Source organism: Litorivita sp. NS0012-18, assembly GCF_040371945.1.
In the GTDB taxonomy this organism is placed as follows: domain Bacteria; phylum Pseudomonadota; class Alphaproteobacteria; order Rhodobacterales; family Rhodobacteraceae; genus Litorivita.
This window is the reverse complement of sequence record NZ_BAABWS010000002.1, coordinates 614447-712122: the sequence shown is the minus strand read 5'-3', so window position 1 is coordinate 712122 and position 97676 is coordinate 614447. Positions and strand designations below refer to the sequence as shown.

At 62.0% G+C, this 97676-nt stretch carries 88 protein-coding genes and 2 tRNA genes (1 of these 90 cut by a window edge); 46 read left to right on the top strand and 44 right to left on the bottom strand.

Going from position 1 to position 97676, the window contains the following annotated elements; all coding sequences use genetic code 11:
- From ABWV64_RS13045 to ABWV64_RS13030, 4 genes are all read right to left on the bottom strand, one after another.
- Positions 1–3411, bottom strand: a 3411-nt coding sequence (locus ABWV64_RS13045) for an Ig-like domain-containing protein (RefSeq protein WP_353345895.1), incomplete at its 3' end; no start/stop codon positions are given.
- 720 nt (positions 3412–4131) lie between these two features.
- Positions 4132–4377, bottom strand: coding sequence for a hypothetical protein (locus tag ABWV64_RS13040; RefSeq protein WP_353345893.1), 246 nt, complete (start codon positions 4375–4377; stop codon positions 4132–4134).
- 12 nt (positions 4378–4389) lie between these two features.
- A tRNA-Leu gene (locus ABWV64_RS13035) sits at positions 4390–4473 on the bottom strand.
- A gap of 90 nt (positions 4474–4563) precedes the next feature.
- Positions 4564–5817 carry a flavin-dependent oxidoreductase gene (locus ABWV64_RS13030; RefSeq protein ID WP_353345891.1) on the bottom strand — a complete coding sequence of 418 codons (1254 nt, stop codon included), beginning with the start codon at positions 5815–5817 and terminating at the stop codon, positions 4564–4566.
- A gap of 258 nt (positions 5818–6075) precedes the next feature.
- Between ABWV64_RS13030 and ABWV64_RS13025 the strand changes: the two genes are divergently transcribed.
- The gene (locus ABWV64_RS13025; protein WP_353345965.1) at positions 6076–6654 is read left to right on the top strand and encodes a YqaA family protein; all 579 of its coding nucleotides are present in this window, start codon (positions 6076–6078) and stop codon (positions 6652–6654) included.
- Positions 6655–6680: 26 nt separating this feature from the next.
- A complete protein-coding gene (locus ABWV64_RS13020; RefSeq protein ID WP_353345889.1) occupies positions 6681–7151 on the top strand; it encodes a disulfide bond formation protein B in 471 nt (156 codons plus the stop codon).
- Positions 7152–7269: 118 nt separating this feature from the next.
- Here the strand turns inward: ABWV64_RS13020 and ABWV64_RS13015 are convergent, their stop codons facing one another.
- Positions 7270–7545: an EF-hand domain-containing protein gene (locus ABWV64_RS13015; protein WP_353345887.1), complete on the bottom strand. Its 276-nt coding sequence runs from the start codon at positions 7543–7545 to the stop codon at positions 7270–7272.
- A 65-nt stretch (positions 7546–7610) separates the two neighbouring features.
- Between ABWV64_RS13015 and ABWV64_RS13010 the strand changes: the two genes are divergently transcribed.
- Both ABWV64_RS13010 and ABWV64_RS13005 read left to right on the top strand, forming a co-directional pair.
- Positions 7611–7733 (top strand): hypothetical protein, encoded by a 123-nt coding sequence (locus ABWV64_RS13010; protein WP_353345885.1) that lies wholly within the window; start codon positions 7611–7613, stop codon positions 7731–7733.
- 110 nt (positions 7734–7843) lie between these two features.
- The gene (locus tag ABWV64_RS13005; RefSeq protein WP_353345883.1) at positions 7844–8449 is read left to right on the top strand and encodes an RNA polymerase sigma factor; all 606 of its coding nucleotides are present in this window, start codon (positions 7844–7846) and stop codon (positions 8447–8449) included.
- Between the two features lie 172 nt (positions 8450–8621).
- On the opposite strand, the gene ABWV64_RS13000 is transcribed toward ABWV64_RS13005, so the two are convergent.
- Positions 8622–12317, bottom strand: a complete 3696-nt coding sequence (locus ABWV64_RS13000; protein WP_353345881.1) for a vitamin B12-dependent ribonucleotide reductase — start codon at positions 12315–12317, stop codon at positions 8622–8624.
- A gap of 681 nt (positions 12318–12998) precedes the next feature.
- On the opposite strand from ABWV64_RS13000, the gene ABWV64_RS12995 reads away from it, so the two are divergent.
- Positions 12999–13370, top strand: a complete 372-nt coding sequence (locus ABWV64_RS12995) for a hypothetical protein (protein WP_353345879.1) — start codon at positions 12999–13001, stop codon at positions 13368–13370.
- Positions 13371–13408: 38 nt separating this feature from the next.
- Here the strand turns inward: ABWV64_RS12995 and ABWV64_RS12990 are convergent.
- The 4 genes from ABWV64_RS12990 to pdxH all read right to left on the bottom strand — a co-directional run bounded on the left by ABWV64_RS12990 (position 13409) and on the right by pdxH (position 15391).
- Positions 13409–13485 (bottom strand) — tRNA-Pro (locus tag ABWV64_RS12990).
- A 45-nt stretch (positions 13486–13530) separates the two neighbouring features.
- Positions 13531–13995 carry a DUF192 domain-containing protein gene (locus ABWV64_RS12985; protein ID WP_353345963.1) on the bottom strand — a complete coding sequence of 155 codons (465 nt, stop codon included), beginning with the start codon at positions 13993–13995 and terminating at the stop codon, positions 13531–13533.
- Positions 13996–14131: 136 nt separating this feature from the next.
- The gene (locus ABWV64_RS12980) at positions 14132–14668 is read right to left on the bottom strand and encodes a cold-shock protein (protein ID WP_353345877.1); all 537 of its coding nucleotides are present in this window, start codon (positions 14666–14668) and stop codon (positions 14132–14134) included.
- A gap of 117 nt (positions 14669–14785) precedes the next feature.
- Entirely contained in the window at positions 14786–15391 is a 606-nt protein-coding gene (pdxH, locus tag ABWV64_RS12975; protein ID WP_353345875.1) for a pyridoxamine 5'-phosphate oxidase, read from the bottom strand.
- Positions 15392–15734: 343 nt separating this feature from the next.
- Between pdxH and fabI the strand changes: the two genes are divergently transcribed.
- The 6 genes from fabI (at position 15735) to trpE (ending at position 22579) form a co-directional block, all read left to right on the top strand.
- Positions 15735–16556, top strand: a complete 822-nt coding sequence (gene fabI, locus ABWV64_RS12970) for an enoyl-ACP reductase FabI (protein ID WP_353345873.1) — start codon at positions 15735–15737, stop codon at positions 16554–16556.
- Positions 16557–16560: 4 nt separating this feature from the next.
- Positions 16561–17178: a LysE family translocator gene (locus ABWV64_RS12965; RefSeq protein WP_353345871.1), complete on the top strand. Its 618-nt coding sequence runs from the start codon at positions 16561–16563 to the stop codon at positions 17176–17178.
- 23 nt (positions 17179–17201) lie between these two features.
- Entirely contained in the window at positions 17202–17708 is a 507-nt protein-coding gene (gene gpt, locus ABWV64_RS12960) for a xanthine phosphoribosyltransferase (protein WP_353345869.1), read from the top strand.
- A 147-nt stretch (positions 17709–17855) separates the two neighbouring features.
- On the top strand, positions 17856–19031 hold the full coding sequence (locus ABWV64_RS12955; RefSeq protein WP_353345867.1) for an aminotransferase: 1176 nt from the start codon (positions 17856–17858) through the stop codon (positions 19029–19031).
- A 91-nt stretch (positions 19032–19122) separates the two neighbouring features.
- Positions 19123–20967, top strand: coding sequence for a SurA N-terminal domain-containing protein (locus ABWV64_RS12950; RefSeq protein ID WP_353345865.1), 1845 nt, complete (start codon positions 19123–19125; stop codon positions 20965–20967).
- A 100-nt stretch (positions 20968–21067) separates the two neighbouring features.
- Positions 21068–22579 carry an anthranilate synthase component I gene (gene trpE / locus ABWV64_RS12945; RefSeq protein ID WP_353345863.1) on the top strand — a complete coding sequence of 504 codons (1512 nt, stop codon included), beginning with the start codon at positions 21068–21070 and terminating at the stop codon, positions 22577–22579.
- A gap of 100 nt (positions 22580–22679) precedes the next feature.
- Here the strand turns inward: trpE and ABWV64_RS12940 are convergent, their stop codons facing one another.
- Complete coding sequence (locus tag ABWV64_RS12940) at positions 22680–24794, bottom strand: divergent polysaccharide deacteylase family protein (RefSeq protein WP_353345861.1); 2115 nt, start codon at positions 24792–24794, stop codon at positions 22680–22682.
- A gap of 241 nt (positions 24795–25035) precedes the next feature.
- Between ABWV64_RS12940 and ABWV64_RS12935 the strand changes: the two genes are divergently transcribed.
- From ABWV64_RS12935 to lexA, 6 genes are all read left to right on the top strand, one after another.
- Entirely contained in the window at positions 25036–25617 is a 582-nt protein-coding gene (locus ABWV64_RS12935; protein ID WP_353345859.1) for an anthranilate synthase component II, read from the top strand.
- On the top strand, positions 25614–26633 hold the full coding sequence (gene trpD, locus ABWV64_RS12930; protein WP_353345857.1) for an anthranilate phosphoribosyltransferase: 1020 nt from the start codon (positions 25614–25616) through the stop codon (positions 26631–26633). The genes ABWV64_RS12935 and trpD overlap by 4 nt, the downstream gene beginning before the upstream one ends.
- Before the next feature lie 157 nt (positions 26634–26790).
- The gene (gene trpC, locus ABWV64_RS12925; RefSeq protein WP_353345855.1) at positions 26791–27606 is read left to right on the top strand and encodes an indole-3-glycerol phosphate synthase TrpC; all 816 of its coding nucleotides are present in this window, start codon (positions 26791–26793) and stop codon (positions 27604–27606) included.
- 22 nt (positions 27607–27628) lie between these two features.
- A complete protein-coding gene (gene moaC / locus ABWV64_RS12920; protein WP_353345853.1) occupies positions 27629–28120 on the top strand; it encodes a cyclic pyranopterin monophosphate synthase MoaC in 492 nt (163 codons plus the stop codon).
- Positions 28117–29292, top strand: coding sequence for a molybdopterin molybdotransferase MoeA (locus ABWV64_RS12915; RefSeq protein WP_353345851.1), 1176 nt, complete (start codon positions 28117–28119; stop codon positions 29290–29292). Before moaC ends, ABWV64_RS12915 begins: the two co-directional genes overlap by 4 nt.
- Before the next feature lie 119 nt (positions 29293–29411).
- Positions 29412–30110, top strand: a complete 699-nt coding sequence (gene lexA, locus ABWV64_RS12910; RefSeq protein WP_353345849.1) for a transcriptional repressor LexA — start codon at positions 29412–29414, stop codon at positions 30108–30110.
- On the opposite strand, the gene ABWV64_RS12905 is transcribed toward lexA, so the two are convergent.
- Positions 30104–32284: a ComEC/Rec2 family competence protein gene (locus ABWV64_RS12905; protein ID WP_353345847.1), complete on the bottom strand. Its 2181-nt coding sequence runs from the start codon at positions 32282–32284 to the stop codon at positions 30104–30106. The genes lexA and ABWV64_RS12905 overlap by 7 nt on opposite strands.
- Before the next feature lie 152 nt (positions 32285–32436).
- On the opposite strand from ABWV64_RS12905, the gene gltX reads away from it, so the two are divergent.
- The 4 genes from gltX (at position 32437) to ABWV64_RS12885 (ending at position 37840) form a co-directional block, all read left to right on the top strand.
- Positions 32437–33882 (top strand): glutamate--tRNA ligase, encoded by a 1446-nt coding sequence (gene gltX / locus ABWV64_RS12900; protein ID WP_353345845.1) that lies wholly within the window; start codon positions 32437–32439, stop codon positions 33880–33882.
- A gap of 89 nt (positions 33883–33971) precedes the next feature.
- The gene (gltA, locus tag ABWV64_RS12895; RefSeq protein WP_353345843.1) at positions 33972–35267 is read left to right on the top strand and encodes a citrate synthase; all 1296 of its coding nucleotides are present in this window, start codon (positions 33972–33974) and stop codon (positions 35265–35267) included.
- A gap of 248 nt (positions 35268–35515) precedes the next feature.
- Entirely contained in the window at positions 35516–36331 is an 816-nt protein-coding gene (locus tag ABWV64_RS12890) for a calcium-binding protein (protein WP_353345841.1), read from the top strand.
- Positions 36332–36376: 45 nt separating this feature from the next.
- Positions 36377–37840 (top strand): calcium-binding protein, encoded by a 1464-nt coding sequence (locus ABWV64_RS12885; protein ID WP_353345839.1) that lies wholly within the window; start codon positions 36377–36379, stop codon positions 37838–37840.
- 93 nt (positions 37841–37933) lie between these two features.
- Here ABWV64_RS12885 and ABWV64_RS12880 read toward each other — a convergent pair whose 3' ends face one another.
- The 10 genes from ABWV64_RS12880 to ABWV64_RS12835 form a co-directional block, all read right to left on the bottom strand.
- On the bottom strand, positions 37934–38710 hold the full coding sequence (locus ABWV64_RS12880) for an enoyl-CoA hydratase-related protein (protein ID WP_353345838.1): 777 nt from the start codon (positions 38708–38710) through the stop codon (positions 37934–37936).
- 70 nt (positions 38711–38780) lie between these two features.
- Entirely contained in the window at positions 38781–39254 is a 474-nt protein-coding gene (locus ABWV64_RS12875; protein ID WP_353345837.1) for a cytochrome c-type biogenesis protein, read from the bottom strand.
- A complete protein-coding gene (locus ABWV64_RS12870) occupies positions 39251–41233 on the bottom strand; it encodes a heme lyase CcmF/NrfE family subunit (RefSeq protein ID WP_353345836.1) in 1983 nt (660 codons plus the stop codon). Before ABWV64_RS12870 ends, ABWV64_RS12875 begins: the two co-directional genes overlap by 4 nt.
- Before the next feature lie 109 nt (positions 41234–41342).
- Positions 41343–41936 (bottom strand): holin family protein, encoded by a 594-nt coding sequence (locus tag ABWV64_RS12865; protein ID WP_353345835.1) that lies wholly within the window; start codon positions 41934–41936, stop codon positions 41343–41345.
- The gene (locus ABWV64_RS12860; protein ID WP_353345833.1) at positions 41927–42538 is read right to left on the bottom strand and encodes a holin-associated N-acetylmuramidase; all 612 of its coding nucleotides are present in this window, start codon (positions 42536–42538) and stop codon (positions 41927–41929) included. Before ABWV64_RS12860 ends, ABWV64_RS12865 begins: the two co-directional genes overlap by 10 nt.
- A 112-nt stretch (positions 42539–42650) precedes the next feature.
- Positions 42651–43097 (bottom strand): cytochrome c maturation protein CcmE, encoded by a 447-nt coding sequence (ccmE, locus tag ABWV64_RS12855; protein ID WP_353345831.1) that lies wholly within the window; start codon positions 43095–43097, stop codon positions 42651–42653.
- Between the two features lie 21 nt (positions 43098–43118).
- Entirely contained in the window at positions 43119–44147 is a 1029-nt protein-coding gene (gene argC, locus ABWV64_RS12850; protein ID WP_353345829.1) for an N-acetyl-gamma-glutamyl-phosphate reductase, read from the bottom strand.
- Positions 44148–44208: 61 nt separating this feature from the next.
- Entirely contained in the window at positions 44209–45021 is an 813-nt protein-coding gene (gene murI, locus ABWV64_RS12845) for a glutamate racemase (protein WP_353345827.1), read from the bottom strand.
- 32 nt (positions 45022–45053) lie between these two features.
- The gene (locus tag ABWV64_RS12840) at positions 45054–45938 is read right to left on the bottom strand and encodes a lysophospholipid acyltransferase family protein (RefSeq protein ID WP_353345825.1); all 885 of its coding nucleotides are present in this window, start codon (positions 45936–45938) and stop codon (positions 45054–45056) included.
- 73 nt (positions 45939–46011) lie between these two features.
- Complete coding sequence (locus tag ABWV64_RS12835) at positions 46012–49446, bottom strand: indolepyruvate ferredoxin oxidoreductase family protein (RefSeq protein WP_353345823.1); 3435 nt, start codon at positions 49444–49446, stop codon at positions 46012–46014.
- A 295-nt stretch (positions 49447–49741) separates the two neighbouring features.
- Here ABWV64_RS12835 and ABWV64_RS12830 point away from each other — a divergent pair, with 295 nt between their 5' ends.
- The 6 genes from ABWV64_RS12830 to grxD all read left to right on the top strand — a co-directional run bounded on the left by ABWV64_RS12830 (position 49742) and on the right by grxD (position 54516).
- Positions 49742–50638, top strand: a complete 897-nt coding sequence (locus ABWV64_RS12830) for a LysR family transcriptional regulator (protein WP_353345821.1) — start codon at positions 49742–49744, stop codon at positions 50636–50638.
- A gap of 340 nt (positions 50639–50978) precedes the next feature.
- The gene (gene purL, locus ABWV64_RS12825) at positions 50979–53141 is read left to right on the top strand and encodes a phosphoribosylformylglycinamidine synthase subunit PurL (RefSeq protein ID WP_353345819.1); all 2163 of its coding nucleotides are present in this window, start codon (positions 50979–50981) and stop codon (positions 53139–53141) included.
- 20 nt (positions 53142–53161) lie between these two features.
- A complete protein-coding gene (locus tag ABWV64_RS12820; protein WP_353345817.1) occupies positions 53162–53704 on the top strand; it encodes a hypothetical protein in 543 nt (180 codons plus the stop codon).
- Positions 53705–53778: 74 nt separating this feature from the next.
- The gene (locus tag ABWV64_RS12815; protein ID WP_353345815.1) at positions 53779–54015 is read left to right on the top strand and encodes a BolA/IbaG family iron-sulfur metabolism protein; all 237 of its coding nucleotides are present in this window, start codon (positions 53779–53781) and stop codon (positions 54013–54015) included.
- Entirely contained in the window at positions 54015–54161 is a 147-nt protein-coding gene (locus ABWV64_RS12810) for a hypothetical protein (protein ID WP_353345813.1), read from the top strand. Before ABWV64_RS12815 ends, ABWV64_RS12810 begins: the two co-directional genes overlap by 1 nt.
- Positions 54154–54516: a Grx4 family monothiol glutaredoxin gene (gene grxD / locus ABWV64_RS12805; protein WP_353345811.1), complete on the top strand. Its 363-nt coding sequence runs from the start codon at positions 54154–54156 to the stop codon at positions 54514–54516. The genes ABWV64_RS12810 and grxD overlap by 8 nt, the downstream gene beginning before the upstream one ends.
- 143 nt (positions 54517–54659) lie before the next feature.
- Here the strand turns inward: grxD and ABWV64_RS12800 are convergent, their stop codons facing one another.
- Together ABWV64_RS12800 and ABWV64_RS12795 are read right to left on the bottom strand one after the other, a co-directional pair.
- Entirely contained in the window at positions 54660–55055 is a 396-nt protein-coding gene (locus tag ABWV64_RS12800) for a cell division protein ZapA (protein ID WP_353345809.1), read from the bottom strand.
- Positions 55055–55591, bottom strand: coding sequence for a hypothetical protein (locus ABWV64_RS12795; RefSeq protein WP_353345807.1), 537 nt, complete (start codon positions 55589–55591; stop codon positions 55055–55057). Before ABWV64_RS12795 ends, ABWV64_RS12800 begins: the two co-directional genes overlap by 1 nt.
- Positions 55592–55934: 343 nt before the next feature.
- Here ABWV64_RS12795 and tkt point away from each other — a divergent pair, with 343 nt between their 5' ends.
- From tkt to ABWV64_RS12780, 3 genes are all read left to right on the top strand, one after another.
- Complete coding sequence (tkt, locus tag ABWV64_RS12790; RefSeq protein WP_353345805.1) at positions 55935–57950, top strand: transketolase; 2016 nt, start codon at positions 55935–55937, stop codon at positions 57948–57950.
- A 296-nt stretch (positions 57951–58246) separates the two neighbouring features.
- Complete coding sequence (locus ABWV64_RS12785) at positions 58247–58990, top strand: DUF2161 domain-containing phosphodiesterase (RefSeq protein ID WP_353345803.1); 744 nt, start codon at positions 58247–58249, stop codon at positions 58988–58990.
- 170 nt (positions 58991–59160) lie between these two features.
- Positions 59161–59589: a DUF7282 domain-containing protein gene (locus ABWV64_RS12780; protein WP_353345801.1), complete on the top strand. Its 429-nt coding sequence runs from the start codon at positions 59161–59163 to the stop codon at positions 59587–59589.
- 92 nt (positions 59590–59681) lie between these two features.
- Here ABWV64_RS12780 and ABWV64_RS12775 read toward each other — a convergent pair whose 3' ends face one another.
- Positions 59682–60014, bottom strand: coding sequence for a DMT family transporter (locus tag ABWV64_RS12775; RefSeq protein WP_502902656.1), 333 nt, complete (start codon positions 60012–60014; stop codon positions 59682–59684).
- 351 nt (positions 60015–60365) lie between these two features.
- Here ABWV64_RS12775 and gap point away from each other — a divergent pair, with 351 nt between their 5' ends.
- From gap to ABWV64_RS12760, 3 genes are all read left to right on the top strand, one after another.
- Positions 60366–61367: a type I glyceraldehyde-3-phosphate dehydrogenase gene (gene gap / locus ABWV64_RS12770; protein ID WP_353345797.1), complete on the top strand. Its 1002-nt coding sequence runs from the start codon at positions 60366–60368 to the stop codon at positions 61365–61367.
- Between the two features lie 87 nt (positions 61368–61454).
- A complete protein-coding gene (locus ABWV64_RS12765) occupies positions 61455–61598 on the top strand; it encodes a hypothetical protein (RefSeq protein ID WP_353345795.1) in 144 nt (47 codons plus the stop codon).
- A 108-nt stretch (positions 61599–61706) separates the two neighbouring features.
- Positions 61707–62669, top strand: coding sequence for an alpha/beta fold hydrolase (locus tag ABWV64_RS12760; protein ID WP_353345793.1), 963 nt, complete (start codon positions 61707–61709; stop codon positions 62667–62669).
- A 67-nt stretch (positions 62670–62736) separates the two neighbouring features.
- Here ABWV64_RS12760 and coaD read toward each other — a convergent pair whose 3' ends face one another.
- The 3 genes from coaD to ABWV64_RS12745 all read right to left on the bottom strand — a co-directional run bounded on the left by coaD (position 62737) and on the right by ABWV64_RS12745 (position 64997).
- On the bottom strand, positions 62737–63240 hold the full coding sequence (gene coaD / locus ABWV64_RS12755) for a pantetheine-phosphate adenylyltransferase (RefSeq protein ID WP_353345791.1): 504 nt from the start codon (positions 63238–63240) through the stop codon (positions 62737–62739).
- A 302-nt stretch (positions 63241–63542) separates the two neighbouring features.
- Positions 63543–63977, bottom strand: a complete 435-nt coding sequence (locus ABWV64_RS12750; protein ID WP_353345789.1) for a CBS domain-containing protein — start codon at positions 63975–63977, stop codon at positions 63543–63545.
- Between the two features lie 117 nt (positions 63978–64094).
- Positions 64095–64997 carry a LysR family transcriptional regulator gene (locus ABWV64_RS12745; RefSeq protein ID WP_353345787.1) on the bottom strand — a complete coding sequence of 301 codons (903 nt, stop codon included), beginning with the start codon at positions 64995–64997 and terminating at the stop codon, positions 64095–64097.
- A 147-nt stretch (positions 64998–65144) separates the two neighbouring features.
- Here ABWV64_RS12745 and ABWV64_RS12740 point away from each other — a divergent pair, with 147 nt between their 5' ends.
- The 6 genes from ABWV64_RS12740 to ABWV64_RS12715 all read left to right on the top strand — a co-directional run bounded on the left by ABWV64_RS12740 (position 65145) and on the right by ABWV64_RS12715 (position 70817).
- Complete coding sequence (locus tag ABWV64_RS12740; protein ID WP_353345785.1) at positions 65145–66644, top strand: CoA-acylating methylmalonate-semialdehyde dehydrogenase; 1500 nt, start codon at positions 65145–65147, stop codon at positions 66642–66644.
- 112 nt (positions 66645–66756) lie between these two features.
- Positions 66757–67287: a hypothetical protein gene (locus ABWV64_RS12735; RefSeq protein WP_353345783.1), complete on the top strand. Its 531-nt coding sequence runs from the start codon at positions 66757–66759 to the stop codon at positions 67285–67287.
- Between the two features lie 124 nt (positions 67288–67411).
- The gene (locus ABWV64_RS12730; RefSeq protein WP_353345781.1) at positions 67412–68560 is read left to right on the top strand and encodes an acyl-CoA dehydrogenase family protein; all 1149 of its coding nucleotides are present in this window, start codon (positions 67412–67414) and stop codon (positions 68558–68560) included.
- Positions 68557–69585 (top strand): enoyl-CoA hydratase/isomerase family protein, encoded by a 1029-nt coding sequence (locus ABWV64_RS12725; RefSeq protein WP_353345779.1) that lies wholly within the window; start codon positions 68557–68559, stop codon positions 69583–69585. The genes ABWV64_RS12730 and ABWV64_RS12725 overlap by 4 nt, the downstream gene beginning before the upstream one ends.
- 44 nt (positions 69586–69629) lie before the next feature.
- On the top strand, positions 69630–70508 hold the full coding sequence (gene mmsB, locus ABWV64_RS12720; RefSeq protein WP_353345777.1) for a 3-hydroxyisobutyrate dehydrogenase: 879 nt from the start codon (positions 69630–69632) through the stop codon (positions 70506–70508).
- Positions 70509–70616: 108 nt separating this feature from the next.
- A complete protein-coding gene (locus ABWV64_RS12715) occupies positions 70617–70817 on the top strand; it encodes a YgaP family membrane protein (protein WP_353345775.1) in 201 nt (66 codons plus the stop codon).
- A 66-nt stretch (positions 70818–70883) separates the two neighbouring features.
- On the opposite strand, the gene uvrA is transcribed toward ABWV64_RS12715, so the two are convergent.
- The 7 genes from uvrA to ABWV64_RS12680 all read right to left on the bottom strand — a co-directional run bounded on the left by uvrA (position 70884) and on the right by ABWV64_RS12680 (position 83420).
- Entirely contained in the window at positions 70884–73784 is a 2901-nt protein-coding gene (gene uvrA, locus ABWV64_RS12710) for an excinuclease ABC subunit UvrA (protein WP_353345773.1), read from the bottom strand.
- Positions 73785–73895: 111 nt separating this feature from the next.
- Positions 73896–74456, bottom strand: a complete 561-nt coding sequence (locus tag ABWV64_RS12705) for a methyltransferase domain-containing protein (RefSeq protein ID WP_353345771.1) — start codon at positions 74454–74456, stop codon at positions 73896–73898.
- A gap of 63 nt (positions 74457–74519) precedes the next feature.
- Positions 74520–75914, bottom strand: a complete 1395-nt coding sequence (gene lpdA / locus ABWV64_RS12700) for a dihydrolipoyl dehydrogenase (RefSeq protein WP_353345769.1) — start codon at positions 75912–75914, stop codon at positions 74520–74522.
- 197 nt (positions 75915–76111) lie between these two features.
- Positions 76112–76687: a DUF924 family protein gene (locus tag ABWV64_RS12695; protein ID WP_353345767.1), complete on the bottom strand. Its 576-nt coding sequence runs from the start codon at positions 76685–76687 to the stop codon at positions 76112–76114.
- 154 nt (positions 76688–76841) lie between these two features.
- A complete protein-coding gene (locus ABWV64_RS12690) occupies positions 76842–78113 on the bottom strand; it encodes an MFS transporter (RefSeq protein ID WP_353345765.1) in 1272 nt (423 codons plus the stop codon).
- Positions 78114–78279: 166 nt separating this feature from the next.
- Positions 78280–79368 (bottom strand): tRNA preQ1(34) S-adenosylmethionine ribosyltransferase-isomerase QueA, encoded by a 1089-nt coding sequence (queA, locus tag ABWV64_RS12685; protein ID WP_353345961.1) that lies wholly within the window; start codon positions 79366–79368, stop codon positions 78280–78282.
- Positions 79369–79580: 212 nt separating this feature from the next.
- The gene (locus tag ABWV64_RS12680; RefSeq protein WP_353345763.1) at positions 79581–83420 is read right to left on the bottom strand and encodes a YhdP family protein; all 3840 of its coding nucleotides are present in this window, start codon (positions 83418–83420) and stop codon (positions 79581–79583) included.
- 119 nt (positions 83421–83539) lie between these two features.
- On the opposite strand from ABWV64_RS12680, the gene ABWV64_RS12675 reads away from it, so the two are divergent.
- From ABWV64_RS12675 to ABWV64_RS12660, 4 genes are all read left to right on the top strand, one after another.
- Positions 83540–84004 (top strand): peroxiredoxin, encoded by a 465-nt coding sequence (locus ABWV64_RS12675; RefSeq protein WP_353345761.1) that lies wholly within the window; start codon positions 83540–83542, stop codon positions 84002–84004.
- Positions 84001–84813: a ferritin-like domain-containing protein gene (locus ABWV64_RS12670; RefSeq protein ID WP_353345759.1), complete on the top strand. Its 813-nt coding sequence runs from the start codon at positions 84001–84003 to the stop codon at positions 84811–84813. The genes ABWV64_RS12675 and ABWV64_RS12670 overlap by 4 nt, the downstream gene beginning before the upstream one ends.
- Positions 84814–85024: 211 nt before the next feature.
- Positions 85025–86356 (top strand): DUF5930 domain-containing protein, encoded by a 1332-nt coding sequence (locus ABWV64_RS12665; RefSeq protein ID WP_353345757.1) that lies wholly within the window; start codon positions 85025–85027, stop codon positions 86354–86356.
- Positions 86346–86849, top strand: coding sequence for a bactofilin family protein (locus ABWV64_RS12660; RefSeq protein WP_353345755.1), 504 nt, complete (start codon positions 86346–86348; stop codon positions 86847–86849). The genes ABWV64_RS12665 and ABWV64_RS12660 overlap by 11 nt, the downstream gene beginning before the upstream one ends.
- An 89-nt stretch (positions 86850–86938) precedes the next feature.
- Here ABWV64_RS12660 and ABWV64_RS12655 read toward each other — a convergent pair whose 3' ends face one another.
- The 6 genes from ABWV64_RS12655 to ABWV64_RS12630 form a co-directional block, all read right to left on the bottom strand.
- Positions 86939–87523 carry an HNH endonuclease gene (locus ABWV64_RS12655; protein WP_353345753.1) on the bottom strand — a complete coding sequence of 195 codons (585 nt, stop codon included), beginning with the start codon at positions 87521–87523 and terminating at the stop codon, positions 86939–86941.
- 271 nt (positions 87524–87794) lie between these two features.
- On the bottom strand, positions 87795–88091 hold the full coding sequence (locus ABWV64_RS12650; RefSeq protein ID WP_353345751.1) for a putative quinol monooxygenase: 297 nt from the start codon (positions 88089–88091) through the stop codon (positions 87795–87797).
- An 83-nt stretch (positions 88092–88174) separates the two neighbouring features.
- Complete coding sequence (locus ABWV64_RS12645) at positions 88175–88840, bottom strand: alpha/beta hydrolase (protein WP_353345749.1); 666 nt, start codon at positions 88838–88840, stop codon at positions 88175–88177.
- On the bottom strand, positions 88837–89472 hold the full coding sequence (locus ABWV64_RS12640) for a DNA-3-methyladenine glycosylase family protein (RefSeq protein WP_353345747.1): 636 nt from the start codon (positions 89470–89472) through the stop codon (positions 88837–88839). The genes ABWV64_RS12645 and ABWV64_RS12640 overlap by 4 nt, the downstream gene beginning before the upstream one ends.
- 79 nt (positions 89473–89551) lie before the next feature.
- Positions 89552–90298 carry a cobalt-precorrin-6A reductase gene (locus ABWV64_RS12635; protein ID WP_353345745.1) on the bottom strand — a complete coding sequence of 249 codons (747 nt, stop codon included), beginning with the start codon at positions 90296–90298 and terminating at the stop codon, positions 89552–89554.
- Positions 90295–91374 carry a cobalt-precorrin-5B (C(1))-methyltransferase gene (locus ABWV64_RS12630; RefSeq protein ID WP_353345744.1) on the bottom strand — a complete coding sequence of 360 codons (1080 nt, stop codon included), beginning with the start codon at positions 91372–91374 and terminating at the stop codon, positions 90295–90297. Before ABWV64_RS12630 ends, ABWV64_RS12635 begins: the two co-directional genes overlap by 4 nt.
- Before the next feature lie 115 nt (positions 91375–91489).
- Between ABWV64_RS12630 and cobA the strand changes: the two genes are divergently transcribed.
- The 3 genes from cobA (at position 91490) to ABWV64_RS12615 (ending at position 94925) form a co-directional block, all read left to right on the top strand.
- A complete protein-coding gene (gene cobA, locus ABWV64_RS12625; protein ID WP_353345742.1) occupies positions 91490–92341 on the top strand; it encodes a uroporphyrinogen-III C-methyltransferase in 852 nt (283 codons plus the stop codon).
- Complete coding sequence (locus ABWV64_RS12620) at positions 92338–93627, top strand: cobyrinic acid a,c-diamide synthase CobB (protein ID WP_353345740.1); 1290 nt, start codon at positions 92338–92340, stop codon at positions 93625–93627. The genes cobA and ABWV64_RS12620 overlap by 4 nt, the downstream gene beginning before the upstream one ends.
- A gap of 77 nt (positions 93628–93704) precedes the next feature.
- Positions 93705–94925: an MFS transporter gene (locus tag ABWV64_RS12615; RefSeq protein ID WP_353345738.1), complete on the top strand. Its 1221-nt coding sequence runs from the start codon at positions 93705–93707 to the stop codon at positions 94923–94925.
- A gap of 52 nt (positions 94926–94977) precedes the next feature.
- Here ABWV64_RS12615 and ABWV64_RS12610 read toward each other — a convergent pair whose 3' ends face one another.
- The 3 genes in view from ABWV64_RS12610 to cimA are tightly spaced (at most 42 nt apart) and all read right to left on the bottom strand, a layout consistent with a single transcriptional unit that may run on beyond the window.
- The gene (locus ABWV64_RS12610) at positions 94978–95787 is read right to left on the bottom strand and encodes a squalene/phytoene synthase family protein (RefSeq protein WP_353345736.1); all 810 of its coding nucleotides are present in this window, start codon (positions 95785–95787) and stop codon (positions 94978–94980) included.
- Positions 95780–96769 carry an alpha/beta hydrolase gene (locus tag ABWV64_RS12605; protein WP_353345734.1) on the bottom strand — a complete coding sequence of 330 codons (990 nt, stop codon included), beginning with the start codon at positions 96767–96769 and terminating at the stop codon, positions 95780–95782. Before ABWV64_RS12605 ends, ABWV64_RS12610 begins: the two co-directional genes overlap by 8 nt.
- Before the next feature lie 42 nt (positions 96770–96811).
- Positions 96812–97676, bottom strand: the 3' portion of a protein-coding gene (cimA, locus tag ABWV64_RS12600; protein WP_353345732.1) for a citramalate synthase. It continues 752 nt past the right edge of the window; the window shows 865 of its 1617 coding nt (coding positions 753–1617); the start codon falls outside the window, past its right edge; its stop codon occupies positions 96812–96814.

Here is a 97676-nt window from a genome sequence, read left to right as displayed (position 1 = left end):
GTCATCGCCGTCCGCATCGGTGTCATTGCCAAGCACGTCGATGGTGACAGGTGTGTCCTCATCGGTGGTGGCCGCGTCATCTTCCGCGACCGGCGGGTCATTGACTTCGCCAACGTTTACAGTGACTTGCGCCGTATCCGTGCCGCCTTGACCGTCGTCGACCGTATAGGTGATCGTCGCCTCGCCGGTGAAATCAGGCGCGGGTTCAAAGGTGATCGTGCCATCGGGGTTGATGGTCACATCGCCGTCGGGCGATGTCGCCTCGGTGACGGTGAGCGGGTCGCCATCCACGTCGGTGTCATTGCCAAGCACATCGATGGTGACCGGCGTGTCTTCCTCGGTCGAGGCCACATCGTCATTGGCCACCGGATCGTCGTTGACGGGATTTACCGTCACGGTGACCTCTGCGGTGTCCGTGTTCCCCATACCGTCGTCGATGGTATAGGTGATGGTCGCTTCGCCGTTGAAGTTTTCGTCCGGTGTGAAGGTGATCGTGCCATCGGGATTGATGATCACATCGCCGTTGGGCGAGGTTGCTTCGATGACGTTGAAGGCGTCGCCTTCGATGTCGGTGTCATTGGCCATAACATCGATGATGACGGGCGTGTCTTCTTCGGTTGTCGCGGTATCGTCATTTGCGACGGGGCCTTGGTTTTCCGGCAAGATCAGGTTTTCGATCTCGGTGAAGGTCATCGTGCCGGTGACATTGCCGTCGCTGTCGAGGAATTCGACGGTGCCCGAGGTGGAATCGCCATCTGCATCAACGGTTTCGTTGATCACGCGCAGAGGGCCGCTATCCGACAGATCGAGCGTATCGTTGTCGTTGCCGCCGGTGCCGCCGTCGACCACATCGCCCGCGGTGCCGCCGTAGAATGTATCGGCGTCGTCGTTGCCTGACATGGTGTCGGCGCCTTCGCCGCCAAGGATCGAATCGTCGCCTTCGTTGCCGATGATCACGTCATCGCCTTCGCCGCCGACCAGCACATCATCGCCAGGCTCGGCGATGCAATCGTCGCCCGCTGCGATGGTGTTGAAGGCCACATCGGTGACCCAGATTTGTTGGTCGGTGTCTTCGCCGTTGTCGTAGTCGATCTCGACACGGGCCACGGGGCCAGCGATTTGCACGAGGACCGAGCCGATGGCGTCGGTTGGGTTGATGGTGCCGCCATCTTGGGCGGTCACGGTATTGCCCGACACGCTTTGACCGCCCGAGGGGGTCAGGGTCACATCAACGGCATTTCCGGCGGCGTCATAGGCGCGCACGGAGACGATATCGATATGGGGGTCGGAGTAGCTGCCCACATCCACGTCATTGAGACGGAAGGTGACATCGCTCGCGCCGTCGGCATAGAGCGGATCGGCGGAGTTAAAGGTCAGCGTGGTGATCGAGGTGTTGTCGATGCCGCCTTCGCCGCCTGCCCCGTAAAGCGCCATGCCGCCGTTGCCGGTCATCGGCTCGCCCGCCGCAACATATTGCGCGTCGGAATTGGGGCTGATGGTTGCGCCGTGGTCTTGGGCGTTAAAGCCGACAGTGACGTTCACGCCGCCAGCGTCGATCACGGTGCCGTTGCTGATGCTGCCGACGCTGTTCCAATCGAGGATTTTCGCATCGACCGAGCCGACAGGGCCAGAGACGATATCGCCATCGCCGACGAGCGTGTCGTTGCCCGCGCCGCCGATGAGCAGATCGTCGCCCGCTTCGCCGTAAAGCGCATCATCGCCGTCGCCGCCGTCGAGCGTATCATTGCCTGCGTTGCAATCGTCGCCCTCGCCCGCGACAGGCGCGTCAAAGAACACATCGGTGATGTTGATGCCGCTGTCATCATAGCCGGTTTGGGTATGGGTGATCACCAGATTGGCCACAGGCCCCGCGATGTTCACAAGGATCGAATGCGCCGGATCGGTATCCGCGCCCGAGCCGCCGTTGCTGTTGGCGGTCTCATTGCCGCCCGCGCCGTCTTCGTCGGTCAAGGTCACGCCGGAGCCGCCGGTGATGTTCACATCCAGCAAGTTGCCCGCTGCGTCGTAGGCTTTGATGACCACTTCACTGTCGAAGTCGATGTCATTGACGCGGAAGGAAATATCGCTCACCGGAGCCGAGAAGGCCAATTGGTAATCGATGCATTCGTTCTTGTGATCCAATTCCGAGCTGAGCGACGAATTGCCGTCGATGGTTTCGGAGCCGGTGTCGATCGAATGGACCTTTTGCTGGTCGGTCGAGAAGGTGGTCTCGGGGCTGTAATTGCTGCCGATCACCGAGAAGGTGACATCGACACTGCCGGTGTTTTGGGTGAAACCGCTCAGGGCATCGCCGTTATCGATCGGGCCGGAGGCATGATAGCCCGTGTCGGGTGCCAGATCCCATTCAAAGCTTTCGCGGACCGAAGCGCCCGCGCCGCCGGTCGAACCGGTCAAAGAGCTGTCGCCATAGATCACATCATCGCCTGCGCCACCCGAAACGGAATCGTCGCCGCCGCCTGCATAGACCTCATCGTCGCCTTCGCCGGCCAGAACGGTGTCATTGCCGTCGCCTGCGGTGACGATATCGTCTTGCGGCGCTTCACCCGGCAAAAGCGCATCGTTGTTGTCGATCATGTCGCCATCGGGATCGCCCGTATAGGCCACGTCGATCAGGTCATCGCCATCTGTGCCTTCGACGATACCGTCGCCACCGTTGACCACATCTTTGTCAAAGATCGCGACATAGTTGATGTCACCTTTGAAATAGTGGTCGTATTGGCCGTCGTCATATTCGCGCGCGCCGAAGGTGAAATTCTCGTCGTCATTGTCGCCAATGGCCATATCGAGACCGGTGGTCGCGAAGTCTTGGCTGAAGGTTGTGCCGTCGGTGACATTTTCGACGACAAAGGTGCCGCCGGTGGTTTCGTCCCACGAATAGGCCACGCGCACGTCGTCGCCAGCAGCAAAGAAATGGTCAGCGGTGGAGAGCAACACCTCTTTGCCATTTGCATAATGCATCACTTCGACGGCGCCCGATTGGGTCACCTGAATGTTGAAATAGCCTTCGGTGCTGCGGTCACACCATTCGCCGCGGTTGACCAGCGTATCGGGGCTGGTTCCGACATGGGAGCTTTGGGTAAACTCGACCATGATCGTGCCGGCATTCAAATCGAAGGGGGCGTCTTCGCCGCGCACGTCGAAACGGTCGTCGTGGCCATCAAGGCGCAGCGCGCCGTTCTGGATGCTCGCACCGCAGTAAAGCTCGCCATTTTGGGCAATGCCATCGGCCAGACCGGTGTCGAGCTTTTCAGCGCCGCCCGAAAAATCCCACAGCCCGATCAGATTTTCCGCATTCGGTGCGTCGAAATCATTGTCGGACGTGTCCACCGGATCGCTACCACCGTGGTGATGATGATAGTCGTGATCGTGCCAAAGCCACCAAAAAGTCATTGCTCTCTCTCCATTCCCAAGCTCGCAAACCGCGTCTCGGATCCCCTTTCGGGGCAATACAAACAAACCTAGCCAAGGCGCGATGCTGCAGCCGGACGACCGCACGATGATCACGCATTCGCGCCGTATTTGGGGAAAGAAGCAGGCACCTTTAAGGCGCGTGACAATTCTCAAGAGGACGCACGGCACCGCAGCCCACGTCTTCCGCAAATTGTTATGTGGTCCACCTCGCCGAAACGGCAAGACATAGCGGACGCACACTTCGATCCCCATGCAGCAGCGCATGGATCATTAAGTGCAGCCGCCCCCGTGGCCTCAGACATCGCCCCCCAGTTGGGCACCCTTGTTGTATCTGGCGCCTATGCCCACTCAAAGGGGAAAATCCTCCAATGGTGAGCGCTGCCTTCATCTTCCCTACCCGAACCTTACCCAAAGTCAGCAAAGCCGCCCCATAGTCGGGTCACTTTGTTTCGAGTTCATGGACCTGTCACATTGCGGATATTGCCCTGTAAACAAGGCGCTCCAGCCATTCGAGAGGCTTGGCGCGGCCCTCAACACGCCGCGGGACTGTTTCTCATTGGGAAACACCGATGCAATTTGACCGAAGGCCGCGGAAATTTCACAATTGGTTAAGCATAAGGCATCCAGTATTTCCAGATCGGAACCAAAGCCGAGTTATCCACAGGATTTGCCGAAAACCGTGGAATATCGCGCCACAATTTAACGAATCATTTTACCTAAATGCAGGCCATCGACCGAGCGATAGCGCGCTTCGGCGGACGCGTTGACCACAGCGCCAAATACCGGCGCAGAGCGGCGAAATATGCGAAAACCTGATTGTTTTTGATCCGCGCCTCGGCATTGGGATGCCGCAAGACCGAAACTGGCCGCCTCAATGCTTACGCGATTTCGCCGCCATTCGGGCGGCAGGGCCTGCAAAGCGCAGACCAGATCCAAAAGGACCAAAAAAGGGGCTGCTGGTACCCAAGGCCGGACTCGAACCGGCACGCCTCGCGGCGGGGGATTTTGAATCCCCTGCGTCTACCATTCCGCCACTTGGGCAGCCTGCGGGGGGTTTAACGCGCCCCGTGCGCGGCGAAAAGAGCAAAAATGCGCAAAAGTGAAGTTTCCCGCCTTAAATTTTTGCAAATCCTAAAGCGGCACCAAGGAACCACGGGCATTCAACCCCTCGATATCCATACCCGCCATCTTTTTATAGGCTCCGGCGACCTCTTCCAATTCGGCTTGGCTCATCACATCCGTGACGGTATCGAACCCCTGCGGGGCCTTTTCGGCGACGATATCAAGCACCTTATCGGGCCCGTCCCCGCGATTGGCCAGAACCAGAGCATTCACCGTCTCGCGGCGCAGATCGTCATAACGCGCCAAGGCCGCAGGTCCCTGCCCCAGATCACGCAACTCGCGCGCCAGAACGCGCCCGTCCAGCACCGCTTGGCTCGCGCCGTTCGATCCGATCGGATACATCGCATGGGCCGCATCGCCCAAAAGCGTCATCCGCCCGTGCGTCCAGCGCGGCAAAGGATTGCGGTCCACCATCGGATATTCCCACACGCCTTTGGCCTCGCGGATGATTTCGGGCACGTTCAGCCAATCGAAATCCATCCCCTCGAAATCACCGATGAAATCATCCAGCGATCCGCCGCGGTTCCAATCCTGCTCGCGCCAATTGTAATCCGCTGGCATCTGGCGGTCGGCGATCCAGTTGATCAAACAGGTGCCATCCCCGTAATCCTCGATCGGGTAGCAGACAAATTTCGCCGCCCGCCGTCCGATCATCGCCATGGTGCGGCCGGTGGCATAACTCGGCGCGCGGGTGATCCCGCGCCACATCATCACCCCGCCCCAATGCGCCGCGCCCTCATCGGGATAGAGCTTGGCGCGGGCGACCGAATTGATCCCGTCGGCGGCGACAAGAAGGCTGCCCTGCGCGGTGCCTTTGGACGCGTTGGTTTCGCGGTCGATCAGATCGATCTCGATCCCTCCGGCCGTCTCGCGCCAATCGTGGAGGGCGGCGCCCATCACCACGGCCTGCGCCCCCGCGCGTTTGATCAGCGTATCATAGAGCATCATTTGCAACTTGCCGCGGTGGATCGAATATTGCGGCCAGTTGTAGCCCGCCAACATGCCGCGCGGCTCGCGCCAGATCTCGCCGCCCTGCGCGCTGTAATAGCCGACCTCTTCGGTGCGCAAGCCCATGGCGTCGATCTCGGCTTCGAGGCCCAATTCGTAAATCTCGCGCACGGCGTGGGGTTGCAAATTGATCCCCACTCCCATCGGGCGCAGCGCAGGTACCGCTTCGAAAATCTGGAACGCTATGCCCAATTGATAAAGCGAATGGCCCAAAACCAATCCGCCGATCCCCGCGCCCGCGATCAATACCGTCATGTCCTGCCGTCTCCCCCGACCATACCCTACGCCTGTGCGGCTTCCAAAGCCGCAGTTAATGTACAGAGCACACCATTTGCCGCAAGCCGTTTCGCCGCGCTTGCGCAATTTACGCTACGCTGCGTGCCTCATCATCCGCGCCCATCCACGCGCCGCCCGAAGTGCAAGCGCCGAAATCAGGCCCGCCGCCCCTTGACCTTCGCCCTCTGCCTATGCGCTAAGGTGGCGGATAAACACTCGCGCAAAGGCAGCTTTACCATGATCAAACGGCTTTACGATTGGACCCTCGCCATGGCTGATCACCCGCGCGCGATCTGGGTGCTGGCCTTGGTGGCTTTTGTGGAAAGCTCGGTTTTCCCGATCCCGCCCGATGTTTTGATGATCCCGATGATCTTGGCCGCACCCCATCGGGCGTGGAAAATCGCCGGTGTGGCGCTTTTGGCCTCTGTGGCGGGCGGCGTTCTGGGCTATGCCATCGGGGCCTTTGCCTATGAGACCATCGGACAACCGATCCTTGCCGCCATGGGCAAGGCCGACGCGATGGAGGCCTTCAACACCCGCTTTAACGACTTTGGCTTCTGGGCCGTGTTGGCCGCGGGGGTCACACCCTTCCCCTATAAGGTCATCACGATCATGTCAGGCTGGACGGCTATGCCCTTTGCCACGTTTATGGCAACGTCGGTTCTGGCGCGCGGGTTGCGGTTCTTTATCGTCGCGGCGCTTTTGTATAAATACGGCGCGCCGGTGCGCGAGTTTATCGAGAAGCGATTGGGGCTGATGTTCACCTTGTTCTTGATCTGCTTCTTTGGCGGATTTTACGCGCTCAAATTCCTCTGACCGGCCACGATCCACAGGAGCATCCGATGTTAGCTTTACGCCGCAACCAATTGATATTCCTTGCTGCTGCGGGATCGGCCGCGCTGATGATCGGGGCCTTGGGGTTTCAATATATCGGGCAGATGCCGCCGTGTAAGCTGTGCTATTGGCAGCGTTATCCGCATGTGGCGGCGATTGTGATCGGAGGTCTGGGCCTGATAATATCGGGCCGGTTCTTGCCAGCTTTGGGCGCTTTGGCGGCGCTGGCGACGGGCGTGATCGGGGTGTACCACACCGGCGTCGAGCGCGCGTGGTGGGAGGGGCCGTCCACCTGCACATCCTCGGGCGCGGCGGGCAAAACCGCGAGCGAGCTTTTCGATGAAATCATGGCTGCACCGCTGATCCGCTGCGACGAGGTGCCATGGGAGATGTTCGGCCTGTCGATGGCCAGCTGGAACGCGGTGATCGCCTTTGGGCTTGCGGCCCTATGGGTGATGGCGGCGCGCAGAACGGATTAATTTCGCCGCGCAAATTCCTGTTTAAAAATGCAAAAAGCCCCGCGCAGACATGCGCGAGGCCCTTTTCGAAGACCCCGATGACATCAGGGGATGATGAAGGGTCTTCAGATGGCTTGGATCAATCCGCCATCGGCGCGGGCAAAATGCCGGCCTCTTGCGCGGCAACCATTTCGGCATCATCCAAGGCGCCGTCCTTGTTCTCGTCAGCGGCCGAGAAGCTGTCGGCGGTCACCTCTTCAAACACCGCTTGGACCTCATCAAGGGTCATCACGCCGTCGCCATTGGCGTCGATCTCGGAGGCGTCTTGCGCCTGTGCCAAAGAGGGCAAAGCCAGCGCGCCCATCGCGGCCAGAGCGAGGGTTGCCATGCGGGTGGTTTCCATCAGGTTTTTCATATCAAAATCCTCATCGTCATTTCACATATGCCCGCGCGCCTCATGCGGCGGACCAAGGCGCCGTTATGGCCGCCTTCACCCTTGCAGGACGCGGCAAATCGGATTTGCGTCCCGCATGGATCGTAGAATTTTCAAACCCGCGAAGCCTCGCCGATCCGGCGCGCCGCAATGGGCAACTTGCCGCCTAAAACCGCCTGTTTTCGAGGGTTTGGCGGGATCGGCGGAAAGGCCCCATCTTCTCAACGCGCATCCTTTGGCGCATCTGTTTGCCTATACGGCATGACAGGAGGGCCGAGAGATGACAGCAGTGATTTCGAAACCGACAAAACACAAACACCCCGCAACACCCCCCTATAAAGAAGCCTGCCCGACGGTGCGCAACCTGCCCGCAGAGCTGACCGCGTTGATGCCCGATCTGGAGCGGTTGGCGCGGCGGCTGAGCGCCTCACCGGATCAGGCGCAGGACCTGTGCCAAGAGACGGCTTTGCGGCTTTGGGCGCGGATCAGCCAGGGCGCCGAGATCGGCGATCTTGGCCCCTATGCGCGCTCTGCCCTGCGCAACGGGCTGCGCAGCCACGGGCGCGCCCTGCGCCCCGACCAGCGCCGCACCGACGGTGACAGCGCGCCCATCAGCCCCGATATGATCCCCTGCCCGCCAGAGGCCTTTCGCAGCCTTGCCTGCGCCGAGGTGCGCGCCGCGATGGAGCGCCTGCCGCCTGAACAGGCCGAGGTCTTGCGCCTGATCGCTGCGGGCGAAAGCAGCCCTGCGGCGCTGGCGGCGCAGCTTGGCCTGCCCAAAAACACGGTGATGTCGCGGCTGGCGCGGGGGCGCTCGGCGCTGCGCCGCGCGCTTGATCTGGCGCCCGATGCGCCTGTGACGGCGCTTTTTGCCGAGCAAGACTAACGCCGCGCGCCCGATGCACCCGATGCGGCCGATGCGCAGCGCCCAAATAAAAATGGGGGGCCAAAAGGCCCCCCAGTTTCGCCGTTCAGGCTCAATCGTTGTTACCGCTCGGAATGTTTTTTGCCTGCGGCCTGAACGTCGTCAGGGGCGAGCGCACCCGCCCCATGAACCCTTAAGAGCAACCAGAGGTCCCTCCGCAGGTATTACATTTCATGCAAGTGCCGTTGCGCACGAGGGTGTAGTTGCCGCAATCGCCGCAGGCCTCGCCCTCATAACCTTGCATCTTTGCCTTGGTGCGCGCATCCATCTGCCCGCTGGACGAGGCCACCGTGCCGCTCGACACCGCCGTCGTGGCGCCCATGGTTGCCACGACGCCCGACATGGCGCCGGTTTCGGGCACCAGACTGTTGAGGGCTGCGACCGGATCGACGGCCCCGTCCAAAGCAGTGGCCCCCATATGTTGGCCGCCCTGAAGCACTACCAATTCTTGCGGCAAACGTTTGCGCAGATAGCCGGTCGAGGAGATTTGCTTGAGCACTTCAAGCGAGCGGTTCGCGGCGGTTTCGCTCATCTCTTTGACGTTGCTCACGCCCTCTTCCTCGCCGCGGCCCAGATCGTCAAAGGACGCGCCAGAGGGTTTGACATGCGCCAGATCGGTGCGATCGAGATAGGAGACCGCCAGTTCGCGGAAGATGTAATCAAGGATCGAAGTGGCGTTCTTGATGCTGTCATTGCCTTGCACCATGCCCGCAGGCTCGAATTTGGTGAAGGTGAAGGCATCGACGAATTCCTCCAGCGGCACGCCGTATTGCAGACCGACCGACACCGCGATGGCAAAGTTGTTCATCATCGCACGGAAGCCCGCGCCTTCCTTGTGCATGTCGATGAAGATCTCGCCCAATTGGCCGCCTTCATATTCGCCGGTGCGCAAATACACCTTGTGCCCGCCGACAACCGCCTTTTGCGTATAGCCCTTGCGGCGCTCGGGCAATTTCTCACGGCCACGCGCCACTTCCTTGACGATGACTTTCTCGACGATCTTCTCGGCCAGAACAGCGGCTTTTTCCTGAATGGATCCACTTTCGAGCACTTCGAGCGCTTCGTCGTCATCCTCGACGAGGGCGGCGGCCAAAGGCTGGCTCAACTTCGAGCCATCGCGGTAGAGCGCATTGGCCTTGATGCCCAAGGACCAGCTGAGCTCATAGGCTTTTTGGCAATCCTCGATGGTGGCGTCATTGGCCATGTTGATGGTCTTGGAAATCGCGCCCGAGATAAAGGATTGCGCGGCGGCCATCATGGTGATGTGGCTGTTGACCGACAAATAGCGCGTGCCTTTTTTCCCGCACGGATTGGCGCAATCAAAGATACCGTAGTGTTCGGGCTTCAGATGCGGCGCGCCTTCAAGGGTCATGGTGCCGCAGACATGGTCATTGGCCGCGTCCACGTCGGATTTGGTAAATCCGAGATGGGCCAGCAAATCAAAGCCCGCATCGTTGAGCTTGGCTTCGGGGATGCCCAGAACATTGGTGCAGAATTCCGCGCCAAGGGTCCATTGGTTGAAGACAAAGCGGATATCAAAGGCCGTGGCCAGCGCCGCTTCGATCTTTTCGATCTCGTTGGAGCCAAACCCGTGGCCGATCAGCGAGGTATGGTTGATCCCCGGCGCATTGCCGAGCGATCCGTGACCCACCGCGTAAGAGATGATCTCTTCGATCTGCGCCGAGCCATAGCCTTGTTTTTCAAGGGCCGCAGGCACCGATTGGTTGATGATCTTGAAATATCCGCCGCCCGCGAGCTTTTTGAATTTCACGAGAGCGAAATCCGGCTCGATGCCCGTGGTGTCGCAATCCATGACCAAACCGATGGTGCCCGTGGGGGCGATCACCGAAACCTGCGCATTGCGGTATCCGTGCTCTGTGCCCAGTTCCAGCGCCTCGTCCCATGCGGACATCGCCAGATCGACCAGTCGCGCATCGGGGCAATTGGCGTGATCCAGCGCAACAGGCTTGATCTCGAGGTTTTCATAGCCGTCGGTCGCGCCGTAAGCGGCGTTGCGGTGGTTGCGGATGACGCGCAGCATGTGCTTGGCGTTCTTGGAGTATTTCGGGAAAGCGCCCAATTCGCCCGCCATTTCGGCGGATGTGGCATAGGAGACGCCCGTCATGATCGCGGTCAAGGCACCGCAAAGCGCGCGGCCCTCGTCGCTGTCATAGCTATAGCCCATGTTCATCAAGAGGCCGCCGATATTGGCATAGCCCAGACCCAGCGTGCGGAAGTCATAGGAGCGCTGCGCGATTTCCTTGGAGGGGAACTGCGCCATCAGAACCGAGATTTCCAAGGTCACGGTCCACAGGCGGGTGGCGTGCATGTAATCTTCGGCTTGGAATTCGCCATCCTTGAGGAAGGTCAGCAGGTTCATCGAGGCAAGGTTACAGGCCGTGTCATCGAGGAACATATATTCCGAACAAGGGTTCGAGCCGCGAATTTCGCCATCTGCGGGGCATGTGTGCCATGCGTTGACGGTGTCGTGATACTGGATGCCCGGATCGGCGCAGGCCCATGCGGCATGGCCGATGTCTTCCCACAGATCGCGCGCCTTGATGGTTTTGGCGACCGACCCGTCGGTGCGGCGGATCAATTCCCAATCGCCATCGTCCTTGACGGCCTTGAGGAAGGCATCGGTGACGCGGACCGAGTTGTTGGAGTTTTGACCCGAGACCGAGGCATAGGCTTCGCTGTCCCAATCGGTGTCATAGGTCGGGAATTCGATCGAGCCATAGCCTTGCTTGGCGTAATCGAGCACGCGCTTGACGTAAGTCTCTGGGATGCAGACCTTTTTCGCGCCGCGAATGGCGTCTTTGAGCTGCGGGTTTTTCTTGGGGTCGACGCTGTCTTCGGTCGATCCGTCCCATGCTTTGATCGCGTCAAAGATCAGGTTGAGCTTTTGCTCGTGCATCTTCGATCCGGCAACGATCGAGGCGACCTTTTGCTCTTCTTTGACCTTCCAGTTGATATATTCCTGAATATCGGGGTGGTCCGCATCGACGATCACCATTTTCGCGGCGCGGCGCGTGGTGCCGCCCGATTTGATCGCGCCCGCCGCGCGGTCACCGATTTTCAAAAAGCCCATCAGCCCCGAAGATTTGCCGCCGCCCGACAGGCTCTCGCCATCGGCGCGCAAGGACGAGAAGTTGGTGCCGGTGCCCGATCCGTATTTGAACAGGCGCGCCTCGCGCACCCAAAGATCCATAATGCCGCCATCGCCAACAAGGTCATCGGAGACCGATTGGATAAAGCAGGCATGCGGCTGCGGATGCTCATAGGAGGATTTCGATTTGGTCAGCTTTTTGCTTTCGAAATCAACGTAGTAGTGGCCTTGTGCCGGACCGTCTATGCCGTAGGCCCAGTGCAGGCCGGTGTTGAACCATTGCGGCGAATTGGGCGCGGCGCGCTGTGTCGCGAGCATAAAGCGCATTTCGTCGAAATAGGCTTTCGCGTCTTCTTCGGTGGTGAAATAGCCACCCTTCCATCCCCAATAGGTCCATGCCCCAGCAAGGCGGTCAAAGACTTGTTTGGAGGAAATCTCGCCGCCCATTTCGGCGCCGGCGTCGGGTTCGGAGCGCCACAGGAATTCCGGAACGCCGCTCTCTTTGACCTTGCGCAAACGGCTGGGCACGCCGGCTTTGCGGAAATACTTCTGGGCAATCACATCAGAGGCGACTTGGCTCCACGTCGAAGGCACCTCGACACCGTCGAGTTTGAAGACGACCGAACCGTCCGGATTGCGGATTTCAGATACCGTTTTGACGAAATCCAGACCGGCATAGGCATCGGTTCCGGCTTTGGTGAATTTTCTTTCAATCTTCATTATATGTGCCGCCTCATCTTCAGCAATTCCCGTTCCCCGCAAAGCACGCGCATCCCCTGCGCCCCTCGCATTGCTGCTGTCTGTGGAAGACTGTAGGCAAAGGCTTTCCGGTCGGGCCCCATTGCAATATGGAGCCTGATTGCAGCCAGCTAGTGCCGGATGTGTGCGAAGTCCCTGTCCCAGTCCGATCTGCGCCGCCACTATATCTTGTGGTCCGCCAGTCAGCTTCCACAATCTGACGTATATCAGCATAGAGGGTCAACGGATTTTTTACCACGTTCGGCCAAAAAACCCCATTGACGCGATCATTGGCTGATCGTCGATTTGGACGCAGGTGATTCATCCCCTGCATTACCCCCCGCTTTATCCACATCGCGCCGCGCAACCTTGGGTGGCGAAATCCTGTTGTATCGGGCGGGCTTATGCGGCACGTTTAACCAAATGCGTGAAGTTGTGCTCAGGCTGGCGCCGCGCCGCACGACACGCCCGCGATGATGGGTGCATTTTTTTTGCTCACTCGGTCCGGATACGGGCCTGATATGGAAAATCTCCCTGCCCATGCGTCTTTTGCGATTCTTTTCTCTGCTCGCCCTGCCCCTTGCCACGGCTTGTGTGGAGCCGAGCAGTTCATCACAACATATAGACGCGAAACCCACGGCGGCATTCGTTGATGCCACGGGCATGCCTACGGTGCGGGCGCGCTATGCAGCCTATCCTGCGCTGCTGATGACGGCGGTCGGCAGGGCCTGCAGCGATCCGGCAGAAAAGCTGATCCGGCGCAGCAAGAACTGGCTCGATTGCCAAAGCTACCTGCCGCCCGATGCGACCGCCGCGCTGATCTTGCAATATGATGGCGTCATCGAGGATTTGCCGACGCTGCTGATCTCGTTCCGGCTCTATCCCAAGGGCGGCGGCGCCTATGAGCTGCACCAACAAGCCTATGCCGTGGTGCCGCAGCGCGGCGGTGGCAAAATCAGGATCGCCCAACCCAGCGCCGCGACCGACGCCAAGATGCGCAAGCTGATCCTCAAAAGCGGCGGCGTGCCGTTTTGATCAAACGCGCAAGGCCCGTGATACCAGTGGGAGATTTATGGTCGGGACGGTAAGATTCGAACTTACGACCCCCTGTACCCAAAACAGGTGCGCTACCAGGCTGCGCTACGCCCCGATCCATGAGGCACCGTCTAGAGTGTTGCTACCGATTTGAAAAGCCTCAATCGACGTTTTTGCAGGGCCAAATTGCCTGCCCTGCCGCAAAAGACGGGTGGCGCATCTGCGCACCGGCTTCGATCCCCAAGATTTGCGCCATTCCGCCATTGATTTCAAGCACCGCGCGGATACCGCGGCCGCCGTCAATCGGGGTGAGATCGTGGGGGATCGCATTGGAATGCACGCTCTTCACCACGCCGCGCGCATCTAGAAAGATCATATCGAGCGCGATCAGCGTGTTCTTCATCCAGAAGGTCGCGTGGGTGTCGCGCGGATAGACAAAAAGCATGCCCGCGCTTTTGGGCAGGCTCTCGCGCATCATCAATCCGCGGGCGCGTTCGGCCTCGGTCGCGGCAAGTTCTACGGTAAAGCGCGCGGTGCCGAAGGGGCCGCGCAAATAGACCGTATCATTGCGGCAACTCTCGGGCGCGCGGGCCAAGCTGGCCGCGGGCAGTGCCGTGATCAACATGCCAGAAACGAGCACGAGAATTGAAAGGAACTTCACCGGCGGCAAGACCGATGCGCGAAAGTCGAAGCGGCGGCGGCGCAGGGCGAAGAGATGTGGTATCATCGCCCCTATCGCCGCGCGCCGCCGCCCCATTCGATCAGTCCTCGGCCTTCTTTAAGGCTGCTTCCCATGCGCAAACCTCGGCGGCCATACGGCCACGTTTGCCGTCGATCACCCGAATGGCCAATGCTTCGCCAGGTTGCAGATCGGCAAGGCCCGAGCGGCGCAAAACCTCGATATGGACGAAGACATCCTCATCGCGGCCAAACACATTGGCAAAGCCGAAACCTTTGGCCTTGCCGAACCATTTCACACGCGCAGGTTCCAGCGGTGCATTCCGGATCACTTCGGGATCAATATCGTCGAAATCGGCAAGGCTTCCGCCTTCGATCCCCTCTGGCGGATCAATGCGCAACACCTCGACGGCTTGAACACCGCGCTCGGTATCTTGCGCGATAATCGCAATACGGGCGCCATCGGCAACGGAGCTTTGTCCGAAGTTCCGAAGCACATTTGCATGAAGCAAAATATCTGGCCCGCCTTCATCGGCGATTACAAACCCAAATCCCTTTACGGGATCAAACCATTTCACCTGACCGTCCACTTTGCGGGTGCTGTCATTTAGTTCTGTCACTGTTCGCTACCCACCGGTTCTAACTCTACAGGCTGTTCCACTAGCCCCCAAAAACACACAAAATACAAGACGAAAATCCTCGAAAAACAACGCCTTGCATTTCGCGTAACGTGAAATTCAGGGGTTTAGGCGGGTGATTTTCCACCTATCCGCGAGTGCTTCGCGGCGCCACACGAAACGGTCGTGCAGCCTGAACGCGCCATCTGCCCAGAATTCAATCTCAACGGGGGCGATTCGGAAACCTCCCCAAAAGGATGGTCGGTTCGGGGCGCTGCCCTGCTGCACGGTGACCTTTGCAACCTTCGCCATAAGGTTGGCGCGGCTCTCGAGCGGTTGGCTTTGATCCGAGGCCCATGCCCCGAGGCGGCTCTTGAGCGAGCGGGAGGCGAAATAGGCATCGGCCTGCTCCCCCTCTTCGCGGCTGACATGGCCGCGCACGCGGATTTGGCGGCGCAGGCTTTTCCAATGCATCACAAAGGCCGCTTTTTGCGTCGCTTCGACTTCGCGCCCCTTGGCGCTGCCGTAGTTGGTGTAGAAGACAAAGGCGTCGTCTTCGATCTCTTTGAGAAGCACCATACGCGCGTTTGGCATGCCGCTGGCATCGACCGTGGCAAGGGCAACGGCATTGGGATCATTCACTTCCTCAGGCTCGGCCTCGGCCAGCCACCGGCGCGCGATTTCAAAAGGATCGTCTCCGGCAAAGATACCTGTGCGGTCGGTCATATACATTCCAATACATGCGTGCGTCATACGCTTTGAGCGCGAGGTAGGAGGAAGCACCATGCGTTTCAATAGAAACGTCGGGTCGCCCAAACCTTAAGAACAAGGGCAATCCGCGCATTCTGCCAGCTCGGCAAGAGAGATATCACTTAAGAACAGATACTTGCCCTTTGATCCACGGCCCAAGAGAAATATCGTTACATGCGCCCCCTCACGCAGACGTGCGAGGCCCAACCCGAGGGGAACAATCCTCAAGCCCCGTCCTTATGCCACCAGCCAGACTTGATGCGCCAGCCCTGATCGCCTAAACGGAGGAGCACGTTGCAAATTGGGTGGAAGGGACACAATGCCAAATCAACTAATGGCAGGTAAACGCGGGATCATCATGGGTCTTGCCAATGACAAATCGATTGCATGGGGCATTGCACAGGCGCTCGCCGATGCAGGCGCCGAGCTGGCCTTCACCTATATGGGCGAGGCGTTCAAAAAACGCGTGGCCCCCTTGGCCGAAACCATCGGTGTGACACAGCTGTTCGATTGCGATGTCTCGGACATGGCCTCCGTCGATGCGGCCTTTGCGCAGATCGAGAAGGAATGGGGCAAGATCGATTTTCTCGTCCATGCCATCGGCTTTTCCGACAAAGGCGAATTGCGCGGCCGTTATGTCGACACCAGCCGCGACAACTTCCTGATGACGATGGATATCTCCTGCTACAGCTTCACCGCCGTGGCGCAGCGCGCCGAAAAGCTGATGAATGACGGCGGATCGATGCTGACGCTGACCTATTACGGCGCCGAACAGGTGATGCCGCATTATAACGTCATGGGCGTGGCCAAGGCGGCGCTTGAGGCGTCGGTGAAATATCTGGCCGAGGATCTGGGCAAAGACGGTATTCGCGTCAATGCGATTTCTGCCGGTCCGATCAAAACGCTGGCCGCGTCGGGGATCGGCGATTTTCGCTACATCCTGAAATGGAACGAGCTCAACTCGCCGCTGCGTCGCAATGTGACGCAAGACGAGGTGGGCAAATCGGCGCTCTATCTTTTGTCCGATCTGGGATCGGGCGTGACCGGCGAGAACCTGCATGTGGATGCGGGTTATCATGTGGTCGGGATGAAAGCGGTGGATGCACCCGATATCGACGTGGTCACAGGGCGGAAAGACTGATGCCATGACGCTCGCCGCTTTTGTTGCGATCTATTTCGTGCATCTGATGGCGGCAATGTCGCCAGGGCCGGCGGTTTTGCTGGCGGCCCGCACGGCGCTGCGCGACGGGTTCGGGCGCGCGGCATGGCTTGCGGTCGGTATCGGGATTGGCGCTTGCGTTTGGGCCATGGCGGCGCTCTTCGGGCTGGCCGTGGTGTTTCGCATCGCCCCTGCCTTGCTGACGGCGCTGAAATTCGGCGGGGCGGGGTATCTGCTCTATCTGGCCTATAAGATGTGGCGCCACGCTCCCGAGGCGATGGAGACGGAGTTGCCCGATGCGCCCAAAACGCGTTCGGCGGGCGGCCTTGTCTGGCTCGGGATTGCAACGCAACTGGCCAATCCGAAACCTGCAATTTTCTTTGGCGCTGTGTTTGTCGGCTTCGTGCCGCCCGATGCGCCGCTTTGGGCAATTGCCGTGATCTTGGGAATTATTTTCGTCAATGATTGCGGCTGGAACCTGATCGTGGCGCGGATTTTCTCGTTTGAGCGCACCCGCCGCGGCTATATCACTATGAAAACCGTGATCGACCGGCTGTTTGGCGGCTTGCTCGCCGCTCTCGCCGCCAAAATCGCCTTGATCTGAGCGCTGCCCGAAAGGACCAACAGATGACCGACACCCGCCTGCCCCACGAAAAAGGTTTTCACGTCAGCTGGGATCAAATCCACCGCGACAGCCGCGCGCTGGCGTGGCGCCTTGACGGGCACGGCCCCGCGGACGGCGCATGGAAGGCGGTGGTCGCCATCACGCGCGGCGGCATGGCCCCCGCGATGATCGTCGCGCGCGAGCTCGACATTCGCACCGTCGATACGATCTCGGTGAAATCCTACGACCACCAAGACCGCTCTGAGGCCAAGGTTCTCAAATCCCCCGATGCGCAGATGATGGGCGACGGCACCGGTATTTTGGTCGTCGATGATCTGGTCGACAGTGGCAAAACCCTCGAACTGGTGCGCAAACTCTACCCCAACGCCCATTTCGCAACGGTCTATGCCAAACCCTCGGGCCGACCGCAGGTCGATACATTCATCACCGAAGTCAGCCAGGACACGTGGATCTTCTTTCCATGGGATATGGCGCTGCAATATGTCGAACCCTACCGCGGCAAAGACTGAACGCCGCGCGACTTGCTACCGCCGGAGCCTCCGGCGGGGATATTTTCAGAACCTGCAAAGCGGCGCCCCGTTGCCCTTGCTGGTTCGACAAATATCCTCGCCGAAGGCATAAAGTTGTTCGAACCGCCCTTCGCAGGAGCCTCGCCGATGACGCATAGCAGCACCTCCGCCACCTTTGCGCCCCCGGTGATGGAAGCGCGGCGCTGGTTGGAAGGGGTGTCGTTTGGCGCGCAGCGCCCGCTGATCAACGTGAGCCAAGCCGCCCCCGTCGAACCGCCCCACCCCGATCTGCGCGCAGCGATTGCCGAAGCGGCCTTGCATGACGACGCGGCGCATCTTTACGGGCCGGTCTTGGGCCTGCCCGAACTGCGCGATGAAGTGGCCGCGTCGGTGAGCCGGACCTACGGCGGCGCGGTGACGGCGGATCATGTGGCGATCACCTCCGGCTGCAATCAGGCCTTTGCCGCGACAATCGCATCCCTATGCGGCGTAGGGGATGAAGTTATCCTCCCAACCCCTTGGTATTTCAATCACAAAATGTGGCTGGACATGTCGTCCGTGCGGGCCGTGCCCTTGCCGACGGGGCAAGGGATGATCCCCGATGCGGGCGAGGCCGAGGCGTTGATTACCCCGCGCACGCGGGCGATTGTTCTGGTGACGCCGAACAATCCATGCGGGGTGGAATATGCGCCGGATGTGATCGCGCAATTCGCCGATCTGGCGCGCAGGCGCGGGGTGAAGCTGATCATCGATGAAACCTACCGCGATTTTCATTCCCGAAGCGGCGCGCCCCATGATCTGTTTGCCGATCCCGATTGGGCCGATGTGGTGATCCAGCTCTATTCCTTTTCCAAGGCCTATCGTCTCACCGGCCACCGTGTCGGCGCGATGGTCGCCGCCCCTGCGCAATTGGCGCAGGTGGAGAAGTTCCTCGACACGGTCACGATCTGCGCCAATCAGTTGGGCCAGCGTGCGGCGCTTTGGGGGATGCGCCACCTCGGAGACTGGCTGGCGGGCGAGCGCGAGGAAATACTGGCCCGCCGCGGGGCGATCGAGTCAGGATTTGCGCCTTTGGCCGCGCGCGGCTGGCGGCTTTTGGGCGCGGGGGCCTATTTCGCCTATGTCGCGCATCCTTTTGATATTGCGTCAAACATCCTTGCGCCTCGGCTGGTGCGCGAGGCGGGTCTTTTGATGCTTCCGGGCACGATGTTCATGCCCGAAACCGATCCAAGCGGCGCGCAGCAACTGCGCATCGCATTTGCCAATATCGACGCGACAGGCATTGGCGCGATGTATCGCCGCCTTGAGGCGCTTGAGCTATAGGCGCGCCGCGCATCGCCCCTTGCCCCGCTGCGCGCCAACGCATACACATTCGCCAGCGAATTCAAGACAACCCACAAAGGGGGCCTGAACAATGGCGAGCGGCGGCGGCACAACAAGAACTTTGGTCTGGATTTTGATGGGTCTGTTGATCCTCGGTCTGGGCGGCTTCGGGGCGACAAATCTGTCCAGCGGCGTGCGCGCCGTGGGCAACGTCGGCGCGCAAGAGATCAGCGTCGACGATTATGCGCGCGCCTTGCAGCGCGAGTTGCGCGGCCTTGAGGCGCAAACCGGCCAGCCGGTGACATTAGCGCAGGCGCAGGCCGCCGGTGTGGACCGCCGCATCCTGTCGCAATTGGTCAACAGCGCCGCCGTGGACGACGAAACCGCGCGTATGGGCCTGTCGATCGGCGACGAGACCCTCAGCAAGCAGATTTTCGAAATCTCCAGCTTTCAGGGCGTCGACGGGAAATTTGACCGCGAGGGATATTCATATGCCCTGCGCAATGCCGGTTTGACCGAGGCCGAATTCGAAGAAGACCTGCGCAAGGAAACCGCGCGCACCTTGGTGCAAGGCGCAGTGGTGAGCGGCATTGCCGTGCCTGCCGCGCATGCCGATGCTTTGGTCGGCTTTGTCGGGGCGCGGCGCGATTTCACTTGGGCGCGTTTGACCCAAAAGGATCTGGCCGAGCCGCTGCCGCAACCCACAATGGACGAATTGCGCAGCTATCACCAATCGCATGTGACTGATTTTACCCTGCCCGAAATGAAGCGCATCACCTATGTGTGGGTGACCCCCGATATGGTGCTCGACAGTGTCGAGGTCGATGAGGCGGCGCTGAGCGCGCTTTATGAGGAGCGCAAGGGCGAGTTCAACACCGAAGAGCGCCGTTTGGTCGAACGTCTGGCCTTTGCCGACGAGGCGGCCGCCGAGGCTGCCAAAGCCGCGCTGGAGACCGGCGACAAAGCCTTCGAAGACCTCGTTGCGGATCGCGGCTTGGACTTGGCGGATGTCGATATGGGGGATGTGGCGCGCTCTGATCTGGACGGGGCGGCGGATGCGGTTTTTGCCTCCGATGTGGGGCAGGTCACCGGTCCCTTCACCACCTCCATCGGTCCGGCGCTGTTTCGGGTCAATGCGGTTTTGCCCGCCGAAGAGCGCGCCTTTGAGGACGTCAAGGCGATGCTGCGCGACGAGTTGGCCTTTGACCGTGCCCGCCGCGTGATCGAGGCACAGGCCGAGGCCATCGACGATATGCTCGCGGGCGGGGCGACGCTTGAGGAGGTGGCCAAGGAAACCATGCTCGAGCTTGGCCGTGTCGATTGGCACGCGGGCAACGAGGACGACATCGCCGCCTACCGCGAATTTGCCGCCGCGGCGCGCGCGCTATCGGAGGAAGATTTCCCCGAAGTGGCGCAATTGGAAGATGGCGGCATCTATGCCATGCGCCTCGAAGAGGTGCTCGCGCCGCGGGTGCAAAAGCTCGAAGATGTGACCGAAGATGTCGCCGCCGCATGGGAAGGCGCCGAGACCGAAACCCGCCTGCGCGCGCAGGCCGAAGGCTTGGTCTCGCAGCTTGAGGAAGGCGCGGATTTCACCGGTCTCGGCCTGTCCCCCTCGACCGAAACCGATGTGTTGCGCAACGGATTTGTTCCGGGCACGCCCGAGGGGTTTCTTGACGCCGTGTTCGATCTGGAGACGGGAAAGGTCGGGATTTTCGATGCCTTTGGCGGCGTGATCATCACGCGGCTTGACGCTGAAAAAGGGCCGGATATGGACGACCCCGATGTCGCCGCCTTGGCCGCCAATCTGCGCGAACAGGCCGAAGCCGCCGTCGCCCAAGACATCTATGAGGCCTATATTTCCGACATTCGCAGCCGCACCGACGTGAACCTGAGCACGGCGGCGGTGAATGCGGTGAACGCCTCGCTGCAATAACGCATGGGGGTGCGGGGCCCGTCCCGCGCCGCCTCTCGATCCGCCCTGCCCGCCGCGCTGCGCCGCACAATGGCAGGGCCAAGACAAAGACCGGACCACGATGGAACTGACGCCTTCTTATGACGATTTTGCCGCCCGCTTTGATGCAGGCGAGAACCAGATCGTTTACACCCGCCTGACCGCCGATCTCGACACTGCGGTGTCCTTGATGCTCAAGATGACCGGCGCGGCCAAAGACACCTTCATGCTCGAAAGCGTGACGGGCGGCGAGGTTTTGGGGCGCTATTCGATCATCGGGATGAAACCCGATCTGATCTGGCAATGTGACGGCACATCGGCGCGGCTCAACCGTGCGGCGCGTTTCGACCCCGATGCGTGGACCCAAGAGAGCAGCGACCCGCTGACCTCCTTGCGCAATCTGATCGCCGAAAGCCGCATTGATTTGCCCGATGACCTGCCCGCCGCCTCGGCGGGGCTCTTCGGCTATCTGGGCTACGACATGATCCGTCTGGTTGAACATCTGCCCGATGTGAATCCCGACCCGCTTGGCCTGCCCGATGCGGTGATGATGCGCCCCTCGGTGATTGCGGTTCTGGACGGGGTCAAAGGCGAGGTGATCATCGTCGCCCCCGCCTATGTGGGATCGGGGCAATCGGCGCGCGCCGCCTATGCGCAGGCCGCCGAGCGGGTGTCGGATGCGGTGCGCGATTTGGAGCGCGCCCTGCCCCAGCATGCGCGCGATCTGGGCGAGGCAGATGAAGACGCCGAACCCGTGTCGAATTTCACCAAAGCTGCCTATCTGGAGGCCGTCGAGAAGGCCAAGGAATACATTCGCGCGGGCGATATTTTCCAAGTCGTCCCGTCGCAGCGCTGGACACAAAATTTCACCCAGCCGCCCTTTGCGCTCTACCGCAGCTTGCGCCGCACCAATCCCTCGCCCTTCATGTTCTATTTCAATTTCGGCGGGTTTCAGGTGATCGGCGCCAGCCCCGAAATTCTGGTCCGTGTCTTTGGCAACGAGGTGACGATCCGCCCGATCGCAGGCACCCGCCCGCGCGGCGCCACCCCCGAAGAAGACCGCGCGCTCGAGGCCGATCTTCTGGCCGACAAAAAGGAGTTGGCCGAGCATTTGATGCTGCTTGATCTGGGGCGCAATGACACGGGGCGCGTGTCGAAAATCGGCACGGTGCGCCCGACCGAGAAATTCATCATCGAACGCTACAGCCATGTGATGCATATCGTCTCTAATGTGGTGGGCGAATTGGCCGAGGATCAAGACGCGCTGTCGGCACTGCTGGCCGGTCTGCCTGCGGGCACGGTGTCGGGCGCGCCCAAGGTGCGCGCGATGGAGATCATCGACGAGTTGGAGCCGGAAAAACGCGGCGTTTACGGCGGCGGCGTGGGCTATTTCAGCGCGGGCGGCGATATGGATGTGTGCATCGCCCTGCGCACCGCGATCCTCAAGGATCAAAAGCTCTATATCCAAGCGGGCGGCGGTGTCGTCTATGACAGCGACCCCGAAGCCGAATACCAAGAGACGTTGCATAAATCCAACGCCATCCGCCGCGCCGCTGCCGATGCCGCGCGGTTCACGGTCGGCGGCAACGGTTAGGCGGCGCGCTCGCACCGGCCCTCAATCATTCAAGCGGCGCACCCTGTGGGACGCGCCGTTTTCATTTGATCATCAGTGTGTTGGAGCAGGCCGATAGCGGCTATTGCGCCGCCTGTTGCAACACCGCCGAGGCAGGGGCCAACGCGACCCGCGCCGCGCGCTCCGCCTGTCCCCAGATATGCAGCGCCGAGATCGTCTCGGCCCGCAACCGGCCCAGCATAATCACGCCTTCGCCGTTCTGTCGCGCCTGAAAGGCCGCATGGTCGAGGAAGCGGCGGATCACCCGCGCGTCTTGGCCCTCGCCATCGATATCGCGCAGCAAGGTCGCCGTCGGCACGCCCTCATTGGCCGCCAGTTTCGCCCCCGCGTTCAGCCCCTTGGATGTCAAAACCAACCCATGCCCCGTCGCGCTCAGGATCGAGGCAAGTTGCAGGCTCATGTCTTTGTTGCCCTGCAGCCCGCTGCCGGTGCCCTCGATCACGGCTGTGGCCTGCGGCACACGGCGCAGCAGCGCGGACATGGCCACTTCGGTATCGGCGGCGCTGAAATTTTGCGGCAGATTGGCCATCGCCACGACCTCATACCCTGCAGCGCGGTAGTTGCGCGCCGCTTCGGCCGCCTGCGCCCATTCGGTGTCGATGGCAATCGTGATCGGATAGGGGAAAGTGCCGAGCGCCTGTTGCCCCAGCCCCGATTTGCCGTCATCGATCAAGATGATCGACATCAAAGGCTTGCCTTCGGGATTGTCGAAAGGCTGGGCAAAACGACGCAGGGGCGGCGCATCGGCATCTACGCGCGCGTCATCATCGGTCTGCGCCGCATCGGTCGCGGCGTCGCCCCGTGCGCCGATACTCGGCAAGGCGGATTTCGCAGAGGCCGCGCCATTGCCAGCGCTGCGCTGCGCGATCAGCGAGCTGCCGCCGCCCAAAGTGCCCGCGGGCGTGCCGATCTTGGGCCGCGCCGCCGCGATTTGCGTGTCTGCGGGGGCTTGCGCGGCGTCATTGCGCGGCGCGCTGGCGGCTTCTTCATCGGGCGCGACACCGCTGCCTTGAGCGTCCGGCGCCGGATCATCAGTGCGCGGAAGCGCGGCGGTTTGGGGTTTGGCTCTTGGCGCAGGTGCGGGTGCATTTGCGGGCGGCGCGGCAGTCGGCGCATCGCGCTGCGCCTCGTCCCGTCCCGCATTGGCGCGATCAAGGCCGCCGCTTTGATCGGGCTGTGCCTGTGCACTTGCGCCCGCATCAGGCGCGGTTTGTGCAGAGGCGGCCTCGGCAGAATTGCCATTTTCCGGTTGCTCCGGCGCTTGGCCGCCCATCTGAGGCGCCTCGGTCATGACTGAGACGTCAGCGCCGGAGGGCGCGCCTGTCGCATCATCTTTGGCGCTCTCTTGTGCGGCGTCTTCCGCAGTGTCGCTGGCGCCGTCTTTCGCTGTGTCTTTTGCGACGTCTGGCCCAGAGCCGGTCACGTCAGCGCCCTGATCTTCTGTGCCTTGGTCTTCTGTCCCTTGATCTTCTGTGCCCTGCCCTAGGGCGGGCGCCGTGATTTGCGACAAATCGCTTGCCGGAAAGGCGCTTCTCGGGGCGGCGGCATCGGGGGCTGGCGGCTGCGCGGGGTTGGTCGAGATCGACAGTTCCGCCTCGCTTTGTGGCGCATCGGGGGCCTGCGCTTGCGGGCTGGGATAGACGGGGGTTTCGGTCTCGACATCTGCCGCGCCTTGCGCAGCGGGCGCGCCTTGGGGCGCCTCAAGATTGCTTTGCACTGGGGCGCCAACATCGGGAAGTGCGGCGGGCGCGGTATCAACCGGCGCGCTGGCCTGCGCCTGCGGCGCGGCGATGCTCGGGGCCTCTCCCGATTGCGGGGCCGGATCGACGGCGGGCAAGTTTGCATCCGCGCCAAGCGGCGCGCCCGTTTGTGCGCCGGTATCGGCAGGTTTATCTTCGGGTTTACCTTCGGCTTGGGGTGCCTGCGAGGGGGCGGTTTCGGCGGTGGCGACCTCATTCGCAGGCTCTTGCGAAGGCTTGGAGGCTACGGGGCCGTTCGGCGCGGCGGGGGAGGATTGATCGGCTGCGGCTTGGTCCGGCGCGGATTGCGAAGCGCCCGCACTGCCCAGTGCGGTTTGCGTCCCCTCTCCCACCGGACCAACCGCAACAGAGAGCACACCGGCGCCCACAACCGACACCGCCGCCCCCAGACTCGCACCAAAGAGAAATCCTCGCACCACCGTTTTCGCCTCTTGTCCTCACCCGCCGCGCGGCAAAATTGCCTGCGGCCTGTCATTATCGTCACGGCCCGCACATTGCGCCGTGCTGTCATCGCCATGCGCCGCCGCGCCCCGATCCGCGCGGTGAATTGGCCAAAGATGCCCCGCGCCCCTCTTGACGCACCCGCGCAAGCCTGAACATGTATAACGCGACATTAAGGCGGGCCTCCAGCCCCGACAATCCGCAAAGTGGGACAAGATGCTGCTCCTGATCGATAATTACGACAGTTTCACCTATAACCTCGTGCATTATCTGGGCGAATTGGGCACCGAGGTGGTGGTCAAGCGCAATGATGCTTTGGATGTGCAAGAGGCTATGGCGATGAAACCGGCGGGAATTTTGCTCTCGCCTGGCCCCAAAGATCCGGCGCAGGCGGGGATTTGCCTCGCGCTGACCCATGCGGCGGCGGAAACCCGCACGCCGCTCATGGGCGTGTGCCTCGGGCATCAAACCATCGGCGAGGCCTTTGGCGGCAAGGTCGTGCGCCACAGCGAGATCGTGCATGGCAAGATGGGCCATATCAGGCATGACGGCACAGGGCTTTTCAAAGACCTGCCCTCGCCCTTCGAGGCGACGCGCTATCATTCCTTGGTGGTGGAGCGCGCGACTTTGCCCGACGGTCTGCAGGTCACGGCAGAGCTGGAAGACGGCACGATCATGGGGCTGCAGCATAAAACGCTGCCGATCCACGGGGTGCAATTCCACCCCGAAAGCATTGCCTCGCAGCACGGGCATAAGCTCTTGCAAAACTTTACAGATTTGCTGGCGGTGCCCGCATGAGCGATATTCTCAAACCGCTGATCGGCGTGGCCGCCGATCGCCCTTTGACGCGCGAGGAGGCCGAGCGCGCTTTTGGCGAGCTCTTTGCCGGAACCGCGACGCCAAGCCAGATCGGCGGGCTTTTGATGGCGCTGCGCACGCGCGGCGAGACGGTGGACGAATATGCCGCCGCCGCTGCGGTGATGCGGGCCAATTGCCTGCCCGTGGCGGCCCCCGAGGGCGCGATGGATATTGTCGGCACCGGCGGCGATGGCAAACATACGCTCAATATCTCCACCGCGACGGCCTTCGTTGTGGCGGGTGCGGGTGTGCCGGTGGCCAAACACGGCAACCGGAACCTGAGCTCGAAATCGGGCGCATCGGATGCCTTGGGCGCGATGGGTGTCAACGTCATGGTCGGGCCGGATGTGGTCGAAGCGGCCCTGTCGCAGATCGGCATCGCCTTCATGATGGCGCCGATGCACCATCCGGCGATCAAACATGTGATGCCGACGCGCACCGAATTGGGCACGCGGACGATTTTCAACATTCTGGGTCCGCTGACCAATCCGGCGGGGGTGAAATACCAGCTGACCGGCGCGTTCTCGCGCGATCTCATCCGCCCGATGGCGCAGGTATTGGGGCAATTGGGCAGCACCCGCGCGTGGCTGGTGCATGGATCGGACGGCACGGATGAGCTGTCGATCTCGGGCGTCTCATGGGTGGCGGCCTTGGAGGAGGACGGCGCCGTGAAGGATGTGGAATTGCATCCTGAGGATTTCGGCCTGCCCGTGCATCGGTTCGAGCAATTGATCGGCGGCACCCCCGAAGAGAACGGCAAGGCCTTTGCCGCGCTATTGGCGGGCGAGGCCTCGGCCTACCGCGATGCGGTGCTGCTCAACGCGGCGGCGGCATTGAGCGTGCAAGGCGCGGCGGGCGATTTGAAAGAAGGGGTCGCCATAGCGGCGCAAAGCATCGACAGCGGCGCGGCAAAGGCCAAGATCGAGGCTTTGGCGCGCATCACTTCGGCGGCGTGAGCGCGCCGATTCAGGCGGGATCGCTTGGGGCGGATATGCGCCTCCGGCGGGGATATTTTTGGAACCGGCAAAGCGCGGCGCGTCTTGGCCCCGATGGGGGAGATCAAGGGCGAAGGTCGGGCTTTCCTTTGGCGCCGCGGCGCGTTAGGTCTTGGGCATGACACAGACAATTCTTGATAAGATCAAAGCCTATAAGCTTGAGGAAGTGGCGGCGGATAAGGCGGCCAAACCTTTGGAAGCCGTTGAGGCCGAGGCACGAGACGCCTCGCCGGTGCGCGGATTTGCTGATCGGCTTTTCGAAGCCTCGCGCAGCGGATACGGGCTCATCGCAGAGGTCAAGAAAGCCTCGCCCTCCAAAGGCCTGATCCGGCCCGATTTCGATCCGGCGGCGATTGCGGCGGCCTATGCGGCGGGCGGCGCGGCCTGTTTGTCGGTATTGACCGATGGGCCGAGTTTTCAAGGCGCGAAAGACTATCTGGTGGCGGCGCGGGCGGCGTGCGATCTGCCGGTTTTGCGCAAGGATTTCATGTATGACACCTATCAGGTGGCCGAGGCGCGTGCGCTTGGGGCCGATTGCATTTTGATCATCATGGCGAGCGTGTCGGATGCGCAGGCGCTGGAGCTTGAGCAGGCGGCGGCGGCTTGGGGGATGGATGCGCTTTTGGAGGTCCATGACGCGGAAGAGCTGGAGCGTGCCAGCCAGCTCAAATCGCGGATGATCGGGATCAACAACCGCAACCTCAAAACCTTCGAGACAACCCTCGACACCACGCGCACCTTGTCCAAGCAGGTGCCTGCGGACCGGATGATCGTTTGCGAAAGCGGGCTTTCGGGCCCGGAGGAATTGGCCGATATGGCGCTTTATGGCGCGCGGGCCTTTCTCATCGGCGAGAGCCTGATGCGCCATGATGATGTGGAGGCGGCCACCCGCGCGATTTTGGCCAATCCGCTCAGCCCTTCGGGGATGATGTAAGCCTTTGACGCAGGAGCGCGCGATGTCCGGCACCCATGCCAGCGGTTTGACCCATTTCGACCCCAAGGGCGATGCCCATATGGTGGATGTTTCCGACAAACCGGTCACATCACGCGTCGCCGTGGCGGCAGGGCATGTGAGTATGGCCGAGGCGACCTATGCGATCATCGCCGAAGGGCGCGCCAAGAAGGGCGATGTGTTGGGCGTGGCGCGTTTGGCGGGAATCATGGGGGCGAAATTGACGCCGACGCTGATCCCGCTGTGCCATCCTTTGCCGGTGACCAAAGTGGCGGTGGAATTGACGCTCGACCCCGCCCTGCCAGGGGTGCGGATCGAAGCCACGGTCAAAACCACGGGACAAACCGGCGTCGAGATGGAAGCATTGACGGCGGTCAGCACGGCGGCATTGACCGTCTATGACATGGCCAAAGCGGTGGACAAAGAGATGCAGATCGGCGGCATTCGGGTGCTGCTCAAAGACGGCGGAAAATCGGGGCGGTTCGAGGCGTCATGATTTCAGTCACCCAAGCGCTCGACAACCTCTTTGCTCTGGCCAAACCGCTTGGCAAAGAGATCGTGCCCCTGCGCGCGGCCAATGGGCGGGTATTGGCGCATGATGTGGCTTCAAAACGCACGCAGCCGCCTTTCGCGGCCTCGGCGATGGATGGATATGCGGTGATCGGCGCGGAGGCGGTGCCGGATGCGACGTTCAAGGTGATTGGCGAATCTGCGGCGGGGCACGGATGGCGCGGCGATGTGCGTAGCGGCGAAGCGGTGCGGATTTTCACCGGCGCGCCGGTGCCCGAAGGCGCGACCCGCGTGATTTTGCAAGAAGAGGTGATGCGGATTTCCAACGAGATCACCATCACCGGCAACATCGGCACCGGCGACAATATCCGCCCTGCGGGGGGGGATTTCAAACAAGGCGATGTGATCAAGGCGCCGCGCCGCATTGGACCGGCGGATATCGCGCTGATGGCGTCGATGAACATCGCCGAAGTGCCGGTGATGCGCCGCCCTGATGTGGCGCTGATCTCCACGGGGGATGAATTGGTCATGCCGGGCGAAGAGCCGGGACCGGATCAGATCATCGCCTCCAACACTTTCGGGCTTTATGCCTTGTTGCAAGACCTTGGCGCGGCGCCGCGGCTCTTGCCCATCGCCAAGGACAATCCGGCCTCGCTGGAGATGTGTTTTGATCTGGCCAAGGGGGCCGATCTGGTGGTCACGGTCGGCGGCGCCTCGGTGGGCGATCACGATATCGTCGCTGATGTGGCGGCCTCTGTGGGCATGGAGCAAAGCTTTTACAAAGTCGCGATGCGGCCAGGAAAGCCATTGATGGCGGGGCGGATGGCCGACGGGGCGCTGATGCTCGGGCTGCCGGGCAATCCGGTTTCGGCGATGGTCTGTGGCACGGTGTTTTTAGCCCCGATGGTACGGGTGATGATGGGGCTGCCTGCGCTGCCTGCCGCGCGCAAAACCGCGCGTCTGGCCGAAGACATGCCCGCAGGCGGCCCGCGCGAGCATTACCTGCGCGCGCAGGTCGCTGACGGCGAGATCACCCCCTTCGCCCGCCAAGACAGCGCGCTTTTGGGCATCCTCGCCGATGCCAATGCGCTTTTGGTCCAGCCCCCCGATACGCCGATGCTGCCCGCGGGCACCATGGTCGACTATATCCCCCTCTAGGCCACGCGGCCTGTTGTCCTCCGCCTCGGGCTCTTGTTAACAAAAGTTGACACAAAAAGAGAACAAGGGTAGAACGAAGGGCAAGAACACAGGCAAAACACGATGTGAGGGTGTGCAAGATGCTGACGAAGAAACAGCTCGATCTTTTGGAATTCATCCAAAAACGGCTTCAACGCGACGGCGTCCCGCCAAGCTTTGACGAAATGAAAGAAGCGCTGGATTTGCGCTCGAAATCGGGCATTCACCGGTTGATCACGGCGCTAGAGGAACGCGGGTTTATCCGGCGTTTGGCCCATCGTGCGCGGGCGATCGAGATTGTGAAGCTGCCCGAAAGCCTCGGCGGCGCGCCTGCCGGTTTTGTTCCGCAAGTCATCGAAGGCGATCGCCCCGATGCCCCGCGCCCCAGCGATGCGCAAACCCTCGAAGCGGTCTATGCGATGGAATTGCCGGTGATGGGCCGCATCGCCGCAGGTGTGCCGATCGAGGCGATCTCCGAAGTCTCGCACCGCGTGGCCGTGCCTGCGGGGATGATTTCGGGCGCGGGCGATCACTATGCGCTGGAGGTGCACGGGGATTCGATGATCGAAGCGGGCATCAATGACGGCGATGTGGTGGTCATCCGCGAGACCAAAGTGGCCGATGACGGCGATATCGTTGTGGCGCTGATCGAAGACCATGAGGCGACGCTCAAGCGCTTTTACCGCAAGGGCAATGCCATCGCGCTGGAGGCCGCCAACCCCGCCTATGAAACGCGGGTCTTCCCTTCCGATAAGGTCAATGTGCAAGGCCGCCTTGTCGGGCTGATCCGCACTTATTGACCTGCGCGCTTGCGCCCCTCGGGGCGCTCGATCGATGAGTTCAGGCCCGCAATGCGCGGGCCTTTATTCTTCTTTGGCAAAGGCTTGCGCCTTTTGACCTCATCATCGGCCTGCGCCGCGGGAGACCATAGCCGGTTGCCGTTTTGGCCCTGAGCCGTTTGAAGGCGCAACCCGCCAGCCTCTTCAAAAAACGCGATTGCGCCGCTGCGCGCGAGCGCCTTCGGGGTCACAATCAGGCAGGCCGAGCGCGCGCTCAGATGCGCGCCATCAGCCGGAAGCGAGAAAGCCCGCTCCCCGCCTTGCGGGTCGCGGTTCATCACTATGATCTCTCCTTCGGCGCAGCCCGAAAATGCCTCCACCGCGCCTTTGCCTTGCAGGTGGATAATCCGCAGTCCCCCCGCCATCATGCCCTGCCCGCGCCATGCGCTTGCGGCGGCCTCTTGCGCACGCGCATCGCCGTCGTTGTCGAGCCAGTTTTGCGCCGTGAAGCGGGCCACTGACGCGCGGCTGAGCACGCGGCCGGCCTCGGCGCGCACCCCCACCAACGCGCCGTCGCGCGCGATCAGCACCGCAGGGCGCTGCGCCGCCGCCCAAATCGCGAAGGCCATGGCCATCACGGCGATCCCGCTCCACCGCCCGCGCCCTTGCCACAACACCATGACCAGCGCCCCCATGGCGAGCAGCGGCAAAACCATATCGGGCGGCGCGGGCACCTTGCCGACCGCCCCATCCAGCCCCGACACACAATGGGCCACAAAGAGGATCCATTTGAGACCAAGCCCCATGATCCAAAGCGCAGGCGCCTCAAGCCCCAACGGCATCAATGCCGCAGCGGCGACCGCAGCGGGCATGACCAAAGCCCCCATCAAAGGCACCGAGGCCAGATTCGCCAAAAGGCCGAAATGCGAGATCTGGTTGAAATGCGCCGCCGAAAACGGCGCGGTCGCCACTCCGGCCACCGCCGAGGAAATGAACACCGCCAGCGGCGCATAAAGCCAGCGCGGCACGACCGCCGCCGTCCTCCCTTCGCCGCGCAGCATCCCGAAGACCGCGACCAATCCGGTCGTCGCGGCAAAGGACATCTGGAACCCCGGTTCGGTCAACCCTTCGGGCCGCAAGGCCAAGATGATGACAGCGGCCAAGGCCAGCGCGCGCAAGGACAGCGCGCGGCGCTCGCAAATCACCGCGACCAAAGCCACGGCGACCATCACAAAGGCGCGCTCGGTGGCGATATTGCCCCCCGACAAAAGCAAATACCCCGCCGATCCGGCCAAGGCGCAAACCGCGGCCAGCTTTTTGACCGGAAGCCGCAGCGCGCACCACGGCACAAGGCAAAGGATCAACCGCGCCGCGCCGAACAGAACCCCCGCCAATAGCCCCATATGAAGGCCCGATATGGCCAGAAGATGCGCCAGATTGGAGCGGCGCAAATCGGCCAGAACCCCCGCGTCCATGGCCGAGCGGTCCCCCGTCATGATCGCCGCCGCAAAGGCCCCCGCATCGCCCTGCAGCCCCGCCTGCACCCTTGACGACAGCGCAAGACGCGCAGCAGTGACGCCTTGCCAACCCTGCGCAGGAGCAAGCAAAACCAAAGGCTTGCGGCTGTATCCGACCGCGCCAAGCTGGCGAAACCACGCGTGGCGGCGAAAATCGAAACCGCTTGGCTCTGTCGGGCCTGGGGCGGCAGAAAGATGCCCCGTGGCCATGACCACCTGCCCCACCTGCGGCGCGAAATCGGGCGCGGGGCCATGCAAAGAGAGACGCACGAGCCGCGGCGTTCTATCGGGCGCGAGGCGCCGCAGTTGCAGATTGTCGAGCGTGAGGCGCAATGTGCCGCTGGAGGCGCGATCCATCCCCGCGACGCGCCCTTCGATGGGGCCGTAGTATCGCCAATCGATCACCGGCGCGACCAAACGGTGCGCGCGCAGACCCGCAAGGCAAAGCCCCACGCAGATCAGCAGCGCCGCCGTGCACAAAGCCGCCCCTGCGGCGCCGGTGCCGCGCGCGCGCAAACGGCGGCCAAAGGTCCATGCGCCCGCCCCCGCCGCGCCGCCAATCCCCGCCGCCGCGGCATAGATCATCCAAGACGGCTCTAGGGGCGCGGCGAAATACGCCCCGATCCCGAGCGCCATACAGACCGGCACCCAGCCAAACAGCGCGCCGCGTTGGCGCACAAAGCTGTCTTCTATGATGGATAAGCTGCGCAGGACGTTGCCCTCCTCTATCGGTGCATGAACGCGCTGCGGGGTGCTTGTTCTCCGCTTGGCGGGTCGATAGACAGGCGGCAAAGCTATTGCCTCCATGATTACCGAAAGGTTAAGCCACCGTGCCCTCACCCGCCTCGCCCGACACTGTTCAGCCCGCCGCCAAACCCGTGGTCACCCGTTTCGCCCCCTCGCCAACGGGGTATTTGCACATCGGCGGGGCGCGCACGGCGCTGTTCAACTGGCTCTATGCGCGCGGGCGTGGCGGCAAATTCCTGCTGCGGATCGAAGACACCGACCGCGCCCGCTCGACCCCCGAAGCGACAGAGGCGATTTTGCAAGGTCTGGCGTGGCTGGGGCTGGATCATGACGGCGAGGTGATCAGCCAGTTCGAGCGCGCAGATCGTCACCGCGAGGTGGCTTTGGCTTTGCTCGCCAAAGGCGCGGCCTATAAGTGTTTTTCGACCCAAGACGAGATCGAAGCCTTTCGCGAGGCGGCGCGGGCCGAGGGCAAATCCACCCTGTTTCAAAGCCCGTGGCGCGATGCCGACGCCGCCAGCCATCCCGATGCGCCCTATGTCATCCGCCTCAAGACCGACAATGACGGCGCGACTGTGATCCGAGATGCGGTGCAAGGCGATGTGACCATCCGCAACGACCAGTTGGACGATATGGTTTTGCTGCGCTCGGACGGCACGCCGGTCTATATGCTGGCCGTGGTGGTGGATGATTTCGATATGGGCGTGACCCATGTGATCCGCGGCGACGATCATTTGAACAATGCGGCGCGGCAGATGGGGATCTATGCGGCGATGGGATGGGATTTGCCGGTCTATGCGCATATCCCGCTCATTCACGGGCCGGACGGCAAGAAGTTGAGCAAACGTCACGGCGCTTTGGGCGCGCATGAATATCAGGTCATGGGCTATCCCGCCGCCGGAATGCGTAATTACCTTGCCCGCCTTGGTTGGAGCCATGGCGATGACGAATTTTTCTCCGATGCGCAGGCTTTGGAATGGTTTGATCTGGACGGGATCGGCAAATCTCCGGCGCGGCTGGATTTCAAAAAGCTTGAAAATATCTGCGGGCAGCAAATCGCGGCGGCGGATGATGCTGCGCTGCTGCATGAGCTTGCGGGATTTTTAAGCGCCACCAAGGCCCCCGTTTTGAGCGATGCAAAAAAAGCGCTTTTGCTAGACGGGATGCATTGTCTGAAGGAGCGTGCGAAGACCTTCCCAGAACTCCTTGATAAAGCTGCATTTATAATGGCCGATCGACCGATCGAGCCGGAGGAGAAAGCGGCGAAAAACCTCGATTCAGTATCCCGTGGTATACTGAATGAATTGACGCCGCATCTGCAAAATGTTAGCTGGTCTCGTGACGATCTTGAGGCGGCTTTGAACGGGTTCTGTGAGGCCCGCGAGATCAAGTTCGGCAAGCTGGCAGGCCCGATGCGGGCGGCGCTGGCCGGACGGGCCGCAACGCCAAGTGTGTTCGATATGATGCTGGTTCTGGGACGCGAGGAAAGCCTCGCCCGCCTAGACGACGCAGCCAGAATGGCGGCCTAAGAGGAGCAGGGTTAACCTACTCTAAAGGGGCCATGACTTACGAACCTGAGAGCGGTCCGCGCTTCGGGTCTTATAGGAAGGGAATGACAATGGCAGAATCGACGAAATCAGCAACGCTGACAATTGATGGGAAGAGCTACGAGCTTCCGATCTACTCCCCCACCGCGGGCCCCGATGTCATTGACATCCGCAAGCTCTACGCCGAGGCGGATGTATTCACCTATGATCCCGGTTTCACCTCGACCGCGTCTTGCGACAGCACCATCACCTTTATCGATGGCGGCAAGGGTGAACTGCTGCACCGTGGGTATCCGATCGACCAACTGGCCGAGAAATCCCACTATCTCGAAGTGTGCTACCTGTTGCTTTACGGTGAATTGCCCACGGCGGCGCAGCTTGAAGATTTCGAAAGCCGCGTGACCCATCACACGATGGTGCACGAGCAGATGCATAAATTCTTCTCCGGTTTCCGCCGCGATGCCCACCCGATGGCGATTATGGTCGGTGTGGTTGGCGCGATGTCGGCCTTTTACCACGATAGCACCGACATCAACGATCCGTGGCAACGTGAGGTCGCCTCGATCCGTATGATCGCGAAAATGCCGACGATTGCCGCCATGGCGTTCAAATACACCATCGGGCAGCCCTTCGTTTATCCGCGCAATGATCTGGACTATGCGTCGAACTTCCTGCGCATGTGTTTTGCCGTCCCTGCCGAGGATTACGAGGTCAACCCGATCCTGAGCCGTGCGATGGACCGCATTTTCACCCTGCACGCCGATCACGAGCAAAATGCCTCGACCTCGACCGTGCGTTTGGCCTCCTCGTCGGGCGCCAACCCCTTTGCCTCGATTGCGGCGGGCATTGCCTGTCTTTGGGGCCCTGCGCACGGCGGCGCGAACCAAGCCTGCCTCGAAATGCTGCGCGAGATCGGCACCGTGGACCGGATCCCCGAATTCATCGCCCGCGCCAAGGACAAGGACGATCCCTTCCGTTTGATGGGCTTTGGCCACCGCGTTTACAAAAACTTCGACCCGCGCGCGACGGTGATGAAACAGTCGGCCGACGAGGTTCTTGATCTGCTGGGCGTGGAAAACAACCCGATCCTGCAGGTCGCTAAAGAGCTTGAAAAACAGGCCCTGAGCGATCCGTATTTCGCTGATAAAAAGCTCTTCCCGAATGTCGATTTCTATTCGGGTATCATTTTGGAGGCCATGGGCTTCCCGACCTCGATGTTCACCCCGATCTTTGCGCTGTCGCGCACTGTCGGTTGGATTTCGCAGTGGAAAGAGATGATCTCGGATCCGACTATGAAAATCGGTCGCCCGCGCCAGCTTTACACCGGCGAGACCCTGCGCGATTACGTCGAGGTCGAAGACCGCTAAAGCGGCCCCTTACCCGACGCGAATCGAACGCGCCCCGGCTTTGCCGCGGGCGCGTTTTGCTTTGAAAGGGCGCCTGTTTTTCGGGCAGAGTTATCGAAATTCGGCTGATTGTCGCCGCGTCAAGAACAATGCGTGATCGGTTATGACATTGGCGCCAATTCAGACCCAGTTGCAAAAACTTCGCTTTGATACGCGTCGCCGCTGCCATATTGTTAACACAATATTAACACTATTCGGTGGCGTATCTCATGCTTGCTTTGATCTATCTTGGTCCGTGGCTTCTTACCGCAGGTCTGCTCTACGCCTTTGGCGTCTTCGATGATGATGACGAGGAGACCGCCGAGGACGAGGACACCATCACCGGCACAGACGGCGATGACACGCTTGTCGGCTCCGAAGCCGATGACGAGGTGCTTGCCAAGGCCGGCGATGACGAGGTTTGGACCCTTGAGGGCAGCGACAGCGTCTTCGCCGATGATGGCAATGATACGATCATCGGCGGCGCGGGCGACGACCTGTCGCGCGGCGGCCATGGCGATGATTACATTTATGACGTCGAGGGCAGCGACACGATCGTGGCGGGCGCGGGCAATGACACCGTTTATGCCGCGGCCATGGCCGACGGTTTTGACGACAGCGACGTCGAGGCCTATCTCGCCGATGATGATGCGACATTCGCCGAACTGACCACCGCGCTCTTTGCCGGTGAGACCTTTAGCGATGATCCCGACGCTGATGAGGGCGACGAAATCAAATTGGGCCGCGGCGATGATGCGGTTGTGGCGGGCGCGGGTGACACGGTCACCGGCGGCGCGGGCGCGGATCAGATCGGGGTCTTCTTGCGCGGCGAGGATGCCGGCGAAGTCACCGTGACCGATTTCGACGCCGTCGAGGATTACCTCGTGGTCTATGGCTCCGCGGGCACCGTCACCTTCACTCCAGGACCGGATGATGCCGCCGAAGTGCGTGTCGATGATGCGGTTGTCGCGCTCTTGCAGGGCGTGGATGCGGCGACGTTGGAGGCCAGCAGCGTGGTCTTCGCCACCGTGGGCGAGCGCCCCTAGCCCGCCCCCCTCTGCTGGGCGCCTTGTAACGAGAGACGATTATCGATGCTTGCAATGACCTTGATCCCGCTTTTGCTCACAGGCGCGCTTTTGTCGGCCTTTGGCGTTTTTGGTGGGGATGACGACGATGATGCCAAAACGGCCCAATCGATCACCCCCTCCGAGGGGGATGATGTGCTCGTCGGGACCGATGGCGACGACGAAATCAACGGCAAGGGCGGCGATGACATCCTCCTTGGCGCGGCGGGAAATGACACGCTCTACGGGCGCGAGGGAGACGATTGGGTTCTTGGCGAAGCCGGTGACGATTCCCTGCGCGGCGGTGATGGCGACGATATTCTGGTCGACCTCGTGGGAGCCGATACATTGAACGCAGGGGCGGGCAATGATTGGGTCGTCGCGAGCGGCATGCCCTCCAATTTGCTCGAGACCGACGAGGATTGGGATTTTTCCGAAGGCGATTATGACGGCGACGAGATATATCTGGGAAGAGGCAATGACGGGGCCGAGGTCGGGTTTGACGACACAGTGACCGGCGGCGAAGGTGCTGACACCTTCTCGGTTCTTGGCGCCTTACAAGACCACGCTGGCCATGATGCCCCCGAGATCACCGATTTTGCCCCCGGAAACGATAGGTTGATGATCCACTACACCAACGAGATCGCCCCTCGGGTCAGCTTTGAACCTGTGGAAGGTGGAGGCGTGAATGTGATTGTCGACACCCATATCGCGGCGCATCTGTCCAATCTGAACAGTGTTGATGAGATCTCGGAGCAAGATATCATGTTGGTCCGCTCCTATGGGTCCGAGCCGCAACTCCTGTACAAACTCAAAGGCACGGATGGCGATGACATCTTGTCCGACGGGCCGGAAAGCAGCGAGATCGTCGCGCTTGCGGGCGATGATTTGATCGATGCAGGCGTCGGCCAGGACACCGTTTTCGGCCAAGACGGTGATGACACGGTCTATGGCGGCGAGGGGGACGACTCCTTGCGTGGCGGCGCAGGCGAAGATCTGATCGTTGATATCCAAGGCGCCGATATCATCAAAAGCGGCGCAGACAACGATGTGGTGATCGCCAGCGGCATGGCATCCAACATCGACCTCGTGAGCGACCGCACGAACCCCGCGATCCTCAGCACCGATGGCTGGAGCTATGCCGAAGGCGATATTGAGGGCGACGAGGTGTACCTTGGCGACGGCGACGATTTGGCGATCATCGGCTATAACGATACGGTCACGGGCGGCACTGGCGTCGATACGTTTACCGTGCTGGGCGCCGATGGCGAACTGGGCGACAATGCCGCCCCGATCATCACCGATTTTTCGATTTTGCAAGATATGCTCGTGATTTACTACACCGATGGCACCGAGCCTGTGATCACCTACGCGTTGAGCACCGCCGGCACGGTCGAGGTATTGGCCGATGGTCAGGTCGCTGCGCAGTTGACCAATCTGACCTCGCTTGAGCAGGTCAATACGATCAACACAATCCTGTTTAGCGCCTAGAAGCGCCTTACCCAAATTTTCAACCAAGACCTTTTCAAATGATCACGCCGCCCCTCTCGGGGCGGCGATTTTCGTTACGGCATTTGGCGCAAATCAACGCCCTTCGTATTTCGCGGGGCGTTTTTCAAGGAAGGCCACAACCCCCTCTTTAAAGTCGCGCGAGGCGCCGCATTCGCCTTGGCGGCGGCCCTCATCGGCCAATTGTGCATCCAGCGTATTGTCCCATCCGCCGCGGATCGAGGCTTTGACATGGGCATAGGCAAGGGTCGGACCCGCCGCCAGTTGCGCCGCGCGTTTCATCCAATGGGCCTCGAAGGAGGTGTCATCGACCGCCTCCCAAATCATGCCCCAGTCCGAGGCTTGTTGGGCGCTGATCGGTTCGGCAAAAAGCGCCGCGCCCATGGCTTTGGCCATGCCCATCGAACGCGGCAACCAATAGGTGCCGCCCGCATCGGGGATCAGGCCGATCCGCGTGAAGGCCTGTAGGAAGTAGGCGCTTTGCGTCGCGATCACCACATCCGCCGCCAGCGCAAGATTGGCCCCTGCCCCTGCGGCCGCGCCGTTCACGGCGGCGATTGTGGGCACGGGGCAATCGGTGATGGCTTTGAGCATCGGCATATATTCGTCGCGCAATGTGCGCTCTAGGTCGATCTCGGCGACATTGCCGGTGTCCGACAGGTCCTGCCCCGAGCAAAACGCCCGCCCCGAGCCTGTGATCACCACCGCCCGCGCCTCTTTGCCGCCCATGGTCACGGCTGCGGCCACCTCGGCGCGCATCTGCGTGGTCAGGGCATTCATTTTCTCGGCGCGGTCAAAGCGGATCACCGCCACGCCGTCCGTCACTTCGTATTTTAGCGTTTCAAATTGCATGGATAAGCCTCCCTAACAGGTTAGCGCTATCCAACATCATCGGCGCGGCCAAGGAAAGAGCAACGAGGCGTCACTCGTCCATAATCTGGCGCAGCCGCGCATCCTCATCCGCCGAAAGCCCCGCGTCAGTGCCCTGCGGCGCTTTGGAGCGGGCGCGCAAATAGAGCCCCCCCAGCCCAAGCGCGAGCAAAAGCATCAGCGGCCCCGCCTGCCACAAGAGCAGGTTGCTGCCCTTGCCCGTCGGGTTGAGCAGCACATATTCGCCGTAGCGGCCGACGATAAAGTCCACCGCCTGCGCGTCGCTGTCGCCCGCGACGAGCCGCTCGCGCACCAAAAGGCGCAGATCACGGGCCAATTCCGCATGGCTGTCGTCGATGCTCTCGTTGCGGCACACAAGGCAGCGCAGCCCTTTGGAAATCTGCCGCGCGCGCGCCTCCAGCGCCGGATCGGCGAGGATCTCGTCAGGCTCTACCGCCATCGCCACCGGCGCCATAGCCATGAGCGGAAGGGAAGCGAGGATCACGGCGCGCATCAAGCGTTTCATTCGGCAGCCACCCCGTGTTGCGGGCCGCGCCCTGTTTTGCGCGCCCCTGCGGCCACGCGGAACCGGCGGTCCGACAGGCTCAGCCCGCCGCCAAAGGCCATCAAGATCGTGCCGCCCCAAATCCAGTTGGCCAAAGGTTTGTAGTAGCTGCGCACCGCCCAGCCCCCGCCCTCTTGCGGATCGCCGATGACCACATAGACATCGCGCCAGAACCCGCCATCAATCGCCGCCTCGGTGGTTGGCATTTTGGCGACCGGATAGATGCGTTTTTCGGGATGCAGCGTCGAAATCACACGGCCGTTTTTCGACAAGGTGAAATCGCCCATGGTCGAGCGGTAATTCGGCCCCTGCACGCTTTGCACGCCATTGAGCACCAGATCATAGCCCGCAATCGAGAAAGGCTCGCCGGTTTGCACCACGCGGATATCCTCGGCCTCCCATGCGGTCAGCCCCGCGATGCCGGTGATCACCACCCCAAGCCCCGCATGGGCCACGGATTTCCCCCAATCGGCACGCGGCAAGCGCAGCATCCGGCGCAGCCGCGCGCCAAAACCGCCGCGCCCCGTGCGCGAGAAAAGATCCACCGCCGCGCCCGACACCAGCCAAGCGCCAAGAAACAACCCGACCGGCCCCAAGGCCGACCGCCCCGTTTGCAAGGCAAAGGCCAATGCCCCGACCGCCAGCGCCAGAACGAAAGCCCCGCGCAGGCTGCGCATGGCTTTGCCTATTTTGGCGCGTTTCCACGGCAGCATCGCCCCGATCGGCAAAATCAGCCCCAAAACCACCATGAAGGGCGTGAAGGATGTGTCGAAAAACGGCGCGCCGACCGAGAGTTTGCGGTCAAAGAACAGCTCGGACACCAGCGGCCAGATCGTTCCGATAAAGACCACAAAGGCCGAGACGCCCAAAAGGATGTTGTTGAGCAAAAGCGCGCTTTCGCGGCTGACCATGGAAAAGACGCCCTTGGCCTCCATCGCGCCCGCGCGAAAGGCGAAAAGCGTCAAGGCCCCGCCCATGAACACCGCCAGAATGATCAGCAAGAACACCCCGCGTTCGGGGTCGGAGGCAAAGGCATGGACCGAGGTGATCACCCCAGAGCGGGTGATAAAGGCCCCGATCAACGAAAAGCCAAAGGCGATAATGGCAAGCAGAATGGTCCAGCTTTTGAGGCTTTCGCGCTTTTCCACCACGATGGCCGAATGCAGCAGGGCCGCCGCGATGAGCCATGGCATGAAGGAGGCGTTTTCGACCGGATCCCAAAACCAAAATCCGCCCCAGCCAAGCTCGTAATAAGCCCACCAAGAGCCAAGCCCGATGCCGACGGTCAAGAACATCCAAGCCGCCAAGGTCCAAGGCCGCACCCACCGCCCCCAAGCCGCATCAACGCGCCCTTCGATGAGCGCGGCGACGGCAAAGGAGAAGGTCATCGAAAGCCCCACATAGCCGAGGTAGAGGAAGGGGGGATGAAAGGCGAGGCCCGGATCTTGGAGCAGCGGGTTGAGGTCTTGTCCGTCAAAGGGCGGGGTCACGAGCCGCAAGAACGGGTTGGAGGTGAAGAGCGAAAAGGCGAAAAACGCCGCTGCGATCATGCTTTGCACCGCCAGAACGCGGGCGCGCAGGCTGGGCGGCAGGTTGCCCCCGAACATCGCCGCCGCCGCGCCAAAGGCCGTCACGATGAGCACCCACAACAGCATCGAGCCTTCGTGATTCCCCCAAACGCCGCTGAATTTATACAAAAGCGGCTTGGCCGAATGCGAATTGAGCACCACAAGGCGCAGGCTGAAATCGGAGGTCACAAAGGCATGGGTCAGCGCCGCAAAGGCCCCGAACGTCAGCAAAAACTGCGCCATCGCGGCCGGTTCGCCCATCGCCATCCACCCGCGCCAACGGTAATGCGCCCCGATCAAGGGCACGGTGGCCCCGAACAGCGAGGTGACGAAAGCAAGGATGAGAGCGTAGTGGCCAAATTCTGTAATCATGGCCTGCTTATACGGTGCCAGCCGCCCGCGCGCCAATCACATTCGCTGATTGCGACGTATCACATTGTCGCGGGCTTGCACCTGCGCGATGCCCTTGCAAGGGCGCAAATTAGCGGGTCTCGGCGCGGCTGCGCCAATCGTCAAGGGCGGCGTTTTTCTCGGGGCGCGTCGCGGCCGCCGTCAAAGCCGCATCCACGCCCGTATCCCCCGCGCCGGGGCGGGTCTCGGAGGCCTCGCCGGACATGGCATCCAGCAGGGCAATATTGTGCATCGCAACCGGCGCCATCGCCATGCTCGCCGCGATAGAGCGTTGAAACTCTTGGCCTTTCACTTGATGGCGCGCACCGAAGTAGAAAGAGACAATCGCCCCCAACAGCCACCAAAGCGGCTCTGGCACCAAGGCCACGCCCTGCATCCGGCTGGCAAACCAGATCGGATCGACCATGGCCGACACAAACAGCCCCAAAGTGCCAAGCGCCAGCATCGGGCGCGGCAAACGGTTGAGCGCATCCATGAAGCGGTCAAAGCGGCTTTGGCGGGGCCCTGCGAATTCCGCACCGAATTGTTGGAGCACCGCACCTTGCAGTTCGGCCTCGCGCATGGCCGAAGCCTCGCGGTTCTCGGTGAAAACCTCGGCAGTTTCGCGGATGATATTGCGCCCGCCGCCAAACAGCCCGTCAAAAATACGCCCCATCAGCCCCATGTTGCTACGCGCTCCTGAAATTCTGCTGTTGAAAGGTGGTAGCGCGGCGAGATGAACTCTTCGGCGCGGCGGATCCAGCCGCCCTTGCCCCCAGCGCGCGTGACCACATATTTGCGGCTGGCGGCGCGTTGATCGGCGAGGCGGAAATAATAGTTGCGCCGTGCAATGCCATAAGCGTCGGCCAGATGCGCGGGTGCCTTGGCCTGCGCGCGCGCCGCCGCGCGCAGGGTTTGCGGCCCGATCACGCCGTCCACGGTGACGTCCTGTCCCATCTGCCGCAGCAGATTTTGCAAAATTTTCACCGCATTGCTGCCCGCGTTCACATACATATCAAAAACGCTGGCCTGCAGCGCTTTGGGCAGGGCGTCAATGCGGGGGCGGTGAAAGTAGTGATCGACAAAAATCTGCTCGGCGCGGGGCCGCGTCATGGCGCGCACATCGGCCACCGACACCATGCCGTCGCCGGTCAAATCCAATCCCAGCCGCCGCATCGTATGGATGGTAACGCCGTATTTCGTCGCCCCACCCGGATCATCGGGATCATTCACAAAGCCGCCTTCGCGGGCGACGATCTCTTTTGCAATCTGCTCGACAGTGGCCATCTTGCGTGCCTTTCGTGTCTGGAAAATCAGACACAAAGGCTGCGCTCAAATGGTTAACGCGCCGCCATCAGGCCGCGCGTCCGAAGGGTTTCGAAAGGGTTAGAGCCGCGATCTAGCTGCCGCCCGCCTCTTGATAGACGCCTTGTTCCTTGAGCGCATCGACGACCTCTTTGGGCATGTAATCCTCATCATGTTTGGCAAGAATTTCAGTGGCTTCAAAGGTTCCGTTAATGTAGCTTCCGGTGCCGATCATGCCTTGGCTTTCGGCAAAAAGATCGGGCAGCACGCCGCGGTAGGTCACCGGAACGCTGGCCCCGCCATCGGTCACGCGAAAGCGGATCACCTCGCCTTGGCCGCGCTCAAGGCTGCCCTCTTCGACCAGCCCTCCGATGCGGAACACCTCTTTGGGCTGGGGCGGCTCGGCGATGACTTGCGAGGGCGAACGAAAGAAATTGATCCCGTCGCGCATCGCATATCCGATCAGGCCGGTCGCCAAGATCAAGGCCACCGCCGTGATCAACAACACCTGCACGCGCCGTTGTTTTTTCAACGATTTCATCGCCTCGTCCTCCGGTCCGAATTAGGGGTAGACAGGGGCAAGCATCAAGCCTGTGGTCTCGTCCTCGCCCAGCATCAAATTGGCATTTTGCACCGCTTGGCCCGACGAGCCTTTGCACAGGTTGTCGAGCGTGCCGACCACAATGGCGCGGCCCGAACGGCGGTCTTTGACCACGCCAATGTGGCACAGGTTCGTCGCCCGCACATCCTTCATCGCAGGTGCCTGCCCCATCGGCAGAACATGGATGAACGGCTCATCCGCATAGGCGGCGGCCAAGGCATCATGCACCGCCTGCGCGTCGCATTTGACATAGGCGGTGGCAAGGATGCCGCGGCTGGCGGGGATGAGATGCGGGGTAAATTGCACCTCGACAGGGCGGCCCGCGATCAAGGAAAACTCTTGGTCAAACTCGCCCAGATGCCGGTGCGTGCCGCCTATCGAATAGGCGGTGACATTTTCGGTCATCTCGGCGGTGAGCAGCAATTCCTTGGCCGCACGTCCGGCGCCCGATGCGCCGACCTTGAGGTCGAGGATAATCTCGTCCAGATCGATCACACCGGCGCCAATCAGCGGGCGCAAGATGAATTGCCCCGTCGCCGCATTGCATCCGGTGCCCGCCACCAGACGCGCGGTTTTGATCTCTTCACGGTAAAATTCGGTCAGGCCGTAAACCGCCTCTTTTTGCATCTCGACCGCGGCATGATCGTTGCCATACCATTTCTTGTAGGCCGCCGGATCGCGCAGCCGGAAATCCGCCGACAGATCGACGATTTTCAAGCTGGCGGGCAATTCGCGGATCACCTCTTGCGAGGTTTTATGCGGCAAGGCGCAAAAGCACAGATCAATCGCGGAAAAATCGATCTCTTCGATGGTGACCAGATCGGGCAGGTTCAAATGGCGCAGATGCGGGTAGACATCCGACATTTTCTGCCCCGCTTTGGAATTGGCGGCCAAGGCGGCCACCTCCATCGACGGATGCGTGGCGATGAGCCGGACAAGTTCGGCGCCCGTGTAACCGGAAGCGCCCAGTATGGCGATTTTATGGGTCATTGGACCTCTTTCATTATGGGCCGCGGGGCATGTGCCGCATCGCGGGAAGTATCACATAGGATCAGGCGTTTTGAAATTCGACTTTTCGTCGCAAGATCTGTGTCGCTTGGGTCGAGACCTTGCGCGGATCGCCAGTGGTCAAAAACATCTCGTCGCGCCCCTCGCCGATCATCTTGGGATGCCTTTGCAGATAATCCGCAAGGCTTTGCGCAACAAGGTCGGCCTGTGAATAAACCGTCACATCCGCACCGAGCGCCTCTTGGAAGGCCTCTTGCATCAACGGGTAGTGGGTGCAGCCGAGGATCGCGGCCTGCGGGTCCGGCATCTTGCGTTTGAGCGCGTCCACATGGCTGCGCACCAAGGCCTCGGCAAGGATCATATCGCCATCCTCGATCGCATCGACCAAACCGCCGCAGGCTTGGGCCTCGACATCGACGCCAATGGCGCGAAAGGCCAGTTCGCGTTGAAAGGCGCGGCTGGCCACGGTGGCGGGGGTGGCAAAAAGCGCCACATGTTTGACCGCAACCTCGCGCGGCGGGGAATTGTCGCCCCATTTGCGTTCGGTCAAAGCCTCGATCAGCGGGACAAAGACGCCCAAGACCCGTTTATCGGCGGGAATCCAGCTTTCTTGCATCCGGCGCAGGGCGGCGGCGCTGGCCGTATTGCACGCAAGGATAACCAGATCACAGCCCGCGTCCCACATGCGTTCGACGGCTGCGGTGGTCAGGTTGTAGATATCGTCGGAGGTGCGCACGCCGTAGGGCGCATGGGCATTGTCGCCAAAATACACAAACGGCACGTCCGGCAACCGTTTGGCCGCCGCATCCAGAACGGTCAAACCGCCCAAACCACTGTCAAAAACGCCGACTGCCATTGCTCTTGTGCCTGCCTATCTGCTTGCGCCGGCTAAACTTTCGGCGCGCGATGTTTCGCTTCGAACTCATAGCCATACTCGAAATGTTCAAGCGGCTCTGGCGATAGCTCATAAGTCGATTTGCGCAGGAAATCCATCATTGCTTTGCCATCCGAGCGCCGCGCCGCCAATTCGTCGCGCGCCAGAGGTTTTCCGATCACGATTTGCACCGGCCCGTCGATCCGGCGGCGAAATTCGCGGATCAAAAGCCCCATGCGCAAGGACGGGTGCAGGTGGCTGGCAATCTGGAACAGGCGCGAGGTATGGCCGGCAAAAAACACCGGCACCACGGCGGCGTCTGATTTGGCGATCATCTTGGCGGTAAAGCCGCGCCAGAGCGGGTCCATCGGCACGCCAAAGGGCCGCGCGGCGGTCGAAACCGTCCCGCCGGGAAAGATGCCAATCGCGCCGCCCTGCCCCAGATAACGCAGCGCCTCGGCCCGCGTGGCGATGTTTTGCGCCAACCCCTCGCGGGTCTCGTCAAAGCTGATGGGCAAGATCACGCGGTCGAGGTCCTCGGCCTTGCGAAACACCGAATTGGCCAGAATACGAAAATCCCCGCTACGGCGCGTGGCCAGAAGATGGCCCAGCATCAACCCGTCCAAAATACCGTAGGGGTGGTTGGAGACGGTGATCAGCGGGCCGGTTTGCGGCAGGTTCTGCGCACTGCCGCCGACAATGTCGAGGCTGACGCCATAGCGCTGCTTCATCACCTGCCAAAAACAAGCCCCATTTGCCACGTCCCGCTCATATCCCGCCGCACGGCGGATCAGGCCAAAGCGCCCAGAGGCGGCTTCCATCGTTCGGATAACCGCCCGCCCGCCGCGTGTGGCGGCGCTATGGGCATAGGAAATATCGCGGGCGATGTGGCGGCTCATGGCGCGGTTTTAGGGATGCGCGCGGCCTATGGGAAGGAGAATTTGCGCCCCCTTCCCCGCCCTTAGCGCTGCATTACTCGGCGGCTTTGGCCTGATGCGCCCCGCCCGCACGGATGGACGCCAAAAGCTCCTCGCGCCGCTTGGCCGCTTTGGCTTCATTGGCCTGTTTCACCGGACCGAAGCCGCGGATTTGCAAAGGCAGCTCGGCCAAGGCCACCGCAGGCGCCTTCGCCTGCGCGCTATAGGTTTGGAAAAGCGCGCCCATATCCGCCTCATATTGCGCGATCAACGCGCGCTCCATTTTGCGCTCTTCGGTGCGGCCAAAGAGATCAAGCGGCGTGCCGCGCAGGTGTTTCATTCGCGCCAAAATCCACAAGGGGCGGCGCATCCACGCGCCGAAAGAGCGTTTTTGCGGGCGGCCATCCTTGCCCTCTTTGGCGAGGATCGGCGGGGCGAGGTGGTAGGTCATTTGGAAATCGCCCTCGAATTGCGCCTCGGCCTTCTTGCGGGTGTCCAGCAATAGCCGCGCGACCTCGTATTCATCCTTGTAGGACAAGAGCTTATGATATCCCATTGCCACCGCCTCGCGCAGATCGGCAGGGGCGGCATCGACCAGTTTGCGGTAGCGTTTGGCCAATCCGCGCCCTTGGTATTGGATCAGATGCTTGCGGCGAAATTCGATCCGCTCGTCCAAGGTTTTCGGCAATTGCGCGACTTTTGGCTGCATGAGGGCGCGGGCCTCGGCGGGCTGGACAATCGCCCAGCGGCCGATCTCGAAGGCGCGCAGGTTTTTCTCGACCGCGGCGCCGTTGAGGGTGATGGCCTCGGCAATCGAGGATTTGTCCAGCGGGATCAGGCCTCTTTGCCATGCGGCGCCAAAGATGATCATGTTGGAAAAGATGCTGTCGCCCAAAGCCGCACGGGCCAGCTCTGACGCATCAAACAGCGACACCCCCTCTTTCATCCGCGCGCTCAGCGCCAGTTCAAGCTGCTCGGCGGGGAGCTTGAATTCGGTGTTGCGGGTGAAATCGCCGGTGATGATCTGGTGATTGTTGACCACCGCGCCGGTGCGCCCCATCGCCGTGAGGCCAAGGGTTTTGCTGCCTGCCGAGACGACCAGATCGCCACCGATCAACGCATCACATTCGCCGGTGGCGACGCGAATGGCGCTGATATCGGCGGGCGTATTGGCGATACGGCAATGGATATGCACCGCGCCGCCCTTTTGCGCGAGGCCGGCCATTTCCATCATACCTGCGCCTTTGCCCTCGATCTGCGCCGCTTGGGCCAGAACCGCGCCGATGGTGACAACGCCGGTGCCGCCAACGCCGGTGATCACGACGTTATGGGTGCCGTTGATGGCGGGCAATGTCGGTTCGGGCAGGACCGGAAGTTCCAACGCCTTGGCCGCGCCTTTGCCTGCTGCGCCCTGCCCGCCCTTGCGCGGGCTTGCGCCCTCAAGGGTCACGAAGCTGGGGCAAAAGCCTTTGACGCAAGAGAAATCCTTGTTGCACGAGCTTTGATCAATCGCGCGCTTGCGGCCGAGTTCTGTTTCGACCGGCACGATGGAGACGCAATTGGATTGCACCCCGCAATCGCCGCAGCCCTCGCAAACATCGGTGTTGATGAACACGCGTTTGTCGGGGTCGGGGAAGGTGCCGCGTTTGCGGCGGCGGCGTTTTTCGGCGGCGCAGGTTTGCACATAGACGATGGCCGAAACGCCCTCATGTTCGCGCATCTGGCGCTGCACCTCGTCCAGATCGGCGCGCTCATGGCGCGAGACCTCGCGCGGGAAAAGATCGAGGTTTACGTCTTCCTTTTCATCATAGACCAAGGCCACATGTTTTACCCCCATCGCCACCAATTCGCGCGCGATGCGGTCGGCACTCAGCCCGCCTTCGTTGGCCTGCCCGCCAGTCATGGCGACGGCGTCATTGAACAAGATTTTATAGGTGATATTTGTGCCTGCCGCCAAAGCGGCGCGGATCGCTTGCACCCCCGAATGGTTATAGGTGCCGTCGCCCATATTTTGGAACACATGGCGGGTGCTCGAAAACGGCGCCTCACCGATCCAGTTCGCGCCCTCGGCGCCCATATGGGTGCTGCCCAAGGTGCCGCGGTCCATCCATTGCACCATATAGTGACAGCCGATGCCCGCATAGGCGCGGCTGCCCTCGGGCACTTTGGTCGATAAATTATGCGGGCAGCCGGAGCAAAAATACGGCAAGCGCGCCGCCAGTTCGGGGGCGTTATCGGCGCGTTTTGCCTCGGCGATCTGCGCCAGTCCGGCTTTGATGCTACCCGTGTCGCGGCCTTCTTCGATGAAAATCTCGCCAAGCTTCTCGGCGATATGGATCGGATCGAGCGCGCCTTGGACGGGAAAGAGCACCTCGTCGTGGCGCGCGCCCTTGCGCCATCCATAGACGCGGCGCCCGCGCCGGTCGTCGAAAATCGCCTCTTTGACCTGCACTTCGATCAGCTTGCGCTTTTCCTCGACCACGATGATCAGATCAAGCCCTTCGGCCCAATCGTGAAACCCGCGCATATCCAAGGGCCAGACCTGCCCGACCTTATAGGTGGTCATCCCGAGGCGTTCGGCCTCGGCCGCGTCGATCCCGAGCAAGGACAGCGCATGCATCAGGTCGAGCCAGTTCTTGCCCGCCGCAACAAGGCCGATCTTTGCCCCCTCCTTGCCCCAAACGCGTTTGTCGATTTTGTTGGCATGGGCAAAGGCCTCGGCGGCGTGGCGTTTATAGTCGATAAGCCGCGCCTCTTGCGCCGTGGGGCTGTCGACAAGCCGGATGCCCAACCCGCCTTCGGGGAGTTTGAAATGCGTAGGCGTAATGAGCTGCATCCGGTTTGGATCGCCGTCGACCACCGAGGTGGCCTCGACCGTGTCTTTCATCGTCTTGAGCCCGACCCACAGCCCGCTATAGCGGCTCAGCGCCCAGCCATAGATGCCGTAGTCAAGGATTTCTTGCACGCCAGCGGGGCTGACGATGGGCACATAGGCGTCCATCAGCGCGAATTCGGATTGGTGCAGAACCGTCGAGCTTTCGCCGGTATGATCATCGCCCATGGCCATCAACACACCGCCCAAGGCGCTGGTGCCGGCCATATTCGCATGGCGCATCACATCGCCCGACCGGTCTACCCCCGGCCCTTTGCCATACCAAAGGCCAAAGACCCCGTCGAATTTGCCCTCGCCGCGAAGCTCGGCCTGCTGCGCCCCCCAAAGGGCCGTGGCGGCCAGATCCTCGTTCAGACCTTCTTCGAACAAGATATCGGAGGCGGCCAGTTCCTTGCCCGCGCGCGCCATTTGCATATCCACCGCGCCAAGAGGCGATCCGCGATAGCCGGTGACATATCCGGCGGTGTTATGCCCCGCCGCCCGATCACGGGCTTTTTGCATGAGCATCAAGCGCACCAAAGCCTGCGTGCCATTCAAAAGAACGGGGCTTTTCTCCAGATCAAACTTATCTTTCAACGATACCGTTTGCTTACCCATGGCGCGTCTCCCTCGGCTGGATATGGCGATCACGTCGCGGCGCCCCTCCTCCTCCAAGGTCTGGCAATCGCGACTCTTACGCAGGGCAGCAGGTGCACAGATTTCCGGCATGTCCTGCCCGATTGCCCGCCCGCTCGGCGTAAATAGACTATAGCGCGATATTGGGTCACAATATTTGACCTATCAAGAGAAAAATACAGACTTTTTACGTTGCAATGGGTCGGCAGCCGCGCTTAAAGCCCACCTTAAACGAAGTTTCGTATATACGGTTAAAGTAAGAGCAAAGGTTGCGTCGATGGATTGGGATAAGCTTAGAATATTTCACGCAGTTGCGGATGCGGGCAGCTTGACCCACGCCGGAGATACCTTGCACCTGTCGCAATCGGCGGTCAGCCGTCAGGTGCGCGCCCTCGAAGAGCAACTGAACGCGACGCTTTTCCATCGCCACGCACGCGGGCTGATTCTCACCGAACAGGGCGAATTGTTGTTCGATGCGACCCGCGCGATGGTCAAACGGCTCGACACGGCCACGGCGCGCATCCGCGACAGCGAAGAAGAGGTTTTCGGCGAATTGCGCGTGACCACGACGACGGGTTTCGGCTCGCTGTGGCTCGCGCCGCGTCTTTCGGCGCTCTATGAAAAATACCCCGACCTCAAAATCGACCTGATGCTCGAAGAGCGGGTTTTGGACCTGCCGATGCGCGAGGCCGATGTGGCGATCCGGATGAAGGAGCCGTCGCAGGCCGATTTGATCCGCAAACGGCTGATGAGCGTGCGCATGTGCCTCTATGCCTCGCGCAGCTATCTGGATGCGCGCGGGACGCCCCAACACTTGGGCGATTTCGCCGACCACCGGCTGATTTGCCAAAACCCGACCTCGACACAGGTCGGCGCTGGGGCGACGCTGGTCCAAGAGATCATGAGCCACGACATCCCCTCGCTTTTGACCGTGAACAACTATTTCGGCGTCTTGCAAGGGGTGCTGAGCAATCTTGGCGTCGGGGTCTTGCCCGACTATTTGACCCAAGATTTTCCCGATCTGGTGCGCGTGATGCCGGAGGTCGAATCAGGCGAAGTGCCGGTTTTCCTCGCCTACCCCGAAGAATTGCGCCAATCCAAGCGCATTGCCGCCTTCCGTGATTTTGTTCAGGACGAGATCATCGCCTACCGGAAACGGCTAAGAGATCAATAGGTTACGCATTATTGCATCAAAGCTATGCGCGGAGCGCATAGCGGCCATGCTGCACCTGCGGCATTTTGATCCTTGATTGGCAAGCGCGCCGACCCTAAATCGCTACTCGACGGTGATGATTGTCACCATCAACCTCCCTGTTGGACTACGGCCGAGCTTATGCTCGGCCTTTTTTTTGGCGCCATGTTTGTGCCTGCCTTTTGGCGACCCGAGCTTTGCGCAGGTCCGCCTGCGCCTACCCTCTTCCCCCTTTGGCTTTGATCGCATAAAGAGACGCCACAATGCCACGCGCGCGCGGATCTGCTGCGCTGCGCTGCCTCATCAAAGGGACCAGACGCCAATGCAAGAGCCAAGCATCACCGAAGACCTGATCGCATCCCACGGGCTTAGCCCCGATGAATATGCGCTCATCCTCGAGATCATTGGCCGCGAGCCGAGTTTTACCGAGCTGGGGATTTTCTCGGCCATGTGGAACGAGCATTGCTCCTATAAGTCCTCGAAAAAATGGCTGCGCACCCTGCCCACCGAAGGCCCGCAGGTCATCTGCGGTCCTGGCGAGAACGCGGGCATTGTCGACATCGGCGACGGCCAATGCGTGGTGTTCAAAATGGAAAGCCACAACCACCCCTCCTATATCGAACCCTACCAAGGCGCGGCGACCGGCGTGGGCGGGATTTTGCGCGATGTCTTCACCATGGGCGCGCGTCCTGTCGCAGCGATGAACTCGCTCAGCTTCGGCGAGACCTCGCACCCCAAAACCCGCCAGTTGGTCAATGGTGTGGTCGAAGGCGTCGGCGGCTATGGCAATTGTTTCGGCGTGCCGACCGTGGGCGGCGAAGTGCGCTTTGATCCGGCCTATAACGGCAACTGCCTTGTGAACGCCTTTGCCGCAGGCATCGCCGAGACCGACAGCATTTTCTATTCGGCGGCCTCGGGCGTCGGCATGCCTGTCGTCTATTTGGGCGCGAAAACCGGCCGCGACGGCGTCGGCGGCGCGACCATGGCCTCGGCGGAGTTCGACGATACCATCGAGGAAAAACGCCCCACGGTGCAGGTCGGCGATCCGTTCACCGAAAAGCGCCTGATGGAAGCGACGCTGGAGCTGATGCAAACCGGCGCGGTGATCTCGATCCAAGATATGGGCGCGGCGGGTCTGACCTGCTCGGCGGTGGAAATGGGCGACAAGGGCAATCTGGGCGTGCGGCTCGACCTTGAAAAAGTCCCCTGCCGCGAAGAAAACATGACCGCCTACGAGATGATGCTCTCGGAGAGCCAAGAGCGCATGCTCATGGTGCTGCGCCCCGAAAAAGAGGCCGAGGCCAAGGCGGTATTCGACAAATGGGACCTCGATTTCGCCATCGTCGGTGAGACCATCGCCGAAGACCGTTTCTTGATCATGCATCACAACACCTGCATGGCCGATCTGCCGCTCAAGGCGCTGTCGGGCAATGCGCCCGAATATGACCGCCCCTACAATGAGCCGACCGCGCCCGAGGCCTTGGCCGATGTGCCGCAGATCGATGCGATTGACGGGCTGCGCGGGCTGATTTCCTCGCCCAATTACGCGTCCAAAGAATGGGTTTACGAGCAATATGACACGATGGTCATGGCCGACACCGCCCAAACGCCCGGTATTGGCGCGGGGATGATCCGCGTGCATGGCACCGATAAATTGCTGGCCTTCACCTCGGATGTGACGCCGCGCTACGTCAAGGCCAACCCTTTCGAGGGTGGCAAACAGGCCGTGGCCGAAGCCTTCCGCAACCTCAGCGCCGTGGGGACAAAACCCTTGGCCACGACGGACAACCTCAATTTCGGCAATCCCGAAAAGCCCGAGATCATGGGGCAATTCGTCTTTGCGATCAAAGGCATCGGCGAAGCGGTTGCGGCGCTTGATATGCCCATCGTGTCGGGCAACGTGTCGCTTTATAATGAAACCGACGGATCGGGCATTTTGCCCACGCCGACCATCGGCGCGGTGGGGATCGTGGCCCATGAGGACGAGGCGATCTTGGGCGAGGCCCGCGACGGCCATGTGGCCTTGCTCGTCGGCGGAAGCGGCACACATCTGGGCCAATCAGCGCTTTTGGCCGAAGTGTTCAACCGCAAGGACGGCGATGCGCCACATGTGGATCTGGCCGCAGAAAAGCGCAACGGCGACTTCATCCGCGCCAACCATGCGATGATCAAAGCCTGCACCGACATCTCCGACGGCGGCCTTGCCTTGGCGGCTTTCGAGATGGCGGAAAAGGCGGGCGTCGGGGTGCAGATCGACACGGGCGACACGGCTGCGCTCTTTGGCGAGGACCAAGCGCGTTACCTGATCGCCTGCAACTTCGATCAGGCCGAAGCGCTGATGCTGGCCGCCTCTGCGGCGGATGTCCCGCTTGAAACCGTTGGTAAATTCGGCGGCGAGAGCGTGAAGTTCGGGGCCTCCGAGGCGCCTTTGTCCGAGCTGAGCACGCTCTTTCGCAGTGCCTTCAGTCAAGCGGTCAACGGCTAGGCCGCGCGGGGCCGCGCCGGATGCAAAGCCCGACCGACACAGCAGCAGGGGCGGAGGATTTTCGCCCCGATTGCACCCGCTGCGCTGCGCTGTGCTGTATGGCGCTGGCCTTTGACGCGGGCGATATGTTCGCCATAGACAAACCCGCCGGCACGCCCTGCCCCAACCTTGGCGCCGATCACCGCTGCACCATCCACCGCGATTTGACCGACAAGGGATTTGCGGGCTGTGTCGCGTTTGATTGTCTTGGCGCGGGGCAACGGGTGAGCCAAGACATCTTCGGCGGGCAAAGCTGGCAAGAGGCCCCTGCCCTGATGGGCCCGACGATTGAGGCGCTGCGCCAGATGCGGCAGGTGCAAAGCCTGCGCCAATTGCTGGTCACGGCGCGCGTTTTGCCGCTGACGGCGGCGCAAGAGGCCGTGCGCTGCGGCCTGCTCGCCCGCCTGACCCCCGCGCTTGGCAATGCGGCGGCGCTTGGCGCGGTCGAGAGCGGCCCTTTGCCGCGCGAGATCGATACGTTTTTGCACGCGCTCGCCCCCGTGGCGGCGGGGCTGCGCAAGTAGCGGCGCGAGCAACCCCCCTTGCACCCCAGCGCGCCGCCGCCTACATCTTGGACAACTGAAAAAGGAGAGCGCCGATGGCCATCACCGCGACCGAAATCGAAAGCCTCATCCGCGAGAGCTTCCCTGATGCCCTCATCAATGTCCAAGGTGACGACGGGCAACATTTCGCCGCCGAGGTCATCGACGAAAGCTTTCGCGGCAAGAACCGCGTGCAACAGCAACGCGCCGTTTATGCCGCGCTCAAAGGGAAGATGGACGGGCCGAACGGCGCGCTGCATGCGCTGGCCTTGACCACCAAAGCCCCCGCCTGATGCAGGGCCTTTGGTCCTTTCTCAACGACGTCTGGCCGGTGCTGTTTGCTTTGGCGCTGGTCGGGATTATCACATATGGTGCCTTGATGCCCTACATCAGAGCCGAGAAGCGGCGCCAAGAACGCATGGAGCAAGACAATGACTGACGCAAAGACCCAGATCGACGAAACCGTCAAAAACAACGACGTGGTGTTGTTCATGAAGGGCACCAAGGAAATGCCGCAATGCGGGTTTTCCAGCCGTGTGGCGGGGGTGCTCAATTTCATGGGCGTGCAGTTTGCCGATGTGAATGTTCTGGCCGATGATGCGATCCGCCAAGGGATCAAGGATTACTCCGACTGGCCGACCATCCCGCAGCTTTACGTCAAAGGTGAATTTGTCGGCGGCTGCGATATCATCACCGAGATGACATTGTCGGGCGAATTGGACACGTTGTTTGAGGGCCAAGGCGTCGGCTTTGACAAGGAAGCGGCGGATAAGATCCGCGAAGCCAACGGCTAAGCCGAGCGGATATACCAACAGAGAAAGGGCTGGCGCTATGCCAGCCCTTTTGCGTTCTTGCCGCTGTCTTGGGCCTTTCTGCGAAAGGGTCCGGCGTCGCTGCCGCGTTTTGCAGCGGCCCAACCCGTGCTCAAGCGGGGGGCTCAGGAGGCCGCGCGCTCCTCGACCGCAGCGGCAAGCGCTTCGGCGCGTGCGGCGATCTCGGCCAACGTATCGCTGACCCCTTGCGGGACCACGGGTACTTCGATCCGTTCAGGCTCTGGCGCGGGGGCGGCGCGCAATTGCGCCAATTCTGCCTCGCGTTCGGCCAGCGTGTCCTGCACGGCGCGCAGCTGGTCTTCGAGGCCTGCGGTTTTATCCGCCAGCATCAGCCCCGACATCAGCAACATGCGCGGTTCGGGCAGGCGGCCGATTTGTTGGCCCAAAGTGGTCGCCTCGGCGTCCAGAATACGCGCCGCCGAAAGCAGGTAATGCTCTTCGCCCTCTTGGCAGGCCACCTCGAACACACGTCCGCCGATTTGGATTTCGATCTCTGGCATCAGGCGTCCTCCCCGAATTCTTCTGCACGTTCAATGGTATCGCCCACATCAGGCACCACACTCGCCCCCGCAATCAGCGGGCCAAGCTGCCCCAGAACGGCGGCCACTTCGGCGCTATCGGCGGCGCGCGCGGCGCGCAGGGCTTCCAATTCGCCAAGCATGGATTTGTTGATCAAATGCGGGTCTGCGACGCCCGCCTGATTGGCCTCGCGCAGCGCTTGGTTGTTCTCGCGCAGCAAGGCATTGGCCTTGCGCAGGCGCTGAAGATCGGCGTCGAGCTGCTCCATCTGCGCGCGCTGCTGGCCAAGGGCGGCATTGGCCGCCTCGCCCGCGCGCTCTTGTTTGTCACGCAGCGATTTGAGCCGCTCTTCGAGTTGCGCATTGACCAGCTTCTCGTCCTCAAGCTGCTGGCGCAGCGCCTCAAGCTCGCCGGTGTCGGGCGCGGCGGCGGCGGGCGCGGCGAGGTTTTCGACCCCTGCCCCGATCCGGTCAAGTGCGGAAGTGATCCGGCTGTGTAGCTCTTCGATCTGACTCATGACATCTACCTGTTTTGCCCGTTCTGGCCCGCATGGACCGTTATGTGCCGTTTTTTGCCCGCGTCCCCTCGGGCGGCTTTGTGTTGCGATCCGCCGGTGCCGCAGCGCCCGCTCGGGGCGCTCAAGGCCTTGTCTGCGCCTCCTTGCGGGCGCGGCCCGTAGCGCCGGCATTGCCCCCAATCGGGGCGAATCGCTTGCTGTTGCCCATTTTGCGGCAGGTTTGCGCTCGGGTCTAGCTTTGCGCGCCCCTTTCGCGCCAAGGGGTTAGACGGCGCGCTTGATCTTCGCGGGGGGGATGCTAAGAGCCATTGTTAACGCTCACGCCAATCAAAGGACCTGCCTCTTGGACATTGCTGCCCTGCGCTCTGCGAACCCCGACCACTGGATGAAAGCCGCTGCGATCCGCGCGCTCACCCTCGATGCGATTGCTGCCGCCAATTCCGGCCACTCCGGCATGCCGATGGGCATGGCCGATGTGGCGACGGTTCTGTTTGAAAAGCACCTCAAGTTCGATGCGAAAAATCCGCTTTGGGCGGATCGCGACCGGTTTATCCTCTCGGCAGGTCACGGCTCGATGCTGATCTATTCGCTGCTCTATCTGACGGGCTATGAGCAGGTCACATTGGACGAGATCAAAAACTTCCGCCAGATGGGCGCGAAAACCGCCGGTCACCCTGAAAACTTCCTGCTCGACGGGGTCGAGGTCACCACCGGCCCGCTGGGCCAAGGGATTTCCACCGCCGTGGGTTTTGCCATGGCCGAAGAAATCCAGCGCGCGCAATACGGCAAGAAGATCGTCGATCACCACACTTACGTGATCGCGGGCGACGGCTGTTTGATGGAGGGCGTGAGCCAAGAAGCCTTGGGCCTTGCGGGGCGTCACGAGCTGTCCAAGCTCATCGTGTTTTGGGATAACAACAACATCACCATCGACGGCACGGTCGAATTGTCGGACCGCACCAATCAGGTGCAGCGCTTCAAAGCCTCGGGGTGGCATGTGCAAGAGATCGACGGGCACAACCCCGCCGAAATCGACGCGGCCATCGAGGCGGCGAAAAAATCGGGCAAACCGTCGATGATTGCCTGCAAGACCCATATCGCCCTTGGCTCTTCGGCCCAAGATACCTCCAAGGGCCACGGCGCTTTGACCGATCCCAAGCTGATCGCCGATGCCAAAGCCGCCTATGGCTGGACCGCTGGCCCGTTTGAAGTGCCCGCCGAGATCAAATCGCAATGGGAAGCCATCGGCGCGCGCGGCGCGGCGGATCGCAAGGAATGGGAGGGGCGTTTCGCCTCGATCTCCGAGCGCAAACAGGCCGAGTTCAACCGCGCCTATGCAGGCGACGCGCCCAAAAAGCTCTCGGCCGTGGTCAAAGCGTTGAAAAAGCAGATTTCCGATGAGGCGCCCAAAGTGGCGACGCGCAAATCCTCGGAAATGGTGCTTGAAGTCATCAACCCCGTGCTGGGCGAGACCGTTGGCGGATCGGCGGATCTGACCGGATCGAACAACACCAAGACGGGCGATCTGGGCATTTTCGACGTCGATAACCGCGGCGGGCGCTATGTCTATTGGGGCATTCGCGAGCACGGTATGGCGGCGGCGATGAACGGTATGGCGCTGCATGGCGGCATCCGCCCCTACGGCGGCACCTTCATGTGCTTTACCGATTATGCCCGCCCCGCGATGCGCCTTGCCGCGCTGAGCAAAATTCCGACGGTTTTCGTGATGACCCACGACAGCATCGGCCTTGGCGAAGACGGGCCGACCCACCAGCCGGTCGAGCATCTGGCGATCAGTCGCGCGACGCCGAACACCTATGTGTTCCGCCCCTGCGATACGGTCGAAGCGGCCGAAAGCTGGGAGATTGCCCTGACGGCCAAGGAAACGCCTTCGGTTCTGTCGCTGACACGGCAAAACCTGCCGACCCTGCGCACCGAGCATAAGGTCAAGAACCTGACCGCACAGGGCGCTTATGTTCTGGCCGATGCCGAGGGCAAGCGTCAGGTGATCTTGCTCGCCACCGGATCGGAGGTGGAAATCGCCATGGCCGCGCGCGAGAAGCTGCAGGCCGAAGGCATCGGCACGCGGGTCGTCTCCATGCCCTGCTGGGAATTGTTTGCGCAGCAAGACGAGGCTTACCGCAAGCGCGTCTTGCCCGGCGGTCCGGTGCGCGTCGCGGTCGAGGCGGCCACGCGCTTTGGCTGGGATCAATGGCTGTGCGGCGAGCGCGGCAAATATGCCAAGGCCGGTTTTGTCGGCATGGACAGCTTTGGCGCCTCCGCCCCTGCCGAGCAGCTTTACGAGAAATTCGGCATCACGGCAGAGAATGTTGCTGCGACGGCCAAGGGCCTTTTGTAACCCGTCAGCCCGCCCCGAAAACGCAAAAGGCCCCGTCAAAACGACGGGGCCTTTTTGGTTCAATCCGTGCCGGAACCCAGCCCATGCGGGCCGACCTCCCCTGCTCGCCAAGGGGCTATCGGTGCGCGTGCCTGATGCGCCGCACGCGGCGCATTGCGCGTCGCTTGGGCGGAGGAGCGCGGCCGAAAGGCCGTTCGTGCCGCCCGCGCGCCGCGTCTGGCCTAGACGCGCGCCCTACGCGCGATCCGCCCCAGCACGGGGTTTTCCCGCGCCACGCAAACCGCTAGTTTGCCCTCATGAGCAAAACGCCCCCGCCCCCTGCCACTTCCAAAGCTGCGAAGACTGCCAAACCTGCGAAAGCGGCCGCAGCTTCGGTTGCCGCCTCCAAACCGCGCGAAGAGGATCTTTATGCGCCGGTCAAATCGCTTTTGGAGGGCCAAGGATATGAGGTCAAAGGCGAGATCGGCGCGGTGGATGTCATGGCGCTGCGCGGCGCGGAGCCGCCGGTGATTGTCGAGCTGAAGACAGGTTTCTCGCTGACCCTCTTCCACCAAGGCATCGCGCGCCAGTCGCTGACCGATCACGTCTATATCGCCGTGCCGCATCTGGGCACCAAGCAGTTTCAGGGCGCGCTCAAAAGCAATCTCAAACTGTGCCGCCGCCTCGGGCTGGGGCTGATTACGGTGCGGTTGCGCGACGGGCATGTGCAGATCCACATCGATCCTGGCCCCTATCAGCCGCGCATCTCCAAACCCAAACGCGCGCGGTTGCTCAGAGAATTTGCCAAGCTGGAGGGTGACCCCAATACCGGCGGACAGGTGCGCCAAGGGTTGATGACCGCCTACCGCCAAGATGCGCTGCGCCTGATGGCACATTTGCAGGCCCATGGCCCCAGCAAAGCCGCCGAGGTCGCCAAAGCCACCGGCGTGGCCCGCGCCCGCGATATCATGGCGGACAATCATTATGGCTGGTTCGAGCGCGCCGCGCGCGGGATTTATGCGCTCTCCCCCAAAGGCGTGGAGCATGCGCAGAAGGCGTAAACGCTTGGCGCCAAGGCGGGCGAGACCGCGCAAGCAGTGCCCCGACAAACCCTGCGTTATCAAATAAATACGCCACCTCACGCAGCCGTGATGCAACCATTGAGCACGCCGCGTTGTTGTCTTCTCGAACGCCAGCCAATGACGGCTGGCACCGAATAAGGAGACGAGATATGAAAACCTTTACACTGACGCTTGCCGCTGCTGCCACTGTTGTTTCGGGTGTTGCTTCGGGTGCTTTTGCCGACGGTCACATGGCCGCCGCGATGGTCGAAGCCCAAGACCAGACCTTGGCCGGTAACGGCACGGTTGTCGCCGATAAGGTTGTCACCCCCGTTGATGGCTGGTTGGTGATCCACCGCGTCGATGACGGAAAACCGGGTGAAGTGATCGGCCATTCGCGTCTGGATGCGGGCGACAATATGATCGTCTCGACCCAGCTTGTGGGCGAAACCACTCCGGGTGAAGAATTGATGCTGATGATCCACACCGAAGAGGGCGGCGCCGAGGAGAACGTCTTTGAATATACCCTCGGGTCGAGCAAGGACGCCCCGCTGTTGGTGGATGCTATGCCGGTGAGCACCACCGTGATGGTGAAATAACCAAGCGCGAGGGCGGCAGGCGCCGCGCGCCTTGCCCCCTCGGTCATCTGCGGCCCGTAGCCTTGCGCTGCGGGCCGTTTTTGTATGCGCCCTTAATGCGGCACCGTGTTCGAGAACAGATGGATCACCACCACCCCGCCAAGGATCATGCCCATCCCCAAAAGCGCGGCCAGATCAAGCGTTTGGCGAAACACCAGCCATCCGATCACCGAGACCAGAACGATGCCCATCCCGCTCCAGATCGCATAGACGATGCCCAAGGGCATGCTGCGCAGCGCCAGCGACATGAAATAGAACATCCCCCCGTAACACAGCGCCATCAGCACCGTCGGCAACGGCCGCGTGAATTGCTGGCTTTGCTGCAAGAAGGTCGTGCCGACCACCTCCAATAAGATGGCAAGGCTGAGGGCGGCATAGGCCGAAATGGCGAGTGTCATGAAAACGGCTCCTGTTGCGGCGGGTCGGCCCCAACGCTTGTCGGCCTGCCCCGCGCGATTGTCAATCTTGGGGCATGGCGGCGGCGCGTGCATCGGTTAACCGATTCTAAACCGCACGGCTGCGCGCCGCCCGATTCCCCTTCGCGCCCGCTGTTAGCGCAACCCCGCGCCCGATCATGCTTAACCGGTCAAACCGCGCCTCGCATGTTGGTCGCTAACAGGTCACAGTTAACGCTAACACAATGGAAAATAATAAAAAAATATGAAACTATGCTTTCGAATGCGGGGCAAGCTGCCTATATCACGGCGCAACCCGAACCCGATCAGGAGAGCTTTCGAATGACCATCACCGTCGGCATCAACGGATTTGGCCGCATCGGCCGTTGCACCCTCGCCCATATCGCGCAAAGCGGTCGCAACGATGTGCAGGTCGTCAAGGTCAACGCGACCGGACCTTTGGAAACCGCCGCCCATTTGATGCGCTACGACAGCGTGCATGGCCGTTTCGGCAGCGAGATCAAAATCGGCGAAGGCACGATGGATCTGGGCCGTGGCCCGATGCAGATGTTCTCGACCTATGACATGGACGAACTGGATTGGTCGGGCTGTGACGTGGTGATGGAATGCACCGGCAATTTCAACGACGGTCTCAAAGCCAACAAGCATTTCGAGCGCGGCGCCAAGAAGGTCCTGCTCTCCGCTCCTGGTAAAAACGTCGACAAGACAATCGTTTACGGCGTGAACCACCGCGATTTGGCGGCCAATGACAATATGGTGTCGAACGGGTCGTGCACCACCAATTGCCTCGCGCCTCTGGCCAAGGTGCTCAATGATGCGATCGGCATCGAGAGCGGCATCATGACCACGATCCACAGCTACACGGGCGATCAGCCGACGCTCGACCGCCGCCATAGCGATCTGTATCGCGCCCGCGCGGCGGCCATGTCGATGATCCCCACCTCCACCGGCGCGGCCAAGGCGCTTGGCGAGGTTCTGCCCGAATTGGCGGGTAAATTGGACGGCACCGCGATCCGCGTGCCGACGCCGAATGTCTCGGCCGTGGACCTGACCTTTGTCGCCTCCAAAGACGTCACCGTGAATGATGTGAACGAAGTGGTGCGCGAAGCGGCCGCCGGTCACATGGGCGCGGTTCTGGGCTATGATCCCGAAGCCAAGGTCTCGATCGATTTTTGCCACACCGAGCAAAGCTCGATCTTCGCCCCCGACCAGACCAAAGTCACCGGCAAGCGTCTGGTGCGGGTCTTGGCGTGGTATGACAACGAATGGGGCTTCTCGTGCCGGATGGCCGATGTGGCCGCTGCGATGGGCCGTTTGGTTTAAGCCGCCCTGCCGCGCCATCTTGATTTGCAAGGCCTCCTCGGGTAACCCCTTGGAGGCCTTCTTATTTATGCGAGTGTGGCGCGGACCATGACCAATTCAATTGCCATCGGCATCGGCCTGTCGATCCTTGCCCTGCTCGCATTGGATCAATTCATGGCGGACGGGTTCAACACTTTGTTTTTGCTTCGGAAACTTGCCGATATGATCGAATGGATGGCCTTTTGGCGCTAGGCCAAGCGACGCCGCGTCAGGATTGCCTTTGCGCGCCCATCCCGTAGCGTTAACCAAGGTTAACCGCATCCGACCCGAGTTAACCCACGTTAAACCAAGGGAAACACAATGGCCTTCATCTGGATATGTCTCGCGCTTTTGGCGCTGATCGCGCTCTATCTTATGCGCATGGCGGGCAAAACCCGCACCATCGCCGCCAAGGCCGAGGCGGCCAATCCGCCGCGCGGCAAGACCATCCAGATTTCCACCGGCGCGCTGCATTACGTCGAACGCGGCAGCGGGCCTGCGGTCTTGTTGATCCACGGTCTGGGCGGCAATTTGGGCCATTTCGATATGGGCGTCATTGACGATCTGGCGCGCGATCACCGCGTGGTGGCCATCGACCGGCCCGGTATGGGCTATTCGCAGCGGCCCGAAACCAGCGGCGCGGCGCTGTCGGATCAGGCGAACTATGCCGCCGAAGTGATTAACAAACTGGGATTGGAGCGGCCCTTAGTGGTCGGGCATTCCTTGGGCGGCGGCACGGCTTTGGCGCTGGCACTGGCGCATCCACAATTGGTGCGCGGCCTTGCGCTTCTGGCGCCGCTGACGCGCAGCACCCAAGGCGCCTCTGACGCGTTTGCGGCGCTTGGCATTCGCAATCGTAGCCTGCGCTGGCTGATCTCCGAAACTCTCGCCGTGCCCACAAGTATCAAGAAACAAAAGGAAACCATCGATCTTGTCTTTGGTCCCGATGCGGTGCCAGAAACCTATTCGGTCAAGGGCAACGGGCTGTTGGGCCTGCGCCCCTCGTCCTTTCGCAATGCCAGCCGCGACTTTGTCCATGCGCAAGATGACCTGCGCGAGATGGAGGCGCGGTATGACAGGATCGACGTGCCTGTGGGGGTGCTTTTTGGCACCGAAGACCGGATTTTGGACCACCGCCAGCAAGGGATCGAGCTTTGCGCCGCGCATCCGCACTTCAGCCTCGAATTGATCGAGGGCGCAGGTCACATGTTACCGACAAATTACCCCCAAAAATGCGCCGCCTTCATTCGCGGCATTGAGACGCGCAGCCAAGCAAACACCTGATAGAAAACGCAAAACGCCCGCCGAAACTGGCGGGCGTTTTGATGTGATGCGGCGGGGCGCGCGGGGCCTAGGCCTTGGGCTTGCCCAGTTTGTCGAGCAAACGGTCGCGCACGGCAGAGGGGACGAATTTGCTCACATCTCCGTCCAGACGGGCGATTTCCTTGACCAGTTTCGAGGCGATTGCCTGATGTTTGGCCTCGGCCATCAAGAACACCGTCTCGACCGAACTGTCGAGCGCGCGGTTCATGCCAACCATTTGAAATTCATACTCAAAATCCGCCACAGCGCGCAGCCCGCGGATGATCACATTGGCCCCCACATCATGGGCGCAATTGATCAACAGGTTCTCGAACGGATGGGCGATGATCTCGGTTCCGGTCTTTTCCGACAGGGCGGCGATCACCGGTTCGATCATGGCGACGCGCTCTTCGAGATCAAACAGCGGGCCTTTGTCGCGGTTGATCGCAACGCCGATCACCAGACGGTCGACCAAGGCCGCCCCCCGCGTAATAATGTCGATATGTCCGTTGGTTATCGGATCGAATGTGCCGGGGTAGAGGCCGATGCGCATGTGGGATCTCCCAAAAAAATCTGGCCCTACGCAACATTATTGCGCGCCGGAATGCAAGCGCGTTTCGAAACTTTTTCTGCGCTGCGGAGAAATAACGCCGCAAAGCCGCATTGCCCCGCCCCGACACAGGCCAAAGCGGGCGTGATATCGGGCGATTTTGCGCGTCGGTATCACGTCGGTAAAACGTCGGTATTGCGTCGGTGCGACACCGTTGGTGCGGGCGGGCGCATTTGCGGGGCCTGCGCGCCGGAGCGGCCAGCGCCCGTCGCGCGCATTGCGCCGCGCGGGCGCGCGCCTAGTGCCTAGTGCCCCATGATCATCCCTTCGAGGGCGTTTTTCTCCATCGCCAATTCTTGCAACCGCGCCTTGACCACATCGCCGATGGTGACGATGCCGACCAATTGCCCGTCCTCGACCACGGGCATATGGCGAAACCGCCCCGTGGTCATGCGCTGCAACACGTCATCGGAGGTCTCGTCGCGCCGGCAGGTCACGGGGCCGCGCGTCATCATGTCAGAGGCTTTTTCGGTCAAACAGACCGCGCCGCGCAAGGCGAGGCTGCGCACGATGTCGCGTTCGGAGAGGATGCCCTCGGCGGTGGTGCCATCCTTGGAGACGACCACGCCGCCGATGCGCCTTTCGGCGAGGATCTGCGCAACTTCGGAAATCGGCGTGTTTGGCGTTACCGTCACCACACCGTCGTCGCCTTTGGACTTGAGAATTTGATGCACCAGCATGTTGTTCCTCCCTTGCCTAGCCTCTTCAGCCTCTTGCGCCTGTGGCTCTGTGTCAAGTGCGCCCTTGGTTGGGCATTGTTTTAAGGGGGAAAATCGCCAGTGTATGGTTAACGCGGGTTAACCTATTGCCAAGGCTTCGAGCCGCGCGATCTCGCGGCGCAGCCCCTCGGTGAGCGCGGCGGCAAAACGGTTGAGCCGCTCCAACCGGCGGTCATCGGCGTGGCGGATCAAATAGAAGGCACGGGTGAGCGACAGCTCCGAAGTCAAAATCCGGCGCAGCCCCTGCCCCGCGGGCAGCGCGAAATCATGCACCACGCCGATGCCGCCGCCCATGCGCACCCAATGGAATTGCACCGAAACCGAATTGGAGGCGAGGCTGACGCGGCTGACCCCGATTTCGCTCAGGTAATCCAGCTCCTTGTCAAAGATCAGATCGGGGATATAGCCGATCATCTTATGGCCGCTCAAATCCGCCATCTGGCGGATCGGCGGATGGGCGGCGAGGTATTCATCGCTGGCGGCGAGGTGCAATTTATAGTCCGAAATTTTTTGCACGCTAAGCCGTCCGGCGGTCGGGGGGCTGACCCCGATGGCCATATCGGCCTCGCGTTTGGACAGGTTAAAGACCCGCGGCAGGGCGACGATCTGCACCTCCAGATCGGGGTTTTGCGCGGTGATCTCGGCGCAGACCTGCGGCAGCAGGAAATTCGCCGCCCCGTCGGGGGCGCCGATGCGGATTTGCCCTGACAAGCTGCCCGATTGCCCCGCGACGGCCTCGATCCCTGCGGTCATCGCCTGTTCGGCGCGCTCGGCATGTTCCATCAGCCGCTGGCCCGTATCGGTCAGCGCATAACCTTGCGGCGATTTGGCGAAAAGCGCCGCGCCCATGGCTTCTTCGAGGCGGGCAATGCGCCGCCCCACCGTCGCCGCATCACAGCGCAGCAAATGCCCCGCGCCAGAGAGGCTTTCGGCGCGGGCAGCGGCGAGAAAGACGCGCATATCGTCCCAATGTGGTTCCATCAAACGGCGGGCCTTTGCAGGTGGGTGTTGCGGGTGGCAATTGCGGGGTTTGGTTTTGCATAAATGCAAAACCCTTTTGGAATATTTCCTCTGTTCGGTTGAAAATTGCAAGCCTACGCTGCGCGCAACAGCTTTGAGGAGGATTCCATGCAAGAACTGACCCATTATGTGAACGGCCAACATGTCAAAGGCACCTCGGGGCGGTTTACCGATGTGATGAACCCCGCCACGGGCGAAGTGCAGGCCAAGGTGCCACTGGCCACCAAGGCCGAAACCGATGCGATCATCGCCAAAGCCGCCGAAGCGCAGATCGCTTGGGCCGCCACCAACCCGCAGCGCCGCGCGCGGGTGATGATGAAGTTCGGCGCTTTGATCAATGAAAACATGGACAAACTGGCCGAATTGGTCAGCCGCGAGCATGGCAAGACCCTGCCCGATGCGCGCGGCGATGTGCAGCGCGGGCTTGAGGTGGTCGAGGTCTGCATGGGCGCGCCCTCGCATCTCAAGGGCGAATTTATCGACAATGGCGGACCGGGGATCGATCTTTATTCCATGCGCCAGCCTTTGGGCGTTGTGGCGGGGATCACCCCGTTCAACTTCCCTGCGATGATCCCCTTGTGGAAAATGGCCCCTGCCCTGTCTTGCGGCAATGCGATGATCCTCAAACCCTCCGAGCGCTGCCCCTCGACCTCTCTGATGCTGGCCGAATTGCTCATCGAGGCGGGCCTGCCCGAGGGCGTGTTGCAGGTGGTCAATGGCGACAAAGAGGTGGTCGATGCGCTCCTCGACAATGAGACCATCCAAGCGGTGGGTTTTGTCGGCTCGACCCCGATTGCGCAATATATCTATGGCCGCGCGGCGACCAACGGCAAGCGGGCGCAATGTTTTGGCGGCGCGAAAAACCACATGATCATCATGCCCGACGCCGATATGGACAAGGCCGCCGATGCGCTTGTCGGCGCCGGTTTCGGCGCGGCGGGCGAGCGGTGCATGGCGATTTCGGTGGCGGTGCCTGTGGGCGAGAAAACCGCCGACGCACTGATCGAACGGCTGATCCCGCGGATCGAAAAGCTCAAGGTCGGCCCCTATACGGCGGGCGAGGACGTGGATTTCGGCCCCGTGATTACCCAAGCCTCCAAAGACCGGATCGAAGGGCTGATCCAGTCGGGCGTCGATCAGGGCGCGACATTGGTGCGCGACGGACGCGGCATGACGCTGCAAGGCTATGAGGGCGGCTACTTCGTCGGCCCGACATTGTTCGACAATGCCACCAAGGACATGGATATCTATAAAGAGGAAATCTTTGGCCCCGTCCTGACCCAAGTGCGCGCAGGCTCCTATGAAGAGGCGCTCAAGCTGACGATGGACAATGAATACGGCAACGGCACCGCGATCTTTACCGCCGATGGCGATGTGGCGCGCGATTTCGCCAGCCGCGTCAATGTCGGCATGGTGGGGATCAACTTCCCGATCCCCGTGCCTTTGTCCTATTTCTCCTTTGGCGGGTGGAAAAAATCGGCCTTTGGCGATTTGAACCAATACGGTCCCGACGCCTTCCGCTTTTACACCAAGACCAAAACCGTCACGGCGCGCTGGTTCTCGGGGATCAAAGAAGGCGGGGAATTTAACTTTAAAGCGATGGACTGATCCGCGCCGATCTTGCACAGTGTCCGGGCGGAGCATCTGCGCCCGGACGGCTATGTTGACTGCGGGGGCAGGTTTGCATTGCCACGCGCGCGGCCTAAGTTATGCACCGCGCGTGCGTTCCACCCGCCCCGATGTGGCGCGGCTCTGCCCCTTTAACAACGACAGCAGGCCCCCGATGACCGGTGACTACCGCATTCTAAAGTCCCATAACCTCGCCTATTTCTATTTGACGGGCGCGATTGAGATGACCGATTGCTTCAACCTGATGACGCAGTTTTACGTCGATCCCGAGGCCCATCCCGACCAGCGGCATTTTTTCGACCTCTCGCAGGCCACGGCGGTCAACGCCGATTTCGCCGCCCTCATGCAATTGGTGATGCAGCTCAAACAGGCCAGCCGCTATTTGCGCTCCGACACGTTATGCGCCTTTTATGTGCCCGATGCGGCGCTGCGCCCCGTGGTGCGCACCTATCAATCGCTGGCCGAGGAATTCACCACCGTCGAGACCAAAGTCTTCTCGCAAAGCGCGCCAGCGCTGCGTTTTGTCGAGGTGGAGGCGCCCTTGGCCGAGGTCTTTGCGCTGACCGGATTTGACGGTGGCGCGGCGCGGGCGCAAAATACGCGGTGCACACCACCGGAGTAATCCATGCCGCAACGCGCCGTTTTACCTTGCAAAACTGCTGTAACAGTTGACAATTAAACAGGCGTTCAATTCAAGGGACCGGCCCTTTGCCGCGCGCGGCGCAAGGCCAGTGGGAGGAGCAACAATGGATTTCGCACTGACACAAGAGCAAACCGCCATTTTCGACATGGCCTATGAGTTCGGCCAAGAGCGCATCGCGCCGAACGCACGCCAATGGGAGGCCGAGGGCACGATCCCCAAAGCGCTATGGCCCGAGATCGCGGCGCTGGGGTTTGGCGGGCTTTACGTGAGCGAGGACAACGGCGGATCGGGGTTGACACGGCTCGATGCGACATTGGTTTTCGAAGCGCTTTCAATGGCTTGCCCCTCTGTCGCGGCGTTTTTGTCGATCCATAACATGTGCGCAAAAATGATCGACAGCTTCGCCAGCGAGGAGATGCGCGCGCGCGTCATGCCAGATGTTTTGAGCATGCAAACCGTGCTCTCCTATTGCCTGACCGAACCCGGGTCCGGCTCGGATGCGGCGGCGCTCAAAACCCGCGCGGCGCGCAGCAACGCGGGCTATACGCTGAACGGGACCAAGGCGTTTATCTCGGGGGGCGGCTATTCGGACGCCTATGTGGTGATGGCGCGCACCGGCGAGGACGGGGCCAAAGGCGTCTCCTCGCTCTATGTCGAAGACGGAACAGAAGGGCTTTCCTTTGGCGGGCTGGAGCAGAAAATGGGCTGGCAAAGCCAACCGACGCGCCAAGTGCAATTTGACAATTGCAACATTTCTGCGGAAAATCTGATCGGTGAAGAGGGTAAAGGTTTCACATATGCGATGAAGGGCCTCGACGGCGGGCGATTGAACATTTCCGCCTGTTCGCTTGGCGGCGCGCAGGTCGCGCTCAATCAGACCTTGCAATATATGTCCGAGCGCCACGCCTTTGGCCAATCCATCGACCAGTTCCAAGCGCTGCAATTCCGCCTTGCCGATATGGAAATCGAATTGCAGGCCGCGCGCACCTTCTTGCGCCAAGCCGCGTGGAAATTGGACCAAGGCGCGCCCGATGCGACGAAATTCTGCGCCATGGCGAAAAAATTCGTCACCGAGGCCGGATCGCGCATCGTCAACCAATGTCTGCAACTGCATGGCGGCTATGGCTATCTGGCCGATTACGGCATTGAAAAGCTGGTGCGCGATTTGCGGGTGCATGAGATTTTGGAAGGCACCAATGAGATCATGCGGGTGATCGTGGCGCGCAACCTCTTGGCCGAGGCCGCCAGATGAGCGATATTTCCATTCGAAAAGAAGGGGTTGCAGGGCGCATCACCCTCATCCGCCCCAAGGCGCTCAACGCGCTGTCCTATCAGATGTGCCTCGATATCGAGGCGGCATTGGACGCTTGGGCCGATGACGAGGCGGTGCAGCTTTTGATCATCGACGCCGAGGGCGACAAGGCCTTTTGCGCGGGCGGCGATATTGCCGAGTTATACGCCACAGGCACAGCGGGAGATTTCGACTACGGGCGCAAATTTTGGGCCGACGAATACCGGATGAACGCCAAACTCTTCGAATTTCCCAAACCTGTGGTCAGCTTTTTGCAAGGCTTTACCATGGGCGGCGGGGTCGGCATCGGGTGCCACGGCTCGCACCGCATCACCTGCGAGAGCAGCCGCATCGCCATGCCCGAATGCGGCATCGGTCTGGTGCCCGATGTGGGCGGCTCCTTGATCCTTGCCCGCGCGCCGGAGCGGATCGGCGAATACCTTGGCTGCACGGCGGGGCGCATGACGGCAGCGGACGCGATTTATGCAGGGTTTGCAGACTATTACATCCCGCAACTCAAGTGGCCGGAATTGAAAAATGCGCTGGCGATGACAGGTGATCTGACGTGGATCGACCGCGCCGCCGAGGTGCCTGCGCTAGGGGTGCTGGAGCCGCAGGCCGAGGCGATCCGCCGCTGTTTTGGCGGCGAGACCCTTGGCGATATCATCCGCGCGCTCGAAAGCGAGGACAGCGATTTTGCCCGCGACACGCTGGGCGCTTTGCGGCGCAATTCGCCCTTGGCCATGGCCGCAACGGTCGAGATGATCCACCGGCTGCGCGGCTGCGATGACATCCGCCGCGCGCTGACCCTCGAATACCGATTCACCGCCCGCGCGATGGAACATGGCGATTTTCTTGAAGGCATCCGCGCGGCGATCATCGACAAGGACAAAGCGCCGAAATGGAAGCATCAGACGCTTGATTTGCCCACGGCCGAGGTCAGCGCGATGCTCATGCCCTTGGGGGCGCAGGGCCTGAGTTTTTGACGTGACACAAAGGGGCGATGCGCCCCTAACGGGAGGAAAATACAATGAAAATCGGATTTATCGGGCTGGGTAACATGGGCGCGCCGATGGCGGCGAACCTTGCCAAAGCCGGCCATGAGATCACCGGATATGACGCCGCAGGCACATCGGCGGCGGGCGCGGCCACGGCCACGAGCGGCGCCGAAGCGGCCGCTGGCGCGGATGTGGTGATCACCATGTTGCCCAATGGCGCGATTTTGCGCAGCGTCGCCGCCGAGGTGATCCCCGCCATGACGCAGGGGGCGGTGTTGGTCGATTGCTCGACCGTGGACGTCGAAAGCGCCCGCGCCGTGGCCGATATGGCCGCCAAGGCGGGGCTTGGATTTGTCGATGCGCCGGTGTCAGGCGGCACCATCGGGGCCGAGGCGGGCACGCTGACCTTTATGGCGGGCGGCGGCGCGGCGGATTTCGACGTGGCCGCGCCGCTGTTCGAGATCATGGGGCAAAAAGCGGTGCATTGCGGCGATGCGGGCGCGGGCCAAGCGGCGAAGATTTGCAACAATATGATCCTTGGGGTGACCATGATCGCCACCTGCGAAGCCTTTGCTTTGGCGGATAAATTGGGGCTTGATCGGCAAAAGATGTTCGATGTGGTCAGCACCTCGAGCGGCTATAGCTGGTCGATGAACGCCTATTGCCCCGCGCCGGAGATCGGGCCGCAATCGCCCGCCGATAACGGCTATAAACCGGGGTTTGCGGCGGAATTGATGCTCAAGGATTTGCGCCTGTCACAGCAGGCCGCCGAGGGCGCGGATGCAGATACGCCGATGGGGCAACTGGCCGCGGCGCTCTATGCGCAGTTTGTCGAGGAGGAAGACGGCAAGGGCCGCGATTTCAGCGCCATGCTGCCGCGTTTGGCCGCGCGCAGCCGCCCCGCGACATAGGCGCGATATGGCCCGCGCGGCGCAGCCCTCGCGGATATTGATTTAGGTCAGATACAGACGCATTCAGGATGCATAATATCTCTTTATTCGAATGTAGGGAGTGAACACATGCGAAATGTTGGTGGTATCGACCGCGTCTTGCGGATCGTTGTTGGCGCGGCGCTGATCTTGGGATTTTTCATCGATGGTGACGGGGCCTATCGCTGGCTCTATCTTCTCGGAATCATCCCTTTGGCGACGGGTTTGATGGGCTCTTGCCTGATCTATAAATTCATCGGCGTAAACACCTGCCCGATGGAAAAGCGCTAATATTTAGAGCGTATTAAGGCGAAAAGGGCGCCAGATAGCGGCGCCCTTTTGTATGTTTTTCATCCGCTATTCGGCGGCCACGGAACCCGACTTGAGCATCTGCGCCAGATAGCGGCCCGTATGGCTGCGCGGCTCGGCGGCAACCTCTTCGGGGGTGCCCGTGGCGACAATCTCGCCGCCGCCATCGCCGCCTTCGGGGCCGATGTCGATGATATGATCGGCGGTTTTGATCACGTCGAGGTTATGTTCGATCACCACCATGGAATTGCCCTGATCGACCAGTTCATGCAGCACCTCGAGCAGCTTTTTCACATCCTCGAAATGAAGCCCCGTGGTCGGCTCGTCCAAGATATAAAGCGTGCGTCCCGTCGAGCGTTTGGCCAGTTCCTTTGACAGTTTCACCCGCTGCGCCTCGCCGCCCGATAGGGTCGTCGCCTGCTGCCCGACCTTGATATAGCCAAGGCCGACCCGCACCAGCGCATCCATCTTTTCGCGGATCGACGGCACGGCGGTAAAAAACGCCTGCGCATCTTCAACCGTCATATCAAGAACGTCGGCTATGCTTTTGCCTTTAAAGCGGATTTCCAAAGTCTCGCGATTATAACGCGCGCCTTTGCAGGTCTCGCATTCGACGTAAACATCGGGCAGGAAATGCATCTCGATCTTGATGACGCCATCGCCTTGGCAGGCCTCGCAGCGCCCGCCTTTGACGTTGAACGAGAACCGCCCCGGCTTATAGCCGCGCGCCTTGGCCTCGGGCAGGCCCGCAAACCAATCGCGGATCGGCGTGAAGGCGCCGGTATAGGTCGCGGGGTTGGAGCGCGGCGTGCGCCCGATGGGGCGCTGGTCGATGTCGATGACCTTGTCGAGATGCTCCAGCCCTTTGATGGTCTCGCATGGCGCGGGCGTTTGGCGCGCGCCGTTGAGCCGCATCGAGGCGGTTTTGAACAGGGTCTCGATGGTCAGGGTCGATTTGCCGCCGCCCGACACGCCGGTGACGCAAACAAACTGCCCCAGCGGGAAATCGGCGGTGACATTTTGCAGGTTATTGCCCGTCGCGCCTTTGACGGTGATCTTTTTCTTGCTGCCCTTGCGGCGTTTGGCGGGCACCGCGATCTCGCGCGCACCGCTCAGATATTGCCCCGTCAGCGACGCCGCATCGGCGATGATCTCTTCGGGCGTGCCTTTGGCAACGACCTGCCCGCCGTGGATCCCCGCACCAGGGCCGATGTCAAACACATAGTCGGCCTGACGGATCATATCCTCGTCATGTTCGACCACGATCACCGTATTGCCTTGATCTCGCAGGTTTTTCAGCGTTCCGATCAAACGGTCATTGTCGCGTTGATGCAGGCCGATCGACGGCTCGTCGAGCACATAAAGCACCCCCGTCAGCCCCGATCCGATTTGCGAGGCAAGGCGGATACGCTGGCTTTCGCCGCCCGACAAGGTGCCGGCATTGCGGCTCATGGTCAGGTATTCGAGGCCGACATTGTTCAAAAAGCCCAAACGCTCGCGGATTTCTTTCAAAATCGCGCGGGCGATTTCGTTCTTTTGCTTGGTCAGGTGGTTTGGCACGGTTTCGCACCACTCATAGGCCTCGCGGATCGACATTTGCACCACTTGGCCCACGTGCAAACAGGCCTCTGCCCCGCCTTTGGCAGGGCCGATTTTCACCGCCAAGGCCTCTTCGCGCAGACGGTAGCCGCCGCAATCGCCGCAGGGGCGGTTGTTTTGATAGCGTTCGAATTCCTCGCGAATCCAGTTGCTGTCGGTCTCGCGGTAGCGGCGCTCCATATTGGGGATGACGCCTTCGAACACGCGGCTGACCTGATAGACGCGCCCGCCTTCGTCATAGCGAAACTGGATTTCCTCATCGCCCGAGCCATAAAGGAACACCTGCTGCACATGGGCGGGCAGGTCTTTCCATTTGGCGTTTTTGTTGAACTCGTAATGTTTGGCGATGGCCTCGATGGTTTGCAGGAAATAGGGCGATTTGCCCTTGCGCCACGGGGCCAGCGCGCCGTCATAGACCTTGAGATCGGCGTCGGGCACCACGAGGCGTTCGTCGAAAAACAGCTCCATCCCCAGCCCGTCACAGGTCGGGCAGGCCCCCGTCGGCGCGTTAAACGAAAACAGCCGCGGTTCGATCTCGGGGATGGTGAAGCCGCTGACCGGACAGGCAAATTTCTCCGAAAACGTGTGGCGTTCAGGCTCGGGCAGGCTGCCGTCCTCGCCCGCCGAGGGCGCGGTTTCCAAGATGGCGATGCCGTCGGCAAGGTCGAGCGCGGTGCGAAAACTGTCGGCCAGACGGGTTTCAAGCCCCTCGCGCACCACGATCCGGTCGACGACCACATCGATGTCGTGGCGGAATTTCTTGTCCAATGTGGGCGGCTCGTCCAACTCGTAAAAGGCGCCGTCGACCTTGACCCGCTGGAAGCCCTGCTTGCGCAGTTCCAAAAATTCCTTGCGGTATTCGCCTTTACGGTCGCGTACGATGGGGGCGAGAAGAAAGGCGCGCGTCCCCTCCTCCATCGCCATGACGCGGTCGACCATATCCTGCACCTGCTGCGCCTCGATGGGCAGGCCGGTTGCGGGGCTATAGGGCGTGCCAACGCGGGCATATAAAAGCCGCATATAGTCGTAAATCTCGGTCACCGTGCCGACGGTCGAGCGGGGGTTTTTCGAGGTGGTTTTTTGCTCGATCGAGATCGCGGGGCTGAGGCCGGAAATATGATCCACATCGGGTTTTTGCATCATATCAAGGAATTGGCGCGCATAGGCCGAGAGGCTCTCGACATAGCGGCGTTGCCCTTCGGCATAGATCGTATCAAAGGCAAGCGAGGATTTTCCCGACCCCGACAGGCCGGTGATCACCACCATTTTGTCGCGCGGAATATCCACGTCGATGCTTTTGAGATTATGTTCGCGCGCGCCGCGCACTTCGATGTTCTTCAGCTCTGCCATATCGCCACCTACTCGCCCAATACCCCCTATCTAATCTATGGCGTGGGCGGGTCCAATCGAAAAATGTGAACAAACTGTGAACTCGTCTACGGGCGCCTGAGGATTTGGCGCTTAGGTCTTTTGCGCCAAGGCCCATGTCAGGATCGGGAAATCCGGATCATCGGTCAGATCATCGGTCTCGGGGTCATATTCGGGCGGCCAAACCGGCTCCATATTGCGCAGCGCGGCGTGGCGGTTGCCCCATTGCTTGGCCTCGATCGCGTCTTCCTCGAAGCCGCATTCGATCAGCAGGTTTTTCATCCCCCGCGCCGACCAGCGCGAACAATCCACCGGCGCGCCGTGAAAGGGGATATAGAACGGCACGGCGACAAAGAAATACGCGCCCTTGCGCATCATTTTGCGCACATTTTTCGTCGCGGCATAGGGGCGGTCGAGGTGTTCCCAAACCTGATTGGCGATCACCAGATCGAATTTGAACGGCGTGCCCTCCGCGTCGCGCGGCGCGTCAAGGCAGATGTCATATTCGGGATAGCGAAAGGCGCGGTAGCTTTTGAAATCAAAACTGCGCCCCCATTTGCCCGAAATCTCCGCCACATCCAATGATGACGGATCGAGCTGCCGAACCCAGCCACGCGCCGATTTATTCATCACAATCCGGTTGATACTGGGCATCCTGCGCTCCTTTGCTGCGGCCATAGTGACCGATCTGCGGGCAAGACGGAACCCGTTTCGCCCCTAGATATGGATCGCGCGCCCGTAAGCCTCCAGCACGCTTTCATGCATCATCTCCGACAGGGTGGGATGCGGGAAAACCGTGTTCATCAGGTCTTCTTCGGTGGTCTCCAACTGGCGGCCCACCACATAGCCTTGGATCAATTCGGTCACCTCGGCGCCGACCATATGGGCGCCCAGAAGCTCGCCTGTCTTGGCGTCAAAGACGGTTTTGACCATGCCTTCCGGCTCGCCCAAGGCGACGGCTTTGCCATTGCCGATAAAGGGAAATTTTCCGACCTTGATGTCATATCCGGCCTCTTTGGCCTTGGCCTCGGTGAGGCCGACAGAGGCAACCTGCGGGTGGCAATAGGTGCAACCGGCGATGCTTTCGGGTTTGACCGGATGCGGGTGCCCGCCCGCGATCAATTCGGCCACCATGACGCCTTCGTGGCTGGCCTTATGGGCGAGCCAAGGCGCGCCTGCGATATCGCCGATGGCATAAAGCCCCTCGACGCCGGTGCGGCAAAATTCGTCCGTCACCACATGGGTGCGGTCGATTTTGACGCCCAAAGCCTCCAGCCCCAGACCCTCGATATTGCCGACGATGCCCACGGCGGAAATCACCGTGTCGAAGTCTTGCGTGGTGGTCTTGCCGCCCGCCTCGATATGGGCGGTGACCTTGCCTTTGGAGCGGTCGAGCTTTTTGACCATGGTTTTTTCCATGATCGTCATGCCCTGTTTGGCGAATTGCTTTTTGGCAAAACCGCTGATGTCGGCGTCCTCGACGGGCAACACGCGGTCCATCACCTCGACGACTGTCGTTTCGGCGCCCAATGTGTTGTAAAAGCTTGCAAATTCGATGCCAATCGCACCCGATCCGATGACCAGCAATTTCTTCGGCATCCGCACGGGATTGAGCGCATGGCGGTAGGTCCAGACCAGATCGCCATCCGCCTCCAGCCCCGGCAATTCGCGCGCCCGCGCGCCGGTGGCCAGAACGATGTGTTTGGCGCTCAACTCTTCGGTGCCCGATGCGGTTTTCACCGCGACCTTGCCCTTGGCGGGCAGGCTGGCCTCGCCCATGATCACTTCGACCTTGTTCTTTTTCAGCAGGTGTTTGACCCCGCCTTCCATCTGTTTGGCGACACCGCGCGAGCGTTTGACCACGGCGGGCAGGTCATAGTCGATGCCCGAGGCCGAGAGGCCGAATTCCTTGGCGCGGTGCATCAGGTGAAACACCTCGGAGGAGCGCAACAACGCCTTGGTCGGGATACAGCCCCAGTTGAGGCAAATACCGCCAAGGTTCTCGCGTTCGATCACGGCGACCTTGAGCCCCAATTGCGCGCCCCGAATGGCCGCGACATAGCCCCCCGGCCCTGCCCCGATCACGATCATATCAAACGCCTTGGCCGCCATGGCACCCTCCGATTCCAAAATTAGTTTGATATTAAACTATTTTGAAAAACAGTTCAACGCAGCAAAGCCCCGCAAGAGGGGCTCGTGCGAGGGTGTAAGGCAAAGCCTTAAAAAGGCGTTAACATTTTTGCGCCGCGCGCGGGCGCGGTGTCACAAATTCATACGCCCCGCGCGGGCGCGCCGCCTAAGGGTGCCGATTATCCGGCCTGAAGCTGGCGCAGGGTGCTGCCGTATCCGCCGCTGGCGACATAGGATTGCTCGGGCGGGGTCGCCGGACGCGCCAGCGCCGCATTGCGATAGGGGAAGCGGCCGAATTTGCGGATCACCTCGCGGTGCGCCTTGGCGTGGATCAGGTTGCCCTCGCCCGCTTGCGGCATCCGCTCGTGCATGAGCCGCACACAGCGGTCCTGATCGCACAGGTTCTCCGAATGCATCAACGGCAGGTAGAAGAATTGCCGCGCCGGCTCGTCAATGCGCATGTCCCATCCGCGATCAATCGCCGCCTTGGCCGCCGCCAGCGCAGTGCGGTCGGAAGAGAAGGCCTTGGCCTCGCCGCGGAACATGTTGCGGGGAAATTGATCCATCAAGATGATATAGGCCAGAGCGCCCGCCGGATAGGTCAGCCAAAGCCCGTAGCAGCCGCTTTGCGCCGCCTCCCACATCTCGCCGAAACGGTCGCGGATTTGCTGGTCCAGCGCCTCATCCTCGGCATACCATCCCTTTGGCCCGATCTCGTCGAGCCAGAATGTCAAAATCTCGTCCACACCCGTCATGGGTCTACTCCTGCCCTTTGTGCGTTCCGCTGTCTTCAAGCAGTAGCCAAGGGCATAAGTAATTAAAAGTCAAAAAATGCTACATTTCGGAAATAAAATGTCGCAGCCGTGACGTTAGCGCTAATTATGATAGCGCGCCGCCGCCGCGCGAGGCCTACTGCGGCGCGGTCTCTGCCTCGCTGTCTGCTTGCTCTTGCGCCTCCCACGACACTTCTTGCGCCACTTCCACCGCGACCGAGGTCGAGGTCGGCATGACGGGCGCATAGGGGGTGCTTTCGTCGGAGTTAGGCGCGCGGCGCTGTGTCATCCGGTAGAGCGCATAGCCCGCCAGCACCATCAAGAGCACGCAGATCATGCCAAAATATCCCGCAGGACCAAAGGTTTCCATGATCACACCGACGACGATGGGGCCGGAAATCGCCCCCACCCCGTTGATAAACATCATCCCCGCCGAGGCGGCGGCCATCTGGTCATGCTCCAAAAAATCGTTGGTATAGGCCATGAGCAGCGAATAGAGCGGGTTCGCCGTGCCGCCCACCAAAAGCGCCGCGAGGATGAGCAGCGGGAAAGAGCCGCCCACCACCGTGCCGATAAAGGCGCCGATCGCGCCGACCAGCGAGGCCAGCATGATCAACCGGCGCCGGTCCATCCGGTCCGACACCCATCCGAGCGGGAATTGCAGCGCCGTCGCGCCGATGTAGAAGGCCGCCACGAACATCGAGATTTGCGGCAAGCTCAGCCCCGCCATCGCGCCGTAGACCGCCGCCATTCCGTATTGCGCGGCAAAAACCCCGCCCAAGAGGAACATGCCGACCGAGCCGAGCGGCGAGACTTTCATCACTTGGCGCAATGTCATCCGCTCGGTGGTTTCAAAGGCGGGGGTCGGCGAGATCGACAACAAAATCGGCGCAAAAGAGATCGAGACCAGAACCGAAGGGATCACAAAGAGCACAAAGCCCGAGGGATCGGCGGTCAGCAAAAGCCCCTGCGCGGCGATGATGCCCAAGGTCTGCGTGACCATATAGAGCGAGAGCGCCTGCCCGCGGTTCTCGTTGCTGGCCGCATTGTTGAGCCAGCTTTCGGCGGTCACATAGACGCCCGAGAAACAAAAGCCGAGCACCAGCCGCCCGATGGTCCATGAAATCGGGTCGGTCAGGACCGGAAACAGGATCAGCACCGCCGAGATGAAAGAGCCAAGCGCGGCAAAGACCCGCACATGGCCGACGCGGCGGATCATTTCGGGGGCCAAGCGCGAACCGCCCAGAAAGCCTGCGAAATAGGCCGACATGATGATCGACATCTCGAAGGTGGAAAAGCCTTCGATTTCGCCGCGCACGCCCAAAAGCGTGCCTTGGAATCCGTTGCCGATCATCAACAACAGCATCCCGAGCAACAGCGCCCATGCGGATTTGAAAACTTGGCTCATCGCGGGCGGTCCTTCGGGTTAGGCATTCGGGCGGGTCATTCTCGGGGTCGGCGACAGGGCGCGATACGGGCGGCGCAAAGGGGCAGCGTATGGGGCGCCCCCACGCTGTCACGACATAGGGGGCGGTTCAATCCGGTGTTTCTACCAATGCGGCGTATCAGAAGCCTTAAGCGCCCTTTGGCAGCAAAAGCGAGGCATCGCCATAGGAAAAGAAACGGTAGCGCGATGTGATGGCATGATCGTAGATCTCGCGCATCCGCTCTTGGCCCATCAAGGCAGAGACCAGCATCATCAAGGTTGATTTGGGCAGGTGGAAATTGGTCATCAACCCGTCGGTGACGCGAAAGTCAAATCCGGGGTAGATGAAAATATCGGTCTCGCCGCGCCACGGGGCAATCGCGCCGCTGCTTTGCGCCGCGCTCTCGATCAGCCGCAAGGCGGTGGTGCCCACGGGGATCACCCGCCCGCCCGCCGCTTTGGTGGCGGCGATTTGCGCGGCGGCCTCTTCGCTGACCTCGCCCCATTCGGCGTGCATCTTATGGGTGGTCACATCCTCGACCTTGACGGGCAAAAACGTCCCCGCCCCCACATGCAGCGTCACATAGGTAAACGCGACCCCTTTGGCGCGCAGGGCCGCCAGCAGCGCATCGTCGAAATGCAGCGAGGCCGTCGGCGCGGCCACGGCGCCCGTATTGCGGGCAAAAACCGTCTGGTAGTCGGATTTGTCTTGCGCATCGGCGGCGCGTTTGGCGGCGATATAGGGCGGCAAGGGCATGGCCCCCGCCTCGGCCAAAGCGGTGTCGAAATCCTCGCCCGCGCAGGAAAACTCCATCACCCCCTGCCCGTCCTCTTTGGCGATCAGCGTGGCGCTGAGCGCCTCCGAGAAGACCACGCGCTCGCCCTCGCGGATTTTCTTGAGCGGTTTGAGCAGCGCCGACCAGCGCGCCCCCGCTCCGCCCGCCCCGCCCGCGCGCGGCTCCAGAAGCGTCACCTCGATCTTGGCCGAGGTCGCGCCCGCATCCCCCGTCCGGTGGCGCAGACCGCTCAGCCGCGCGGGGATGACTTTGGTATCATTGAGCACCAACCGATCCCCTGCGCGCAAGAAATCGGGCAGATCATAGGCATGATGGTCGAGGATCGGCGCACCGGGGGGCGCGCCATCGGCGACCAGCATCCGGCTGGAGGAGCGCGGTTTGGCGGGGCGCGTGGCGATCAACTCTTCGGGCAGATCGAAATTGAAATCCTCCAGCGTCAGCTTGGCAGGGGTGCTGGCAGGCTCACTGGCAGGCTCACTGGCGGGCTTAATCGTGGGGCGCGTGTCAGGCGTATCGGCGGGGCTTTTGGTCATCGGCGGCTTTCACAACGGCGCGCGCGGCGCTCGGGATCATGGTTTGATAGGGGCGCTTGGCGCGGCGCGGCCCTGTTTGGGGCGCTCTATCGCGCGGCGGCGCGATGATCAACCAAGGGCTAGTTTTGCAACTTGGGCGGCGGGCGGCGGAAAATGTCGCGAAACATCCCTGGCGTGAGGATCGACAAAGGGTTGACCGAAACGCGCGGGTTTTCCGCCGTGCCGCGCAAACGGTAGTTAAACCCGATCAGCCCCTCGCCCTTGCGGCTCAGGATTTGCCCGATGCCGTTGAGCAGGTAGAGCGGCGAGAAGACGCCTTGCATATCCATCGCGCCGGTTTCGAGGTTATACATGCCGTCCATCGACACGCCCAAAGACGCCCCCGTGGCCGAAGAGCGGGTCACGATGACCTCATGCGGGGTCAGGCGAAACCGCGCATCGACCTCGCCGAACAAGATGCCCGTGCCCGACAATTGCTCCAATAGCCCGACGATCGAAACCGCGTTGAGCAATTCGGCCATGGCAGGTGCGTTGCGCAGGCGCACGTTCTTGGCCGTCAGCGCCCCGTCATAGCTGCCTACGGCTTTGGCGGGCACCAGCAAGAGCAGCAAATCGCCCCCCGAGGCCTTGTCCAAAAGCCCCGAGGCGGCAAAGACCGCGCCCGCGTCCTTGGCCTTGATTTCAAAGGCGCTGCGCCCGCCTTTGGGCACCACGCGCCCCGTCACGGGGGCCTTGCCGTTCACACGGCCCGAAAAGCTGCCGTCCATGCCGCGTTTGGTGGTGAATTCGCCGCGAAAGGGGCTGAGCGCGATGCCGTCGGAAATGGTCAGCCGGTCGAGGCGCAAGCTGATCGGCCCGCCCGATCCGGCGCTTGATGCGCCGCCGTTTGAGGCGCCGCTGCCGACCGTGGTCTGGCGCATATCGACCGTGCCGCCGCGCACTTCGACCGCAGGAGCCGCCCCCGCGCCGCGCCCGATGATATCGACGGGCGCATCGAGCCAGTTGCCCGCTTTGACGCGCGAGAACCGCGCCCGCTCCAGCCCGCCCTGCGCCGTCAGCCGCACCTCGCCAGTCGCCGACAGGCCCGGCGCCTCGAGGCTGAGCGCGTCGATGCGCGCGGGGCTGCCCAAAGCGCCTTTGACCGAAAGCTTGCCGCCCGCGTTTTGCCCAAGGCTCCACCCCAGCGGTTGCAAGCGCAGGCCCAACCCTTTGAGGTTCGACGAAAGCGTAAAGGCAGGCGCGGTGCCGCGGGCGAAATCGATCACCATATCGCCGCGCCCCGCCCCGCGCAGGCTGCCCGAAGGCAGGCCGATGTTGAAGGCGTCGATGAACCGCTCGGACAGCTCGATCCAGCCCTCGGCGCGGCTGATCCCTTGGCGGCCTGCGGCTTTGGCCTCGGCCTTTGCCGCCGCGCCAAAGGGCGCACGCCAGCGGCCCTCGATGGGGATCGCGTCGATGCTGCCCTTGCCGCTGATCACCAATTCGGCAGGCGTGGCGCGCAGATCGATCCGCGGCGCGGCGAGGGTGTGACCGGCCACCAATGTGGTCGAGCGCGCATTGGCAACCTCGGCGGTGATGTCGAACTCCACCTCTTCGACGGGCAGCTTTTTCTTGAGCCGGAAGCGGATATCGCCGCCCGCAACGGCGCGCCCGTCGGCAATGGTGACCGGTTGGCGCGCCTTGGTGAGAAAATTGAACGGGTCCATATCCAAAAGCGCCAGCGCCGCCGTTACGGTGCTTTGCGTGGCAAGGCGCACTTCGGCGGGGCCGTCCTTGATGCGCACATCGGGCACGATGAACCGCGTGCCAGTCACGTCGATCTGCCCGCCTTGGGGGGCGGCGATCTGTCCGGCTTCGGCGCGCACGGCAAAGCGCCCCGCCTCCAGCGCCGCGTAACCTGCGGCGCCTTTGATCGGCGGCAGGGTTTTCAAAAAGCGCACCTGCGCCTGCTCGAACCCGAAACCGAGCGCGATTTGCGCCTCGCTGTGGGGTTTGAGGCGCAAGGCAACCTGCGCCTGCTCGATCCGCCCGCCGGAGATATTTTCGGACACCCATGCGCGGGTCTTGGGCACCGCCGTCACCGGCCACAGGGTCATCAGCCGCTCGGGCGTCATCGCGTCCAGCTTGCCCTCAAGGCTCAAATCCCACCCCGCCTCGAGCGCGCGCAGCCGCCCTTTGGCCTCGAATTTTTGCCCCCGGTCGAGCACCGTGAGCGCCCCGATATCGAGTTCGAACGGATCAAGGCGCAGGCGGGTGTCGATGCTGGCCCCGTCAAAGGTAATGGGTTCGGGGTAAAGGTCATCGGGGCTGAGCGTCAGTTTGGTGGTGCGAAACTGGCCCAGCAAGGCCGTGGGCCAGCCGTTGTCCTGCATCCCGACCAGATAGGAGGTGCCCTCGACCTGCGCGCTGCCCCATTTGCTCGAGACCGACAGCTCTTGGAACTGCACTTTGGCCTCATTGGGCAGATAGGTGAAATAGCTGCGCGCGCCATCAAAGGCGATGGGGCGCGTGGCCTCGGTCGGGCGCAAGACCCCCGCGCCGATTTGCAGCGTGCCGTTGAGCGGCCCCAAGGCCCCGTCGTCTTGCGCCGAGGCGCGCAAGGCCCCCGAAATCGGCGCCTCGATCACCCCAAGCCACGCCAGAGCGGGCAATTGGCTGGCGATATCGGCGGCTTCGACATCCTCGATATTGACGCGAAAATCGGCGGCGGTCGATCCGATGCGGCTGTCGTATCCCACGGCCAGAGTGGCGGCGCGCGCGCCCCCGCCCAAAAGCGCCAGATCGGCGCGCAGGCTGATCGCATCGCCGTCGCGCGCCAGCGCGATGCGCCCGCCATCGACCGACCACACCCGTCCGGCGCGCGCATCCACATAGCGCAAGGTCAGCGCCTCTGCCTCGATCACCCGCAGCGCCGAGAGCGCGGTTTGCGCAAAAATCGCATCGCCCCTTTTGATCAGTTCGGGCAGCGTCGCCGCCCCGTCGCCGCCGAAATTGCCGATGGCAAGGCCAAAGCGCCCGTCCGCCTCGCGGCGCAATTCCATCTGCCCGCCGCTCAGCCGCACCGAGCGCGGGCGCACCTCGCCGTCCAGAAGCGGGCGCAGCGCGAATTGCGCGCGCACATCGTCGAGCGTCACCAAGGGCACGCCCGCGCCGTCATAGACCGTCACATCGCGCAGACGCATGCGCGGTTGCCAATCCTCTTCGACCAGAAAGGACAAAGCACCAAAGCGCACCTGATGGTCCGGCGCGGCCTCGGTCAGGCGGGTTTCGATCCGCTCGCGCAGCCATTGCGGCGCATCAATCGGCCGCCCGAGCATGAGCCAGATGGCAACCGCTGCCAGCAGCGCGATAAAGCCCAGCACCACAAGCGAGATCAGCCCGAATCTGCGCGCGCGGCGCATGGCCTTGCCCTTGACCACGACAATCGCCGCTTCGGGCGGCGCGTCGAGCGCAGGCGGCGCGGCCTGCGGCGCAACGCGCACCGGCGTTAGCGCGGCGGTGTCGGAAGCCTCGGCGGTATCGGCGGTATCGGTGGTATCGGCGGTATCGGAAATGTCGGGGGCCGTATTTTGCGGCTCTGGCGCATCTGGCGGCGCGGCTTGGCGCGCGTCATCGTCCTTTGCTTCAGCCTGCTGTGCATCCGCTTGCAGCGCCTCATCTTCGCCGGAGGCCTGCGCCTCTGGCACGCTCGGCTCTGTCGCTTCAGGCTCTGGCGCGCTTTGGCCTGTCGGGCCTTGGTCGCGCGCCTCTGGCATGGCCTCCTCCGGCTGCTCCTCTTGCGCTTGGCCCGCCTCTGCGGGGTCCGGTGCATCGCCCAAAGGATCCTCTTCGCCGCGCAATTTCGCCATGGCCGCAGCCAAACCGACCCCCGCCGCCTTGGGCGGCGCGTCCGGCGCGCCCTCGCTTGCGGGGGCATCCTTCGGTTTGCGAAGGGGGGTGTCGGGATCGTCTTGGCTCATCCGGTTTGTTAGGTTACCCGTAGTCTTGAACAGGGGCCCCCGCATGACCACCGGTCATAACGCGCGCCCATTGCACCGCAATATATCGCCCACCATAGAACAGGGCGAAAGGAGACAACATGCTGAAAATCAACGACGCCGCCCCTGATTTCACCCTGCCGCAGGATGGCGGCGCGGATGTCACGCTCTCGGCCTTGCGCCCTGCCCCTGTGGTTTTGTTTTTCTATCCGCGCGATGATACCAGCGGATGCACCAAAGAAGCCATTGGATTTTCGCAAAGCCTTGCCGCCTTCGAGGCGCTCGGGGTCAAGGTCTATGGCATTTCCAAGGATACGGTGGAAAAACACGCCAAGTTTCGCGCCAAACACGGGCTGAGCGTCGCGCTTCTGTCGGACGCCGAGGGCGCGGTTTGCGAGGCCTACGGGGTTTGGAAGGAAAAGCAGATGTATGGCAAAACCTTCATGGGCATCGAGCGCAGCACGGTTTTGATCGCAGCCGACGGCACGGTGGCGGCCTATTGGCCCAAGGTCAAAGTGGACGGCCATGTGGAGGCCGTGCTTGAGGCCGCGAAAGCGCTGGCATGAGCGGGCAAATGACCCTCGCCGAAATGGCGATGGAGGTTCTGACCTGCGCCGACGGGCGGGCGAAAACCGCGCTGTCGCATCGCCATGCGGCCACATGGTTCGCGGCGCGCGGCGAAGGGCGCAGCATTCCCATCGGCTCGGCCAGCCCGCCGCTGCATCCCGCCCGCCCCGCAACGCCCGCGCTGTTGGACCCGCGCGATGTGCCCAAACGCAAACCGGGCACCGAGCAGGGCCGCATCGCGATGATCCATGCGGTCGCCCATATCGAGCTTAACGCCGTGGACCTGCATTGGGACATCATCGCGCGCTTCACCGATGTCGAATTCCCGCTTGGGTTCTACGATGACTGGGTCAAGGCGGCGGATGAAGAATCCAAACATTTCAACCTGATGTGCGACTGTCTTGAAGCGCAAGGCAGCCATTATGGCGCCATGCCCGCCCATGCGGGCATGTGGCGCGGGGCGGAGGATACGGCGCAAGATCTGATGGGCCGTCTGGCCGTGGTGCCGATGGTTTTGGAGGCGCGCGGATTGGACGTCACGCCGGGGATGATCGCGGTGTTCGAGCGGGCCAAAGACGAGCAAACCGTCGAGGCGCTCAAGGTGATCTATGGCGAAGAGGTCGGCCATGTGGCCTATGGGTCCAAGTGGTTCCACTTCCTGTGCGGCAGGCACAATCTTGACCCTAAGGAAACCTTCCACAACCTTGTCCGCAAATATTTCCACAGCACGCTCAAGCCGCCCTTTAACGAGGAGAAGCGCGCCGAAGCGGGGTTGCCCCCTGATTTCTATTGGCCCCTGACCGAGTAACCTTGGGTTAACTTCCCACTGTAACCCCCTCGTGAGTCGGCGGTTTTTCGCCAAATAAGCTTGTTTTGGCCGATCACGCACAGAGCGCGGCCCAAAAACCTTGCCCTATGGGGCTTGGCTGGGTAATCACTTTATCCAAAGCGCAGCTGGATAACTCCGGCCAAAAAAACAAGCGCTCTACTGGGACGGGTAAAACAAGGGACTGAAATTCGTGAAAACACGGATCGCTATGCGTTGGCACGCGCTGCTTGAGCGGCATTTTCCGGAACGTCGGGTCTTCCTGCGCTCTGATACAGACACACGATTCATCCGCCTGCGTCCTGGCACGCAGGTCGTCGGATTTATCGGCTCTGCGGCGATTGTGGCTTGGGCGATTATCGCCACCGCGATCTTGCTCATGGATTCCATCGGCGCGGGCAATTTCCGCGAGCAGGCCAAGCGCGAGCAACGCGCCTATGAGGCCCGCCTCAACCTTCTGTCTTCCGAACGCGACCTGCGCGCCGAAGAGGCGCTTGCGGCGCAAGAGCGGTTCAATTCGGCCCTGCGCCAGATTTCGGTGATGCAGTCGGATTTGCTGGCCTCCGAAACCCGCCGCCGCGAGCTTGAGACCGGTATCGAGGTGATTCAGGCGACGCTGCGCCGCACCATGGGCGAGCGCGAGCAGGCCCGCCGCGAGGTCGCCGCCTTGCAAACCAATGACGGCGACAATGTCGAGGCTCTGGCCGCGCAAAGCGGTGCGAATGACGGGGCCAGTGATTTTCTCGCCCTCGCTTTGGCGCAAACCGCCAGCGAACGCGACAAGATCATTGCCGATGCCCAAGGGGCCTTGCTGCAGGCCGACGAGATGGCCGCCGAAATCCAGTCCCTCAAAGACCAGAACGACCAGATTTTCCGCCAGCTTGAAGAGGCGATGACCGTCTCGGTCGAGCCGCTCAACAAAATGTTCCGCAATGCCGGTATGAACCCCGAAAGCCTTTTGGCCCAAGTGCGCCGCGGCTATTCGGGGCAAGGCGGGCCGCTGACGCCGGTGGTGTTTTCGACCAAGGGCGAATTGCCCTCCCCCGATGCCAGCCGCGCCAACCGTATCCTCAACCAGATGGACCGGTTGAACCTGTACCGCATTGCCGCCGAAAAGGCGCCCTTTGCCTTGCCGGTGAAAAACTCCTATCGCTTCACCTCGCCCTTCGGCTATCGCCGCGATCCCAAAACGGGCGGGCGCCGGTTGCATAAGGGTGTGGATTTCGCGGGTCCCGTGGGCACGCCGCTCTATGCGACTGCCGACGGCACCGTGGTGCATGCCGGTTGGTCCTCGGGCTATGGCCGTTTGGTCAAGATCCAGCACGAGTTCGGCATCGAGACCCGTTATGCCCATATGTCACGTTTGAATGTCAAAGTGGGACAAAGAGTCTCGCGCGGCACGCGAATTGGTGATATGGGGGCCTCCGGACGTGTGACCGGACCCCACCTGCATTACGAAGTGCGAGTCGGCGGAAAGGCCGTAAACCCTATGATCTATATTAAGGCTGCCAACGATGTTTTCTAAGAGCAAGATCAACGAGCCCGGCCCCAAGGCCGCTGATGCAACCGCCCCTGTGGCTGCAGAAAAATCCGGCGCGATGCCCAAACCCGCGCCCAGCGAGTTCAAAGCCTCGGCGCCCAAGGCCAAGCCGCCTGCCTCGGTTTTGTCGGCCGATCTGACCGTGACCGGCAACCTCAAGACCACCGGCGACATCCAGATCGAAGGCACCATCGAGGGCGACATTCGCGCGCATCTTTTGACCGTGGGCGAAGGCGCCACGGTGCGCGGCGAAGTGGTGGCCGATGACGTGGTGGTCAATGGCCGCATCGTGGGCCGTGTGCGCGGCCTCAAGGTGCGCCTGACCTCGACCGCGCGTGTCGAAGGCGACATCATCCACAAAACCATCGCCATCGAGAGCGGTGCGCATTTCGAAGGCTCGGTGCAGCGTCAGGACGATCCGCTGAACTCGGCGGCAAAAAACGCAGCGCCCAACGCTCCGGCGACGCCCGAGGCCTAAGGCCCAAGGCCTGTCGAATACACAAATTTCAATGAAAACGCCGGCTCTGGATCAGGGCCGGCGTTTTCTTTTGCCGCAAACGGGGGGCGCTAGGCCTCCAGCTCCGCATCCCAATAGAGAAAGTCCATCCAGCTTGAATGCAGGTGATTTGGCGGAAACTTGCGCCCCATATTGCGCAGCTCTTCGGCGGCGGGGGCGCGCGGCGGTTTGCGCAGGCTCATCTGCGCCATGCGCAGGCTTTTGGAGCCTTTGCGCAGGTTGCACGGCGAGCAGGCCGCCACGACATTTTCCCAAGAGGTGATCCCGCCCGCAGCGCGCGGCACCACATGATCAAAGGTCAAATCCCCGCGCGCGCCGCAATATTGGCAACAAAACTCGTCGCGCAAAAATAAATTAAAGCGCGTGAAGGCCACGCGCTTTTGAGGTTTGACATAATCTTTGAGGACGACGACCGAGGGGATTTTGAATTCCATACTCGGCGAATGGACGACCTGATCGTATTCCGAAACGATATCGACCCGCTGCAAGAACGCCGCCTTGACCGCCTCCTGCCATGGCCAGAGCGAAAGCGGATAATAGGACAAGGGCCTATAATCGGCATTCAGCACCAGCGCGGGAAAATGCTTCAGCGCGCCCGGTTCTCTGACAAATTCGGTTCTAAAGTCTCCGTCCATCTGGCGAAAGGCCCCCTGCCCTGTCTGCCTGTTGTGGCATCAAGGCGGGACACCCCGCCCCGAAATCTAACTCAACTATATCTCGCGGATTGCGTCTGGCAAGAGGCGAGATATGCCAATCAAGGGCCGATTTACCCCCAAAGCGTAACACTGCCGTGACATTGGGCAAATCGCGCCGCATCACGGGCTGCGTGCATGAAAAACGCCCAAAGCGCGGGGCCTTGGGCGTTTTGAAACAGCTGCGATCCGCGCCGGTGGGGCGGCGGAGCAGTTACAGATCGACGATACGCGCCGGTTCGATCATCTGGATCTTGCGCGCCACAACGATGTCCTTGATTGCGGCGCCGAAGGCTTTGAAATGCTCTGCCGCGCCATGGGCGCGCAGGTTGTCCTTGCTTTCCCATTCCTCATAGACGCGGAAAACCGTCGGCTTATCAAGGCTTTGGAAAAACCCGTAGGTGCCGCATCCCTCTTCGGTCAAGGTGATTTCGGTCGCGACAGCGGCGGCCTTTTTATAGGCCTCGATGCCCTCTTCTTTCACTTCGATGGTGCCACAAATGATGATCATATCTGCCCTCTCCCTGTCGTTGGCTGGGCAAACTCTTCCATGTGTTGACCCGCCGGTAAAGTCACCTGACGCAGCGTAAAACCCTAAAAGCCCGCCTTGTCACGCATGAAGGCCAGCGCGACCTGCAACCCGTCGGGCGCGATGCCATGGGCGGTGCCCTTCATGATATGGGCATAGACCTCTTTGAACCCCGCCTCTTGCAGGGCCTCGGCCGCCTCGGGCAGGCTTTGCGGCGGCACCACATCGTCCATATCGCCATGGATCAACAGGACCGCAGGCTTGCTCACCGCCGCGTCCTTGAGCGATTCCGGTTGCAGCAAACGGCCCGAAAACGCTACGATCCCCGCGATTTCATCCTCGCGGCGCGGCGCCACATGCAGCGACATCATCGTGCCTTGGGAAAAGCCCAAAAGCACCATTTGTTCGGGCAGCAAATCCTCATCGACCAAGATCGCATCAAGGAAGGCGTTGAGGTCTTCGGCGGCAGCATTGAGCCCGCGCTCGGCCTCTTCCTCGCTCGACCCGTCGATCCACGGAATCGGGAACCATTGATAGCCATTGGCCATCATCGGGATGCTTTCGGGCGCATCGGGCGCGATGAACAGCGTGTCGGGCAGGTGATCGCCCAAAGGATCGGCCAGCCCCAAAAGATCGGCCCCATTGGCGCCATAGCCGTGCAGCAAGACCACCACAGAGCGGGTGGTGCCGGATTTCGGCTCGACTCGTTCGGATTTCAACACGCGGGTCATCGGATCCCTTCCCTTTGTTTTGCTACATGGTAGTAGGCAAAAAGCATCCGCGCGGCAACCGATCTCCACGGGCTCCATCTTTGGGCCATCTCGCGCAGGGCGCGCTCCTTGGGCCGCTCGGGCAGAGCGTAAAGATCGCGCGCCGCCTCTTGCAGCGCCAGATCGCCAGCGGGGAAGATATCGGCGCGGCCCAAAGAGAACATCGTATAGATTTCCGCCGTCCAGACCCCGATGCCGGACACGGCGGTGAGGGTCTTGATGATCTGCGGCTCCGGCGCGCGGCGCAGGGCGGCAAAATCGATCCCCGCCTCGGCCAAGGCGCGGGCATATTTGACCTTCTGACGGCTCAGGCCAATGGCGCGCAACGCCTCGTCGCTGGCGCGCAGGATATTGGCCGGATCATCCATCCCAGCCGCCACCATCCGCCCCCAAATGGCGCGGGCCGAGGCGACAGAGACCTGCTGGCTGACGATGGCGCTGAGCAGTTCGGCAAACCCGTCGGGTTTAAGCCGCAAGGGCAATGGCCCCGTCAAAGCATAGGCACGCGCCATGGCCTCGTCCTCATCGGCCAGCCACTGCGCCCCGCGCGCCACGCAGGCGTCGGAGGTGATGATATAGCCGATCTCGCTCATTCCATCTCGCTCATTGGGTATCGCTCATGCTGCGGCGCTCATCTTGCGCGTCTCATGCTGCGGTTCTCATATCGGTCACTCATTGGATTTTCCCGCCCGCCTCGGCCCATGCAATCGCGGGAGCAATCGTGTCAAACCGCGTGCAATCGAGCGGCGCGGGCCGCGCGATCATCCCCACCGGAATTCCCAAAACCCGCGCAGCGGTCAGCTTGGAGCGCGGCGCCTCGCCGCCCGCGTTCTTCACGATCAACCAATCGACGCCGAGCAATCGAAACAGCGCGATTTCATCCTCGACCGAGAAAGGCGGACGGCCCACCATGAACTCCCCCTTCGGGAAGGGGAAGGCCCCCTCGGGCGGGTCGATCTGGCGGCAAATCAGGGTGCAATCCTTCTGCGCCAGCGGCGCGAAACGCTCCAATGTCTGCCGCCCCGTGGCCAAGAACACCACCGCGCCGCGCGGCACGTGAGCGGCGGCCTGCGCCTCGTCCGCAAGCACCGTCCACTGGTCGCCCTCGCCCGCCTGCCACGGCGGGCGCATGACTTGCGCATAGGGGATCCCCATTTGCGTGCAGACCGCGAGGCTGCGCGCGCTGATACGGGCGGCAAAAGGATGGGTCGCGTCCAGAACCGACGTGATGCCCGCGCCGCGCAGGTAGTCGGCAAATCCCTGCGCCCCGCCAAAGCCGCCGCTGCGGGTTTTGAGCGGCAAGGGTTTGGGCGCACGGGTCGCCCCCGCCAAAGAGGCCTCGGCCGAAACTCCCTTGGCAGCCAAGGCCTTGGCGATATCCGCCGCCTCGCGCGTGCCCGCCAGCAAAAGCACCGTCATTGCGCGCGCCCCAAGATGGTGCCCGCGCGGTCGATCACCACCGTATCCACCGCCACGCCTTCGGGCAGCATCGCGCGCGCCGTGGCCAATGCGCCTTTGGCGACCCAATCGGCCATCGGCGCGCCGATCATGCGGTAGGCCTCCAGCGCCGTGTTCGCCTGCGCCAGTTGCGGCGCGCCGAGCGCCTCGGCCAGCGCGTCGAAATCCACCTGAGAGCGCCCCGAGTGCAGATCGCGCGCGCCTTGGGCCAGTTTGGTCATCTTGCCGATGCCGCCGCCGATGGTGACCCGCGCGACCGGATGTTTGGCGAGGTATTTGAGCATGCCTCCGGCGAAATCGCCCATATCGAGCATCGCGTGATCGGGCAGGCCATATAGCGCCTGCACCACCCGCTCTGACGTGGCCCCTGTGCAGCCCGCGACATGGCTCTGCCCGCCCGCGCGCGCCACGTCAATGCCGCGGTGGATCGAGGCGATCCATGCCGCGCAGCTGAACGGGCGCACGATCCCCGTGGTGCCAAGGATTGACAGCCCGCCGATGATGCCAAGGCGCGGGTTCCATGTTTTCGCGGCCAAAGCCTCGCCGCCTTCGACCGAGATTGTGATTTTGATATCAGCCACTTGCCCGAGGCGTGCGGCCATTTCCGCCACCGTGCCCGCCATCATCTCGCGCGGCACCGGATTGATCGCAGGCTCGCCCACGCCGATGGGCAATCCCGCCTTGGTGACCGTGCCGACGCCCGCGCCTGCGGCAAACACCACGCCGCCGCCGGAGGCCTCGACCCGCGCCCAGATGCGCGCGCGGTGGGTCACATCGGGATCGTCGCCCGCGTCTTTGATGATACAGGCCTCGGCCCAGCCTGCGCCGCTGCGCGCGGCCTCGACGGCAAACTCGGGCCGCTCGCCGCGCGGCAAGGTGATGCGCACACGTTCGGGCGCGCCCTCGCCCCATAGCACCATCAAGGCCGCCCGCGTGGCCGCCGTGGCGCAGGCGCCCGTGGTCCAGCCGCGGCGCAGCGCGCTGGCGGGTTTTGCCGCCGCTGTCGCCGCCGCTGTCATTGAGGGATCATCGCTCATGCGCGCGACTATAACCACGCCCGCGCCCGCGCGCCAATCCGAACCCTGCACGCGCGGATAAATTTGCCGCGCGGGCGCATCTTCCTTCGGGGGAAAATTCGCGCCATAAGGCGCTATGACTGATTCAATCTCTCTTCCGACATCCGATTGGCCCGTGCTTGAGGCGGGCTGGGTCTGGCTGTGCGGCGCGGGTCCGGGCGATCCGGGGCTGTTGACGCTGCACGCGCTCAACGCGCTGCGCCAAGCCGATGTGGTGATCTATGATGCGCTGGTGCAAGAGGCGATCTTGGATTGGGCGCCGCAGGCCGAGCATATCTATGCGGGCAAGCGCGGCGGAAAACCTTCGGCAAAACAAAAGGATATCTCCTTGCGGCTGGTCGATCTGGCGCGGGCGGGCAAACGGGTTTTGCGCCTCAAGGGCGGCGATCCCTTTGTCTTCGGGCGCGGCGGCGAAGAGGCGCAGACCTTGGTCCAGCACGGCATTCCGATCCGCATTATCCCCGGAATTTCGGCAGGGATCGGCGGTTTGGCCTATGCGGGCATCCCCGTGACGCACCGCGATGTGAACCAATCGGTGACCTTTGTCACCGGCCACGACCAGACCGGCGAGGTGACATCGAGCCTCGATTGGGAGGCGATCTCGCGCGGCTCGCAGGTTCTGGTGATCTATATGGGCATGAAACACGCCGAGCGCATCGCGGGGGCCTTGATGGCGGCGGGGCGCGCAGCGGACGAGCCTGTGGCCGTGGTGGTCGAGGCGACGACCGACAAACAGGCGGTGCTCGAGACCACATTGGGCGATCTGGTCGCCGATATCGCCGCCTCGAAGCTTGCGCCGCCTGCGATCATTTGCGTCGGGCGCTCGGTCCTGATGCGGCAGGTGCTCGATTGGCAAGGCATGGCCGCAGGGGCAGCGCCGCGCGATCTCGACCCTTTGGGCCGCGGGATGCCCGCCGAGGCGCAATGAGCGCCGCAAGCTCAGGCGTGATCCTCGCCGCGCCCTCCTCGGGGGCGGGCAAAACCACGGTGACCTTGGCGCTTTTGCGCCTGCTCGCGCGCCAAGGCATGGCCGTGCGCGGGGCCAAATCCGGCCCCGACTATATCGACCCGAAATTTCACGAGGCCGCTTGCGGCGCGCCCTGCCCCAATCTCGATGCTTGGGCGATGTCGCCCGCGCGGATCAAAGGATTGGCCTCGGGCGACGGGATGTTGGTGATCGAGGGGGCGATGGGCCTGTTTGACGGCGCGCCGCCCGAGGGGCGCGGCGCGGTGGCTGATCTGGCGCGGATGCTGGAGCTGCCGGTGATTTTGGTGGTGGATGCGGGGCGTATGGCCGGATCGATCGCGCCTTTGGTCGCGGGGTTTGCGGGGTTTGACGCAGGCGTGCGCATCGGCGGCGTGATCCTCAACAATGTCGGCTCTGCGCGCCACGAGGCGATGCTGCGCCGCGCCTTGGAGCCGCTCGGCCTGCCGGTTCTGGCCGCCATGGCGCGCCGCGCCGATCTGGCGCTGCCCTCGCGGCATTTGGGATTGGTGCAAGCGGGCGAGCGCGCGGATCTGGACGGATTTTTGGACCGCGCGGCGGATGCTTTGGCGCAAAGCCTTGATCTGGAGGCGCTCATGGCGCTGGCCGCGCCGCTGGCACACGCGCCGCTTCTTTCCGGTCTTGCCCCGCCCGCGCAGCGCATCGCCGTGGCACAGGACGCCGCCTTTGCCTTTGCCTATCCGCATCTTCTGGAGGATTGGCGCCGCGCGGGGGCCGAGGTGATCCCCGTCTCGCCGCTGGCCGATGAGGCGCTGCCGCCTTGCGATTTTCTCTACCTTCCAGGTGGCTATCCGGAGCTACATGCCGGACGTCTCGCCAGCGCAGAGACCTTCATGCGCAGCGTCAAAATCGCCGCGCAAGATATTGATATGTATGGTGAATGCGGCGGATATATGATGCTTGGCGAAGGGCTCATTGATGCCGAAGGCCGCCGCCATGCGATGCTGGGCCTGCTGGGGCTGGAGACCTCCTTTGCGCAGCGCAAGTTGCATTTGGGTTATCGCAGCCTCACGCCCGTTGGCGGCTCTCCTTTCGGCGCGCAGCCTTTGAGCGGGCATGAGTTTCATTACGCCACCACCCTGCGCGCGGCGGGCGATCCGTTGTTCGAGGCGCGCGATGCCGAGGGCGGCGCGCTTGGCGCGGCCGGATTGCGGCGCGGGCGGGTTTTCGGCTCCTTTGCCCATGTGATCGACCGCGCCGCGCCCTGAGCGCGCCATATGAGCGCGCCCGCGATCCCGTAGTTTCCGCGCTGGACGGCGCAGTGGCGAAAAGCTACGCATTCCCCATGACAGATATGACCGCCCCACCCGCCGATGATGCGCGCGCCAAGCGCAATGTGACGATCCTTGTGATGGCGCAGGCGCTTTTGGGTGCGCAGATGCCTATGATTTTCATCATGGGCGGGCTGGCGGGGCAATCCTTGGCCACCAATGCCTGTTTTGCCACGCTGCCGATCTCGCTCATCGTGTTGGGCAGCATGTTTGCCGCCACGCCAGTGTCGAATATCATGCAACGCTATGGCCGCCGCGCGGGGTTTACCTTGGGCGCTGTGGCGGGGGCCTTGGGCGCGGCGGTATCGGCCTACGGGCTTTATATCGGCTCTTTCGCGGTCTATCTGACCGGCTCTTTGATCACCGGCGTTTACATGTCCGCGCAGGGGTTCTACCGCTTTGCCGCCGCTGATACCGCCTCTGAAACCTTCCGGCCCAAGGCGATTTCCTACGTCATGGCGGGCGGGCTGGTCAGCGCGCTGATCGGGCCGCAGCTGTTCAAAGTCACCGCAGAGGCCATGGTCGTGCCTTTCCTTGGCACCTATCTGGCGGTGATCGCGGTGAATGTGATCGGCTCGTTCTTGTTTCTTTTCCTCGACATACCCAAACCGCCGCTGCCCGCCGTGGATGCTCCGAAAGGGCGCAGCCGGATGGAGCTACTGAAAACCCCGCGCATCGCCGTGGCGGTGATCTGCGCCATGGTCTCCTATGCGTTGATGAACCTTGTGATGACATCGACGCCCTTGGCGGTGGTCGGCTGCGGCTTTGAAAAATCAAGCGCCGCCGATGTGGTCTCGGCGCATGTTCTGGCGATGTATGTGCCGTCGTTTTTCACCGGCCATCTGATCGCACGCTTCGGCGTCGAGAAAATCGTCGCGGCGGGGCTTTTGATCCTTGGCGCGGCGGGGATCGTGGCGCTCGAAGGGGTGGATTTGAACAACTTCTTCATCGCGCTGGTCTTGCTCGGCGTGGGCTGGAACTTCGGCTTTATCGGCGCGACGGCGATGCTTGCGGGCGCGCATGAGCCGCATGAGCGCGGACGGATGCAGGGGCTCAACGATCTTTTGGTCTTTGGCGGCGTGACCTTTGCCTCGCTGGCCTCGGGCGGTTTGATGAATTGCTCGGGCGGCTCGGCGCAGGCCGGATGGTCGGCGGTCAATCTGGCAATGGCGCCGTTCTTGATGCTGGCGGGCGGCGCGTTGATCTGGCTGGCGCTGCGGCCCAAAGAGGCCTAGGCCAAGGCACCAGCGCGCGCCCTATCGCCCAGCGGCGGTGCGATCCGCCGCGCTACCAGCGGCCCGTCAGGGCGCAGCGGATCAACCGCGTCTTTTGCGCAAATTCGGGCAGCGCCAGATCCCCCGCCGCAACCCGCGCAGGGGTCTTGGCCGCCAGCGACAGGATCGGCTGCGCGGGCCAAGCGGCCAAAAGCGCCGCGCGCGCCGGTTTGGACAGATGTTTGCGCGCCGCGCGCGAGGCCTTGAGCCGCGCCAATCCGCCTTGCGCCAAAGCGGCGATGGCCTCGGGGCGGCCATCGACCAAGGGCAGGCGCCCTGCCTTTTCCATCGCGGGGATCGCGCGCAGCCATGCGGCCAGACCGGCGGCATAACCGGCGTCTCGCGCCGCCTGCGCCGCGCCCTCCGTGAGCGGCGCGCCATGGGCCAATGTGGCCGCCACCTGCATCAAAATCCCGCCGGTTTGCTCGATATGGGCGTGAAATGCCGCCTCGTCCTCAAAGGGGTCGCGGTAGATATCCCAGCGCCGCGCCAGCACCAGATCGTCGAGCAAAGCCGCCTCGGGCGCGGCAAGCGCGCGCGCCAAGGGCGTGACCACCTCGTGACGGCGCAGCGGGCCGCCCTGCCCCTGCGCGCCGATCTCTTCCAGGGCATCGCGCCACCATTGCAGGCGCATTTCCGCGATCACCGCCTCTTGGGTCACCCAAGGGGCGCGGGCGACCTCGGCGTTGAACGCATAGAGCGCGAAAAGCGCGGGGCGCAGCGCCACGGGCGCGGCCATGACGGCGGCAAAACGGTCGGGATCAGCGCGCGCCACTTGGGCGGCGCAGGCGCCAATATCGTCGTGTTCGGGGGTGTCAGTCACCGCTGAGAACTCCGCGGATGAGGGTTTCGGTTTGCGGCGCATAAACGACATCGAGATGGCTCGCCCCTTCGATCAAATGATAGGTGCCGCGCCCATTGACCGAAGACAGGAGAGGCTCGTATTGATCGGCAACAAAGGCCTCATCCGCCGTGCCTGCGATCAAGGTGAAATCGGGCAAGCGCGCCACATCGGCAAGGTAATCGGCGCGCGGGGCAAATCCGGTGTTGAGCCGGTAGCTATAGGCCGTGGTCGCCGTATGGCCCATCGGCCCGTCCAGAACGGCGGCGGGCATGTTGAACTGGATCACCTGCATCCCGTTGAGCGCCGTGATCCGCGCCGCGTTGAGCATCGACAGGCCGATCATGCGGCGGATCATCACCTGCGCCCAGCCGCCCGAATTGGGCCGCGCGGTCGGCGCGTTATGCTTCAAGAAGGGCGCCAGCAGGATCGCATGATCGATCATCGCGCCATGCGCCCCGCCCGCAAAACGCACCACCAAACCGCCGCCCGAGCTATGCCCTGCCATGACCACGCGCTGCCCGTTTTGGCCCGCAGCGGTGATCAGATCGGCAAGGTCGTCCTCCATCTGGCCGATGTAATCCACATCGCCGCGCCGCTCGGGCGACGCGCCATGGCCGCGCAGGTCGGGGGCGATGACGGTGGCCACATCCGACAGGCGCCGCGCCAGCGCGTCAAACTGCGCCCCGTGCCATCCCGACCCGTGGACCAGAACCAGCAAAGGCGCACCCTGCGGGCCGTCCACGCGGCGATAGGGCATCTGCCATCCGTCGCGCATCGGCGCGGTTTGAAGCGGCAAAGGCGCGTCATTGCGGGCGATTTGGCGGGTGAAATCAAGCGATGCGCCCTCGCCGCCGCGCGCGCCCGCACGCAGATCGCGCGGCCATTGCGAGAGGATCAAGCCGATGGCAATCGCGGCCGTGATGGCAATGGAAACGGCGATAAAACTCAAAATTTTCAACATGCTAATAGCCTTTACTCATCTGCTTTCCGCCTGCGCTTCGCGCTACTGCGCGCCCTCGCGCAGAAGCTTCCAGTTTACCGCATCGATCAATGCGTCAAAGCTGGCATCGACGATATTGGCCGAGACCCCCACCGTGGACCAGCGCCGCCCTTGGGCGTCCTCGCTGTCGATGATGACGCGGGTCACGGCTTCGGTGCCGCCTTGGGTGATGCGCACTTTGAAATCGACCAGATGCATATCGGCCACCGCATCGCCATAGCGGCCCAGATCCTTGACCAAAGCGGTCCATAGCGCATTGACCGGCCCGCGATCACGGCCCTCGGCGTCGATGGATTCGGAGACCGAAAGCCGCTTCTCGCCGTCCACCTTCATCACCACGATGGCCTCGGAGAGAGAGACCATCTTGTTGCGCTTGTTCTTGCGGCGCTCGACGGTGACCTTATAGCGTTTGACCTCGAAATACTCCGGCATCCGGCCCAATTCTTGGCGCGCCAGCAATTCGAAGGAGGCCTGCGCGCTGTCGTAGGTATAGCCCATCGCCTCGCGCTCCTTGATCCGGTCGAGGATACGCGCCAGCGCCGGATCGCCTGCGGCGACCTCGATACCCGCCTCGGACAGACGGCGGCGCAGGTTGCTTTGTCCCGCCTGATTGGACATCGGGATGATGCGCGCATTGCCGACCAAAGCGGGGTCGATATGCTCGTAGGTGGAGGGGTCCTTGAGGATGGCCGAGGCATGCAGCCCCGCCTTATGGGCAAAGGCCGATGCGCCGACGAAAGGCGCCTGTTTGGTCGGCACGCGGTTGAGGATATCGTCCAACTGTCGGCTGGCGGCGGTCAGCCCGCGCAGGGCCTCGCGGCTCACGCCGGTCTCGAAGGCCTCGGCATAGGGGGATTTGAGCATCAAG

Coding starts and splice junctions, on each gene's coding strand:
- ABWV64_RS12780 (WP_353345801.1), top strand. CDS start 59,161: ATGAAAACCTTTACACTGACGCTTGCCGCTGCTGCCACTGTTGTTTCG.
- gap (WP_353345797.1), top strand. CDS start 60,366: ATGACCATCACCGTCGGCATCAACGGATTTGGCCGCATCGGCCGTTGC.
- ABWV64_RS12615 (WP_353345738.1), top strand. CDS start 93,705: ATGACAGATATGACCGCCCCACCCGCCGATGATGCGCGCGCCAAGCGC.
- argC (WP_353345829.1), bottom strand. CDS start 44,147: ATGACCCATAAAATCGCCATACTGGGCGCTTCCGGTTACACGGGCGCC.
- ABWV64_RS12655 (WP_353345753.1), bottom strand. CDS start 87,523: ATGGACGGAGACTTTAGAACCGAATTTGTCAGAGAACCGGGCGCGCTG.
- ABWV64_RS12695 (WP_353345767.1), bottom strand. CDS start 76,687: ATGACGGGTGTGGACGAGATTTTGACATTCTGGCTCGACGAGATCGGG.
- ABWV64_RS12985 (WP_353345963.1), bottom strand. CDS start 13,995: ATGTTGATCACGGCACTGCCCGCGGCCAGCTTGGCCCGCGCGCCCGAG.
- ABWV64_RS12955 (WP_353345867.1), top strand. CDS start 17,856: ATGACGCATAGCAGCACCTCCGCCACCTTTGCGCCCCCGGTGATGGAA.
- ABWV64_RS12965 (WP_353345871.1), top strand. CDS start 16,561: ATGACGCTCGCCGCTTTTGTTGCGATCTATTTCGTGCATCTGATGGCG.
- pdxH (WP_353345875.1), bottom strand. CDS start 15,391: ATGACCGACCGCACAGGTATCTTTGCCGGAGACGATCCTTTTGAAATC.
- ABWV64_RS12840 (WP_353345825.1), bottom strand. CDS start 45,938: ATGAGCCGCCACATCGCCCGCGATATTTCCTATGCCCATAGCGCCGCC.
- murI (WP_353345827.1), bottom strand. CDS start 45,021: ATGGCAGTCGGCGTTTTTGACAGTGGTTTGGGCGGTTTGACCGTTCTG.
- ABWV64_RS12785 (WP_353345803.1), top strand. CDS start 58,247: ATGAGCAAAACGCCCCCGCCCCCTGCCACTTCCAAAGCTGCGAAGACT.
- ABWV64_RS12995 (WP_353345879.1), top strand. CDS start 12,999: ATGCCTACGGTGCGGGCGCGCTATGCAGCCTATCCTGCGCTGCTGATG.
- ABWV64_RS12885 (WP_353345839.1), top strand. CDS start 36,377: ATGCTTGCAATGACCTTGATCCCGCTTTTGCTCACAGGCGCGCTTTTG.
- grxD (WP_353345811.1), top strand. CDS start 54,154: ATGACTGACGCAAAGACCCAGATCGACGAAACCGTCAAAAACAACGAC.
- ABWV64_RS12800 (WP_353345809.1), bottom strand. CDS start 55,055: ATGCCAGAGATCGAAATCCAAATCGGCGGACGTGTGTTCGAGGTGGCC.
- uvrA (WP_353345773.1), bottom strand. CDS start 73,784: ATGGCAGAGCTGAAGAACATCGAAGTGCGCGGCGCGCGCGAACATAAT.
- coaD (WP_353345791.1), bottom strand. CDS start 63,240: ATGCGCATCGGCCTCTACCCCGGCACATTCGATCCGATAACCAACGGA.
- cobA (WP_353345742.1), top strand. CDS start 91,490: ATGACTGATTCAATCTCTCTTCCGACATCCGATTGGCCCGTGCTTGAG.
- trpE (WP_353345863.1), top strand. CDS start 21,068: ATGGAACTGACGCCTTCTTATGACGATTTTGCCGCCCGCTTTGATGCA.
- ABWV64_RS13020 (WP_353345889.1), top strand. CDS start 6,681: ATGTTAGCTTTACGCCGCAACCAATTGATATTCCTTGCTGCTGCGGGA.
- ABWV64_RS12815 (WP_353345815.1), top strand. CDS start 53,779: ATGGCCATCACCGCGACCGAAATCGAAAGCCTCATCCGCGAGAGCTTC.
- ABWV64_RS12725 (WP_353345779.1), top strand. CDS start 68,557: ATGAGCGATATTTCCATTCGAAAAGAAGGGGTTGCAGGGCGCATCACC.
- ccmE (WP_353345831.1), bottom strand. CDS start 43,097: ATGAAATCGTTGAAAAAACAACGGCGCGTGCAGGTGTTGTTGATCACG.
- ABWV64_RS12950 (WP_353345865.1), top strand. CDS start 19,123: ATGGCGAGCGGCGGCGGCACAACAAGAACTTTGGTCTGGATTTTGATG.
- ABWV64_RS13025 (WP_353345965.1), top strand. CDS start 6,076: ATGATCAAACGGCTTTACGATTGGACCCTCGCCATGGCTGATCACCCG.
- ABWV64_RS12605 (WP_353345734.1), bottom strand. CDS start 96,769: ATGTTGAAAATTTTGAGTTTTATCGCCGTTTCCATTGCCATCACGGCC.
- ABWV64_RS12730 (WP_353345781.1), top strand. CDS start 67,412: ATGGATTTCGCACTGACACAAGAGCAAACCGCCATTTTCGACATGGCC.
- ABWV64_RS12675 (WP_353345761.1), top strand. CDS start 83,540: ATGCTGAAAATCAACGACGCCGCCCCTGATTTCACCCTGCCGCAGGAT.
- ABWV64_RS12650 (WP_353345751.1), bottom strand. CDS start 88,091: ATGATCATCATTTGTGGCACCATCGAAGTGAAAGAAGAGGGCATCGAG.
- ABWV64_RS12865 (WP_353345835.1), bottom strand. CDS start 41,936: ATGGGGCTGATGGGGCGTATTTTTGACGGGCTGTTTGGCGGCGGGCGC.
- ABWV64_RS12860 (WP_353345833.1), bottom strand. CDS start 42,538: ATGGCCACTGTCGAGCAGATTGCAAAAGAGATCGTCGCCCGCGAAGGC.
- lexA (WP_353345849.1), top strand. CDS start 29,412: ATGCTGACGAAGAAACAGCTCGATCTTTTGGAATTCATCCAAAAACGG.
- ABWV64_RS12820 (WP_353345817.1), top strand. CDS start 53,162: ATGCAAAGCCCGACCGACACAGCAGCAGGGGCGGAGGATTTTCGCCCC.
- ABWV64_RS12705 (WP_353345771.1), bottom strand. CDS start 74,456: ATGCCCAGTATCAACCGGATTGTGATGAATAAATCGGCGCGTGGCTGG.
- ABWV64_RS12835 (WP_353345823.1), bottom strand. CDS start 49,446: ATGGGTAAGCAAACGGTATCGTTGAAAGATAAGTTTGATCTGGAGAAA.
- fabI (WP_353345873.1), top strand. CDS start 15,735: ATGCCAAATCAACTAATGGCAGGTAAACGCGGGATCATCATGGGTCTT.
- ABWV64_RS12740 (WP_353345785.1), top strand. CDS start 65,145: ATGCAAGAACTGACCCATTATGTGAACGGCCAACATGTCAAAGGCACC.
- trpD (WP_353345857.1), top strand. CDS start 25,614: ATGAGCGATATTCTCAAACCGCTGATCGGCGTGGCCGCCGATCGCCCT.
- ABWV64_RS12620 (WP_353345740.1), top strand. CDS start 92,338: ATGAGCGCCGCAAGCTCAGGCGTGATCCTCGCCGCGCCCTCCTCGGGG.
- ABWV64_RS13000 (WP_353345881.1), bottom strand. CDS start 12,317: ATGAAGATTGAAAGAAAATTCACCAAAGCCGGAACCGATGCCTATGCC.
- ABWV64_RS12640 (WP_353345747.1), bottom strand. CDS start 89,472: ATGAGCGAGATCGGCTATATCATCACCTCCGACGCCTGCGTGGCGCGC.
- ABWV64_RS12795 (WP_353345807.1), bottom strand. CDS start 55,591: ATGAGTCAGATCGAAGAGCTACACAGCCGGATCACTTCCGCACTTGAC.
- ABWV64_RS12715 (WP_353345775.1), top strand. CDS start 70,617: ATGCGAAATGTTGGTGGTATCGACCGCGTCTTGCGGATCGTTGTTGGC.
- ABWV64_RS12880 (WP_353345838.1), bottom strand. CDS start 38,710: ATGCAATTTGAAACGCTAAAATACGAAGTGACGGACGGCGTGGCGGTG.
- ABWV64_RS12760 (WP_353345793.1), top strand. CDS start 61,707: ATGGCCTTCATCTGGATATGTCTCGCGCTTTTGGCGCTGATCGCGCTC.
- ABWV64_RS12635 (WP_353345745.1), bottom strand. CDS start 90,298: ATGACGGTGCTTTTGCTGGCGGGCACGCGCGAGGCGGCGGATATCGCC.
- gltA (WP_353345843.1), top strand. CDS start 33,972: ATGGCAGAATCGACGAAATCAGCAACGCTGACAATTGATGGGAAGAGC.
- moaC (WP_353345853.1), top strand. CDS start 27,629: ATGTCCGGCACCCATGCCAGCGGTTTGACCCATTTCGACCCCAAGGGC.
- ABWV64_RS12935 (WP_353345859.1), top strand. CDS start 25,036: ATGCTGCTCCTGATCGATAATTACGACAGTTTCACCTATAACCTCGTG.
- ABWV64_RS13015 (WP_353345887.1), bottom strand. CDS start 7,545: ATGAAAAACCTGATGGAAACCACCCGCATGGCAACCCTCGCTCTGGCC.
- ABWV64_RS12745 (WP_353345787.1), bottom strand. CDS start 64,997: ATGGAACCACATTGGGACGATATGCGCGTCTTTCTCGCCGCTGCCCGC.
- ABWV64_RS12890 (WP_353345841.1), top strand. CDS start 35,516: ATGCTTGCTTTGATCTATCTTGGTCCGTGGCTTCTTACCGCAGGTCTG.
- mmsB (WP_353345777.1), top strand. CDS start 69,630: ATGAAAATCGGATTTATCGGGCTGGGTAACATGGGCGCGCCGATGGCG.
- lpdA (WP_353345769.1), bottom strand. CDS start 75,914: ATGGCGGCCAAGGCGTTTGATATGATCGTGATCGGGGCAGGGCCGGGG.
- ABWV64_RS13005 (WP_353345883.1), top strand. CDS start 7,844: ATGACAGCAGTGATTTCGAAACCGACAAAACACAAACACCCCGCAACA.
- gpt (WP_353345869.1), top strand. CDS start 17,202: ATGACCGACACCCGCCTGCCCCACGAAAAAGGTTTTCACGTCAGCTGG.
- ABWV64_RS12690 (WP_353345765.1), bottom strand. CDS start 78,113: ATGAGCCAAGTTTTCAAATCCGCATGGGCGCTGTTGCTCGGGATGCTG.
- ABWV64_RS12645 (WP_353345749.1), bottom strand. CDS start 88,840: ATGACCCGCGTGTTGAAATCCGAACGAGTCGAGCCGAAATCCGGCACC.
- ABWV64_RS12870 (WP_353345836.1), bottom strand. CDS start 41,233: ATGATTACAGAATTTGGCCACTACGCTCTCATCCTTGCTTTCGTCACC.
- ABWV64_RS13010 (WP_353345885.1), top strand. CDS start 7,611: ATGGCCGCCTTCACCCTTGCAGGACGCGGCAAATCGGATTTGCGTCCC.
- ABWV64_RS12630 (WP_353345744.1), bottom strand. CDS start 91,374: ATGAGCGATGATCCCTCAATGACAGCGGCGGCGACAGCGGCGGCAAAA.
- ABWV64_RS12680 (WP_353345763.1), bottom strand. CDS start 83,420: ATGAGCCAAGACGATCCCGACACCCCCCTTCGCAAACCGAAGGATGCC.
- ABWV64_RS12875 (WP_353345837.1), bottom strand. CDS start 39,254: ATGAAACGCTTGATGCGCGCCGTGATCCTCGCTTCCCTTCCGCTCATG.
- ABWV64_RS13030 (WP_353345891.1), bottom strand. CDS start 5,817: ATGACGGTATTGATCGCGGGCGCGGGGATCGGCGGATTGGTTTTGGGC.
- ABWV64_RS12810 (WP_353345813.1), top strand. CDS start 54,015: ATGCAGGGCCTTTGGTCCTTTCTCAACGACGTCTGGCCGGTGCTGTTT.
- purL (WP_353345819.1), top strand. CDS start 50,979: ATGCAAGAGCCAAGCATCACCGAAGACCTGATCGCATCCCACGGGCTT.
- ABWV64_RS12830 (WP_353345821.1), top strand. CDS start 49,742: ATGGATTGGGATAAGCTTAGAATATTTCACGCAGTTGCGGATGCGGGC.
- ABWV64_RS12670 (WP_353345759.1), top strand. CDS start 84,001: ATGAGCGGGCAAATGACCCTCGCCGAAATGGCGATGGAGGTTCTGACC.
- ABWV64_RS12750 (WP_353345789.1), bottom strand. CDS start 63,977: ATGCTGGTGCATCAAATTCTCAAGTCCAAAGGCGACGACGGTGTGGTG.
- trpC (WP_353345855.1), top strand. CDS start 26,791: ATGACACAGACAATTCTTGATAAGATCAAAGCCTATAAGCTTGAGGAA.
- ABWV64_RS12915 (WP_353345851.1), top strand. CDS start 28,117: ATGATTTCAGTCACCCAAGCGCTCGACAACCTCTTTGCTCTGGCCAAA.
- ABWV64_RS12765 (WP_353345795.1), top strand. CDS start 61,455: ATGACCAATTCAATTGCCATCGGCATCGGCCTGTCGATCCTTGCCCTG.
- ABWV64_RS12660 (WP_353345755.1), top strand. CDS start 86,346: ATGTTTTCTAAGAGCAAGATCAACGAGCCCGGCCCCAAGGCCGCTGAT.